This is a genomic window from Parabacteroides sp. AF39-10AC (assembly GCF_003635405.1).
GTDB lineage: Bacteria > Bacteroidota > Bacteroidia > Bacteroidales > Tannerellaceae > Parabacteroides > Parabacteroides distasonis.
In genome coordinates this window covers 173,014-268,025 of sequence record NZ_QTLP01000004.1, presented here as the reverse complement: position 1 = coordinate 268,025, position 95,012 = coordinate 173,014, and the positions used below count along the sequence as shown (strand labels likewise).

Annotated in this window: 90 protein-coding genes, 2 tRNA genes and 1 pseudogene (1 of these 93 running past the window's edge); 56 read left to right on the top strand and 37 right to left on the bottom strand. The window is 45.2% G+C overall.

The genetic code is table 11. The features are described 5' to 3' along the window. Positions 1 to 52 precede the first annotated feature (52 nt). A tRNA-Gln gene (locus tag DW033_RS05760) sits at positions 53 to 123 on the bottom strand. A gap of 32 nt (positions 124 to 155) precedes the next feature. After that, a tRNA-Gln gene (locus DW033_RS05755) sits at positions 156 to 226 on the bottom strand. 287 nt (positions 227 to 513) lie between these two features. On the opposite strand from DW033_RS05755, the gene rsfS reads away from it, so the two are divergent. From rsfS to DW033_RS05740, 3 genes are all read left to right on the top strand, one after another. Next, positions 514 to 873 carry a ribosome silencing factor gene (gene rsfS, locus DW033_RS05750; RefSeq protein ID WP_005854895.1) on the top strand — a complete coding sequence of 120 codons (360 nt, stop codon included), beginning with the start codon at positions 514 to 516 and terminating at the stop codon, positions 871 to 873. A gap of 30 nt (positions 874 to 903) precedes the next feature. Beyond that, on the top strand, positions 904 to 2,958 hold the full coding sequence (gene ftsH, locus DW033_RS05745) for an ATP-dependent zinc metalloprotease FtsH (protein WP_036612872.1): 2,055 nt from the start codon (positions 904 to 906) through the stop codon (positions 2,956 to 2,958). A gap of 142 nt (positions 2,959 to 3,100) precedes the next feature. Continuing rightward, the gene (locus DW033_RS05740) at positions 3,101 to 3,934 is read left to right on the top strand and encodes a phosphatidate cytidylyltransferase (protein ID WP_048927667.1); all 834 of its coding nucleotides are present in this window, start codon (positions 3,101 to 3,103) and stop codon (positions 3,932 to 3,934) included. Here the strand turns inward: DW033_RS05740 and DW033_RS05735 are convergent. After that, on the bottom strand, positions 3,921 to 4,622 hold the full coding sequence (locus tag DW033_RS05735) for a porin family protein (RefSeq protein ID WP_008778155.1): 702 nt from the start codon (positions 4,620 to 4,622) through the stop codon (positions 3,921 to 3,923). The two genes, DW033_RS05740 and DW033_RS05735, sit on opposite strands and share 14 nt — an antisense overlap. Before the next feature lie 153 nt (positions 4,623 to 4,775). On the opposite strand from DW033_RS05735, the gene DW033_RS05730 reads away from it, so the two are divergent. Then, a complete protein-coding gene (locus DW033_RS05730; protein WP_005854886.1) occupies positions 4,776 to 4,946 on the top strand; it encodes a DUF362 domain-containing protein in 171 nt (56 codons plus the stop codon). A gap of 107 nt (positions 4,947 to 5,053) precedes the next feature. Here the strand turns inward: DW033_RS05730 and DW033_RS05725 are convergent, their stop codons facing one another. After that, positions 5,054 to 5,443, bottom strand: coding sequence for a DUF3276 family protein (locus DW033_RS05725; protein WP_048927666.1), 390 nt, complete (start codon positions 5,441 to 5,443; stop codon positions 5,054 to 5,056). A gap of 223 nt (positions 5,444 to 5,666) precedes the next feature. On the opposite strand from DW033_RS05725, the gene nusB reads away from it, so the two are divergent. The 11 genes from nusB to DW033_RS05670 all read left to right on the top strand — a co-directional run bounded on the left by nusB (position 5,667) and on the right by DW033_RS05670 (position 15,948). Further along, on the top strand, positions 5,667 to 6,593 hold the full coding sequence (gene nusB, locus DW033_RS05720; protein WP_005864942.1) for a transcription antitermination factor NusB: 927 nt from the start codon (positions 5,667 to 5,669) through the stop codon (positions 6,591 to 6,593). Between the two features lie 62 nt (positions 6,594 to 6,655). Then, positions 6,656 to 6,970, top strand: a complete 315-nt coding sequence (gene yajC, locus DW033_RS05715; RefSeq protein ID WP_005864940.1) for a preprotein translocase subunit YajC — start codon at positions 6,656 to 6,658, stop codon at positions 6,968 to 6,970. A 14-nt stretch (positions 6,971 to 6,984) separates the two neighbouring features. Beyond that, positions 6,985 to 7,998, top strand: coding sequence for a YbbR-like domain-containing protein (locus tag DW033_RS05710; protein ID WP_005864938.1), 1,014 nt, complete (start codon positions 6,985 to 6,987; stop codon positions 7,996 to 7,998). Then, a complete protein-coding gene (gene coaE / locus DW033_RS05705) occupies positions 7,991 to 8,572 on the top strand; it encodes a dephospho-CoA kinase (protein WP_048927665.1) in 582 nt (193 codons plus the stop codon). The genes DW033_RS05710 and coaE overlap by 8 nt, the downstream gene beginning before the upstream one ends. Positions 8,573 to 8,783: 211 nt before the next feature. Further along, positions 8,784 to 9,221 carry a DUF5606 domain-containing protein gene (locus DW033_RS05700; protein WP_005854873.1) on the top strand — a complete coding sequence of 146 codons (438 nt, stop codon included), beginning with the start codon at positions 8,784 to 8,786 and terminating at the stop codon, positions 9,219 to 9,221. Between the two features lie 121 nt (positions 9,222 to 9,342). After that, positions 9,343 to 10,167, top strand: coding sequence for an alpha/beta hydrolase (locus DW033_RS05695; RefSeq protein ID WP_048927664.1), 825 nt, complete (start codon positions 9,343 to 9,345; stop codon positions 10,165 to 10,167). Between the two features lie 144 nt (positions 10,168 to 10,311). Then, complete coding sequence (locus DW033_RS05690; RefSeq protein WP_005864930.1) at positions 10,312 to 11,277, top strand: ROK family protein; 966 nt, start codon at positions 10,312 to 10,314, stop codon at positions 11,275 to 11,277. Between the two features lie 11 nt (positions 11,278 to 11,288). Then, the gene (locus DW033_RS05685; RefSeq protein WP_048927663.1) at positions 11,289 to 12,029 is read left to right on the top strand and encodes an N-acetylmannosamine-6-phosphate 2-epimerase; all 741 of its coding nucleotides are present in this window, start codon (positions 11,289 to 11,291) and stop codon (positions 12,027 to 12,029) included. Between the two features lie 65 nt (positions 12,030 to 12,094). Next, positions 12,095 to 14,374 carry a pyruvate formate lyase family protein gene (locus DW033_RS05680; RefSeq protein ID WP_048927662.1) on the top strand — a complete coding sequence of 760 codons (2,280 nt, stop codon included), beginning with the start codon at positions 12,095 to 12,097 and terminating at the stop codon, positions 14,372 to 14,374. Further along, positions 14,364 to 15,293, top strand: a complete 930-nt coding sequence (locus DW033_RS05675) for a glycyl-radical enzyme activating protein (protein ID WP_048927661.1) — start codon at positions 14,364 to 14,366, stop codon at positions 15,291 to 15,293. Before DW033_RS05680 ends, DW033_RS05675 begins: the two co-directional genes overlap by 11 nt. Before the next feature lie 64 nt (positions 15,294 to 15,357). Continuing rightward, positions 15,358 to 15,948, top strand: coding sequence for a sugar O-acetyltransferase (locus DW033_RS05670; RefSeq protein ID WP_005854862.1), 591 nt, complete (start codon positions 15,358 to 15,360; stop codon positions 15,946 to 15,948). Positions 15,949 to 16,022: 74 nt separating this feature from the next. Here the strand turns inward: DW033_RS05670 and DW033_RS05665 are convergent, their stop codons facing one another. After that, positions 16,023 to 16,916, bottom strand: a complete 894-nt coding sequence (locus DW033_RS05665) for an AraC family transcriptional regulator (protein WP_005864921.1) — start codon at positions 16,914 to 16,916, stop codon at positions 16,023 to 16,025. Between the two features lie 168 nt (positions 16,917 to 17,084). Here DW033_RS05665 and DW033_RS05660 point away from each other — a divergent pair, with 168 nt between their 5' ends. From DW033_RS05660 to DW033_RS05640, 5 genes are all read left to right on the top strand, one after another. Next, positions 17,085 to 17,861, top strand: coding sequence for a DUF1080 domain-containing protein (locus DW033_RS05660; protein ID WP_005854859.1), 777 nt, complete (start codon positions 17,085 to 17,087; stop codon positions 17,859 to 17,861). Between the two features lie 21 nt (positions 17,862 to 17,882). Continuing rightward, complete coding sequence (locus DW033_RS05655) at positions 17,883 to 19,046, top strand: Gfo/Idh/MocA family protein (protein ID WP_005854857.1); 1,164 nt, start codon at positions 17,883 to 17,885, stop codon at positions 19,044 to 19,046. Positions 19,047 to 19,115: 69 nt separating this feature from the next. Then, positions 19,116 to 20,030, top strand: a complete 915-nt coding sequence (locus DW033_RS05650; RefSeq protein WP_005854855.1) for an endonuclease/exonuclease/phosphatase family protein — start codon at positions 19,116 to 19,118, stop codon at positions 20,028 to 20,030. Between the two features lie 30 nt (positions 20,031 to 20,060). Next, positions 20,061 to 21,542: a Gfo/Idh/MocA family oxidoreductase gene (locus DW033_RS05645; RefSeq protein ID WP_005864916.1), complete on the top strand. Its 1,482-nt coding sequence runs from the start codon at positions 20,061 to 20,063 to the stop codon at positions 21,540 to 21,542. 2 nt (positions 21,543 to 21,544) lie between these two features. Next, entirely contained in the window at positions 21,545 to 22,360 is an 816-nt protein-coding gene (locus tag DW033_RS05640) for a sugar phosphate isomerase/epimerase (protein ID WP_122382525.1), read from the top strand. Between the two features lie 137 nt (positions 22,361 to 22,497). On the opposite strand, the gene lon is transcribed toward DW033_RS05640, so the two are convergent. After that, positions 22,498 to 24,969 (bottom strand): endopeptidase La, encoded by a 2,472-nt coding sequence (gene lon, locus DW033_RS05635; protein ID WP_022192022.1) that lies wholly within the window; start codon positions 24,967 to 24,969, stop codon positions 22,498 to 22,500. A gap of 88 nt (positions 24,970 to 25,057) precedes the next feature. Between lon and DW033_RS05630 the strand changes: the two genes are divergently transcribed. Further along, positions 25,058 to 25,771: a tRNA1(Val) (adenine(37)-N6)-methyltransferase gene (locus DW033_RS05630; RefSeq protein WP_044544663.1), complete on the top strand. Its 714-nt coding sequence runs from the start codon at positions 25,058 to 25,060 to the stop codon at positions 25,769 to 25,771. Here DW033_RS05630 and DW033_RS05625 read toward each other — a convergent pair. Next, complete coding sequence (locus DW033_RS05625; RefSeq protein WP_005854843.1) at positions 25,756 to 26,727, bottom strand: diacylglycerol kinase family protein; 972 nt, start codon at positions 26,725 to 26,727, stop codon at positions 25,756 to 25,758. The two genes, DW033_RS05630 and DW033_RS05625, sit on opposite strands and share 16 nt — an antisense overlap. A 198-nt stretch (positions 26,728 to 26,925) precedes the next feature. Here DW033_RS05625 and DW033_RS05620 point away from each other — a divergent pair, with 198 nt between their 5' ends. From DW033_RS05620 to DW033_RS05610, 3 genes are all read left to right on the top strand, one after another. Next, on the top strand, positions 26,926 to 28,113 hold the full coding sequence (locus DW033_RS05620; RefSeq protein WP_005854840.1) for an aminotransferase class I/II-fold pyridoxal phosphate-dependent enzyme: 1,188 nt from the start codon (positions 26,926 to 26,928) through the stop codon (positions 28,111 to 28,113). A 174-nt stretch (positions 28,114 to 28,287) separates the two neighbouring features. Continuing rightward, positions 28,288 to 29,802, top strand: coding sequence for a regulatory iron-sulfur-containing complex subunit RicT (locus tag DW033_RS05615; protein ID WP_010183701.1), 1,515 nt, complete (start codon positions 28,288 to 28,290; stop codon positions 29,800 to 29,802). After that, a complete protein-coding gene (locus tag DW033_RS05610) occupies positions 29,723 to 30,295 on the top strand; it encodes a gliding motility lipoprotein GldH (RefSeq protein WP_029257204.1) in 573 nt (190 codons plus the stop codon). The genes DW033_RS05615 and DW033_RS05610 overlap by 80 nt, the downstream gene beginning before the upstream one ends. On the opposite strand, the gene rodA is transcribed toward DW033_RS05610, so the two are convergent. The 8 genes from rodA to DW033_RS05570 all read right to left on the bottom strand — a co-directional run bounded on the left by rodA (position 30,255) and on the right by DW033_RS05570 (position 38,994). Further along, positions 30,255 to 31,700 (bottom strand): rod shape-determining protein RodA, encoded by a 1,446-nt coding sequence (gene rodA, locus DW033_RS05605; RefSeq protein WP_005854836.1) that lies wholly within the window; start codon positions 31,698 to 31,700, stop codon positions 30,255 to 30,257. The genes DW033_RS05610 and rodA overlap by 41 nt on opposite strands. Further along, positions 31,690 to 33,558 carry a penicillin-binding protein 2 gene (gene mrdA / locus DW033_RS05600; RefSeq protein WP_048927658.1) on the bottom strand — a complete coding sequence of 623 codons (1,869 nt, stop codon included), beginning with the start codon at positions 33,556 to 33,558 and terminating at the stop codon, positions 31,690 to 31,692. The genes rodA and mrdA overlap by 11 nt, the downstream gene beginning before the upstream one ends. Further along, positions 33,548 to 34,066, bottom strand: coding sequence for a rod shape-determining protein MreD (gene mreD, locus DW033_RS05595; protein ID WP_005864903.1), 519 nt, complete (start codon positions 34,064 to 34,066; stop codon positions 33,548 to 33,550). Before mreD ends, mrdA begins: the two co-directional genes overlap by 11 nt. Further along, positions 34,059 to 34,913 carry a rod shape-determining protein MreC gene (gene mreC, locus DW033_RS05590; RefSeq protein ID WP_005864901.1) on the bottom strand — a complete coding sequence of 285 codons (855 nt, stop codon included), beginning with the start codon at positions 34,911 to 34,913 and terminating at the stop codon, positions 34,059 to 34,061. Before mreC ends, mreD begins: the two co-directional genes overlap by 8 nt. A 102-nt stretch (positions 34,914 to 35,015) precedes the next feature. Next, positions 35,016 to 36,035 (bottom strand): rod shape-determining protein, encoded by a 1,020-nt coding sequence (locus tag DW033_RS05585; RefSeq protein WP_005854830.1) that lies wholly within the window; start codon positions 36,033 to 36,035, stop codon positions 35,016 to 35,018. A gap of 11 nt (positions 36,036 to 36,046) precedes the next feature. Further along, entirely contained in the window at positions 36,047 to 37,570 is a 1,524-nt protein-coding gene (purH, locus tag DW033_RS05580) for a bifunctional phosphoribosylaminoimidazolecarboxamide formyltransferase/IMP cyclohydrolase (protein ID WP_005854829.1), read from the bottom strand. Between the two features lie 723 nt (positions 37,571 to 38,293). Continuing rightward, a complete protein-coding gene (locus DW033_RS05575; RefSeq protein WP_121961877.1) occupies positions 38,294 to 38,629 on the bottom strand; it encodes a succinoglycan biosynthesis protein exoh in 336 nt (111 codons plus the stop codon). Between the two features lie 68 nt (positions 38,630 to 38,697). Next, a complete protein-coding gene (locus tag DW033_RS05570; RefSeq protein ID WP_005854828.1) occupies positions 38,698 to 38,994 on the bottom strand; it encodes a nucleotidyltransferase family protein in 297 nt (98 codons plus the stop codon). 196 nt (positions 38,995 to 39,190) lie between these two features. Here DW033_RS05570 and DW033_RS05565 point away from each other — a divergent pair. The 3 genes and pseudogenes from DW033_RS05565 to DW033_RS05555 all read left to right on the top strand — a co-directional run. Next, a pseudogene (locus DW033_RS05565) lies at positions 39,191 to 39,685 on the top strand (Bro-N domain-containing protein); the annotation flags it as partial. 160 nt (positions 39,686 to 39,845) lie between these two features. After that, a complete protein-coding gene (locus tag DW033_RS05560; protein ID WP_057327811.1) occupies positions 39,846 to 41,462 on the top strand; it encodes an ABC-F family ATP-binding cassette domain-containing protein in 1,617 nt (538 codons plus the stop codon). Next, complete coding sequence (locus DW033_RS05555) at positions 41,459 to 43,327, top strand: LTA synthase family protein (RefSeq protein WP_122382524.1); 1,869 nt, start codon at positions 41,459 to 41,461, stop codon at positions 43,325 to 43,327. Before DW033_RS05560 ends, DW033_RS05555 begins: the two co-directional genes overlap by 4 nt. Positions 43,328 to 43,390: 63 nt before the next feature. Here the strand turns inward: DW033_RS05555 and rny are convergent, their stop codons facing one another. From rny to hpt, 9 genes are all read right to left on the bottom strand, one after another. Further along, positions 43,391 to 44,929 carry a ribonuclease Y gene (rny, locus tag DW033_RS05550; protein ID WP_005854819.1) on the bottom strand — a complete coding sequence of 513 codons (1,539 nt, stop codon included), beginning with the start codon at positions 44,927 to 44,929 and terminating at the stop codon, positions 43,391 to 43,393. A 107-nt stretch (positions 44,930 to 45,036) separates the two neighbouring features. Further along, positions 45,037 to 45,327 carry a cell division protein ZapA gene (locus tag DW033_RS05545; protein WP_005864888.1) on the bottom strand — a complete coding sequence of 97 codons (291 nt, stop codon included), beginning with the start codon at positions 45,325 to 45,327 and terminating at the stop codon, positions 45,037 to 45,039. Positions 45,328 to 45,332: 5 nt separating this feature from the next. Further along, complete coding sequence (locus tag DW033_RS05540; protein WP_005864886.1) at positions 45,333 to 45,626, bottom strand: hypothetical protein; 294 nt, start codon at positions 45,624 to 45,626, stop codon at positions 45,333 to 45,335. A 150-nt stretch (positions 45,627 to 45,776) separates the two neighbouring features. Further along, positions 45,777 to 45,977, bottom strand: a complete 201-nt coding sequence (locus DW033_RS05535) for a winged helix-turn-helix domain-containing protein (RefSeq protein ID WP_005854813.1) — start codon at positions 45,975 to 45,977, stop codon at positions 45,777 to 45,779. A gap of 122 nt (positions 45,978 to 46,099) precedes the next feature. Then, positions 46,100 to 46,789, bottom strand: a complete 690-nt coding sequence (locus DW033_RS05530) for a B3/4 domain-containing protein (RefSeq protein WP_005854811.1) — start codon at positions 46,787 to 46,789, stop codon at positions 46,100 to 46,102. A 27-nt stretch (positions 46,790 to 46,816) separates the two neighbouring features. Continuing rightward, positions 46,817 to 47,644 carry a peptidoglycan editing factor PgeF gene (gene pgeF, locus DW033_RS05525; RefSeq protein WP_121773339.1) on the bottom strand — a complete coding sequence of 276 codons (828 nt, stop codon included), beginning with the start codon at positions 47,642 to 47,644 and terminating at the stop codon, positions 46,817 to 46,819. Beyond that, a complete protein-coding gene (gene obgE / locus DW033_RS05520; protein WP_005854807.1) occupies positions 47,616 to 48,776 on the bottom strand; it encodes a GTPase ObgE in 1,161 nt (386 codons plus the stop codon). Before obgE ends, pgeF begins: the two co-directional genes overlap by 29 nt. A 15-nt stretch (positions 48,777 to 48,791) precedes the next feature. After that, the gene (locus DW033_RS05515) at positions 48,792 to 49,364 is read right to left on the bottom strand and encodes an adenylate kinase (protein ID WP_005854805.1); all 573 of its coding nucleotides are present in this window, start codon (positions 49,362 to 49,364) and stop codon (positions 48,792 to 48,794) included. A gap of 36 nt (positions 49,365 to 49,400) precedes the next feature. Beyond that, positions 49,401 to 49,937 carry a hypoxanthine phosphoribosyltransferase gene (hpt, locus tag DW033_RS05510; RefSeq protein ID WP_010183721.1) on the bottom strand — a complete coding sequence of 179 codons (537 nt, stop codon included), beginning with the start codon at positions 49,935 to 49,937 and terminating at the stop codon, positions 49,401 to 49,403. A gap of 123 nt (positions 49,938 to 50,060) precedes the next feature. On the opposite strand from hpt, the gene DW033_RS05505 reads away from it, so the two are divergent. From DW033_RS05505 to DW033_RS05480, 5 genes are all read left to right on the top strand, one after another. Further along, complete coding sequence (locus DW033_RS05505) at positions 50,061 to 51,572, top strand: bifunctional ADP-dependent NAD(P)H-hydrate dehydratase/NAD(P)H-hydrate epimerase (protein WP_005854801.1); 1,512 nt, start codon at positions 50,061 to 50,063, stop codon at positions 51,570 to 51,572. A gap of 694 nt (positions 51,573 to 52,266) precedes the next feature. Next, entirely contained in the window at positions 52,267 to 53,535 is a 1,269-nt protein-coding gene (locus tag DW033_RS05495; protein ID WP_122382523.1) for a DUF1080 domain-containing protein, read from the top strand. Between the two features lie 29 nt (positions 53,536 to 53,564). Continuing rightward, complete coding sequence (locus DW033_RS05490; RefSeq protein WP_005854795.1) at positions 53,565 to 55,079, top strand: Gfo/Idh/MocA family oxidoreductase; 1,515 nt, start codon at positions 53,565 to 53,567, stop codon at positions 55,077 to 55,079. 21 nt (positions 55,080 to 55,100) lie between these two features. Continuing rightward, entirely contained in the window at positions 55,101 to 55,955 is an 855-nt protein-coding gene (locus tag DW033_RS05485; RefSeq protein WP_036612947.1) for a sugar phosphate isomerase/epimerase, read from the top strand. A 97-nt stretch (positions 55,956 to 56,052) separates the two neighbouring features. Beyond that, complete coding sequence (locus DW033_RS05480) at positions 56,053 to 56,343, top strand: RNA polymerase sigma factor (RefSeq protein WP_008778163.1); 291 nt, start codon at positions 56,053 to 56,055, stop codon at positions 56,341 to 56,343. A 116-nt stretch (positions 56,344 to 56,459) separates the two neighbouring features. Here the strand turns inward: DW033_RS05480 and DW033_RS05475 are convergent, their stop codons facing one another. After that, positions 56,460 to 57,329, bottom strand: a complete 870-nt coding sequence (locus tag DW033_RS05475) for a FecR family protein (RefSeq protein ID WP_048927650.1) — start codon at positions 57,327 to 57,329, stop codon at positions 56,460 to 56,462. 82 nt (positions 57,330 to 57,411) lie between these two features. After that, positions 57,412 to 57,669: a sigma-70 family RNA polymerase sigma factor gene (locus tag DW033_RS05470; protein ID WP_048927704.1), complete on the bottom strand. Its 258-nt coding sequence runs from the start codon at positions 57,667 to 57,669 to the stop codon at positions 57,412 to 57,414. Positions 57,670 to 57,750: 81 nt separating this feature from the next. Here DW033_RS05470 and DW033_RS05465 point away from each other — a divergent pair, with 81 nt between their 5' ends. From DW033_RS05465 to bioD, 12 genes are all read left to right on the top strand, one after another. Next, the gene (locus tag DW033_RS05465) at positions 57,751 to 61,152 is read left to right on the top strand and encodes a TonB-dependent receptor (RefSeq protein WP_048927649.1); all 3,402 of its coding nucleotides are present in this window, start codon (positions 57,751 to 57,753) and stop codon (positions 61,150 to 61,152) included. A 17-nt stretch (positions 61,153 to 61,169) separates the two neighbouring features. After that, entirely contained in the window at positions 61,170 to 62,816 is a 1,647-nt protein-coding gene (locus DW033_RS05460) for a RagB/SusD family nutrient uptake outer membrane protein (RefSeq protein WP_122382522.1), read from the top strand. A gap of 87 nt (positions 62,817 to 62,903) precedes the next feature. Beyond that, positions 62,904 to 63,644 carry an endonuclease/exonuclease/phosphatase family protein gene (locus tag DW033_RS05455; protein ID WP_121961169.1) on the top strand — a complete coding sequence of 247 codons (741 nt, stop codon included), beginning with the start codon at positions 62,904 to 62,906 and terminating at the stop codon, positions 63,642 to 63,644. 160 nt (positions 63,645 to 63,804) lie between these two features. Then, positions 63,805 to 64,872, top strand: coding sequence for a DUF4831 family protein (locus DW033_RS05450; protein ID WP_005854780.1), 1,068 nt, complete (start codon positions 63,805 to 63,807; stop codon positions 64,870 to 64,872). Positions 64,873 to 64,898: 26 nt separating this feature from the next. Next, the gene (locus tag DW033_RS05445) at positions 64,899 to 66,554 is read left to right on the top strand and encodes a peptide MFS transporter (RefSeq protein WP_048927647.1); all 1,656 of its coding nucleotides are present in this window, start codon (positions 64,899 to 64,901) and stop codon (positions 66,552 to 66,554) included. 17 nt (positions 66,555 to 66,571) lie between these two features. Next, positions 66,572 to 67,036, top strand: coding sequence for a hypothetical protein (locus DW033_RS05440; RefSeq protein ID WP_122382521.1), 465 nt, complete (start codon positions 66,572 to 66,574; stop codon positions 67,034 to 67,036). A gap of 6 nt (positions 67,037 to 67,042) precedes the next feature. After that, positions 67,043 to 68,026 carry a biotin synthase BioB gene (gene bioB / locus DW033_RS05435; RefSeq protein ID WP_005864860.1) on the top strand — a complete coding sequence of 328 codons (984 nt, stop codon included), beginning with the start codon at positions 67,043 to 67,045 and terminating at the stop codon, positions 68,024 to 68,026. Next, positions 68,023 to 69,303 carry an adenosylmethionine--8-amino-7-oxononanoate transaminase gene (gene bioA, locus DW033_RS05430; RefSeq protein ID WP_122144807.1) on the top strand — a complete coding sequence of 427 codons (1,281 nt, stop codon included), beginning with the start codon at positions 68,023 to 68,025 and terminating at the stop codon, positions 69,301 to 69,303. Before bioB ends, bioA begins: the two co-directional genes overlap by 4 nt. A gap of 30 nt (positions 69,304 to 69,333) precedes the next feature. Further along, positions 69,334 to 70,497: an 8-amino-7-oxononanoate synthase gene (locus DW033_RS05425; RefSeq protein ID WP_121961166.1), complete on the top strand. Its 1,164-nt coding sequence runs from the start codon at positions 69,334 to 69,336 to the stop codon at positions 70,495 to 70,497. 44 nt (positions 70,498 to 70,541) lie between these two features. After that, the gene (locus DW033_RS05420) at positions 70,542 to 71,207 is read left to right on the top strand and encodes a DUF452 family protein (protein ID WP_121961165.1); all 666 of its coding nucleotides are present in this window, start codon (positions 70,542 to 70,544) and stop codon (positions 71,205 to 71,207) included. Further along, a complete protein-coding gene (gene bioC, locus DW033_RS05415) occupies positions 71,198 to 71,959 on the top strand; it encodes a malonyl-ACP O-methyltransferase BioC (RefSeq protein WP_122382520.1) in 762 nt (253 codons plus the stop codon). Before DW033_RS05420 ends, bioC begins: the two co-directional genes overlap by 10 nt. Before the next feature lie 219 nt (positions 71,960 to 72,178). Next, entirely contained in the window at positions 72,179 to 72,859 is a 681-nt protein-coding gene (gene bioD / locus DW033_RS05410; RefSeq protein WP_005864849.1) for a dethiobiotin synthase, read from the top strand. A 7-nt stretch (positions 72,860 to 72,866) separates the two neighbouring features. Here the strand turns inward: bioD and DW033_RS05405 are convergent, their stop codons facing one another. Beyond that, positions 72,867 to 73,259: a YkvA family protein gene (locus tag DW033_RS05405; RefSeq protein WP_005854762.1), complete on the bottom strand. Its 393-nt coding sequence runs from the start codon at positions 73,257 to 73,259 to the stop codon at positions 72,867 to 72,869. Positions 73,260 to 73,496: 237 nt separating this feature from the next. Here DW033_RS05405 and DW033_RS05400 point away from each other — a divergent pair, with 237 nt between their 5' ends. Beyond that, positions 73,497 to 76,583 carry a TonB-dependent receptor gene (locus DW033_RS05400; RefSeq protein ID WP_057326686.1) on the top strand — a complete coding sequence of 1,029 codons (3,087 nt, stop codon included), beginning with the start codon at positions 73,497 to 73,499 and terminating at the stop codon, positions 76,581 to 76,583. Between the two features lie 33 nt (positions 76,584 to 76,616). Next, positions 76,617 to 78,104 (top strand): RagB/SusD family nutrient uptake outer membrane protein, encoded by a 1,488-nt coding sequence (locus tag DW033_RS05395; protein ID WP_057326685.1) that lies wholly within the window; start codon positions 76,617 to 76,619, stop codon positions 78,102 to 78,104. Positions 78,105 to 78,158: 54 nt separating this feature from the next. Here DW033_RS05395 and DW033_RS05390 read toward each other — a convergent pair whose 3' ends face one another. From DW033_RS05390 to trxA, 3 genes are all read right to left on the bottom strand, one after another. Beyond that, positions 78,159 to 78,740, bottom strand: coding sequence for a DUF417 family protein (locus tag DW033_RS05390; RefSeq protein ID WP_005854756.1), 582 nt, complete (start codon positions 78,738 to 78,740; stop codon positions 78,159 to 78,161). A gap of 93 nt (positions 78,741 to 78,833) precedes the next feature. After that, the gene (locus DW033_RS05385) at positions 78,834 to 79,670 is read right to left on the bottom strand and encodes a helix-turn-helix domain-containing protein (protein WP_005864844.1); all 837 of its coding nucleotides are present in this window, start codon (positions 79,668 to 79,670) and stop codon (positions 78,834 to 78,836) included. A gap of 119 nt (positions 79,671 to 79,789) precedes the next feature. Continuing rightward, complete coding sequence (trxA, locus tag DW033_RS05380) at positions 79,790 to 80,260, bottom strand: thioredoxin (RefSeq protein ID WP_057326684.1); 471 nt, start codon at positions 80,258 to 80,260, stop codon at positions 79,790 to 79,792. Positions 80,261 to 80,451: 191 nt separating this feature from the next. On the opposite strand from trxA, the gene DW033_RS05375 reads away from it, so the two are divergent. After that, a complete protein-coding gene (locus DW033_RS05375; RefSeq protein ID WP_057326683.1) occupies positions 80,452 to 80,784 on the top strand; it encodes a hypothetical protein in 333 nt (110 codons plus the stop codon). 47 nt (positions 80,785 to 80,831) lie between these two features. Here the strand turns inward: DW033_RS05375 and DW033_RS05370 are convergent, their stop codons facing one another. The 4 genes from DW033_RS05370 to DW033_RS05355 are packed head-to-tail and all read right to left on the bottom strand — an operon-like array spanning position 80,832 to position 83,324. Beyond that, on the bottom strand, positions 80,832 to 81,737 hold the full coding sequence (locus DW033_RS05370; protein ID WP_057326682.1) for an outer membrane beta-barrel protein: 906 nt from the start codon (positions 81,735 to 81,737) through the stop codon (positions 80,832 to 80,834). 21 nt (positions 81,738 to 81,758) lie between these two features. Continuing rightward, positions 81,759 to 82,223: a hypothetical protein gene (locus DW033_RS05365; protein WP_005864834.1), complete on the bottom strand. Its 465-nt coding sequence runs from the start codon at positions 82,221 to 82,223 to the stop codon at positions 81,759 to 81,761. 13 nt (positions 82,224 to 82,236) lie between these two features. Next, positions 82,237 to 82,782 carry a hypothetical protein gene (locus DW033_RS05360; RefSeq protein ID WP_057326681.1) on the bottom strand — a complete coding sequence of 182 codons (546 nt, stop codon included), beginning with the start codon at positions 82,780 to 82,782 and terminating at the stop codon, positions 82,237 to 82,239. Then, the gene (locus DW033_RS05355) at positions 82,773 to 83,324 is read right to left on the bottom strand and encodes an RNA polymerase sigma factor (RefSeq protein WP_081024228.1); all 552 of its coding nucleotides are present in this window, start codon (positions 83,322 to 83,324) and stop codon (positions 82,773 to 82,775) included. Before DW033_RS05355 ends, DW033_RS05360 begins: the two co-directional genes overlap by 10 nt. Before the next feature lie 69 nt (positions 83,325 to 83,393). Between DW033_RS05355 and DW033_RS05350 the strand changes: the two genes are divergently transcribed. The 5 genes from DW033_RS05350 (at position 83,394) to DW033_RS05330 (ending at position 87,281) form a co-directional block, all read left to right on the top strand. Then, positions 83,394 to 83,846, top strand: a complete 453-nt coding sequence (locus DW033_RS05350; protein ID WP_057326680.1) for a PepSY-like domain-containing protein — start codon at positions 83,394 to 83,396, stop codon at positions 83,844 to 83,846. A 77-nt stretch (positions 83,847 to 83,923) separates the two neighbouring features. Then, positions 83,924 to 84,604, top strand: coding sequence for a response regulator transcription factor (locus DW033_RS05345; protein ID WP_005854737.1), 681 nt, complete (start codon positions 83,924 to 83,926; stop codon positions 84,602 to 84,604). A 2-nt stretch (positions 84,605 to 84,606) separates the two neighbouring features. After that, the gene (locus tag DW033_RS05340; RefSeq protein ID WP_008773407.1) at positions 84,607 to 85,878 is read left to right on the top strand and encodes a HAMP domain-containing sensor histidine kinase; all 1,272 of its coding nucleotides are present in this window, start codon (positions 84,607 to 84,609) and stop codon (positions 85,876 to 85,878) included. Between the two features lie 67 nt (positions 85,879 to 85,945). Then, entirely contained in the window at positions 85,946 to 86,389 is a 444-nt protein-coding gene (locus DW033_RS05335) for a PepSY-like domain-containing protein (protein ID WP_005864826.1), read from the top strand. A 49-nt stretch (positions 86,390 to 86,438) separates the two neighbouring features. Further along, positions 86,439 to 87,281: a PepSY-like domain-containing protein gene (locus DW033_RS05330; protein WP_122382519.1), complete on the top strand. Its 843-nt coding sequence runs from the start codon at positions 86,439 to 86,441 to the stop codon at positions 87,279 to 87,281. A gap of 104 nt (positions 87,282 to 87,385) precedes the next feature. Here the strand turns inward: DW033_RS05330 and DW033_RS05325 are convergent, their stop codons facing one another. The 3 genes from DW033_RS05325 to truA are packed head-to-tail and all read right to left on the bottom strand — an operon-like array spanning position 87,386 to position 89,685. Beyond that, positions 87,386 to 88,015, bottom strand: a complete 630-nt coding sequence (locus tag DW033_RS05325) for a DUF3256 family protein (RefSeq protein ID WP_005854730.1) — start codon at positions 88,013 to 88,015, stop codon at positions 87,386 to 87,388. 11 nt (positions 88,016 to 88,026) lie between these two features. Then, positions 88,027 to 88,923, bottom strand: coding sequence for a DMT family transporter (locus DW033_RS05320; RefSeq protein WP_005864820.1), 897 nt, complete (start codon positions 88,921 to 88,923; stop codon positions 88,027 to 88,029). Between the two features lie 3 nt (positions 88,924 to 88,926). Beyond that, on the bottom strand, positions 88,927 to 89,685 hold the full coding sequence (gene truA / locus DW033_RS05315) for a tRNA pseudouridine(38-40) synthase TruA (protein ID WP_005854725.1): 759 nt from the start codon (positions 89,683 to 89,685) through the stop codon (positions 88,927 to 88,929). Between the two features lie 130 nt (positions 89,686 to 89,815). On the opposite strand from truA, the gene DW033_RS05310 reads away from it, so the two are divergent. The 4 genes from DW033_RS05310 to DW033_RS05295 form a co-directional block, all read left to right on the top strand. Next, positions 89,816 to 91,414, top strand: coding sequence for an aspartate:alanine exchanger family transporter (locus DW033_RS05310; protein ID WP_122382518.1), 1,599 nt, complete (start codon positions 89,816 to 89,818; stop codon positions 91,412 to 91,414). 27 nt (positions 91,415 to 91,441) lie between these two features. Beyond that, a complete protein-coding gene (locus DW033_RS05305) occupies positions 91,442 to 93,409 on the top strand; it encodes an alpha-L-arabinofuranosidase C-terminal domain-containing protein (protein ID WP_122382517.1) in 1,968 nt (655 codons plus the stop codon). A 21-nt stretch (positions 93,410 to 93,430) separates the two neighbouring features. Continuing rightward, complete coding sequence (locus DW033_RS05300) at positions 93,431 to 93,793, top strand: MmcQ/YjbR family DNA-binding protein (protein WP_122297559.1); 363 nt, start codon at positions 93,431 to 93,433, stop codon at positions 93,791 to 93,793. 92 nt (positions 93,794 to 93,885) lie between these two features. Next, a protein-coding gene (locus DW033_RS05295) for an HRDC domain-containing protein (protein WP_122297560.1) crosses the window boundary here: on the top strand, positions 93,886 to 95,012 show its 5' portion. The gene runs 1,018 nt beyond the window's last position; the window shows 1,127 of its 2,145 coding nt (coding positions 1-1,127); it begins with the start codon at positions 93,886 to 93,888; the stop codon falls past the right edge of the window.

Genomic DNA, 95,012 nt, shown 5'->3' with positions numbered 1-95,012 from the left:
TCTACAACAAAAAAGCCTCGCTACTCTTATCGAATAACGAGGCTTTTTTATGTTGTTCTACCTGGATTCGAACCAGGACAAACAGGACCAGAATCTGTTGTGCTACCATTACACCATAGAACAATCTCTACAAAATTGCAAGTAAACTTTAAACGTTGTTCTACCTGGATTCGAACCAGGACAAACAGGACCAGAATCTGTTGTGCTACCATTACACCATAGAACAATATTTAACAAATCACCAACTCTCTTGTTAGCGGATGCAAAGGTATATACTTTTTCAAAATTTGCAAATAAACCTTCGAAAAAAATGTCCAGAAAAAACACGTACGTCTTTCGGATAAAACACGTACATGTTTTCTCAAAAAGACGTACGTGTTTTTTTAAAAGCTTATAACGATCGAGGAGATAGTCTCAAACAAGGTATTACACATATATTAATGAAAGAAAAAGACGTATGTAACGAATTAAGAAGTATATTTGCGACTTGGAAAATTATATCAATAGAAATAAATGGATCAAACAAAAGAATTAGTAAAAACGATTGTTGAAGGCCTTCAAGAAAAAAGGGGCAAAAATATTGTAACAGTAGATTTAAGCCAGACTTCTGGTGCCATTTGTCAATATATGGTTATTTGTGAGGGAAACACTCCTACCCAAGTTTCAGCGTTATCTGATTCCGTATGGGATTTCGCACGCAAGAACGCGAACGAGAAACCATTATCCATTGACGGTACACAGGGCGCTCAATGGATCGGCATGGATTATGGCACGGTTCTTGTACATATATTCCTGCCGGAACAACGTGCATTTTATAACTTAGAGAACCTTTGGGCAGACTCGAAGGTTATACAAGTACCTAACATTGATTAAGCCGGCCTAAATATTTGATGATAATCTCTTATGGAAAATAAAAACGATATATTTAATAAAACACCGAAGGGCGGGAAACCTAAGATGTTCCGCTTTAATTTGTATTGGATGTACGGGTTGATCTTCATCATGCTTGTTGCCCTATACATGACAAATGATTCTTCGGGAGCGAAAGAGCTAGGCTGGACAGAGTTCCAGAAACTAGCGCAGGAAAACGTATTCGATAAAATGACAGTCTACAACAAGAAGAACTTGGTGGAGGCTACAGTGAAAAATGGAAAGACTGAACAGGTCTTTGGGAATATGGACGTTTCTAAAATCGGGGTTTCTCCGAAAGTATACGTAAAGATCCCGTCGGCCGACAAGTTTTCCGATTTCTATGACAAAGCGGTAGCCGATAGTCACATCGATACACAAGTCCGGTTCGAGGAAGGCGATGACGCTATCTGGAATTTCTTGGTTTCATTTGGCCCGATTATCTTATTGATCGGTGTATGGATGTTCTTGATGAGACGTATGTCCGGTGGTACCGGCGCAGGTCCGGGTGGCGTGTTCAGCGTTGGTAAGGCAAAAGCTCAGCTTTTTGATAAAGATAATGACCGTAAGGTGACATTCAAGGATGTCGCCGGATTGGCGGAAGCGAAACAAGAGGTAGAGGAAATCGTCTCTTTCTTAAAGAATCCGGAAAAATATACCGAATTAGGAGGTAAGATACCCAAAGGTGCATTATTGGTAGGCCCTCCGGGAACCGGTAAGACATTATTGGCGAAGGCTGTTGCCGGAGAAGCTAATGTGCCGTTTTTCTCCTTGTCTGGTTCTGATTTCGTGGAGATGTTTGTCGGTGTAGGCGCCTCCCGTGTGCGTGACTTATTCCGCCAAGCGAAGGAAAAATCTCCTTGTATCGTCTTTATCGATGAGATCGATGCGGTAGGCCGTGCCCGTGGGAAGAACGCGAATATGAATAGCAACGATGAGCGTGAGAACACGTTGAACCAGCTGTTGACCGAAATGGATGGTTTCGGCTCTAACAGTGGTGTTATTATCTTAGCCGCTACAAACCGTGCGGACATTTTGGATAAAGCGTTGTTGCGTGCCGGACGTTTTGACCGACAAATCCATGTTGAATTACCGGATTTGAATGAACGTAAAGAGATATTCGGGGTGCATTTGCGTCCGATCAAGATAGATGAAAGCGTAGACGCTGAGTTCTTAGCAAGGCAGACTCCGGGCTTCTCGGGTGCTGATATCGCTAATGTTTGTAATGAGGCCGCTTTGATCGCCGCCCGTAACGGAAAGAAATTCGTACAGAAAGAAGACTTCATGAATGCGGTAGACCGCATTGTCGGTGGTCTTGAAAAACGTTCGAAGATCACGACGGAGGAAGAACGTAAATGTATCGCAAACCATGAGGCCGGTCACGCTACGTTAAGTTGGTTGTTGGAACATGCCAATCCGCTGGTTAAGGTGACAATCGTTCCCCGTGGTAAGGCATTAGGTGCGGCATGGTATTTGCCGGAAGAGAGACAGATCACCACCCGCGAGCAATTACAGGATGAGATGTGCGCTACCTTAGGAGGACGTGCCGCAGAGGAATTAGTCTTGGGAAAAATATCCACAGGCGCATCCAACGATTTGGAACGTGTCACGAAACAAGCATATGCGATGGTCGTTTACTTCGGTATGAGCGATAAACTTCCAAACTTGAACTATTACGACTCCACCGGACAGGATTGGGGATTCACCAAGCCTTATAGTGAGGAGACCGCGAAATTGATCGATACGGAAGTACAGAAGATCATCAATGAGCAATACGACAGGGCAAAACGGATATTATCCGAGAATAAGGAAGGACATAGTAAACTTGCGCAGGTATTATTGGATCGTGAGGTAATCTACTCGGAAGATGTAGAGCATATCTTCGGGAAACGAGCCTGGATCTCCCGTTCCCAAGAGATTCTGGAGTTGCAGGAAAAGGCTAACGGAAAGAACAAGGAGAATGCGGATAAGGAGGCGGAAGCGGACGCAACAACGGAAAACGTAACCGATACTCCTACTGAAGAAAACAAGACAGGGAAAATAGCTTGACCAAAGTCAAGACATTCATAACAAGTAAGGCTGGGGCGTATCTTTGATCAAAAGTTACTATCCAGCCTTCCTTATTGCTGTATTATCAATTTATTAGTTATATTTGCAGCCAAAATTACAAACAAGCAAAAACACTATTGTTTTGAAAAATCTGATTACACGTGCATTGACTGGCATCATTTTCGTCGCGGTATTAGTCGGTGCGATCTATTTCCACTCCTATTATTTTCTTACGGTATTTGGACTCATTACCGGACTTTCTCTATGGGAGTTCTACGGATTGGTTAAACATTATGAGAATGCCGCCATCAAACGATTTGTCAGCTCCTTGGGGGGAGCCTACCTCTTCGCCGCCACATTCGGTTACGCCAATGGCTTGATTGGAGGCAATATATTTCTCCCCTATCTTTTATTCTTAATGTATACCATGATCACCGAGCTTTACGATAAAGCCAGTAATCCAATCAATAACTGGGCATTGACCTTATTCGGTCAAATCTATTGCGCAGGCTCTTTCTCTCTGCTAAACTTTATTACATCGGTACCTAATACGCCGGGCGAGATCGTACATATCCCCTATTTTGCCTTGGCTATTTTCGTTTTCGTATGGGTAAATGATACGGGAGCTTATCTAGTGGGATCTATGCTTGGAAAAAGAAGATTGTTCGAACGTATCTCTCCCAAGAAGTCCTGGGAAGGTTTTTACGGAGGGTTGGCATTCGTATTAATAACCTCCCAAATATTCGCTTGGTTCATGCCGGCCACAAACTGGTACACATGGCTTGGATTAGCCGGCACGATCGTAGTATTCGGGACTTGGGGCGACTTGATCGAATCTTTGATGAAACGTACGTTAGGCGTGAAAGATTCCGGGCATGTATTACCCGGACATGGAGGCATGCTGGATCGCTTCGATAGCGTAATGATGGCTATTCCGGCCGCTTATATCTATATCGAGTTATTTATTCGAAATTAAATGTCAGGATCACCATACGGGATGTAGCTTTCGATAAGGCATCCGTATATTTGATATTTGCTTGATCTACCAAGTCCGGACGATCTTTCTCCAATAGGTTAACCAATCCGAAACAGAATTTCAGCTCCGGGCATAACTTAAAGTAGGGTAGATAGATATCACATCCCAAGCCAAACTCAAATCCGAAGTCCGTGCTTTTCAATAGAATCGGATTACCTTTCTTACGGCCTATATCCACGGAGCCATAGATACCGCCGATCAAATAAGGACGGTAATTATTCAAGCGTAAAGCCGTATATTTAACGTCTAAGGGGAAATTCAGATAACTGGAACGAACGTTCGTGATGAATTCCTCTCCCGTAGCCTGTTCCCGAAACTTAAATTTCTTATCCCCGAAATGGATAGAAGGCGTGAAGCGTAAATTGAAATAAGGATTCATATACATATCTCCGATCACCCCGACACTAAAGCCGGGTGAGTAAGAAGGAATCTCCGCGAACCAAGTCTCTCCATTGGTCATGACACCGGTATGGGTCAATAACAAATCCTGCGAGTGAATACCCACATGAAACCCCAGATGAAGCCATTTCAAATCAGCGTACGGCTGATTCCTCACCCTTTCCTTTTGAGCCATGGCTCCCATGGTAGCCAAGCTTACCACATATAATATAAGTAATAATCGTCTCAAATCTCAACCTATTTTGTTTAATAACGAAAACCCGACAAAGATATTGCAAAAAAGAAGATTTTTGAAGAAAATAAGCCAGTAGATATTTTTTAAATAGAAAGAAAGCTATATTTTTGCACCTACTAATAGTTATCAATTTAAACGTTTAAAAAAATGGCTTACGTAATTAGCGATGATTGTATTGCATGCGGAACTTGTATTGATGAGTGTCCGGTAGGAGCAATTTCAGAAGGTGATAAATACAGCATCAACCCTGAAATGTGTACAGATTGTGGAACTTGCGCTGACGCATGTCCTACAGAGGCTATCCACCCGGCTGAATAATTCGCAGCAAAGAATAGGATTTTCCTTTGCGGAAAGCTCCTAACACATAACGGGCTGTTTCTCTCCATGAGTAAAACAGCCCGTTATCTTTTTCTCTTCGTGTTACATTAAAACTCAATATCCAACTTTATAGCACCGGAAGCCATATCCTCCTCCGAGGAATCGCCATGAATCGTTTCCTCCTCTTCAGGTTCCACCACGTCTTCCGCGGATTTCTTCAGATTTGAGTTCTTGATATAACTGATTACATCTTGCATTCCCTCCATAAACTTCTCAAAGTCCTCCTTATAAAGGAAAATCTTATGCTTCTCAAATGAGATTTGCAAACCATCCTTTGATTGAATTTTCTTACTTTCCGTAACGGCAACGAATAGGTCATCTTTCAAATTCCTCTTCACATCCAGATAATAAATCCGTTTTCCCGCTTTAATGGCTTTAGAGTATAGAATCTCCCTGTCGCCACCTTCAACATGTTTTTTATTCCTTGATTCTTCCATGACAGCTAACATTCGTTAAAAAACCACCCACTTTATATAACTTGCTTCAAATATGTGCATTTTTTTTTAATTAGCAACTATTTTAACGATCGAAAATACGCCCATTGAGGCTAAATTTGTAAAATATCATCTAACACATATAAAATTAAGTAAATCCGGATTCTTTTATGGAAAAAACGACTACCTTTGCAGCCTAATTTATAATAAGAAGTTCCTTCAAACGATGATCAACAGAATTTTAATCCGCATTAAAGTTTTACAGATAGTATACTCTTACTATCAAAACGGAAACGGTGACCTCAAAGTTGCGGAAAACGAATTGCTTTTCAGCCTTCAGAAGTCATATGACTTATATTATTATTTCTTACTCCTAATTATCGAAGTTACCAACCTGCAAAGAAGGATCCTTGACACCCGGAAGTGCAAATACATGCCTACCGATGAGGAGTTAAACCCGAATACACGCTTCGTAGACAATCGTTTTGTCGCTCAATTAGCGGAAAACGATACGTTGAAAAAGTATGTGGACGAGCAAGGTCTCTCATGGAGTAACGACGAGGAGTTTGTTAAAAACGTATTGGATACGATCTTAAGCTCTGAAATTTACGCCGAATACTTGAAAAACGAAGAAGACTCGTACGAGACGGATCGTGAGTTCTGGCGCCAGATCTTCAAGAAAGTAATCTGTGGGAACGAGATGATAGAGGAATATCTGGAAGACAAAAGCATCTACTGGAACGACGATATTGAGATCGTAGAGACTTTCGCCTTGAAGACTATCAAGAAATTCGAGGAGAAGAAAGGTAGTAAACAAGCCTTATTGCCAATGTTCAAGGATTTGGAAGACAAGGCTTTCGCAATCAAGTTATTTCGTCAAAGTTTGTTGAAAGGTAAGGAATATCGTGAACGCATCGACAAACATATGAAGAATTGGGAAACCGAACGTATCGCCAATATGGACTTGATCATCATGCAAGTCGCCTTAGCCGAGATTTTATCGTTCCCGACCATTCCCATCAACGTTACCTTAAATGAATATATCGATGCCGCAAAGTATTATAGTACACCTAAAAGCGGAACATTCATTAACGGAATTCTGGATTCAATAGTCAACGAATTAAAAAAAGAGAAGTTATTGCTCAAAGATTAATTATTATCATTACATTTGTGCATATCATTATTGATATTAACTTGTAAAACGATTATTATAGTATGAACTTACTCAGTATTTTACTTCAAGCTCCAGCTGGAGGAAGTCAGTGGTCCGGTATTTTGATGATGGTAGTTATCGTAGCTATCTTCTATTTCTTCATGATCCGTCCGCAACAAAAGAAACAAAAAGAAATCCAGAAATCACGTGAGGCGTTGAAAACAGGCGATAAAGTGATTACCGCCGGAGGTATCTATGGAAAGATCAAAGAGATCGGTGATACTTATATGCTAATCGAGGTAGCGGATGGAGTACGTATCCGTGTAGATAAAACTTCTATTTTCGCTTCAGCGGAAGACGCTCAGCAGCAGAAATAATCTAACTACAGAATATGTCACGACTTGAGAACATACAAAATTCCTTCAAGTCTATCCAAGCAAAGACTAAGGCTTTTTTCCACGGAGACAGATGGAAAGAGGTCTTGGTCTTTTTCTTTTTCGCCCTTTTGGCTTTCGGTTTCTGGCTACTCCAAAGCTTGCAGCAGGAATATGAGATAGAACTTGTTTTTCCGGTTAAGTATAAGAACGTACCTGCCGATATAGCGTTTAATGCCCCTGAGGTGGAAACGATTACCGCAAAGGTAAAAGACAAGGGTAGCGTTTTACTCAACTATACTTTTGGAAGATCGTTTGCTCCGATCGAAGTGAACATGAAGAATACGAAGGAGAAAAATGGTTCGGTTCAAGTAAGTAAAAGGCAGATCGAGAACGATATTCAAAAACAATTGATAGCCACTACGGCATTACAAAGTTTTGATCCGCAACAAATAGATATGGATTTCAGTCAGCGGGTCCATAAGGAAATACAGGTCGTTTTTAATGGTGATATTCATATGGAAGCCGGCTTTCAATTATCCGGGGATATCCAAATCAATCCCCAAAAGATCAACGCTTATGCCACCGCAGCGATCTTAGATACGTTGACCTCGGTCAAGACGGCTTTCACTGAAGTTAAAAAAGCGAATAAAAACATTACGAGAACCGTACAACTAATCAAAGTAGACGGCGTTAACTTCGATCCGGAAAACGTATCTATCACGATTCCGATAGAGGAGTACACGGAGAAGACATTGGAAATACCTGTCTCTTGCAGTCATATACCGCCACATTATACGGTACGTATGTTTCCGGCGGTCGTAAAAGTGACTTGCAGTGTGCCCTTGTCCCGATTCAAAGGACTTTCGGAAGATATGTTCTCGATTCATATACCTTTTGAGGATCTGGAGCAAAACGTATCTGGTACCCTACCCGTCAAACTCACCAAGAAACCAGACTGGGTACATACGGCAACCTTATTGCCAGATAAGGTAGAATTTATTTTGGAACACAACAATAAGCATGATTAAAATAGGCATTACAGGAGGGATCGGGAGCGGCAAATCCGTCGTAGCCTCTTTATTAGCGTTATCCGGTGTACCCGTATACATAGCGGACGAGGAAAGTAAATGGCTGACAAATAACTCCCCGGTTATCCGTGAGAAATTAACAGCCCTTTTCGGTCCGGAGATTTATACGAATGAGGGATTGAACAAGAAACTTCTAGCCTCCCACATCTTTAATAATCCGGAACAATTACAACAGGTCAACCAGATCATTCATCCTGAGGTAAACCGTCATTTCTCGGCTTGGGTAGAGAGACAGACTTCCCCTTTATGTGCCATCGAATCCGCCATATTATTCGAATCCGGTTTCTACAAAGTGGTAGACATAAGCTTGATGGTCTATGCCCCAAGAGAACTCCGCATCGAAAGAGCCTTGGGGAGGGACTCAACCTCGAGAGAAGAAATCGAACGCAGAATCAACAGCCAAATGTCGGACGAGGAAAAGAAAGATCGCTCCGATTACGTTATCTATAATGACAACAGACAGGCCCTTATACCGCAAGTAGGCAAACTGTTATGTTGGCTTCAATCCCAATAATCACCGATAGCGGGACGAGTGGCTTTTACAGCATCTTACCTTCATCATCCAATGAACTTAAAATACTTCGTCAACGAACCTAAGATACTTTGTCGATGCACCTAAGATACTTCTCCAACGAAGTTAACTGTCCTCATGACGGAAGAATTCCACTTTTTCTTATTACCTTTGTCACCTCGAAGTTTAACACTAATAGAAAATAAAAAACATTATGTTGAAGACTATTTTGTCTATTTCGGGAAAACCCGGTCTGTATAAACTGGTTTCCCATGGAAAAAACATGTTGATCGTTGAATCGCTGACTGATAACAAGAGAGTACCCGCATACGCAAAAGATAAAGTAATCTCATTAGGCGATATCGCAATCTATACGGATGAAACAGAAGTGCCTTTGCATGAGGTATTGACTAGCGTAAAGAATAAAGAAGAGGGAAAAGCCGCCTCTTTGGTACCTTCTAAAGCCACGACGGACCAATTGCGTGCGTACTTTGCCGAGGTATTGCCTAGCTATGATCGTGAGCGTGTTTATCCGAGCGACATCAAGAAACTACTCTCTTGGTATAACATCTTGATCAACGCAGGCATCACTGACTTTACCCCGGAAGATGCTCCGGCAGAAAAGGAAGCTGCTGAAAAAGAAGCAGAATAACAGCATACGACATAAAGATTAAAGAAAGGACCGTTCGATACCCATCGTCCGGTCCTTTTTTTAAACATACTTAAAGACTTTATTTTTCGCTATATTTGCATAATTCTAGATATCACTATTTATGAAAACAAAAACAGTTCTTCTCTTTCTTATCGTATTATTCTCAGGAATATGCCGGATACATGCGCAAGCCGATTTCTACTTGATGCAGGCATTAGGGAGTCGATATATCTACAACTCAGACTATTTTGAAGAGACCCGTGAAATGCAAGTCTATTTAAGCGGAGTAGATGGTAGCCTTAAAAGTGACTCTTTACTCGCTATTTATGTCTTAGACGCACAATATCCCCCCACATTCAATTTATTTTGTTCAACATTCGAGTTGACACATCCCAACATACCCTGTATTATTGTTGGAATATTTAATTCAAACAGGCAAAGTGAGCTGACCCCGCCTTTCACAGATTCCTTATCGGTAAAAAGATATGACAACCCGGGACATGGAAAAGAAATGCTCTCGTCATTAACGAATGAAATAATCCCTTTCATCCAAGAAAAATACCATGCGGGAAATAACAGGATTTTAGTCGGACATTCGTTGGGAGGGACATTCGTCACTTATGCGATGATGGAACACCCAGACTTATTTCCTTATATTATAGCCATATCACCGAACTATAAATACAGCGAAAATATGATGATTGATAGGTTACGAGTGTTCACGGAAACCTATCAAGGAGAAAAAAAATTATATATCTACCTAGCCAACGGAGACAAAGATAAAACAGAAGAAGACTTCAAGCCCATGATAAAAGAGGCTTGCTCCATCATCGAGAAAAATAATAGAATCGACCTACGATATGATTCTTTAAACATAAAGAAACACAGTCACACTATATTTGAAGGTTATTACAGAAGTCTCCTCTCGATAACACCTCTTCTCTAAAGTACTCTCGTAAGCTTGCGAGAGCACTTATGCAAAAATAGTCCATTATTTTAGGCTAAACCTCACATTGTCTAGGGCAGACAACTCCTCTATCTTTGCCAACAAATAATTCACTCTATTGACCTCATAAAATAAAGAGCAAAGATGGAAAGCACCAAGTATTATCTCGGTCTGGACGTTGGCGGTACCAATATGGTCGCTGGCGTAGTAGATGAGAATCACCAGATTATCGCAAAGGAGAGTATACCGACACAAGCCGGACGCACGATCGAGGAGATCACCACCGACATGGCGGAAGTCAGCAAAAAAGCGGTTCTCAAAGCAGGCTTGCAAATGGAAGACATCTCTTCTTGGGGCATCGGCATGCCTAGTTACGTAAATCCAAAGACGAACCTTTTGGTACATGCCAATTGTTTCGGATGGAAGAATGTCCCCATCTACGACTATTTAAAGAAGCATATCTCATTGCCTACTTATATAGCCAACGACGCCAATTGCGCGACCTATGGAGAGGTCTTGGCCGGATCGGCCAGCCAATATACCGACGCCATCATGCTTACGCTAGGAACGGGAGTTGGAGGCGGAATTATCATGGGTAAGAAGATTTATTCCGGATCCGATAATATGGGAGCCGAACTTGGACATACCAAATTGGTATACAATGGCGAACGCTGCACTTGCGGGCAAAAAGGCTGTTTGGAAGCTTATTGCTCATCCACCGCATTAATCCGTATCATGAAAGAGACCTTACAAAAGAATAAGGACACCTTGATATGGAAACTTTGCGGCGAAGACGAAAATAAAGTCAATGGAGAGATTCTTTTCGAGGCCGCTAAACAAGGGGATTCCCTCGCTAAACAGATCGTCGATGACTATATCAGTAGACTGGCCGCCGGAATCTCCACGTTCATAACCATCTTCCGTCCGCAAGTAATCATCTTAGGGGGGGGTATCGCACATGCAGGTGACCTGCTGTTGAAACCTTTAAACGAGAAACTACATACTTGTACCTTCGCCGCCGAGGAAATAGGTATCCCTCAAGTTATCCGTGCGGAATTAGGAAATGACGCCGGAATAATCGGCGCCGCGCTTTTAGAGAAAACGATGTAACGAAAAAAAATATGAAAACAAATAAGAAAGAACTTTTAGATTCATTCAAGGGAGGACTGATCGTATCCTGTCAAGTACAACACGATGATCCGACTTTTTCAGTAGACTTTGTCGTAAAAATGGCAAAAGCCGCCCAATGGGGAGGTGCCGTAGGCATCCGTGCCAACGACCCGGAGCAGATCAAGGCGATCAAAAAAGAGGTGGATTTGCCGGTAATCGGGCTTTGGAAAATCTGGCACGATGATACGGACGTATTTATCACTCCCACCCTAGAGGCCGCTAAAGCGGTATGGGAAGCCGGAGCCGAGATTATCGCCTTGGACTGTACGAGCCAAATCACTCATGAAGGCCGCCCGGCATACGAACTGCTACCGATCTTGAAAAAGGAAATTCCGGAAGCGATCATCTTCGCCGACGTATCCAATTATGAGGAAGCCGTACGTGCCGTAGAAATGGGAGCCTATATCGTTGGCCCTACCTTATATGGGTATACGGAAGCTACCAAACATATCGAGCAACCGGATTTACGGGAGTTCGCCCGTATGTGCCGTGACTTCAAGGGCAAGGCCTACGTCATTATGGAGGGGCATATCTACTCGCCGGAAGATGCCATGAAATGTATCTTCCTCGGAGCTCATTCCGTAGTAGTAGGCAGCGCGATCACCCGTCCGCACTTGATCACGAAACGTTTTACGGACTTACTAACCGGTTATCAAAATAATTGGCGGGAAGCCGAAAGAAGCAAACATTAAAAAATCATCTGCTTGTAGAGATAGGGCATGCCCCGTCTCTACACAATATTAACAACAATAATCATATGGCAAATTTCAATGTAGAAGGGGCGCAAAACGTAGAGATCAGCAAGAAATTACCTTGCGAGAAACCTCTGATCGTACAACTGGAGATCATGGAGCGGTATACGGCAGTCCATAAAGCCTGTGCCGCCCTACCCAAAGAGATACGTGAAGTGGAATGCCTGAAAGTTTTATACCCCACGCTATTTCGCAAGATCACGAATCAAGACTTGATCGCCGGACGTACGGACTTCCTACCGATCGGGTTCGGATGCGTAACTTCCTTAGGGGGTGTCGGGCATTATTGCGTATTCAAGAAACTCCGTGCCTTCCAGCAACAACTGGATGAAACTGAACGAAAACGGGTGGATGCGTTATATGATTATTGGTTGGATCACGATTTAAAGACCCAATTCAACAAGGAGGTCCTCACCGAGGATACATTGGGTATGTTCATCGACTGCGAATACCCGATGATCGCTACCGCACGTCTATCCGGAATGATGCTGGATTACCCGAAACTATTGGATAAGGGCATCGGTGGCCTTCGCTCTGATTTACAGGAGAAACTCAAAGAGCAACCCGATAATAACTTTTACAAAGCAGGCATCCAATGTCTGGATATTTTTGTAGATTGTGCTTCTCATCTCCAGCAAGACGCTAGAGAGCAAATGGCTTCAGCCAACATGAAAAGGCAAAAAGAATTAGAGCGTATCTGCCAAGCCCTAGAGAACATCAAGGAGAAGAAACCCGGTACGTTCCATGAAGCGATGCAGTTATTCTGGTTATTCGCTTTGTTGGCCGGTGTTATAAACTACGGTCGTCTGGATGATTATCTAGGCCCTTATTTAGTAGCCGATCTCAAGTCCGGGCGATTGACCGACGAAGAGGCATACCGATATATCCACTCGCTTTGGACCATGATTGAAAATCGCCGTACAACCGTAAACGGACGTATCATCGTAGGCGGTAAAGGACGCAAACATCCGAAAGAGGCCGACGTATTCCTGCATATCGCCATGAAAGTAGCGAAAAATTGCAGGTATGTAGAGCCACAATTCACCTTGCGTTTCGATAAAGATACCTCCGAGGAAATCTGGGACGAAGCGTTGGACGCTTTGGGTGCGGGAGCTACTTACCCGACCCTTTACAATGACGACGTAAACGTCCCGGCCGTCATGTACGGAATGCGTGTAGACGAGAAAGCAGCGGAACAATACGTGCCTTTCGGGTGTACCGAGTTCGTGATACAAGGACAAAGTACGGGTACGCCCAACATCTGCATCAATTTACTAAAACTACTTACGATTTATATGAATGATGGTATCGACCCGATTGACGGTAAACGTAAATCCGGGCCGGTACCTCTAAAGAAATTAGAGGAGTATCAGACATTCGAGGAATTCTATGACGGTTACAAGGCTTTACTCGATTATTATCTGGATCTGTCTGTCAAAGCCCAATACCATTCGTATGAGGTGATGAACCAGCACGTAAGTTTCTTGTTTACCAGCCTATTGACCGATGATTGCATCGCACGGGGAAAAGCGCTTTTGGACGGAGGCGTACGTTATCTAGGCGGGACAAACGAGACGTATGGCAATATCAACACTTCCGATTCCCTGTGGGTAATCCGGGATCTGGTATTCAATCAAAAAAAATACACGTTACGGCAATTGAATGATGCCATGCTAGCTAATTTTAACGGCTATGAGGCTTTACGAAAAGATTGCCTAAACTGTGATAAATATGGTAACGACCTTGAGACTGCCGATACGATGGCCAACGATTTGTACGAGTTCGTAGCGAAAGGCGTACGCAATCGCGGTATCGCCATCGGTATGCAATACTTCTTGATCGTTATCAGCAATAATCAATTAAACACGGAATGGGGAAACCGGACCGCCGCCTCACCCGACGGGCGATTATCGTGCATGTATATGAATCCTGCCAATAATCCGCAAGGGGGAGCGAATAAAAGCGGCCCCACGGCCATGCTGAATTCCTTGGCGAAGTTCGACGCCAAGTATCATGGAGGCTCGGTACAAAACATTAAGTTTTCTCCTTCCATGTTCAACGAGAACAGGGCTGTCATCAAGAGCCTGTTCAAGACTTATTTTGCGAAAGGGGGTTGCCATTTGATGGTGACTGTAGTAGATAAGGGAGTTTTAGAAGACGCGGTAGAGCACCCGGAAAATTACCCGGACCTAATCGTCCGGGTAAGCGGGTTCTCCGCGGTATTCGTCGATTTATCTCCCAATATTCAACAGGAACTTTTAAGCAGGGTATTATATGATGAATAAATATAAGGTTAGCGAGAATAGGTTATCAATCATGGAGATCGAACGGTTCGCCGTTCACGACGGCCCGGGCATCCGGACCGTCGTTTTCCTTCAAGGTTGTCCCCTACATTGTCCATGGTGCTCCAACCCGGAATCCCAGAAAAGGAAACCGCATCTGCTCCATATCAAGAATAAATGTATCGGATGCGGACGTTGCGAGGCGATTTGTACACGGGGAAATATCTCCATCCAAGATCATTATCCGGTATTTAATCGGCAGGCTTGTGTGGCGTGCAAGGCTTGCGAGCGTATATGCCCGCAGAACGCTATTAAGTTTGTCGGTGAATCAATTACCTCATCCGAGGTTATGGAAATCCTTTTACGTGACCGGGATTATTACCTGAATTCCGGTGGAGGGGTTACGTTTTCCGGAGGGGAAGCTTTCACGCAATTCGAGGGATTGATGGATTTGCTGATCCAATGCAAGAACGAGAAACTGCATACCTCCGTAGAGACTTGCGGGCAAGTGAATCTTGATAAGATAAAGCAAGCGCTTCCGCTTATCGATTTGTTCTTGTTCGATATCAAACATACGGACAAGGATTTACTTCAGAAAGAAACCGGAGCGAACTTGGATACGATCCTCACGAATTTACGGTATATATCCAGTAAGAGCGCTAATAAAGTAACGATCCGTGTACCGGTAATCCCCGGTTTCAATTTCAATGAGAATACGCTTCGGGAAATATTCATGCTGGCGAAAGAAAATCGTATCAAATGCGTACACCTGCTTCCCTACCATACATTGGGAAAAGATAAATACGAGCAATTAGGTCTCACCTATCCTTATCCCTGCGAGCAAATGCTAGCCAAAGAAGAGCTGTTCCCCTTTAAGGAGATGGGGGAAAAAATGGGTTTGGAAATACGAATCGGAGGATAAACTCCTCCCAATAAAATAGTATCTTCGCGCAAATCATCGTTTTATAAATCTTAGTAAGAGACATATGAAAACAGAAAAAGAGAAAGCGGCGGAAGGTCTATTATACAATGCGAATCATGATAGTGAGCTTCAAGATGAGATGAAAAGAGCGAAATGCGTCCTTTTCAAATACAACCAATTGCCCCCCGACCAAGAGGAAGAAAAAGATCGGATTCTAACCTCTTTTCTAGGCAAGAAAGGGAAGAACACCGTTATCCTATCCCCTTTCCAATGCGATTATGGCTATAATATCGAGATTGGGGATAATTTCTTCGCCAACGTGAATCTCGTTATCTTGGATGGAGCGAAAGTTCGTATCGGCAATAACGCATTCATCGCCCCGAACGTAGGCATCTATACCGCCGGCCACCCTTTTGACGTAAAGCAACGTAATGAGGGTTTGGAATACGCTTTTCCCGTGACCATCGGCGATAACGTATGGATCGGTGCGCAAGCCTGTATCCTTCCGGGGGTGACCATTGGCGATAACACGGTAATCGCCGGAGGTAGTGTCGTAACCAAAGATATTCCGGCCAATGTTATAGCTGCCGGCAATCCCTGCCGTGTAATCCGGGAAATAACGGAAGCCGACCGGAATAAATACCGCCAGCCCTAAGCTCCCGTTTAGGGTATCCCTAAGCCCTCGTTTAGGGCAGCCCTAAATTCCCGTTTAGGTTCATCGTAAATATCTCACTTCGGTAACGAGTGCCGGTAATCCTTGGGTGATGTCCCTACTATCTTCTTAAAGATACGGCTGAAATAGTAGGGATCGTCAAAGCCCAGTTTCAAGGCGACTTGATTGATCTTCATATTCGTATGTAATAATAGCTGGCAAGCCCGGTCTATTTTCATATGCAAGAAATAATTCATCGGAGCATAACCGGTTTCCTTGAAGAAAAGCCTGTACATATAAGATTCCGAATAGCCGAAATGAGAGGCCAATTCCTTTAATGTCAATTTATTTTCCAGATTCTCCGTCATGAAGTGGGTCGCCAAACTAATAAAGAACGTATTCTCCGCCTTGCTTTTGGAGAATTTAGCCTCCCTATACGTCTTCACATAGAGGAAAGAGGCGATCAAATGATTGAAACTTAAATTGACGTAATTAACCGTAGCCTCATCCGTCCCACTCTCCAACACATTCAATAGTTCATCAAAAAAAGCGATACGATCGCCGATACGGGAATTATCATCCATGTCGATCGGGATCACCCCTTGCAGTTGATCGCTGATATACTTCGCCTTTTTCCCTTTAAAATGTGCCCAATAAATATACCAAGGATCATGCTCGCTCGAACCATATTGATGGGGCTTCTCTGCCGGGAGGATGAAAAAATGATTCTCGGGTACGACATATCGTTTTCCATCCAACACGTACCAGCCCTCTCCTTTGGTGCAATAAATTAAAAGATACTCTCCACAACCGGACGCACGATCAATATAATGGTTTTCCGCCTTCGGAAAATACCCCATAGAGTGTACGACCAAGTCCGCAACCAACGGGTTGTTCAACGCTTGTTCTATAATGTAGAAAGGATAGACAATCAACCGCTGACCGGAAAAACCATGCTTTATTTTCGCCATAAACCAAAACTTTTAGATGGTTACTGAATAACGCAAAGATAATCCATTTTTTTTAGCTAGATACTCTATTATCCAAATCCTTTATGTGCAGTATTTTTGCCAATGAACAAATAAACCATATCAAATGGCGTTATCATAAGGAGATAATCAAACTAAATATTCTAACAGATGAAAAAGATCGTATCTATTTTTCTAGTAACCATTTACGGGATGTGTATGGTTGCATGTGGAAGTCGTTCCTCATCCACGGAAGTAAAAGATAATGTATTGACTGAGGAAGAAAAAGCGGAAGGCTATACCTTGTTATTCAATGGCAAGGATTTTACCGGTTGGAAAATGTTCAACGGGGGTGATGTCAAGGGATGGCAGGTAGAAGACGGGGTGATCGTCGGCTACGGAAACGGTGGTGACGTGATAGCGGATACTACGATCAAGGTAAGTACCGATATCGTTACCGTTAAGAATTACCATAATTTCCAGATCAAATGGGACTGGAAAATCGGAGCGCAAGGAAACTCCGGATTCTTATATCACGTACAAGAAGGACCTAAGTACAAAGCTCCTTTTGAAACCGGCCCGGAATACCAGTTGATCGATGACGATAACTATCCTTGGGTCAGCGAGACCGGAAAAGAGGGATTGGAAGACTGGCAGAAAACGGGTTGCAACTACGCTATGTATGTACCGGAAACCAAACAGGTGAACCCTCCGGGAGAATGGAACTCCTCTATGGTACTTTACAAGGATGGATATGTTGAGCACTGGCTGAACGGAGAAAAACTATTCTCTTTCCAAGAAGGGTCCGAAGATTGGAAGATGCGTCGTTATAGCGGTAAATGGGAAGCTTTCCCCGATTACGGTATCTCTACCACCGGTAAACTTTGTTTTCAGGACCATGGAAGTAAAGTATATTTCAAGAATGTGAAGATTAAGGATTTAGACTAATTGTATTAAGAAATCAATGCCATGAATAGAAAAGAATTCTTTAAAGTATCGGCCGCAGCAAGTCTCGCGTCACTACTATCACCCCTTTCCGCCTATGCGGAGAAATTCGAATCGGAAGGTAAAAAGGTGAAAGTAGCCGTTATCGGTTGCGGAAGTGTATCTACCCAATATTTTCCCCATATATCGAAATGCCCGTATGTAGAAATCGTGGCTTGTTGCGATATCAAACCGGATCGTGCTCAAAAGGCGGCCAAGCAATATAATATACCTAAATGGTACAAGCATATCGATGATATGCTTAGCGGTTCCAAGTTCGACTTGATGCTTACATTGACCGATATGCAGGTTCACGGAGAGTTGAACCGTAAGGCTTTGATGGCAGGAAGAAATGTCTGGAGCGAGAAACCTTTGGCGAATTCCTATAAGGAAGGCAAAGAATTATACGATCTCGCTACTAGCAAGGGGCTTCGTATCTGGGGTGCGCCTGCCGTTGTAAACAGTCCTCAATTTGCCTTTATGGCCGAACAAATCAATAAAGGAACCCTAGGTAATCTGGCATGCGCGCACGGACATTACGGACATGAAGGTCCTTCTTGGTCCGCTTTCTTCTACGAACCGCTAGGTGGCAGTATGCCCGACTTAGGAGTCTATAACATCGCTACCCTAACCGGATTATTGGGACCGGCTAAATCCGTTGTTGCCATGACTACAATCGTAACCCCGGAGAGAACCGTAGACGATAAGGGCAAGATCAAAGTTCGAGAAGAAGATAATGCCATGATTATCATGGAACACGAAAAGGGAGTCCTTTCTCATATCGAGTGTGGTTTCAACTATTTCGATCCATACGGACATTTAGGTAAAGGACAGGAGAAAGCGACGATCTCCTTATACGGTTCCCACGGCAATATGCATATGGTAGGTTACGACTGGGCACCGAACGGGGTGGACTTATCGACGATGGATCATCCGGTACCCCAGCGTTTCGTTCCGGACACCAATGGCTATGTTTGGCAAGAAGGTGCTTCCGATATCAGCAAACACATGGCATTAAACACGGAACCACGTATAAATGTCGAGCATGCGTTACACGTATTAGAGATTATCGAGGCCGCCCGAAAATCACAAGCTACAGGTCAACGCATCCAGCTTGTATCGAAGTTTCCTTGGCCGATGGTAAAATAAATTAAGAAGTCTTAGTAGTGAAAAGAACGGGACATTTAATATATTTGTTCCTGTAAATACCAGAGAAACATGAGGAAGATAAGTGAAATTTTATGCTGCGTAGCCATACTTTGTTGTGCATTGAGCGCATGTAGCGACAAGCCGGCAACGGTAAAAGTCAGTAGTTTCAATATTTGGTTGAATACCCTAGGGGGAAAGCTTCCCCCTAGCCAGACAGCGAAAGTGATCGAGGCTAGCCAGACGGATATCGTAGGAATCCAAGAAGGGCATATCTATGAAGAAGACGGCATCAAGCACGATCATGTGCCGGAAATCGCGGAATCCCTAGGTTTCCACCTTTTCAACCAAGGGGAGGGACATTATATCTTATCTCGTTATCCGGTCGTCGACAGTACGGCTTCCCGCTACGGGGTGAAGATACAGGTAGGCAAAGACAAATTCTGCTGGATGTTTAATTGCCATCTATATTATATCCCGTATCAGCCTTATCAATTGAATGGGATTCCTTATGGCGATTATCCGTTTATCGATACCGAGGAGGAAGCTGTCCGGTTCGCCAACGAGGCCCGGCGTGAAGAAGTAACTCGTTATCAAAAGGATATACAGCAAGTCATGAAAGAAGGTTATCCTGTCTTTTTAACAGGAGATTTTAATGAGCCTTCTTTCTTGGACTGGACACAACGGGCTGCCGATGCCGGTATCCACAAGATCAAGGTGGAGTGGCCGGCAACCAAGGCTTTCTCTGAGATCGGGATGAACGACTCCTACCGGACAATCCATCCGGACGAGGTCTCCACACCCGGCTATACATGGACTCCCGTTCCTAGCGAACAAGAAATACTAGACCGTCTGGATTTCGTACTATATTCCGGATGTAAGGTAACAGACTCATTTATCACAGGCGAAAGCGAGGCCACCTCGGACGTGGTAGTCTCCCCTTACCCTTCAGATCATAGAATGGTAACCTCCTGTTTCAATTTCTAACAGCAACTACTAAAAAACAAATTATACAACATGGAATCAAGAAGAGATTTTCTGAAAAAAGCAGCCGTAGCGGCAGCTGGTCTAACAATCGTTCCCTCTAAAACGATCGCTGGATTAGGCCATAAGGCACCAAGTGATACAATGAATATTGTCGGTATCGGTATCGGTGGTAAAGGCCACCCGAACTTGGTCGGCATGAAAACCGAGAACATCATCGGGCTTTGCGATATCGACTGGAAATACGCGAAGAACTGCTTCGAGGAATTCCCGGACGCTAAACGTTATTGGGACTGGCGGAAGATGTTCGATGAGTTGGGCGACCAGATCGACGGTGTCATGGTAGCTACTCCGGACCATACTCATGCCACGATCGCGGCCACGGCCTTGACAATGGGTAAACACGTATATTGCCAAAAGCCGCTTACCCACTCTGTTTACGAGAGCCGTTTATTGACAAAACTCGCCGCTAAATATAAGGTAGCGACCCAGATGGGTAACCAAGGGAACTCCGGCGATGGTGTCCGTCAATTATGCGAATGGATCTGGAACGGAGAGATCGGTGAAGTAAAAGAAGTACACGCATGGACCAACCGTCCGATCTGGCCGCAAGGATTACAGCGCCCAACCGAAAAACAACGTTGTCCGAAGACGATGAATTGGGACTTATTTATCGGCCCGGCCGCCATGCGTCCGTTCCATGAGATCTACACCCCTTGGAACTGGCGTGGATGGTGGGATTTCGGAACCGGAGCTTTCGGAGATATGGCTTGCCACGTACTCGACCCGGTTTACCAATCCTTGAAGTTAGGTTATCCGGATCGTGTACAAGGCCGTTCTACCCAGATCAATACGGAATCCGCTCCTCAATCGGAGGTGGTAGAATTCCGCTTCCCGGCTCGTGACAATCTTCCAAAGGTAGCCTTGCCGGAAGTGAAAGTATATTGGTACGATGGCGGTATGCTTCCTCAGCGTCCGGACTTATTACCGGATGGTGTAGATATGATGCGTGACGGTTTGGGTGGATGTATCTTCGTAGGTACTAAAGACACGTTGATCTGCGATTGCGGAGGTTTCAACTCCCGGTTATTATCCGGCCGTGTACCTCAAGTAACCCCCTATTTGCGCCGTATCCCGAACGCTACCGGATACTTTGACGGTTTCCATGAGCAAGACTGGATCCGTGCTTGTAAAGAATCGCCGGAGAACCGTGTGGAAGGAACTTCCAACTTCGCTTATTCCGGACCATTCAACGAGATGGTGCTATTGGGTGTATTAGCGATCCGTCTGCAAGGCTTGAACAAGAAATTGATGTGGGACGCCCAAAACATGCGTTTCACCAATATATCCTCTTCCGACGTATTGAAGATCGTAACCAGCGATGATTTCAAGGTGATAGACGGTCACCCCTATTTCGATACGAAATACGCGGAGTTCAATGCGCTAGAGGCTGCCAACGAATATATCAGACATACCTATCGTGAAGGCTGGAGCCTTCCGGAAATGCCGGTATAAGTATGAAACGATATATTATATTAGCACTATGTACGGTCATGCTCCTTGGGCAGGCCGTACAGCTGGCGGCGCAAAAAGCGGACTGGAAGGTGGGTATACAGACTTGGACTTTCCACAATCTTACGTTGATGGAGACCTTGGATAAGACCCAACAACTGGGCATGGGGTATGCGGAGGCTTTCTTTTTCCAAGAATTGGGCGCTCCGTTCCCAAAAGAGACGTATTTAAATTACGACTTGAGCGATGACAACTGCGCTTTATTACGCCATGAGTTCAAGAAAAGGGGAATCAAGCCGATCGCCTTTGGTGTAGCCTCTTATGGGACTAACGAGGAATGGGATAAGTTCTTCGCGTTCGCTCATAAAATAGGCGCGCATATCGTGACTGTCGAACCGGAGTTAAACCAGTTAGACTACATCGAATCCCTCGCCAAGAAGTACGATATGGAGGTAGCGATCCATAACCATCCGAGTCCATGCATTTACGCAAGTGCCGAGGTGGTAGAGAAAGCGCTGAAAGGCCGTTCTTCCTTGATGGGAGTATGCGCCGATATCGGCCATTGGAAACGGGTGGGTGAAGATCCGCTCAAAAATCTCCAGAAGTTATCCGGACGCATCAAGGTGGCACATTTGAAAGACCTCACCGACAAGATGGAAGACGCTACATGGGGAACCGGGATCTTACCGGTAAAAGCGTTCGTCAACGAGCTGAAGCGTCAGCATTTCAACGGGCTTATCTCCATTGAGTACGATGATTTCAAATCCGATATCCAAGAGATACGCAACAGCTTGGAATTCCTACGGAAATGCTCTAAATAGAAGTATACGCTTCCCTTAAAAACACCTATATCGGCGTAGGCCCACACGTATATACGTATAGGCTTACACCGATATTAATATGGGCCTACACGTATATACGTATAAGCCCACACCTATATATGCCTAAAAAGTCGTTATCAGAACAAGGGATTATCCACCTTTTCTCTCAGCAACGCAAGATCTACCACCTGTTGAATATCACTCACATAATGGAACACCAAGCCTTTCAAATACTCCGGTTTGATCTCATTGATATCCTTCTCATTCTCCTTGCAAAGAATCAACTCCTTGATCCCGGCACGTTTAGCCGCCAAGATCTTCTCCTTGATACCACCTACGGGAAGCACTTTCCCACGCAACGTGATCTCGCCGGTCATAGCCAAGTTCTTTTTCACCTTACGCTGAGTAAAGGCGGAGACAAGAGAAGTCACCATCGTTATTCCGGCACTCGGTCCGTCTTTCGGGATCGCCCCCTCCGGTACGTGGACATGCACATTCCAGTTCTCGAACAACTCCTCGTTAATATTAAACTGAGCCGCATGCGCATGGATATACTCAAGTGCCAACATGGCAGACTCTTTCATCACATCTCCCAGATTCCCGGTCAAAGTAAGCTTTGACCCCTTACCTTTACTTAAGCTCGACTCCACGAAAAGAATCTCACCACCAACAGCCGTCCAAGCTAATCCCGTAACCACGCCGGCATAGTCATTCCCTTGATATTTATCGCGGGAATATTCGACCGCCCCTAGATATTCATACAAATCCTCCGGCTTAATGCTCGTCGGGATAGGCTCGTCGCTAGCGACCTTACGGGCTAGCTTACGCATGATTTTGGCGATTTTCTTATCCAATTCCCGGACACCGCTCTCGCGTGTATAGGCTTCAACGATCACTTGTAAGGTTTTCTTGGGGAATTTCACGGAACCTTTCTTCAAGCCGTGTACATCCATCTGCTTAGGCACGAGATGCTTCGCTGCGATCTCTACCTTCTCCTCCATGATATAACCGCTCACCTCGATCAGTTCCATACGATCCAGCAATGGCTGGGAAATCGTATTCAAATTATTAGCGGTAGCGATAAACATCACCTTGCTTAAATCGTAATCGATATCCAGATAATTATCGTGAAACGCGTTATTCTGCTCCGGGTCCAAGACCTCCAATAAAGCGGATGCCGGATCCCCCTTGAAATCATTCGTGATCTTATCGATCTCATCTAAGATAAAGACAGGGTTCGATGTTCCCGCCTTCTGTATATTCTGGATGATACGTCCGCACATAGCACCGATATAGGTACGACGATGTCCGCGAATCTCGGCCTCATCGTGCAATCCACCTAAAGAGACACGTACATATTTACGGCGCAAAGCCTCTGCGATGGAACGCCCCAATGAAGTCTTGCCGACTCCCGGAGGACCGTACAAACAGATAATCGGAGATTTCATATCCCCTTTCAGCTTCAATACGGCCAGATGCTCGATAATACGCTCTTTCACCTTCTCCAAACCATAATGATCACGATCTAAGACCTTCTGGGCATGAGACAAGTTGAAATTGTCCTTACTATACTCGTTCCACGGCAAGTTAACGATATTCTGGACATATTGCGTCTGTACGGAATAATCCGGAGATTGCGGATGCAATCGTTCCAATTTTCGCAATTCCTTCTCAAAGACCTGCGCTACCTCGGCAGGCCATTTCTTACGACTGGCTTTCTCCCGTAATTCTTTTATCTCCAACTCATTGATATTCCCGCCCAATTCCTCTTGAATGGTCTTGATCTGCTGTTGAAGGAAATATTCTTTTTGTTGTTGATTGATATCCTCATGTGTCTTCATCTGGATGGAAGCTTTCAACTCCACCAGCTGATACTCGCGGTTCAAGATAAAAAGTAACCGATACGCACGCTCTTTTAAGTCCCCGATCAATAACAATTGCTGTTTCTCGGCCGATCCACTCGGTATATTGCTACAAGAGAAATTGACCACATACAAGACATTCTTATTATTCTTGATCGAGAAGATCAAATCCCGGGGAGGTTCAGCCACGGCCCCAAGCATCTTGATGGTCAAATCCTTGATCGTTGAGATCAAAGCCTCGAACTCGCGGTCTGTCTTGTCCGGCTTCGTGTCCTCCAACACGGTGATCTTACCGGAAAGATACGGATCTGTCTCGGTCAACTCATTCAATTCAAAGCGTTTCTTACCTTGAAGAATAACAGTAGTGCTACCATCTGGCATCTCTAAGACACGAACGATGTCAGCGATTACCCCGGTAGTATATAAATCCTCTAAAACCGGATCTTCCGTATCCATCTCTTTCTGGCAAACAACTCCGATCAAACTCTTTTTATGTACAGCCTCTTTGATCAGGCGCATCGATTTAGGACGCCCGATAATCACCGGCAAGGCAACACCCGGAAAGAGTACCATATTCCTTAACGGAAGAATGGGTATAGTGTCTCCAACTTTCTCTATTCCTTCTGTGAAATCCTCATCTACATCGCATTCTGTAAGAATTGGCATTACGATACCAATATTGTCATCCAAGTCATCAAACGAATTCTGGCAAAATACTCTCGTCTTTTCTTTCATATATACATTCATCATTGTATATGTTAATACAATAAACGTGCCAAAGTTACAGCTTTTCATTCAATTCTTACTAATTTCGCGGCATACAATCGATAGAGATATGGCAAATCCTTATTTTCAATTCAAGAAATTTACGGTATGGCACGATAAATGTGCCATGAAAGTCGGAACGGATGGCGTTTTGCTTGGGGCGTGGGCTAGCATAGAGAGATGTCAGAGGATTTTGGATGTGGGAACCGGAACGGGATTGATCGCCCTCATGCTGGCGCAGCGTAGCACCGCGATCCTAGACGCTATCGATATAGATTCAGACGCATGTTTACAAGCTCAGGAAAACATCGCGAAATCGCCTTTCGCCAACCGGATACAAGTCTATCAAACCTCGCTCTCCGAATATATGCCGGATGAGAATATCAAATATGACTTGATCGTATCCAACCCACCCTATTTTATTGATTCATTGAAATGCCCGGATACTAAACGTAATCTAGCCCGGCATACGGATACTCTATCTCTCCCGGATTTATTGCGTGATAGCCGCAAACTGTTGGCACCCGAAGGAAATATCGCCTTGGTGCTTCCCTTTGATCAACGGGAGTCTTTAATAGACCTCGCTCGAGAAGAGTCTTTATCGCCATCGAGAGAAGCCCACGTTTCCCCCATACCGGACGCCCCTCCTAAGCGCTTATTAATAGAACTCTCAGCGACGCCGGTAGCAAAACCCAAGTCGTCTCATCTGACCCTAGAAATCGAGCGGCATCGATATAGCGATGAATTCACCGCTATAGCTAAAGACTTTTACTTGAAAATGTAAGGAAGTTTTTTATCGAAGAAGCGAGTTACCTCGTCAAATAAATTATGTACCTCCTTGGTGAAAGACACAACCTCCGGAGTCAGCACATGTAAGGCCTTTGGTTCCACCGTAATATCGATACGGCGATCTGCCATGATCGGTTCTCCATCCAAGTGCATCACGCCCGGATGTTGGCGAATAATCGTGACTTGCTGGGCTTTCATCGTCTTAATCTTACTATTCCGATCAATCTGTTTGGTAAACAATTGGATGGCCAAAGGAGCGATATCCAATGGCATAAAAGGGGATAAGATCGTAACGTCCATCCGTCCGTCCTGTATATTCGCGTGCGGAGCGATAAACGCGTTATTACCATATTGCGAAGCATTCGCGCAAGCGACTAGAAACGCCTTCTCCTTGATCGTCTGATTATCTACCACCAATTCATAAGGCTCAGGCTTATAGCTCAGATACTCCTCTATCGTATTCTTTATATAAGTAAGAGACCCGCGCCGTTTCTCATTTGCGAATTTCTGGCTGACGGCGGCATCAAAACCGACTCCACAGGTACAGAAAAAGACCTGTCCGTTCGCCCGGCAGCAATCTATCGTCGTAACATGCCCTTTCGCGATCAGATCGATAGCCCTTTTCACGTCCATCGGTATGTGCAATTCTCTAGCTAAGCCATTGCCCGAACCTTTCGGGATGATACCTAAGATCGCGTTCGAATGGATCATAGCTCTCGCTATCTCATTCACCGTCCCGTCACCGCCTACCGCCAAAATATATTCAGCTCCTTCCTCTATGGCTTGCCGAGTCAACTCGCTGGCATGGCCTGCATACTCTGTAAAAGAAATGTTTAACGAACAGTTCTTTTTCGAGCAGATCCCTTCGATCATCTTAGGTATCTTGCGCTTCGACCCTACACCTGATATAGGGTTTATGATAGCTTGTACTTTTATATCCCGTTCGCTCATCCTCACTTCTTCTTTTTTATTTGAGAGGACAAAAATAATGCTTTTATAAAACTTTTAAAGCATTTCGACTACTATAAGTTATTTTTTTACTACTTTTGCGGCTGGATTTGCCGAAACATGGGATTATGTACGCGGCGAACCTGTGTTCTTTATTAGAATAAATAAATAGCGAGATAAATCATTCTCTTTTATAATAATATGAAACTTTTACAAGAGAAACTAGCAAAGTACGACGCTCCTCAAAGAGCCATGGCAATGGGAATCTATCCTTACTTCAGGGAAATCCAGAGCGATCAGGACACGGAAGTTCTAATCAGCGGGAAGAAAGTCTTGATGTTTGGTTCTAATGCGTACTTAGGATTAACCAATCATCCTAAAGTAAAAGAAGCAGCGATCGAGGCCATTAAAAAGTATGGTACAGGTTGTGCCGGCTCACGTTTCTTAAACGGAACGTTGGACTTACACCTCCAGTTGGAAAAACGTTTAGCAGAATTTGTTGGTAAAGAAGACGCCATCGTATACTCTACAGGTTTCCAAGTTAATCTAGGTGTTGTATCCTGTATCACCGGACGTGAGGACTATATCCTTTGGGATGAGTTGGATCATGCATCCATTATCGAAGGACATCGTCTTTCTTTCTCCACGAAATTGAAATTCAAGCATAACGATATGGACTCCTTGGAGAAACAACTCCAGAAATGCGAGCCAGACAAGGTGAAACTTATCGTTATCGACGGTGTCTTCAGCATGGAAGGTGATGTCGCTAAATTACCGGAAATCGTAGCTCTCGCAAAGAAATATAACGCAAGTGTAATGGTTGACGAGGCTCATGGTATCGGTGTATTCGGTGATCATGGCCGCGGTACTTGTAATCACTTCGGCGTTACGAACGATGTTGATTTGATCATGGGAACTTTCAGTAAGTCTTTCGCTTCTATCGGTGGTTTTATCGCATCAGACGAACCGGTTATCAATTACTTACGTCACCACTCCCGCTCCTATATCTTTAGCGCAAGCAACACGCCTGCCGCTACTGCCGCAGCGAACGCGGCATTAGATATCATGTTAAGCGAACCGGAACGTATCCAACATTTATGGGATTTGACTCATTACGCATTGGATGGTTTCCGTAACATGGGTTGTGAGATCGGACATACTTCTACCCCGATCATCCCGTTGTTTATCCGTGACAACGACTTGACATTCCTTATCGTAAAAGAATTATTTGAGGCCGGAATCTTCGTAAACCCGGTAGTAGCTCCCGCAGTTGCTTCCGAGGATACACTGATCCGCTTCTCCCTTATGGCTACCCACACGAAAGAGCAACTAGATTACGCTTTGGAGACAATCCACAAGGTATTCAAGAGCCATGGGTTGGTAGACTAATCGTGTAAATATATAAGAAAAGGCCCGAAGGTTAGGTATAACACCTATCTTCGGGTCTTTTTTTATAACTGAAAAAATCATAACTATGATTTTGAATGGGAATAAATCACTATTTTTGCATATTTAGATAAATTGGGTGGTTATGTCGATGGCCCTCTTACAAATTAAAAATAAATGGATTTCATATTAGATAAAGGAAGTAGCCATATGGGCTGCAAAGGTTGCAGCAAAAGGCAAAACAATAAACTGAATACCTATGATTGGTTGTGCGATGTACCCGACGCGGAAGGCTCGACTGACTTCGTAGAGGTTCAATTTAAAAATACCCGCAAAGGGTATTACTTGAATAGTGCTAAAATACCTTTGGAAAAAGGTGATATAGTAGCCGTAGAGGCAAGTCCCGGTCATGATATCGGTACGGTTTCTTTAACGGGAAAATTGGTTCTGCTGCAAATGAAGAAGAACAACGTGCGCACGGAAGCTGAGCCAAAACGGATTTACCGAAAGGCAAAACCGACCGATATCGAGAAATATGAGGAAGCGAAAGCAAAGGAACATGCCACTATGATTCGCTCGCGGCAAATCGCAGCCGATTTAGGATTGAATATGAAAATCGGTGATGTAGAGTATCAAGGTGACGGTAATAAGGCGATCTTTTATTATATAGCGGATGAACGTGTAGATTTCCGTCAACTAATTAAAGTGCTAGCGGAGGCTTTTCGTGTTCGTATCGAGATGAAGCAGATCGGTGCTCGTCAAGAAGCCGGACGTATCGGTGGTATCGGCCCTTGCGGTAGAGAACTTTGCTGTTCCAGTTGGATGACAAGTTTTGTATCGGTCGCTACCGGAGCTGCCCGTTATCAAGATATTTCCATGAATCCCCAGAAATTGGCCGGACAATGCGCTAAATTGAAATGTTGTATCAATTATGAGGTAGATACATATGTGGAAGCCCAGAAACGCCTTCCTTCCCGGGAAATTGTCTTGGAGACCAAAGATAATAATTACTATCATTTCAAGACGGATATTTTCAAACGGGAAATTACCTATTCTACGGATAAATCATTTGCGGCTAATCTTATCACGATTCCGGCAAGCCGTGCTTTCGATGTCATTAACATGAATAAGAAAGGCATGAAGCCGATATCTCTAGAGGCGGATACGAAGCCACAACCACCGAAACGAGACGCTCAAGATATTCTTGGGCAAGAAAGCGTCACACGTTTCGACTCTGTTAAAAAGAAAAAGAAAAAACGTCCTGCCAACAAGAATAATGGCGAGAACAATGGAAACGGGAACGGAGCTAACACCACTGCGACGGCAGTTACCAACACCGACGCACCTGTTTCTGAGAATAAGAACAACGGAGGAAACGGAGCCGGTGGCAATAATCGCCGCAACGGAGGAAATAATAGGAATAGCAATCGTGAGAATAACCGGGACAGAGAGAATAACCGGGAGAATAACAAAGATAATAGCCGGGAAAACAGTCGGGAGAATCGGGAGAACAACCGTGATAATAACAGGGAGAGCAACCGAAACAATCGCCCGAAACAAAGGCCGAGAGCTAATAACGATAAGCAATCCAACAATGACAAGCCTGCGAATAATGACAAACCTCAGCAACCGATCAAACAGGCCAGACCTGATAAAACGGAGAATAGGCCAGAGACAAAGCCTGAGGCTTAAAAAGTTCATTGCCGCCTGTGTAACATGCTTCTTATGCTTCTCTTGCGAGAATGAAGCTGTATACGATCAGTATCAAGCTATCCAGAACACCTCGTGGGAGAAGAATAAGGAGTACTATTTCACTTTCTTGATTGAGGATATATCGGTTCCGTACGACCTAACCTTGGAAGTACGGAACAATAATATGTATCCGTATCAGAACCTATGGGTATTTTGCAGCGAGGAACTTCCGATAGGTCCTTTAAAAAGGGATACGATCGAATGTATGTTAGCTGATGAGTTTGGGAAATGGTATGGGGACGGGATCTCCCTGTTTCAATCCAGTTTCCCGATACGGTCTGCTTACTATTTCCCCGTTAAAGGGCAATATACCTTTAGCTTCCGGCAGGGGATGCGTAACGACCAACTTCCGGGCATTCAGGAAATCGGCTTACGGGTCTTACCTTCTTCCACTAACGCTCCTTCCGAGAAGCGTCCAAACGAAGAAAAATAAACAATAAGATCGTAAATCCCCAAAGCGAGGAACCTCCATAGCTAAAGAAAGGCAAGGGAATGCCGATAACCGGAGTCAATCCCGTCACCATGCCGACATTAATCGCCAGATGGAAAAAGAATATGGAGGCTACGCTATAGCCATAGACTCGCCCGAAAGCATTATCTTGCCGCTCCGCCAATACAATCAGACGAAGAATAAAAAGTCCGAATACGATCAATACGGCAGAGGCTCCCAAAAAGCCTTGCTCCTCGCCTACCGTACAAAAGATAAAATCCGTATCCTGTTCCGGCACATACTTCAATTTGGTCTGCGTCCCATTCAAGAATCCTTTTCCGGATAATCCTCCGGAACCGATAGCGATCTTGGACTGATTCACATTATACCCCGCCCCGCTTGGATCATCCTCCAAGCCTAAAGAGACTTTAATACGAATTTGTTGGTGAGGTTCCAATATGTCATTAAACACATAATCCACAGAAAATAGGAAACAGATAGAACCTAAAGCGAACAGAGCGATTAACGCATAATGCCATACCCAGTTTCGAATGGATAAATAGAATAAATAGATTGACGCGGCTCCTACCAAGCCTATCGATATCCAAGCGAAGTTTACCGGGACAAACAAAGAAACGACATACCCGATCAAGAATGTCGAAGCAATTCCCCCAAGCATGATCTTAACGCTTATATAATCCTTACGGACACTCCCAACTAATCCCATGGTTATTAATAAGACAAGGCAAGAGACGATTAATTCACCCAATGGGGTAATACCCACCATCACCTCTGAATATTTCATTCCCGTAACGAAAAAGACGACCGCACAAACTCCTATCAACAAAATATATCCAGTCATTCCTTCCCGGTATAACATCAGGAAGAATGCCAAGTAAACCAATGCCGACCCCGTCTCTTTCTGTAAAAGAATACAAACCATCGGCAAGAAGATCAAGAACAAAGTGATTGAGAAATTCTTGACCGTCGTTAGCTTAAAGCCATAGCCATTCATAAACTTCGCCACGGCCAAAGCGGTAGCGAACTTAGCCAACTCCGCTGGTTGCAAACGGATAGGTCCCAATACGAGCCAAGAATGCGATCCCTTGATATTAGGTGCTAAAAATATAGTGGCGATCAACAATACGATCACGCACGCATAGATCAGATAGGCGAATATATCGAAGAAGTCACTTTCCAGCATCAATATGACGAAAATAAGGGCGAGTGAGGTACCGATCCAAATCATCTGCATCCCCGGACGGCCCGACGGGTCGAACAAGCCAACGTTATCAAACTCGTAGCTCGCCCCACAAATACTAAACCAACCGGCGATTACCATAATCAAATACAACAAAATGGTAATCCAGTCTACCGACTTCCATATTTCCGTTTTCCTATAGCGCATTGTTCGGTAGTATTACGGCATTCATAATATATTCCTCCGTCGCCTTGTTAGCCTCGGATATTTCTCCTTTCAAATATTTCTCCAACATCAATTTACCGATAGGCACCGCATAGGTAGCACCGAATCCGGCGTTTTCCACAAACACGGCAATGGCGACCTTCGGCTTTTGATAAGGAGCGAATCCCATAAAAATAGAATGGTCCTTACCATGCGAATTCTCCGACGTTCCCGTCTTTCCACAAACCTCGATATCCGGTAAAGCCGCCCCACGACAGGTTCCACCATAAGCGGTTCCCGTAACAGCCCCTCGCATACCCTCGGCAATATAACTATAATAATGCGTATCCACCGATGTATAATGCCTCTTACTATATAATGTATCCAGCGGAGTGTCTTGAATCTCTTTTACGACATGCGGAGTAATATAATATCCCCGATTAGCGACAGTAGCCGCCAAATTACAGATTTGCAAAGGCGTAGCCAATATCTCACCCTGACCGATAGCGATCGAGATAACCGTACTGGAATTCCAACGTCCCCGGTACACCTTATCGTAGAACTTACTATTCGGAATGAACCCTCGCTTCTCTCCCGGAAGATCAATTCCCAACTTATAGCCATATCCCATTGAGACCATGTGATTCTTCCAAACCTCAAAAGCCTCCTGTACCGAGGGATATCGCTTCCGGCTGTCGATCATATCATGCAGTCCCCAAGGGAAAAAAGAGTTACAAGAGGTCGCCAACGCCCCGACCAGATTCAGAGGAGACGGATGCCCGTGGCAAGCCGGCTTACCACCCCGGAAGGTGTATCCATGCGCACAGGTATATTGAGTTTCCGGGGTAATCACACCTTCTTGCAAGAAGATCAAACCTTGGGTCGGTTTAAAAGTAGATCCGGGAGGATATTGCGCCATGAGCGGACGGTTAAACAGAGGTTTCAACGGGTCCTTCTGCAAAGCCACGTAGTTCTTTCCCCGCTGGCGCCCGATCAAGATACTCGGATCATACGTAGGGGCGGAAACCATACAAAGCACCTCCCCTGTCTCCGGCTCTATCATCACGATACCCCCTAATTTATTCTGCATTAACTTCTCCCCATAAGCCTGCAAGTCCATATCCAAGGATAATTTCAAGTTTTTGCCGGATTCCGGCTGGATATCGTGCAGGCCTTCCTCGTATCGCCCCTTGATACGTCCGTGAGCGTCACGCAACAGGATCTCGACACCCTTCACGCCCCGCAAATATTCCTCGTACGATTGTTCGATCCCGGTCCTGCCGGAGTAATCGCCTTGTGTATAATAAGAGTCACTCTCTATATCTTTCCGGTTTACCTCGCCGATATTTCCCAGCACAAGAGCGGCATTGGGATACTCGTATTGGCGGATCGTGCGATTCTGTATATAGAAGCCGGGAAATTTGTATAACTTCTCCTGCAACACGCCATATTCCTGCGCGGAAAGCTGGTTCATAAATACTTGAGGGACATAGGAAGAATAACCGGGATTTAACCGCCGGTTCTTAATATCCGCTATACGTTTGAGGAATTGCTCTTTCGTGATGCCCAGCACATCGCAGAAATCGAGGGTATCGAAAGGCTGTATCTCACGCATGATAAGCATCACGTCGTAAGCGGGCTGGTTATAGACCAATAATTTACCATTACGGTCGTACATCATGCCTCGGGAAGGATATAAGGTCTTTTTCAAGAAAGCATTACTATCCGCCCAAGCTTTATAATCGTTGTCGACCACCTGAAGGATGAACAAACGGATAATAAAGATGATAACCAACAGGATCACCGCCCCACCTAAGACATAGCGCCTGTTCTCAAACTCATACTTGGTATTATTCTCCACTTTTCTGAGACTCTATATTGAATGCTTCTACCGTACAAATCAATAAGGTTGTCATCACCACGCTCGAGAGGATACGGACAACCAGAAACAACGGGTCAAATAAAGTCAACGACTCAATCACGAAAAGAGTCGTATGTTGTATCAACACAAACGATAACACATATCGGAAAAAGCCTCCGAAACCAAAGGTCTTATAAGACGGGTAAATACCTTCCGGCAAATCTTTCCCCATGAATACACGGATTAAGGGCTCCCTGCAAAATCCCGCCAATGTACAGGCGGCCGCATGCATACCCGGTGTGTTGCTGAACGTATCGATAACCACCCCGGCTATGAAAGAGAAGAAAACGACTTGCGTCCGTGAGCTACCGACCGGCATCTTAATAATGAAATAGAGATACAGAAACGGGGTAGCGATCCGCAAGAAATGAATGTTGTTCAAGATCAAGACCTGAATCAACACAAACACCACGAAATATATGAAACCACGCAGTAAATTATTAATCATTTCTTTTCGCCTCTTGTTCTACACCAATTTGCTCCGTCTGACGGAAATTCTTGATAATACGCACGTTGTTCAACGCTTGAAAATCCGTAGCCAGCTCGACCTGTAATGAATAGAAATTATCATCGTGTTGTTTCTCGAAATCAGCGACCGTACCTACGATAATACCCGAGGGGAATACGGCGGAGTAACCGCTCGTCACGATCGTATCGCCTTTCTGGAACTCCACATGGCGCGGCAACTCATCGAGGTTGGCGTACAGCGTATTGCGTCCATTCCAGCTTAATGACCCGAAATAACTACTACCTAATACCTTACAACTCAACCGGAACTTAGGATTCAGCAACGGAATGATCACGGAGAAATGATCGGAAACCGTCGATACGATACCCACCACACCTCGTTCCGAGACAACTCCCATATCGGGCATGATCCCGTCCAGCTTCCCTTTATCCACGGTAATATAATTGGACAAATGCGTGACACTGTTGTTCACTACATCCGCCACGACAAACGAATAAGGAAATTGCTCCGTCGAATCCGGCGCAAATCCCTTAAAACTAACCGTATCCGCAATCAGCGCATCTAACTGATCTTGCAGATCCAGCATTTGCAATTCCAACTGTCCGTTACGCTCCAATAACTCCTTATTGATATCCCGAAGATTCAAATAAGAAGTGACAGATCCGGATATCGAGGCGATATATCCTGTCACGACATTCGCTGAGCTGAATATAATATTCCGTTGGTACGCGTTATTACGATAGACCAACATCAACGAAACAGCCTCAAGCAGAATGAACAAAAACCAATGCCTCTTCCCGATCAGGAATTCTAGTAACTTACGCATAGGAATTGAAAACTGAAAGTTGAGAATTGAAAATTGAAAAGAACCAGACCTATCGGCTCGCTAATTTTCAACTTTCAATTCTCAATTCTCAATTATTTACTCTTATCGGATTAAGAAATTAAACTTCTCAATATTCTTCAAAGCGACTCCCGTACCTTTCGCCACGGCATGCAACGGATCCTCGGCGATATGGAACTGGATATTCATCTTATCCCGCAAGCGCTTATCCAAACCGCGAAGCATAGCGCCACCGCCAGCCAAATAGATACCGTTTTTCACGATATCGGCATATAACTCGGGAGGGGTTTGCTCCAAGGCACTCAAGATAGCCGCCTCTATCTTCGAGATAGACTTATCCAAACAGTGGGCGATCTCCTGATAAGAGACAGGTACCTCCATCGGTAAGGCAGTCATCTGATTCGGGCCGTGAACCACGTAATCCTCCGGAGCATCCTCCAATACCGTAAGCGCGGAACCCACGTTGATCTTGATACGCTCGGCCATACGCTCACTCACCTTCACGTTGTGTTGGCGACGCATATACTCCACGATATCAGCCGTTAAATCGTCACCCGCCATACGGATTGATTTATTCGACACGATACCACCTAAGGATATGACAGCGATCTCGGTAGTACCACCTCCTATATCCACGATCATATTACCCTCGGGGGCCAAGACATCTATACCGACACCGATAGCGGCAGCCATCGGCTCAAAAACCATGTACACATCACGTCCACCGGCATGCTCGGCAGAGTCTCGCACGGCACGTATCTCTACCTCCGTACTACCTGAAGGGATACCGATCACCATACGTAAGGACGGAGCGAACCAGCGCTTCCTTCCGCTCGCCATCTTGATAAAGCCGCGAATCATTTGCTCGGCAGCGTAGAAATCCGCGATAACTCCCTCACGAAGCGGTCGTACGGTACGAATATTCGGGTGCGTCTTCTCGTACATCTCACGGGCCACCTTACCGACAGCCAGCACCTTGTCCGAGCGAGCATCCAAAGCAATCACCGAAGGTTCGTCTACCACCATCTTATCATTACACGTGATAATGGTATTAGCGGTACCCAAATCTATGGCAACTTCTTGTGTGAAAGAAAACAATCCCATTAGTCTTATTATTAATGTTTAAAATGACGAACACCTGTCTTCACCATAGCCAAACCATGTTGGTTACAGTACTCGACAGACAACTTATCATTGATAGAGCCTCCCGGCTGGATTACGGCCGTGATACCTGCTTGGTCTGCGATCTCAACGCAATCGGGGAACGGGAAGAAAGCGTCGGAAGCCATCACGGCGCCATTCAAGTCGAAGCCGAATGATTTAGCCTTCTCTATGGCTTGTCTCAAAGAGTCCACACGAGAGGTCTGCCCGATACCGCTGGCGCAAAGCTGCTTGTTCTTCACCAAGGTGATCGCGTTGGACTTGCTGTTCTTCACGATCTTGTTGGCGAACAACAGGTCCTCAACCTCCGAGGCTGTCGGCTGCTTATCCGTCATAGGCTCCAAATCAGCCTTACCTTGGATACTCAAGTCCTTCTCCTGCATCAAGACACCATTCAATAAAGAACGGAACTGCATCGGGCAAGTCTTACAATCCTTACGGATCAAGATGATACGGTTCTTCTTCTGTTGAAGTACCTCCAGCGCGTCAGCGTCGTAAGCCGGAGCGATAATCACCTCGAAGAAAATCTTGTTGATTTCCTCGGCCACTTCCTTGTTAATCGTAGTATTCGTGATCAAGATGCCACCGAAAGCGGAAACCGGGTCACCGGCCAAAGCCTCTTTCCAAGCCTCAACCACATTACCGCGGGAAGCGATACCGCAAGCATTATTATGTTTTAAGATAGCGAACGTCAGCTCGTCAAACTCATCGATCAAGTTCACGGCAGCGTCGATATCCAATAAGTTGTTGTAAGAAATCTCTTTTCCATGGATTTGATCGAACATATCGTTAAACTTACCATAGAACTTAGCGGCTTGATGAGGATTCTCGCCATAACGCAAATGCATCGGGCTATCTACCGTTGCACGGAAATGGGAACCTTCACGGCCATCAAAATAATTGAAGATAGCGGAGTCGTAACCCGAGGAAACGGCGAACGCCTCTTTGGCGAACCATCTACGATCCTCGATGCTTGTCTCAGCGCCCTTCTCGTTCAAAAGATCCATCAACGGCTGGTATTGAGCCTTGGAAGCTACGATTACCACATCCTTGAAGTTCTTCGCGGCGGCACGTATCAAAGAGATACCGCCTATATCTATTTTCTCAATAATTGCTTGTTCCTCAGCGCCGGAAGCGACAGTCTCCTCGAAAGGATATAGGTCAACGATAACCAAGTCAATCTCCGGGATCTCATATTCAGCTAATTGTTTCTGGTCATTCTCGTTCTCACGGCGAGCCAAGATACCACCGAATACCTTCGGATGAAGCGTCTTCACACGACCGCCCAAAATAGACGGATAAGAAGTCAAGTCCTCTACCGCATCACAAGGCAAACCCAATGACTCGATAAATGATTGAGTACCACCTGTTGATACAAAGCTCACACCCTCGCTATGCAATTTCTTTAGGATTTCGTCCAGCCCGTCTTTGTGAAACACAGAGACCAAGGCACGTTTCATTCGTTTCGTTGCAGCCATCTTTCTATTTTCGTTTACTTTAATGTTTTAGAGCACAAAAGTAGATATTTATTTCCAATCCAGCCTTATTATTCAGATAAAAACAAGGCAACCATACCAAATTTCATCCATAGCCAAAGAAACATGAATCCATCGCACATGATACGGGAGACGGGGCACGCCCCATCTCTACAACCTATGACATTGCCCTAAGATAATGAGATTTCCTTTGTTAATAATAGAAGATCGCCCAATTTGACATTCTGACATTTTGTATTCTAAAGCTCCAGAGAATCGAATATTTCGCCCCAGAGTACAGTCGGTTTCCATATTTGAGAATAAAAATCCGCAATTAGTTATTTTTCAATGATATATCGTTTTTTGGGGCTTTTATTCTAGCGGGGATTCCCGTCTCTTATCACCCTCAAACATACAAACAATAGACTTCTTATTCGAAAACAATAGACTTTTCACTCGAAAACAATAGTGTTTCGCTCCGAAAACAATAGCATTCGCAGTCGAAAGCAACTAACAACGCCGCCGTAAACACCCTACAACTGGATCGTAACAACCTTACAATGCCTATCCGCAGCATGAAAAGACAACCAAATCCTCTCTTTTCTCCCCTCTATTCCCGCTATTTCAGCCTATTCAAAGGAATGGCTTGTCAGCGAAAAGCGCCCATTCCAAGCAAAAAGCCACGAATAAGCGAATTACGCAGACAAGCCATTTTAGTGATGAGAACTATCGTCCACCAGTAATCAGCGATAAAAAGGAAGGGACACACCGCCTCATCCCGCCATACAAAGCGAGTCCGATCCCTATCACCACACAGGCAGATCCCAAATACAAGCCTATCACCTCTAACTCAGACCCCGGAGGGAGATACCGAACCACCACCTTGATAGCCAACGCCAACGGCATCCCATGATAAGCATAAACAAAGAAGCTGCTCCCCGCCAGAAAACCGCTTACCCGACAAAGCCCTCGCTCCAAACAGGTCGCCGTGAGGCTGATAAAGCACACGCACCCCACGATAATCCCCACGTTATGCAGGTATCGGCACCATGGTTCTCCCATAAAACAGAGGTCGCACACAGCCAAAATCGCATAAAGCCCTACTATGCAGCAAATAAACGATAGGGGTCTTACACATATTCTACCTCCTTTAATATCTGCTGGCCAATAAAAGGGCTTAACCCTTTAAGGGTGACTATGTCCACTTTCAATCTGTCAAAAAGCTTCTCTAATATCTCACAAGCCAAAAGGAAATTGGAATAAGTCTCTTTATCATCCTCAAAGTCGATCAATATATCCACATCACTACTTTCCGTATTGCTCTCACGAACAGTAGAGCCAAAAAGCCCCAACTGCTTTACACCGCAACTCTGCGACAAAGGCTGCTTTGCTTTCCGAAGAAGAGATATGACAGATTGTTTATTCATTACACAATTGGATATTAATGTATAATGCAAAGATAAGCAATATTTTTCGTACCTTCTCATTTAAACCGCGTATCGTTTGCTTAAATGAGATTAATATACTTACTTTGCGATAAATAAACTTTTAATCAAACTATTAAACTATGGATATACTAAATTCTCATTTACCTTTGTCTATAACTACTCAAAGCAACTACAAATGACACAAAAAGAATCTATCCGCTTATTCGAAGAAAGAAAAGTTCGCGCCATATGGGATGACGAACAAGAGGAATGGTATTTCTCGATCGTTGATGTTATATCTATTTTAACAGATAGCCCCAACCCTCGAAAATACTGGAGTGTATTAAAAACCAGATTGAAAAGAGAAGGTAGCGAGTTGACTACAAATTGTAGTCAACTGAAAATGCAGGCCGCTGATGGCAAGAAATATTTAACCGACGTAGCCAATACCGAGCAACTCTTCCGCCTTATCCAATCAGTACCATCTCCAAAGGCAGAACCTTTTAAGTTATGGATCGCCCAAATAGCGAAGGAACGTTTGGATCAAATGCAAGACCCGGAATTGTCTATCGAGCAAGCCATGGCCGATTATAAACGATTGGGCTATTCGGATAATTGGATCAACCAACGATTGAAATCCATAGAGATACGGAAAGATCTAACAGATGAATGGAAGAAAAGAGGACTGGAAGCCAAAACCGGGAAAAGCGTTATCTCACCGCTCAACGCCCAAAAGATAATTAGCCTAAAAAAGGGAGAGAACGAGCGGGATGTATGACATCCAATGATAAGATAAACAATATTTTTCGTACCTTTGCATCCTCAATCGCAATTTAATAGGTATACGAAATATGATAACAGTTAACAATCTGGACGTACAGTTTGGAAAACGCATCCTTTTTCAGGATGTGAACATGAAGTTTACACCGGGCAATTGCTACGGTATTATCGGTGCTAACGGGGCCGGAAAATCTACGTTTCTCCGTGTAATCAGCAAGCAATTAGACCCTACCAGAGGTAGCGTTAACCTAGGACCGGGCGAACGTCTTTCCGTATTGAGCCAAGATCACTTCGCGTTCGATGAATATACGGTTATGGATACCGTATTGATGGGACATACGACCTTATGGGAGGTGATGAGCGAGAAAAACGCCCTTTACGAGAAACCTGATTTCAGCGACGCCGACGGTATCCGCGTATCGGAACTGGAAGAGAAATTCGCCGAGATGGAAGGCTGGAACGCAGAGAGCGACGCCGCCAACCTATTGAGCGGACTAGGCATCAAGGAGGATTTGCATTATATGTATATGAAGGACTTGAGCGGTAAGCAGAAAGTACGTGTCTTATTGGCCCGTGCCTTGTTCGGACAGCCCGATAACCTATTATTGGATGAGCCGACGAACGACTTGGACCTTGAGACGGTTTCTTGGTTGGAGAATTATCTCTCTAATTTCGAGCATACCGTATTGGTTGTTAGCCACGACCGTCACTTCCTCGACTCCGTTTGTACGCATACCGTGGATATCGACTTTGGTAAATTACAATTATTCGCCGGAAACTATAGCTTCTGGTACGAGTCTAGCCAGTTAGCGCTTCGTCAACAGCAGAACCAGAATAAGAAAGCCGAGGAAAAGAAGAAAGAGTTGGAAGAATTTATCCGCCGTTTCAGCGCCAACGTAGCGAAGTCCAAGCAGACCACCAGTCGCAAGAAGATGTTGGAGAAGCTGAATATCGAGGAGATCAAACCGTCCTCACGCCGCTATCCGGGAATCTTGTTCACGCCTAACCGCGAACCGGGCAACCAGATCCTTGAAGTGAAAGGATTGTCGAAGAGTATCGACGGACAGGTATTGTTCAAGGACTTGAACTTCTTCGTGGAGAAGGATGACAAGATCGTATTTATCAGTCACGACCCTCGTGCCATGACCGCCTTGTTCCAGATCATCAACGGTGAGGAGAAAGCGGATGCCGGTACGTATCAATGGGGACAGACGATCACGACCTCTTATCTTCCTCTCGATAACTCCAAATATTTCAATACAGATATCAACCTGCTCGATTGGTTATGCCAGTTCTCGCCGGATACTAACGAGGTATTCTTGAAAGGCTTCCTCGGACGTATGTTGTTCTCGGGCGAGGAGCTCATGAAAAAGGTAAGCGTACTTTCCGGAGGTGAGAAGATGCGTTGTATGATCTCACGTATGATGCTCACCGACGCCAACTGCATCATATTGGACACGCCGACCAACCACTTGGATCTGGAATCCATCCAAGCCTTCAATAATACGTTGAAGACATTCAAGGGCAATATCCTGTTCTCCAGCCATGACCACGAGTTCATACAGACCGTAGCGAACCGTATCATCGAGCTGACTCCTAACGGTATCATCGATAAGATGATGGATTATGATGATTACATCACAGATCCGGCTATCGCGGAGTTACGGGAAAAGTTATATTCGAAATGAAAAAAAGATTATTATTCATACTAATCGTTTTTATCGCATGGCTACCGGTTTTTGTTATTCAAAAACCGGTATTTATGTTTTATCAGCATGCGTTGTCCGAGGCTTGTACCTTCACGGACTTCCTACAGGTTATGCTTCATGGGCTGAAGCTGGATTGTACGATAGCGGGATACCTTACCGCCATCCCTCTCCTATTGACTCTAGTATCAGTTTGGCTTCCGGGCACTTGGTTGAAGAAGGTATTGAAAGGGTACTTCTTGATCATGGGAATTCTGGTATCGGCAATCTTCTCCGTAGATGTGGCTTTATACAGCTTTTGGGGATTCAGGTTGGACGCTACTTTATTCTTCTACCTGCAATCGCCCGCCGATGCGATGGCGAGTGTTCCGTTGGGAATGTTCTTTATCCAATTATTGGTATTCGTGGCATATGCGCTAAGTATCTATGCTTGGTTCACCTTCATCCTCCGGTTCGCGCCAGTAAAGCCTAGCTTTCCACCTACGGGATTGGAACAATTGGGAAGTACTTTCGCCATCCTCTTAGCAGGGGGAATATTGTTTATTCCGATCCGGGGAGGCGTAACTACGTCTACGGCAAATGTCGGCATGGTTTATTTCAGCCAGAACCAGTTCTTGAATCATTCGGCGATCAACCCGTGTTTCAGTCTGATAGCCTCATTGAGTAAGCAACAGGATTTTGCCTCGCAATTCGATTTCTACCCGGAGGAAAAGCGGAAAGCCTTATTCGATACGCTCATTCAAGCCCAAGACTCCTTATGCCCGGGAGATTCCATACCTACAGAGCCTGTCAAGCTATTGACAACGACTCGTCCCAATATTCTCATTATCATCATGGAGAGTTTCACGGCAAATGCTATCGAGGCTGTTGGTGGTGAGCCGGGAATTACGCCGAACTTGAATCGGCTGAGCAAAGAAGGTGTATTATTCACGAACCTATATGCCAACTCGTTCCGTACCGACCGAGGCTTAGTCTCCGTATTGAACGGCTATTTAGCCCAACCCACCACCTCCATCATGAAGTATCCGGTGAAAAGCCAGACCCTTCCATCTATCGCAAAGAGTCTTAACAAAGAAGGATATACGGCGGATATGCTCTATGGAGGTGATATCAATTTCACGAATATGCAAAGTTATTTCTATAGTTCCGGCTACAGCAAGATAACGGCAGACCGTGATTTTCCCTTGAGCAGCCGTCTGAGTAAATGGGGAGCAAACGACGATATCACGTTCTCGCATCTTTACGAGGATATCAAGCAAAGACCAGTCGACGGCAAACCTTGGTTAAGTACATTCCTGACATTAAGTAGCCATGAGCCATTCGAGGTCCCGTTTCACCATTTGGAGCATCCTTATCTAAACTCCGTCGCGTTTACGGATAGCTGTATCGGTAATTTCATTGATACGTTCAAGGAACTGCCGGCATGGAAAAATACGGTAGTCATCTTTGTCTCCGACCACGGATACCGTTACCCTGAAAACATGCAGGAGTACGGACCTTTACGTTTCCACATACCTATGCTATGGCTAGGCGGAGCGATCGCCGAACCTAAAGTGATCGATACGTATGCGAACCAAACCGATTTGGCAGCCACCTTATTAAATCAGATGGGTCTCCCCACGGATGAGTTCTCATTCAGCAAAGATATATTGAATCCTTGCGTCCCGCATTACGCCTTTTATACATTCAATAATGGATTTGGCTTTATAGACGAATCCGGTGTTTCCGTATACGACAATGAAGGGAACAAGATTTTAGTAGAAGAACCTGAAAGCGGAAACGAGACCCGCTTGGAGAAAGGAAAAGTCCTATTACAAACTTTATACGACGATCTGGGAAATCGATAGCGACAGATATAAAAAAGGCCGACTTACACAAGCCGGCCTTTTTTATTTATATTAAATATATTCTTACTTAGCGTAGCTTACCGCACGAGTCTCACGGATCACCGTGATCTTAACCTGTCCCGGATAAGTCATCTCATCCTGAATCTTCTTAGCGATCTCAGCGGACAAGTTCTCGGTGTCCTTATCGTCAATCTTATCAGCGCCAACGATTACGCGCAACTCTCTACCCGCTTGGATAGCGTAAGTCTTGACAACACCCGGATACGATAAAGCCAATTGTTCCAAATCATTCAAACGCTTGATATAAGCCTCTACGATCTCACGACGTGCGCCCGGACGAGCACCTGAAATAGCGTCGCAAACCTGTACGATCGGAGCCAACAGCGTCTGCATCTCCACCTCATCGTGGTGAGCGCCTACGGCGTTGCAAATATCCGGTTTCTCCTTATATTTCTCGCAAAGCTTCATACCCAAGATAGCGTGCGGCAATTCCGGCTCATCATCGGGCACTTTACCAATATCATGTAACAATCCGGCACGTTTCGCTTTCTTCGGGTTCAAGCCCAACTCAGAAGCCATCACGGCACAAAGGTTGGCCGTCTCACGAGCATGTTGCAACAAGTTTTGTCCATAAGAAGAACGATACTTCATCTTACCGATCATACGGATCAATTCCGGATGCAAACCGTGCACACCCAAATCGATCACGGTACGCTTACCAGTCTCTACGACCTCGTCTTCCACTTGCTTCTTCACCTTCGTTACCACCTCCTCGATACGAGCCGGATGGATACGTCCGTCCTGTACCAATTGATGCAAGGCCAAACGAGCGATCTCACGGCGAACCGGATCGAATCCGGAAAGAACGATAGCCTCAGGCGTATCATCCACCACGATCTCAATACCGGTAGCGGCTTCCAAAGCACGGATATTACGTCCCTCACGACCGATGATACGGCCTTTGATCTCGTCCGATTCAATATGGAACACGGTAATAGAGTTCTCGATAGCCGTCTCCGTCGCTACCCGTTGGATAGACTGGATCACGATCTTCTTCGCCTCCTTATTAGCGGTCATCTTCGCCTCCTCGACGATCTCGTTGATGTAAGAAGCGGCTTGCGTCTTTGCCTCATCCTTTAAGGACTCGATCAAACGCTCTTTGGCTTCCTCGGCGGACAACCCGGAGATAGCCTCCAAATGCTCCACTTCCTTCTGATGAAGTTTATCCAAATCTTGCTTCTTCTTCTCCACCAACTCCAACTGAGAAGATAAATTCTCCTTTACAGCCTCTACCTCGTTATTCCTACGCTGTAACTCTTCCTGACGTTGATTCATCGTCAGTTCTCTTTGTTTCAATTTAGTCTCGACAGACTGGATCTTAGCGTTACGCTGTGATACCTGTTTTTCCAAGTCCGCTTTCAAATGAAGAAACTTCTCCTTTACTTCCAGCATCTTGTTCTTCTTTATCACCTCAGCCTCCTTCTCCGCCTCTTGAAGCACGGAGTCGTACTTCGACTTCAGAAGGAAACGCATGCCCAGCCACGCAAGCAACCCACCAATGATGAAGGTTACTATCGGTATGATTATATACATTCCAACCATTTAACTAATAATTTAAGATTCATTTATTTATATACAAAAAAAGCACTACCATCACACGGTCTTACCGTGCAAAGCAGTGCGGAAACTCTCTTCTTACAATATGTATGTTATTTCTTCAGATATCCTTCCAACTCGGTTGTAAGCTCCTGTATCTTATCCGTAAAAGGATTTGTATCATTCCGTTTTTCCAACTCCAGATTATGCATCGAGAGTTGAAAAGCCACCATGGCTAACAAATCTTTCGTATCCACCTCGACCGCAAAATGCTGCCTGTATTGAAGAATCTTGCTGTTGATCTGATCAGCGGCGGCACGTGCCAACTCTTCCTCATGACGTTTGATCGTAAGCGGATATTTCTTTCCGGCTATCACTATATTTATAAGAAATTCTTCGTCCATCGCTTCTATTCATTTAAAAGTGCGATGCACTTGTCTACTTCCCGCACTAATTTTGATAACCGCATCCGGGCGTTCTTCATCTCTTCCTCATTCGTAGAAACAATTCGCGCCGTCAGCATGTTATCACATTTGGCATTCAATCCTTCAATCATATCCTTCGCCTGCCGCAACTCCTCGTCTTTAAGGCTCAAAGCAGCTGTAAGTTCGTCAATTCTACGTTTCTGCTGATCGCATAACGCCATCAAATCACGAACTCTAACCTCAAATACAGCTAACAATCTCTTATGATCTTCGGTCATTTCACACCAAATTCTACACAAAAGTAAGTTTTTGAATTGAATTAACCAACTGTAGACTTAATTATTTTGACAGAAAACGTATGGACAAATAAAAAGGCCGTCCAAAAAAATCGAACAGCCCTCCCTAATTCTTGTAAACGTTCCTCTTGTTTACACTAAAGAAACATACATTTCACCTTCAATCTCCTCGAAAGCTAATTTACCTTCTTTCGCCAACCAACCAAAAGCGGCGTACATATCTTTTTCCGCTTTAATCTTCGTGGCTTTCTTCACTGCCTTAAAACTCATTTTACCGCCTTCATTTAAAACGTTCCATACAAGGCCGGCGTTTGTACCAATTAATTCAATCATTTTATGATAACATTTGATTACTGGGGACAAATTTATAGATTAAATGATTAAAACAAAAGATTATAGATGTTTTTTAGCATAAAAGATGGACATTTTTCGCTTTGTAAACAATATTAACACGGTTATAACGTTATTTTTCCTCTGTTTTCTCGGCATATCAGTTCCGCTTCCACGTTTACCGCTGAGACATATCTTTTTAATAAGTCAACCGAGTAACCACCCGCTTCCAATAAGCCCTCCTTACCGGAATAACCATTCAGAATCATTAACAATGAAGTGGTCGACATTTCAATCTTGGTACGTTCCTCATCGCTGGTAGGCGTTCCGACACCCGCTACTCCATCCCTGTAGACTGGAAGACCGGCGATATTCAATTCACCACGTCCGATACCGTGATAAATTTCCCCCTCTTTTCCGACACCTAGTTCCAATCCGCCTACAATCTTATCTGCGTCAAATCCTCCGATAGAATAACCGCTACGGATAGAAACCAGATTGACGATATCCACCAAGGTATCTATCTTATATAAAGGAAGCCCGCGAAGTATCCGCCGTCTTAACGCCTCGGCGGAAGGGCGATACCGGTTCGGGTCTTTCCCCAGACGTTTATAAGCTTGACGGGTAGCGAAAATAGGAGTCCACTTATTAATATCCTCTATCTTACAGGTAGAACGGATGTCCTCCTCAACACGGGTTATTTCTTCCCAAAGTCGTTCATCGGGCTCCGTGTTCTTTACTTGGCAGGCGATAGCCAACACGTGAAGATCGGGGCAAGCCTCCGATATCTCAGATGAAAGAGTGATTGAAATCATGTCTATTATAAGTTTGAGCCAATATAACTAAGATTTTTTCAAGCATATCCCGGTAAGGATCCGGCCGCTTTTGACACCGAGGCGACGAGCGGAGAAATAATCCTCATACCGAATATAAGTACAGATGCCAGCGATCTCTATATGCTCGGAGAGCAATCCTGCCTCTAACAATTGTAAACGGTTGGTTTCCCATAGATCGATATGCGCTTTTTGAGTCTCCGCATTACGTCGAAGAATCCGCTCCATTGGGAAGCCCGCCATTTGAAAAGCTTTTACGACTTCCTCTCCCACCTCAAATGCCGCTTGACTGATAGAGGGACCTATTCCGGCAACCAATTGAGTAGGATCGCAATCGTATGCCTCGATCATCAAGCTTGCCGCCTTACGAGCTATGTGTAAAACCGTACCCCGCCAACCCGCATGGACGGCAGCTACCACTTTACGATCCGGCGCATATAACAAGACAGGGACACAATCCGCCGTAGATACGGCTACACATACATCCGGAACATTCGTCACCAAAGCGTCCACGCCTTCCAAACGTAGCTTTCGCTCTTTATCATTCAGCGAAAGGAAAGACGCGTCGATCGCCAATACTCGATCCTCATGGGTCTGATGAGGTATAACCATATTCTCTAGGGAAATCCCGACCGCATCCGAAAGAAGTTCCAAGTTCTTCCGGATGAAGCCCGGATCATCCTCGGTATAAACGCCCGGATTCATCGAAGCGTACGTTCCCGTACTCACGCCGCCATGACGTGTTGTCGTAAAATGAGAAATGTCGCGGTATCCGCTTAACCCGGAGAACCGCGACACCTCTATTTGCTTATTTTCTTGTATCTTCATCTTCATCATCGTCCCAGTATTCCTCGTATTCCTCATCCGGGTCATCCTCGTCCTCATCCACGGGGAAGATGTATTCGTCGTCGTCCTCAAATTCCAACGTGCTTACATCTATATTCTTATGGACAATTCGCTCTGCCTCATGGAAATTCTCCTTATTCAGCTCTTTCCATAAAAGGTCTTTCAACTCGACAATACCCAGTCCCGTGATAGAAGATATAAAGACATACGGAATTCCCTCCGGCAAGTCTTGCGACAAAGCCTCGATCAATTCCTCATCCAGCATATCGCTCTTGGTGATGGCCAGTACACGGCGTTTATCCAGCAATTCCGGATTATACTTCACTAACTCATTATGCAAGATCTCGTATTCTTTCTTGATATCGTCTGCCTCAGCGGGAACCATGAACAATAACAAGGAATTACGTTCGATATGACGTAAGAAACGAAGTCCCAAACCTTTTCCCTCGCTTGCTCCTTCGATAATACCCGGTATATCGGCCATTACGAACGAACGGTTATCGCGATAACTCACGATGCCTAAATTAGGCTCCAACGTAGTAAAAGGATAATTAGCGATCTTCGGTTTAGCGGCGGATACGACAGAAAGCAAGGTAGATTTACCCGCATTCGGGAAGCCTACCAAACCGACATCGGCCAGCAATTTCAACTGAAGAATCACCGTACGTTCCAATGCCGGCTCACCCGGTTGCGAATAACGGGGCGCTTGATTGGTAGCCGTCTTGAAGTTAAAATTCCCCAGACCGCCACGACCGCCTTTCAGCAACATCACTTGCTGACCGTCTTCCGTAACGTCGCAAATAAACTCTCCGGTCTCAGCATCGTAAACAACCGTACCGCAAGGAACCTCGATTACTCGATCCTCCCCGTCTTTACCCGAGCTACGCTTCGCGCTACCACTCTCACCATTGGTGGCCATGATATGACGCTCATATTTCAAGTGAAGGAGCGTCCAGTAATTCCGGTTACCACGGAGATACACATGACCTCCTCTCCCTCCATCGCCCCCGTCGGGACCTCCTTTCGGAATGTATTTCTCACGACGGAAGTGAGAAGATCCTCTTCCACCCTTTCCTGAGCGGCAATAGATCTTGACATAATCTACAAAGTTCGATTCAGCCATATTGGTTTATTTCAATTATTTTACGTTATTAACCGCCTCTTTGATACGACCGAAGATTTCCTCGATTGTTCCCATCCCTTTGATGGCTACGTGCTTGCCTTCACCTACATAGTAGTCTGCCAAAGGAGCTGTTTGAGTATGGTAAACATCCAGTCTGGATTTGATCGTCTCCAAGTTATCGTCAGAACGTCCGGATACTTTACCGCGCTCCAATAAACGCTTGATCAACTCCTCTTCCTCTACTTGAAGGTTCAACATAACGGAAACGTCTGTTCCACGCTCGTTCAACATCTTCTTCAAGGCTTTCGCTTGAGGGATCGTACGAGGGAAACCATCGAAGATTACGCCCTTAGCCGGCTTCTTGCTATCCAATACATTCGCCAACATATCAACGATCAACTCGTCCGGAACCAATTGTCCCTTCTCGATATAATCCTTAGCGATCTTGCCCAGTTCAGTCTCAGCCTTCATCTCGCCACGCAATACATCGCCAGTAGAGATATGATCCAAACCGTATTCTTTAATAATCAACTCACTTTGTGTTCCCTTACCTGAACCGGGAGCACCAAAAATAACCACGTTCAACATACTATTGTTCCTTTATTATATATAATGTATACTATTTTATTCCACAACCTTGTAGATATCCTTATATGAGCGGCCCAACTCATCATAATCCAAACCATGTCCCACGATAAAATCAGCGGGTATCTGTAAGCCTACATAATCCGGAGTCAACTCGCATTTCAAGGATTCCGGCTTGAAAAGCATCGTTGCCAATCTTACATCGGCGGCACCCTCGCTCCGAAGCTTCTCCATCACGTAGCTCATCGTAAAGCCCGTATCGATAATATCCTCCAATAAGATCACCATACGTCCGCGAATATCAGCCTGCACCGGCATGATCTCATTCAATATGCCCGTACTGGAAGTTCCTTGATACGAGGAATAACGAGCGAATGTCAGCTCATACGGAACATCCAGCTCACGCATCAGCTCGGCGACAAACATAAAAGCCCCGTTTAGCACACCCACGAATAGAGGATTTTTCCCTTCCACATCCGCTTTAATCTGAACGGCCATTTTAGCGATAGCCGCCTGAATATCCGACTCCGGAATAAACAGTTCAAATTCTTTGTCTTTTAGACGAATTCTGTCCATAAATCTTTCGGTTTTCGAGGGGACAAATGTACAACTTTTTCGGCGATGCACAAAAAAGTGTAGCAACATACCAAAGTTTGTTATACATTTGTAAGCAGAATAAAACCCCAGACATCTAGAATTATGATTAAGATATTCGCTACAGACAAGGTAAAGGAGCTCGACCAATATACGATTCAACACGAGCCAATTAGTTCGATCGACTTAGTGGAGCGTGCCGCTACGACGTTCGTCCATGAGTTTTGCCGGCGCTACTCCAAGCAGGTCCGCATCGTGATTTTCGCCGGTCAAGGCAACAACGGAGCCGACGCTTTGGCCATCGCCCGCCTTTTGAACGAGGAATCATACCGGGTAGAGACGTATTTATTCAACCCGACGGAGCATCTGTCCGTAGAGTGTGAGCAAAACAAGCAGCGTCTGCTCGACATGGAACGGATCGAATTTACGGAAGTGGTCCGTGACTTTGAGCCGCCGACGCTAACCGACCGAGACGTGGTGATCGATGGCTTGTTCGGTTCGGGATTAAACCGTCCTCTCACCGGAGGTTTCGCCGCTATGGTCAATTATATCAACCAATCCGAGGCGGAAGTCGTAGCGATCGATATTCCTTCCGGCTTATTCGGGGAAGATAATCGTAAGAATGACTCGGAGGCGATCATCAAGGCCAGCTTAACCTTGACATTCGGCTTCCCGAAACTGGCGTTTCTTTTTCCGGAGAATGAGCAATACGTAGGCGAGTGGAAAATACTGGATATCGGAATCCATCCGGACGCAATTTATGAGACGGCTTCCCCTTACTCATTGGTTACGGAAGAAGATATATCCTATTCGTTAAAGTCTCGCAAACGTTTCGCCCATAAGGGAACGTTCGGACATGCTTTATTGATCGCCGGAAGTAAAGGAAAAATGGGAGCCGCCCTATTATCCGCAAAGGCATGCTTACGGAGTGGAGCCGGACTATTGACCGTGCATATCCCGACCCGAGGCGAATCAATCTTCCAGACCGCTTTCCCGGAAGCGATGTTAAGTCTAGACGCAAATCCTGATTATTTCTCTACGGTTCCCGAGATAGGTAGTTACTCCGCTGTTGGTATGGGACCGGGACTCGGACAGCATTTAGAATCCGCAGCAGCGATCGAACGTATCCTGCAATCCAGCACAAAACCAGTCGTTATCGATGCGGACGCTATTAATATAATGGCATCCAACAAGGACTTATTCAATAAGATCCCGCCACGGAGCATCCTCACTCCCCATCCGAAGGAGTTCGACCGGATAGCGGGTGAAAGCACGAACTCATACGACCGTTTGATGAAAGCGCAATCTTTCGCCGCCGAACATAAGATTTGTATCGTATTGAAAGGTGCTTATACCGCTATTTGTTCTCCGGCAGGAAACATTTATTTCAATAGTTGCGGAAATCCGGGCATGGCAACCGCCGGTAGCGGAGACGTGCTGACGGGTATCATCCTCAGCTTATTGGCGCAAGACTATTCTCCGGAAACTGCCGCTGTAGTCGGAGTATTCTTGCACGGCACAGCCGGTGATCTCGCCGCCGCTTTCCGCTCGGAAGAGAGCATGATCGCCAGCGACATCACGGATATGCTCGGAAAAGCGTTTAAGCAAATCAAATAAATCCAGCAAAAACAACGGGCGTTTTTACTCTCGTTTGTTACAATTACTACCGCTATTCCATATATTATACGGACTTACAGTGTACATATAGAATGGTGGTAGTAAATTTTCATGGTACCCCAACGCCTTTTGCTATCACATTTCAACCTTTTCTTACTCACTCGATAATTGTCAGCGATATCTTTTATGACAAAGCCCTGTAAAGTAGAGTTATTGTAACTTTTAAACATGTATAGTTGTATCCCTATCATTTTATAGAAAAACACGTACATGAATTTTTTTAAACATGTACGACTTTTTTCGAAAACACGTACGTGTTTCAGCATAAACATCATGATATTTTCACAATATTGATTATCAACACTTTAAATAAAGTATTCGATTACTGGCTTATTGTAGTATTTTCTGTAAAGAAAAGCTTCAGTCGTTGATACCATAACTATTACAGCAACATTTGGCTACATCATATAATGTATTTAGTGTATCCAAATCAGATATACTGCGTTGGCGATGTTAGTATATATTACTTGGCAAAGTCAGTACTACTGCGTTTGCCGACTAATAAATGACCGATTGCCATACACTTCCGTTAAAATAAATAAAAAAGGAAAAAGAGCTTACGTATCCCTTGCCCCAGAGTTGTCTCATATATAAAACACCGACAAATTTGTATTAACAATAAAGCTATACGTACATGAAAATAACAATCGTATCGTTCGTAATGACAGCTGCTTTCGGTTTAATCGCCTGTGATAACACGAAGCATAACACATTGACCGAACAAGAGAAAGCGGAAGGTTGGGAACTTCTATTCGATGGGGAAACCTTGGATGGCTGGCGGGATTATAACGGAACCGCCTTGACCGGACCTTGGGAAGTTGTAAACGGAACCATCCAAGCGGACGGGCAAGGTAGCGATGCCAGCGGATACATCGTCACCGACAAGGCTTATGAGAATTTTGAGCTTTCGTGGGACTGGAAAATCTCGAAAGGAGGAAATAGCGGTTTATTATATCATGTGGTAGAACGTCCTCAATTCCCGGTTCCCTACGTTACCGGCCCCGAGTATCAATTGATTGATGATATCAATTTCGCGGAGCCATTGGAAGATTGGCAACGTTGCGGAGTGGATTATGCGATGTATTTACCGGACTTCAACACGATAAAAGTACATCCGGCCGGCGAATGGAACAACTCTAAGATTATTTTTGACAACGGACATGTCACCTACTTTATGAACGGGCACAAAACCGTAGAGTTCGATGCATGGTCTGATGATTGGTTCTCCCGTAAGAACAGCGGTAAATGGGCGAACGCTCCTGAATACGGATTAGCGCATAAAGGCTTGATTTGTTTGCAAGACCACGGTTATCCCGCATGGTTCCGTAATATCAAGATCAAGGAACTTCCCCGCAAGACACGAGAGGCTCGTTTATTCAACGGCGAGGACATTACGAACTGGGATAAATACGGCACAGAATTATGGTATGTAAAAGATGGTTTATTAGTATGCGAAAGTGGCCCGGATAAACAATACGGCTATCTAGCCACCCGGGAATATTACGACGATTTTGACCTTACCGTGGAATTTAAACAGGAAGCGGATGGTAATTCTGGCATATTTATTCGTTCCTTTGTAGAAGAAAAAGATGTAAAGGTAAACGGCTGGCAAGTGGAAGTCGCCCCCAAAGGCTTTGACACGGGCGGTATCTACGAATCCTACGGACGAGGATGGTTGATACAGATCCCGGACGAGAAGGAGAACATCCTAAAACAAGGAGAGTGGAACACGATGCGTATCCGGGTACAAGGAGATAATGTACAGACTTGGCTCAACGGAGAGGAGATGGTAAACATCCGGGATGAAAAGATCGGAGCCGGTCAAGGGCGCATCGCGTTACAAATACATGATGGTGGCGGCATCAAGGTTCTTTGGCGCAACCTTCATTTACAAACATTATAGAATTATCGTTTTCTTAAAATTTAATAGTTATGAAAAACATTTCGAGAAGAAGTTTCCTCAAGACCGGAGCCGTAGCGGCAGCCGGACTAACGATCGTTCCGGGTTCCGTGCTCGGTAAATCCTTTGGCTATACAGCTCCTAGTGACAAACTGAATATCGCGGGTATCGGTGTCGGCGGTATGGGACGTCGTAACCTCGCCAACATGAACACGGAGAATATCGTAGCTTTATGCGATGTAGATTGGCACTATGCGGACAAGACCTTCAAGGACTATCCGAAGGCTAAACGCTTTAAAGACTGGCGTGTCATGTTCGATGAGATGGGTAAATCCATCGACGCGATTATGGTAGCCACCCCGGACCATACACATGCCGGCGTGACCGCCCACGCAATCACGCTAGGCAAGCATTGCTATACGCAAAAACCGCTTACCCACTCCGTTTACGAATCGCGTTTGCTTACCAAACTGGCGAAGAAATATAAGGTAGCCACCCAAATGGGTAACCAAGGTAACTCATTCGACTGGTGCCGGCAGATCGCGGAGTGGATACAGTCTGGCGTAATCGGCGATGTATATGAGGTACATTGTTGGACAGACCGCCCCATCTGGCCCCAAGGCTTGATGAAGCCGAACGATACCCCGAAGTGCCCGAAGACACTGGATTGGGATTTATGGATCGGCCCGGCTCAAAAGCGGCCTTATAATCCGGTCTATACCCCTTGGAACTGGCGTGGATGGTGGGACTTCGGAACCGGGGCCTTGGGCGATATGGCTTGCCATATCATGGACCCGTTGTATTGGGCACTCGACTTAAAATATCCGACCAGCGTAATCGGCAGCTCGACTTTGAGTAATCTGTACTCCCCTCCTCACGCACAGATCGTAACGTATACATTCCCCGCACGTCCGCCCAAAGGAAATGTCAAGATGCCGGAAGTAAAAGTCTATTGGTACGATGGTGGCTTGATGCCTCCCCGTCCGGAAGAATTGAAAGACGGGCAGATGATGGGCGACGAGAACGGCGGTATCATCTTCATCGGAACGAAAGGAAAGATCATGACAGGCTGTTACGGAATGAACCCGACCTTATTACCGGTTTCCGACATGGAACATTTCAACCAGCCCAAACCGACGATCCCGAGAGTGAAAGGCGGCAATGGAGACATATGGTCTACCAACGCCCATGAGCAAGACTGGATCCGTGCATGTAAGGAATCCCCGGAAAATCGTACGGAAGCCTCATCCAACTTCCAGTTCTCCGGTCCGTTCAACGAGATGGTCGTGATGGGAGTCTTGGCCGTTCGCCTCTCCGGACTGCAAGGTTTGCATCGTGAGTTGCAATGGGATGGAGAGAATATGCGGTTTACGAACATCTCCCCGAACGATAAGATCAAGATCGTCACGGTGGATGATTTCAAGGTAATTGACGGAGATCCGCGTTTCGACCGTCGCTTCGCCGAGTTTAACGCTGCGGAGATGGCCAACGAATGGATCAAGCATACGTATAACAACGGTTTCTCTTTGCCGGATATGCCAAGATAAACCTTTTAATAACAACCGAATATGATAAGACATATCTATAAAATAATGATAGCGATCGTTTGCTGCCTATTGGCTATTCCAACCGAAGCGCAAACGAAGGCCGAGAAGAACGGATGGCGTCTAGGGATGCAATCCTATAGTTTCCACCTGTTCCCTTTGACGGAAGCTCTCGATAAGACGCAAGAACTCGGATTGAAATACATCGAGATTTATCCCGGTCATAAGCTTGGCGGTAAATGGGGGGATAAAGTATTCGATTTTAACCTCGACGCGCAAACTCAGAAAGAGATCAAGGAACTTGCGGCATCCAAAGGTATCAAGATCGTAGGAACCGGGGTGTATGTAGCCGAAAAGTCATCCGATTGGGAAAAGATGTTCAAATTCGCGAAAGCGATGGACCTAGAGTTCATTACTTGCGAACCGGCTTTAAGCGATTGGGACCTAGTAGAAAAATTGTCCAAGCAATACAACATTAAGATCTCCGTCCATAATCACCCGCAGCCTTCCGAGTATTGGAAACCGGAGAACTTGTTGAAAGCCATTTCCGGACGCAGCCACTTGCTAGGTTCTTGTTCAGATGTGGGGCATTGGCGTCGGGAGGGGCTAAACCAGATTGATTGCTTAAAGCAACTCAAAGGTCGAATCATCTCTTTGCATTTCAAGGATATCGCCCCGAAAAAAGCAGGAGAGAATGAGCAGCACGACGTGATCTGGGGCACAGGCATCCTAGATGTAAAGGGAATGTTGAAAGAACTCAAATCCCAGAATTTCAAGGGAGTATTCTCTATCGAGTATGAATACAACTGGGAAAACTCAGTACCGGATATTAAAGAATGTATCCAATATTTCAATAAAACCGCAAACGAAATCTTATAATAGGGTTAGCATTAATTGACAGGCAGTAAGCGTATAGGCCCAAGGAATGTTCTCCTTGCCTATACGCTCCACCTTTCTAATAATACACGGGAATAAAATGGCATCTGACAACAAAATAATCGAATTGATCAAACAAGGAGATATAGCCGCCTTTAATACCCTGTTCAAGTCTGTTTATCTCCAACTTTATATACATTGCCGAAAATTTATCCCCGACCCGGAAGACGCAAAAGACATCTTACAAAACGTCTTCCTCCGCTTCTGGGAAAAGCGTGAGAACATCGATATTCACACGTCTTTAAACGCTTATTTATACAGGGCTATACAGAACGAATGCCTCAATTACCTTCGTTCTACCGGAACTCCCTATCTGATTAGCCATAATTAATAAATTTAAGATTAATAATAAGATCTAACAATGTTACGTTTTTATCCGTATTACACTAAAAATCATCCATTTCTCATAAGCAAGACTGTTTTTAAGATTAATAATTCAATGATTTATTATTTGATTACTATAGTATCTTTCAGTATTTGATAGCGAATGCCCGTATTCGTCTTTATCACATTGAGAATCTCCGATAAATCTTCGTTGTTACGGAAACTTCCGCTAAACCTTAATTTTTTTATCCCTTGATTTTCATAACGAAACACAACGTTATAGTTCCTTTCCAACAACTTTGTTATATCTTGCAGATACATCATTTCAAAAGACAAGAAACCTCCTCTCCATTGAGCGAATAGTTTCTTATCGTAAGGCACTACTTCTATCTTATTTCTACTTTTATCATAAACCGCCACTTGGTTAGGCTCAAGTAAGACCTCTTGTTTAGTCAACGTAGGTTGTACGGCGACCTTGCCATTGAACAAGGTTGTGGTTAGTTGCGAGTCTTCCATATAAGCGGAAACATTAAAGGCCGTACCAATCGCTTTCACATCGATACCGTTTGCCTTTACAACAAATGGTAAGTCTTTATTCTTTGCGACTTCAAAATAAGCTTCTCCATCCAAATAAATGCTACGATTGGAATGGCCGTAGTTCTCCGCATATTCTAGAGTTGTACAAGAGTTAAGCCAAACCTTCGTACCATCCGGTAATTGCAAATAGCTCTTCTCTCCTTTGCTCGTTACTAATTTATAATTTCCAACTGTCGATAAGTTCTCTTGATTCGTAAGATACAACGTTGATAGTGAAATACCTATGCCCAAAACCACGGCAGCGGCATATTTCATGTATTGAAGGAATAGCCCTCTTGTTTTCATTTTGGAAATAGTTTTTTTCTCTATGGATGAAAACAAACGCTCCCACTCCCTATCAACATCTACTTCGTCTTTGAGACTTTCCGCAATTATATTTTTTATATATTCTTTCATTGTTTTTTCTCGATTCTATATGTATGACACTTCAAAACGATGTGCTACTTACAAGATTGATAGATTTTTGTATTATATTTTTTCAAGAAACCAGATAGTCTTTCAATCTACTTTTCAAAATCTTAAGGGCTCTATATATCTGTGTTTCCACTGTACGGACGGAGATAGCCAATTTATCTGCGATCTCTTGGTTCTTGAGTCCATTTATACGACTCAATTTAAAAATGGATTTACATTGATCTGGTAATTCCTCTATCGTATTTTCCGTGATTCGTTCTATTTCAAAAATACTAAGTATCGAATAAGGATCATTATCTTCCACAGCCTCTTGTTTATCCATCTCTGATATTTCATATCGGGGAATGTCAATGGTTCCGGTAGAACTAATTACAGAACCCTGAAAAAATCATTATTTTTAGGTTTGTGCTTAACCTTTTTCCAGCCGTACACAGTAGCGGCATCAGCACAAATTATATCCTTAAATATCACAAAAGGAACTATCACTGAAGTTTTTAAGGCGATTGAAGACCAAAGTGAATATAAATTCTTTTATAATGACAATCAAATCAATTTGAATAAACGGGTTGATGTCAATATCCATGAAGAATCCATAGAACAAGTATTAAACAATGTCTTTAGAGGTACGGATATTACGTATAAGATCGTCAAGAATCACGTAGTACTTACCAACAAGACCATGAAAGATACGGAGTTGCCATCCACCAACCAAAATCGCAAACGGCTAACCGGACAAGTAGTAGGACAAGATGGGGAGCCTCTGATCGGAGTAAACGTTGTAGTGAAAGGTACGACAATCGGATCTATGACCGATATGGACGGAAACTACATTCTAGAGAATGTTCCCTCCAACGCTACCGTTGAATTCTCGTACATCGGCTATCTCCAACAAAGTATCAACATAGGCAATAAAAGTAACCTCAACGTCACTTTAGCGGAAGACACTCAAAAGTTGGATGAGGTAGTAGTTGTTGGTTACGGTTCCTTCAAGAAAAGAGATTTAACCGGAGCTGTTTCTCAAGTAAAAGGAGATGAGATCTCGAACCTACCGCTTCGCAGCGCTGCCGACGCCTTGCAAGGAAAAGCAGCCGGTGTAACCATAACATCTAGTTCCGGTAGCCCAGGTTCACTCGGTAATGTCCGTATCCGTGGTGTCGGTACTATCAATAATAATGATCCGTTGTATGTAGTAGATGGTCTACCTCAAGGTGATATCGGTTGGTTAAATGCCCGTGATATCGAGAGCATAGAGGTATTGAAAGACGCTTCCGCACAAGCGATCTATGGTGCCCGTGCTGCCAACGGTGTGATCCTAGTGTCCACAAAGCGAGGAGCTTCCGGCGAGAGTTACCGAAGCAACATCGAGTTTGATATGAACATTGGTTTCCAAGATGTAGTGAAAACGTATGACATGCTAGACGCCGAAGGTTTCATGGAATATAAGAACCGGGCTTACGCCGCATCCGGGAAAGCCTTGATCGATGATTTCGCCACATCAGAGAAGCGAGAGCAGATCCTTACTTTCCTAGGGAAAAACGGAGGACGATCCGGTACGGATTGGTGGAAAGAGAGTACCCGTAAACCCAAGGAAGCTATCAGTCAGAATTACAACCTAGCTTTCTCTGGAGGTATGAAGAAACTCAGATACCGTGCTAGCTTTGGCTATATGGATCAACAAGGAATCTTGAAAGGTTCCGACTATGAACGCCTCTCCGGTCGATTGAACGTAGACTCTGAGGTAACCAAGTGGTTGAACCTCTCCGCAAATGTGAACGTCACGTACGAATCCAGGCGCAACCTAGATGAGAATAACTCTTACACAGCAACCGTGTTCAGTACCCTTGCGGCAGACCCAATCACTCCGGTATATCGCGACAACCTAGTGGATATCCCAGATTTCTTGCAAAACCGGATTATGGGTGGTTATGAGCCGACCAATCCTTGGTCTCGCTATACAGGCGTGATTTACTCAAACAAACCGAACACGGTTGGACAGGTAGACCGCTCCGCATTAAATCAATGGCACGGGATCGCCACGAAAAGTAATATCTCCGGCGAAGTCAAGTTGTTACCCTTCTTAACCTTCAAATCCAGTATCGCTCTTGACTTAGTCCGTAACCAAAGCGACTCTTTCCGTCCTTCTTACTATCTGGATGGAGATGAGTACTCCACTTATGCGGGCGCCAGTCGGAGCGTAGCGAATAAAGATTACTGGGTATTCGACAATTACCTAACTTACAATCAAAAATTCGACAAACATGCGGTAACAGCCATGGTCGGTACCTCCGCGGAGAAAGAACGCTACGAAGAGATCTACGCCTATAAAGAAGGACAGGTCAACAACAACCCGAACCAGCAGATCATCAACGCCGGTACCATGAATCCCGCCGCATCAGGCTACTACGCCACAAGTACGCTGAATTCTTATTTCGGTCGTGTATTTTATTCCTTTGACAACCGTTATATGATCACAGCCAATATCCGTTGGGATGGATCCTCTAAATTTGCGGATGGTAATCGCTGGGGTTGCTTCCCCTCCGTATCCGCCGGTTGGAATTTCTCGGAAGAGAGCTTCATGAATAACCTTGAGTGGCTGTCACAAGGTAAGTTAAGAGCAGCTTGGGGTGAGATCGGTAACCAGACTATCTCCTCCGGAGCCTATATGAATACATTCGGAAATGGTAGCTACTACCTCTTCGGTAATCCGTATCAGACGAACTTGTATGCCGGACGTACGCAGGTGGGTAATCCGGATCTGAAATGGGAGACTACTCGCCAACTGGACTTCGGATTGGATTTGGCCTTTTTCCAAGGTTCCTTGAGAGCAACCTTCGACTACTTTGACCGTCAGACAAGTGATATGTTGGTGCAAGTACCCGTGCCCAGTTCACTAGGATTCCCCAACACGCCGTGGATGAATGCCGGTAGCGTAAGCAATAAAGGTTTTGAAGTAACGCTAGGATACGACGGTAAGATCGGGAACGACTTCCAATATCATATCAACGGAAACGTATCCACCTATAAAAATAAGGTAAAAAGCCTAGGCAGTGGAGCGAATATTCCGGGTAAAGGCATCCATCTAGGATACTTCTCCTATACGATGACAGAGCCAGGACAACCGATCGGTTATTTCTACGGATATAAAACCGATGGTGTCTTCCAGACCCAAGAAGAGATCGACAACTACAAGAACAACGGTCAAATGGTAATGCCAAACGCAAAGCCGGGCGACTTAAAGTTCCAAGATTTAAACAAAGATGGTAAACTAGACGACGAAGACCGCACGATGACAGGAAATCCTCATCCAGACTTCACCTTTGGTTTGACCTTAGGCGCAGAATGGAAAGGATTCGACATTTCCGCCTTCTTCCAAGGATCAGTCGGCAACGACATCTTAAACATATTGAAATATGACATCTATTCAGGTACCGGTTGGTACAATGCTCCGAAAGATATATTAACAACCTACTGGAACGGACCAGGTAGTACAAACGAGAACTTCGCAATCGATGCGGATAGCCGCATGAACTTGGAAATGTCCGATTGGTATGTGGAAAACGGTTCTTATGTTCGTTTGAAGAACCTGACAATCGGTTATACGCTTCCGTCCGAATGGACTAAGAAGATCACGATCAACAACCTTCGTTTCTTTGTTGCCGCACAGAACTTATTCACGATCACCGGTTATTCCGGACTAGATCCTGAGATCGGAGAGATCAATAACTCGCCTCTTTACAAAGGCTGTGATATGGGATTCTATCCGCAACCGCGTACATTCATGTTCGGTCTTAGTTTGAAATTATAATCTTAAAATGAATTATTATGAAATCTATAGTTAACATAGGGAAATTACTTGTATCGATCGCATGCGTCGGTGCCCTTACGACAAGCTGTAACAGCGACTTTCTAGACCGCCCGCCATTGGGAACATTGGATGAGGTAACTTATCTGAGTACCAAGGATGCCGGCTACAAACTTTTGGTCAATTGCTATCAGCCCTTACAGGATAGCTGGAACTATCAGGACATGAAATTTGTCTTGGGAGATCAATTGAGCGACGACTGCTCCAAAGGCGGCTCTGATGCAGGAGACCGCGTTCGTATCACGGAAATCGCCCGCGGAACACCAATGGCGACTAATCAAGTCTTGTCCGACCTTTGGACTCATCGCTACCAAACAGCGATCTCAGCCTGCAACGTATTCCTATCGCTAATCACACCTGAATCAGAATTGATCGATGATGCCGGAGGCTTGGTCAGCACAGAAACCAAACAGCGATGGATCGCAGAGGCTCAATTCATGCGTGCGTTCTATTACTACGACCTAGCTACAATCTTCCAGAATATTCCACTACTTGACAAGCCCCTGGAAGTCGTCGACAAAAGTACGATCACGAAATCCAGCAAGGAGGAGGTCATGAACTTTATCCTGAAAGACCTGAACACCGCAATTGCCGAACCTAATCTACCTAATGCAAAAAGCCTTCCAACCAGCGAGATTGGACGAATCACCAAAGAGGCCGCCATGGCTTTCCGTGCTAGGGTATTGATGTTCTACGGCAACTACGGAGAGGCTCTGAAAGACCTGAAGGCAGTTGTCGAATCCGGAAGCTATGAATTAGCAGATGACTACGAGAAGCTATTCAATAACGCCACAGAGGGCTATATGTCAAAAGAGTCCGTCTTCATCACCCTGCGCTCTTACATTCCTAGCTACACTAGCGGTAGCGTTTGTCCACAAATGAATGTCGGTCGCGGTATTGCCGGCGGATGGGGCGGCGAGTGTCCGACGAAGGATTTGGTAGACGAATATGAGGTAGGCGATCCACGCTTGGTACACACGGTATTGTCATCCGGCGATATATTCGTCAAGAACGATGGTTCCGAAGAGGTACACGACTATTCCGGCTACGACAATTTCCCACAGCAACACAGCCGCAAGCAGTATCCAGACTTCTCCAGACGGCCACTAAACGATTTATTGAACACGGATTGGACCCACTATCACATCCGCTATGCCGATGTATTGCTGATGTACGCTGAATGCCTGATCGAGACGGGTGGCGACAAACAACTGGCGGCGGACCTGATCAACCAAGTACGTTACCGTGCCTTCGTGACAACCTCCTTGACAGATAGCTACGCAAAATACCGTAAGTTCAATCTCAAGGAGAGCGATCGAGTGACCGAGGATACTTTCAACGCTAAGTATAAAGTGAAAGCTTCCGATGATCTGCGTGCCGCCGTTCGCCACGAACGCCGTATCGAACTTGCAGGCGAGGGATTACGCTTCTACGACTTAATTCGCTGGGGCACCTTCGTATCTACGATGCAGAAATTCGGCAAGACTGATGAGGGCAAGTATTCCGGTGCCGGGACACTCGTCACCGATAAGACATACCCCTACCCGATTCCACAAAGCGAGATCGACTATGTAGGAGGCGCATTAACACAGAACGATAATTATTAATCTTCAATTTTTATAACTGTAGCCCCCCGCAGATAGTCCTTCTTGTTGTCTGCGGGGGTTTCTATTCACGAAATACCTTAGAAATCCATGAAACGAATCTTATTTCTCCTAACCATCGCCCTCCTAAATTTGGGAAGTGGCCTATGCAAGACACGACAATCGTTAAGAATCATGAGCTACAACATCCGCATCGGGATCGGTATGGACCAACAGACCAATTTGAAGCGAATCGCTGAAGTGATCAACAAGATCCAGCCGGACTATGTCGGGCTACAAGAGGTGGACAGTGTATGCGAACGCTCTGGATGGATCAACCAATATGCAGAATTGGCACGGTTGACCGGCATGTATCCAATCTTCGCACCCGCCACAGAACGTTCTAAGGGATTATACGGAATCGCCGCACTCTCCCGCAAGAAACCTCGCAGCTACCAATACATACCCCTGCCGGGAAAGGAAGAGCCACGTACCTTCCTTTGTCTCGAATATCCGAACTATACCTTGTGTAACACACATTTCTCGCTCGACCCAGACTCTCGCCTGGCCTCTATACGACTCATCAATGAGACGATGAAAAGCGAAAACAAACCAATCCTGATCACCGGAGACTTCAACATGGAGCCAGACTCTAAGGAATTCAAGGCGATGAAACAAACGTGGAGGCTCTTATCCGACCCTACGTTAGAGACCTACCCCTCGGATCATCCCCGTTTGCGTTTAGATTATATCTTCGGCGACCTAAAGCATGAATTTAGGATTATCAACGACCAAGTGATCGATATCCAGTCGTCCGATCACCTGCCGATCTATATAGACGTGCTATTTTAAGCTTTCTCCCCCGGACATCCTCAGAATCCCGAACAATGCGAATCTAGAAATTCTTAATGTTGTCCGGGATTTTCATGCAATAAGAATACTTCCAATTGGTTTTAAGCAAAATATTTCCTAGTTTTGCGCAATAATATACAGAATTAAAATAAACTGGGATATGAAGAATATAATCATTATAGCTAGTTTACTCCTCGGAATGCCGCTTATGGCACAAACCAAGGTGGTAAAAAAGAACGCCGTAAAAGCCAATAATTTCGGAATCACCTACTCGTTGCCCAAGACCTCGCTAGTCGTAGACGCCGAAGTGACGAAAGTAACTTGCAAAGCCGGGCCTTACTATCAATATGCAGAGAAGTATCTAGGCGTAAAGGATGCGGTCACGGAAGACAAGGTTTATTTCGATCTCGGAAAAATCAGTCTGATCAACCGGGGATTACCCGATGCGGATAATACCTATATCGTAGAATTCAAACAAGGTACGGTCGCCCCTTACGCTTATCTTACCGAAGATGGATTATTATGCTCGATAAACGCAGAATATACACCAGTTGAATCCGAGCTAGATGCCGCAAAGAAAAATAAAGGCTCCCAACAAAAAGTGACAGACGCTTCCGTTTTCTCAGAGGAATTACTAATGGCAGGCTCCACCGCCAAACAAGCGGAGGTGGCCGCTAAACAAATTTACCGTATCCGGGAAAGCCGTTTGAACATCTTGACCGGCGAGGCGGATAATTTACCTCCCGATGGTGAAGCCATGAAACTGGTGATCCAGCAATTGGAGGAGCAAGAAAAAGCATTAACAAACCTATTCACCGGAATCTTGACCAAAGAAACCGAGCATTATGAGGTAAGTATCATCCCCCACGACAACCTAGACAAAGAAGTATTGTTCCGTTTCTCCAAGCAGCTAGGTATCGTAGACGCTGACGATTTGGGCGGTACCCCTGTCTATATGAACTTGAAAGCGACAGAAAGAGCTCCGATCCTTGATGCCAAGGAAGCCGAGAAGAAAGACAAATCATTGAAAGGAATCGTCTACAATGTTCCGGGAAAAGCCAGCATAGAAATACTAATGAACAAAAAAACACTCTACAAAGGAGAGGCCCAAATCACTCAATTCGGAACACGGGAAGGATTAGCCCCTGTTATGTTTGAGGATAAGAAAGCCCCTGTCAAGGTTCTTTTCTATCCGGAAACCGGCGCCATAAAGCAAATTATTCAATAAGTATAAACTAATATTATCTAAAACACATGTTACAAGGACAACCTAAAGGTCTCTATGCCCTAGCACTCGCGAACACGGGCGAACGCTTCGGTTATTACACGATGCTTGCGATTTTCACATTATTCTTGCAAGCGAAATTCGGCTATACGGCCGCTGAGACATCAACGATTTTCGCTAGCTTCTTAGCGTTCGTGTATTTTATGCCATTGATTGGCGGTATGATGGCCGATAAGTTCGGTTATGGAAAGATGGTTACCTCGGGTATCATCATCATGTTTGTCGGTTATCTTTTATTAGCCATCCCAACAGATGCCGCCTCGGGAAAAATCATGATGTTCGGCTCGCTAGCGCTAATCGCTTGCGGTACCGGATTATTTAAAGGTAACTTACAAGTGATGGTAGGTAATCTTTATGATGCCCCGGAATATAGAAGTAAACGTGACCAAGCCTTTAGTTTGTTTTATATGGCGATTAATATCGGTGCCATGTACGCACCTACGGCTGCCACGAAAATGACAGACTGGATGTTGGGTAAGTATAACCTTTTCTACGAGTCACAAATTCCGGCACTCGCTCACCAATTCTTAAACGGAACCATCTCCGCAGAGAACAAAGAGGCACTCGCCGCTCTGCAAAGCGCACAAGGTTTCACCGGCGATATGGCTACGTTCTGTTCCACGTATATCGAGAAGTTGTCCGAGGCATACAACTATGGATTCGGTGTGGCTTGTATCTCATTGATCATATCGATGGCTATCTATATGGGATTCCGCTCTACCTTTAAGCATGCGGATGTCAACACCAAACAGGCACAGGCTTCCCACGCTCCGCAAGAGGAATTGTCACCTGCCGAGACGAAACAACGTATCACCGCCTTGCTGCTGGTATTCGCCGTGGTATTGTTCTTCTGGATGGCTTTCCATCAAAATGGTCTGACAATGACGTTCTTTGCTCGCGACTATACGGCCAACCAAGTGACCGGACTGGATCGTATCGGCTTTGATGTGATTAACTTAACATTATTGGTTATCGCCGTGTATGGGGGATTCGCTATCGCACAATCCACAACGAGCAAAGGTAAGACGATCGCCAGCATCGTGACCGTGGCCGCATTAGCCGCTCTAGGTATCAAATATATGGCTCTGCCGGAAACCGTAACGATCCTTCCGCAGACCTTCCAGCAATTTAACCCGTTCTTCGTGGTTGTATTGACTCCGGTATCGTTGGCGATCTTTGGTTATCTGGCTAATAAGAAGAAAGAGCCGTCCGCTCCTCGTAAGATCGGATTGGGTATGATGATCGCCGCTTGCGGTTTCTTGATCTTGGCGATCGGTTCTATGGGCTTGCCTACACCGGACGCTTTAGCGGCGGATAGCAAATTGCAGGTATTGGTTTCTCCGAACTGGTTGATCTCAACTTATCTGGTATTGACCTTCGCCGAATTATTGCTTTCTCCGATGGGTATCTCTTTCGTATCCAAAGTGGCTCCTCCTAAATACAAAGGTATGATGATGGGGGGGTGGTTCGTGGCTACGGCTATCGGTAACTATCTGGTCGCTATCATCGGCTATTTGTGGGGAGGCATGCAGTTATGGATGGTATGGAGCGTGTTGATCGTTCTTTGTTTACTGTCCGCGTTGTTCATGTTCTCTATCATGAAGAAACTGGATAAAGTGGCTTGACAATTGAAAATTAGAGGATGAGAAAGTCGTATACATATCGTTCGCAGGCACTCCGTTTCAGAAGATGGAGCCGGAAGGCGTATGCGGCTTTCATCAGTGTACAGAGGGCTGTTACGATCGGACAATTATCCTTTTCTGTAGCCGATCGCTTCGAGAAAAAGAACCAGTCTTTACATACCGGTATCGGTACGTTCACGGACGGATTTTTCGAAGAGGATGACGAGGAGAGGGAGAATACCGAGGAGAACAAACGGAGCCTCGCGGTATCGCATGGACTGTTTACGGCATTACTCCCGGTATCGGTATCAAATGAGATCGCTCATCCGGCTCATCGTGTAGCTCACTATACATTATATAATATAGTAAAGGCGGGAAGTATCCGAAAGAATACTTCCCGCCTTTCTTATTTCCATCCGGTTGTAGAGACGGGGCGTGCCCCGTCTCTACAACTGGGTATATATATACACGGAATTATTAAATGAGAGAAAATGACAATAGAAGAAGCAAAGCAGTACATCCTAGAGGGTGGGAAGATTACTGAGGAACAGGCTTTAAGCTTGGCGAATCACCCGGACAAAGAGGCGCTTTACGAGGCCGCCCACCAAATCACCCGCCATTTTATGGGGAATAAGTTCGACACTTGTTCCATCATCAACGCCAAAAGCGGTAATTGCAGCGAGGATTGTAAATGGTGCGCACAATCGGGACATTACAAGACCCTCGTAAACTTATATCCTTTGCTTCCGGCCAAGGAATGTGTCTATCATGCGGTATATAACCGGAAACAGGGCATCCGGCGTTTTGCCTTGGTGACTAGCGGTAAGCGAGTATCGGATAAAGAATTGGAACAGATCACCGATACGATCCGGCAAATCAAGCGGCAAAGCGATATTAAATGCTGTGCCTCCATGGGATTGCTAACCCGCTCCCAACTCCAATCGCTTTACGATAGCGGAGTGGAGAATTATCACTGCAATATCGAGACCGCCCCTTCCTATTTCCGTCAACTTTGTTCCACGCATACGATCGAGCAGAAGATGGAAACCATCCATACCGCCCGGGAAATCGGTTTCCGCATCTGCTGCGGTGGTATTATCGGCATGGGCGAGACGATGGAGGAGCGAATCGAGATGGCTTGTTTCTTACAAAAAGAAGGTATCTTATCCATCCCTCTCAATTTATTACAGCCGATACCGGGAACTCCTATGGAGAATACACAGATCCTAGAAGAAGAGGAATGGCTAACAACGATCGCCCTTTTCCGCTTGATCAATCCGAACGCATTTCTCCGTTTCTCCGGCGGACGGGCACAATTAAGCGAGGCCACGCAACGGAAATCCCTATATATAGGGATTAACTCTGCGATCATCGGAGACTTATTAACGACTATCGGAAGCAAGGTAGAGGAAGACAAAGTCTTATTTACCTCCGAAGGCTATTCACTCACCGAAAACACCGATTGGGAAAAATGACAACAACCGAACTTTTACAATACGACCGGGATCATCTATGGCATCCCTACACCTCGACCATCGATCCACTTCCCGTCTATCTGGTATCCAAAGCGGAGGGCGTAACGATAACCCTTGCGGACGGCAGGGAGCTAATAGACGGAATGTCTTCTTGGTGGGCGGCAGTCCACGGATACAACCATCCGGTACTTAACGCGGCGGCTAAAACCCAACTGGATAAGATGAGCCATATCATGTTCGGGGGATTCACGCACGAGCCGGCTGTCGAGTTGGCCGCTAAATTACTACCGCTATTGCCCCCTTCCCTAGAAAAGATATTCCTAGCGGATAGCGGCTCGGTCGCCGTGGAGGTAGCCTTAAAGATGGCGATCCAATACTGGCAGTCCAAAGGCATACCGGGAAAACATACCTTCGCCACGATCCGTAGCGGTTATCACGGGGATACTTGGCACGCCATGTCGGTATGCGATCCGGTGACAGGTATGCATGGGATCTTCTCCGGAAGCCTACCCATCCAATACTTCATACCTCAACCTTCGGTCCGATTCGGCGAGGAATGGAGAGAGGAGGCCATGGCTCCCTTGCGGGATTTACTAGAGCGGCATGCCGACGAGATCGCCGCCTTGATCTTGGAACCGGTCGTACAGGGGGCAGGAGGTATGTATTTCTACTCCCCCACTTTCCTCATTCGTGCCCGGGAACTTTGCGAGCGGTATAACGTCTTATTGATATTCGACGAGATAGCGACAGGCTTCGGACGTACCGGAAAGTTGTTCGCATGGGAACATGCGGGAGTCGAACCCGATATCATGTGTATCGGAAAGGCATTGACGGGAGGTTATCTTACGCTTTCCGCCACGATCACGACAAAGCCGATAGCCGACACGATCTGTTCCGGCGAGGCGGGATGCTTTATGCATGGACCTACGTTTATGGGAAATCCCTTGGCATGCGCTATCGCTTCGGCCTCGATCTCTTTATTGATCGCCAGTCATTGGCAGGAGAAAGTGAAGCTTATAGAGGAACAATTGCGGGCGGAGTTAGCGCCAGCCGCCAAACTGCCTGAAGTCGCTGAGGTACGGGTATTGGGGGCGATCGGGGTGATCGAGATGAAGCATCCGGTGGATATGGCGGTATTGCAACGTCGATTCGTAGAGGAAGGGATATGGGTACGTCCATTCGGACGGCTGGTTTATCTCATGCCTCCTTTCGTTATCTCCACGTATGAACTATCCAGACTAACCTCCGGATTATTGAGAGTATTAACGCATAATTAACATATCTACAACCGGGTAATATATAGATATATGAAATCATATAACGAGCAACTTACGGCTTTACGAGCCTCCGGGAATCTTAGGCACCTACCGGAAGTCGAGCATCAAGGAATATGGATATTAAAAGAGGGAATGCGTATGCTGAATCTCTCTTCCAACGATTATCTTGGATTAGCCAGCCGGCAGGATTTACAAGAGGAGTTTCAAGCATCCACACAAGACCGCTTCTATCCCTACTCCTCCTCATCATCCCGCTTGCTGACGGGTAATTTCTCCGTCTATACGAAACTGGAGAAACAGATCGCCCGCTCCTTCGACCGGGAAGCCGCATTGATCTTCAATAGTGGCTATCATGCCAACACCGGAATCCTCCCGGCCTTAACCGATAAACAGACCTTATTACTCGCCGACAAGCTGGTGCACGCCAGCATCATCGATGGCATCTTGCTGAGTGGTTCCCCATTCCTCCGTTACCGCCACAACGACTATGACCAACTGGAACGCCTCGTACAAAAGAACGCCTGTCAATACGAGACGATCATCATCTTGACCGAAAGCATTTTCAGCATGGACGGGGATGTAGCGGACTTAAACCGCCTGATAGCTATCAAAAGGCAATATCCCAATATCCTATTGTACGTAGACGAGGCTCATGCCATCGGAGCCCGTGGAAAGACGGGGCTAGGTATCGCTGAGGAGCAAGGCTGTATCCAAGAGATCGATCTATTGGTCGGTACTTTCGGCAAGGCGTTAGCGTCTATGGGGGCCTATTTGGTTTGTTCCCGTACGATACGGGAATATCTGGTCAATACGATGCGACCGCTCATATTCAGTACGGCCCTGCCACCGTTCCAAATCGCATGGACTTCCTTCATCTGGGAGCAACTCCCCTCGTTCACGAAGGAACGGGAGAATCTTCTAGCGTATAGCCGATTGCTGGCGGAGGCTTTAACGGGCAAAGGAGGCGAGATCAGCCAAAGCCACATCATCCCTTTCATTGTGGGAGAGAGCGAGGATTGCGTACGGAAAGCGGAAGAGCTACAACGAAAAGGCTTCTACTGCCTCCCCGTTCGCCCGCCGACAGTGCCCAAAGGTACCTCCCGTATCCGCTTCTCCCTTACGGCAAACCTCACGATAAAAAATATGCATCAACTGATTGTAGAGACGGGGCGTGCCCCGTCTCCCACCGACTGATAGAGAACTGGATAGATAGTATGTATATAAATTGAATTGATAGTATGTATATAGATAAGATAATAAATAAGCGATCCCCTAGTCTGATCCTCTGTCTCGCCGGCTGGTCCACCTCGCCGGAGCTTTTCCGCCATCTGGAAGTACCGGAGCAGACAGACCTATGGATTGCCTACGATTACAGGACGCTCGCATTCGAAGAGACATTCGCCCCCTATAAAGAGGTACATCTGGTCGCTTGGTCTCTAGGCGTATGGGTAGCCACCCGGCTCTGGGCAGGCCACCGATCCTTTACCACGGCGACCGCCCTGAACGGTACCCCTTTTCCCATGCACGATACGCTAGGCATCCCGACCGCGATTTTCGAGGGAACCCTCCATCAAATCAGCGAGGAAGGCATGCGTCGCTTTAACCGCAGGATGTGCGGAGACAAGGAGACATTCAATCGCTATTCGGAACTCTCACCACGTCCGCTGGAAGAGATCAAGGAGGAACTGGAATCTCTATATAATCAGATCCTCCCGGAAAAGCTCGAATCAGCCGATCCGCGGATATCCGCCTTCTGGGATCAAGCCATCCTGTCCACCGAAGATAAGATATTCCCGGCAACCAACCTCCGGAACTACTGGCAAGGCCGTTGCCCCATCCAAGAGATCAAGGCGCCTCATCTTCCTTTTTACCACTATCAATCATGGAACGAATTATGGAAGTAATCGAACAAGAACGGATCCGCCGGCGTTTCAGCCAAGCGGTGAATACATACGACGATCACGCGGAAGCCCAAAAACGGATATGCGCCCATCTGGTACAGCTATTGACCGTATACACCTCCTCTCATTTCCGCAGGGTGCTGGAAATCGGTTGCGGAAGCGGCGGATTCACCCGTTTATTAAAACAAGAATGCCAAATCGAGGAATGGGTACTCAACGATCTTTGCGAGACTTGGCAAAGCGCCATCGAGGAGTTGTTTCCTTCCGCCCCTCCTCTATTCTTGGCCGGTGATGCCGAGCGACTGGCTTTTCCCGGCACGTTCGACTTGATTGCCTCGGCCTCCGCCCTGCAATGGATGAAAGACCTTCCGCGTTTCCTCCATAAGCTATCGTCCACCCTATCGCCCGGAGGCATACTGGCTTTCAACACCTTCACGCCGGACAACCTTCACGAGATCAAGGAACTGACCGGAGAAGGGCTCACCTATCCTACCGCCGGACAATTAAGGGAGTGGTTATCCACCTACTTCCGGATCGTCCATGAAGAGGAAGGAAATATCGCCCTGACCTTCCAGCATCCGCTGGAGGTGCTGAGACATCTAAAGTACACGGGTGTCACGGCCAACGCCTCTCGCGTCTGGACACGGGGAAAACAGGAACGTTTCTGCTGGGATTATCAAGAGAGATTCCCCTCGGCGGATGGTGGAGTCACATTAACTTACCGTCCACTCTATATCTTAGTGGTCAAAAGATAAAGGTGAAGTAGGTCGCCTCTTCCGAGGTATTGATCCTTTCACCTATATGATATGATCGTATCACAAGGGTGAAACGATCTTTTCACCTAGGTGATACGTTCTTTTCACAAGGGTGAAAAGATCAATAGCACAGAAGAAAAGGAATAAATCTCTTAGAGACAAGGGGTAATATCCATAGAGACAAAAGATTAATCAAGCAACTATTTAAACAACAGAACAATGAGCCATCAAACGAAAGAAAATGTATTATTTATCTCCGGCATAGACACGAACGTCGGAAAGACCGTAGCCACCGGAATGATCGCCAAGGCATTGGCGAAAGCCGGAAAGAAAGTGATCACCCAAAAGATGATACAGACCGGATGCGAGCACGTATCAGAGGATATAGAGGCACACCGCCAAATCCAAGGGATACCCTTTACCGACGAGGACACACGAGGGTTGACTTGTCCTTATATCTTCACCTATCCTTGCTCTCCCCATATGGCGGCGGCGAAAGATGGAAGACGTATCGATTTAGACACGATCACCCAATCCACCCGGCGATTGCGAGAGACCTACGAGTATGTATTACTGGAAGGAGCCGGAGGACTGATGGTGCCGAACGACATGGAATCCCTTACGATCGATTATGTGAAGGAACAGGCGTATCCCTTGATACTAGTCACGTCCGGCAAGCTGGGAAGTATCAATCATACTTTGCTCAGCCTGTACGCCTGCGAGCGATACGGCATCGAGGTAAAAGCCATCGTCTATAACCAATATCCAAGCATCGACCCGCTGATCGAGGCGAATACCTTGGAGTATCTAAAGGCCAAATTCCCGGAAATCCCCTTAATCCTCCTTCCGGAAATGAAAAAGGGAAGCGAGGAGCTTCCCGATATTCGCCCGTTGCTATAACACCCTATCAAGCCGGATCAGGAAATAGATCCAGTATTTTCTGATCCGCTTTTCTCCGGATCTCCGGTGTAATGCTATCCTTCACCATTTTCAATACGAAAGTCATCACCGCCACATCGTCCGTGAAGCCGATAATGGGGAGCACGCTCTCCGGGATCAAGTCGAAAGGCAGTATAAAGTACCCTAAAGCCCCGATTATATAAGCCTTATGTTGAAGAGGCACCTTTTCATCCTGCAACATATAATACAGCGTGAAGACAGGACGCAATACCGTAGCCCCCACTTTCTTCGCTACCCGCTCTATCTTCTTCCAGAAACTCTTCTCCGAGAAATAAGTCCCATATCTTTGTATCTCATGTACTTCCTCGAAAGGAACATCCTCAATCTTTCTTGTGTCCATAAACGAATCCTATTAAATCATCTTTCACAAAGATAACAAGTAGTGTAGAAAAATTGCACATCAAATGAGGAAATATTACACAATGCCACCTCCACACCCGTATTCAAAGCTTTTCGTAATAATCTCATAAGAAAACAATTATAAAGAAACCTACAGGATTTATCACATCTGGCACGCCTTTTTCAGATAATCCTTTAGTTAGTATAGGTATTAATAAGACGTTTTAAACAAAAAGAGATGAGAAATGTAAAAACATGGGGCATACTATTCCTATGTCTACTTCTATTGCCCGGGGTAGCGTATGCCCAAAAAAGACAGATCGAAGGAACGGTGATTTCCCAAGAGGACAAGGAGCCTCTGATCGGAGCGACCGTTATCGTAAAAGGGAGCCTGTCGGGAGCGGAGACCGATCTCGACGGGCATTTCACGCTGGAAGTTGATCCTGACGCCAAATTCATTATTGTCGATTACATCGGCATGAAGCAGACCCAAGTACCTATCCCGAAAAACGGTATCTTAAACGTGGCTTTACAACCGGAGGCGATGAACCTCGATGAGGTCGTGGTAACCGGTTACGGTAACTTCTCACGTTCTTCCTTTACCGGTTCCGCCAACACTTTACGGGCTGACCTGCTGAAAGAGATGCCGGTGGTTTCCATAGAACAGAAACTACAAGGCATGACCTCCGGTGTCAATATCACGGGAAGCTCCGGGCAACCGGGAGCGAACGCATCCATCCGCATCCGTGGTATGGGCTCGTTCAACGCATCGAACGAACCTTTGTTTGTGATAGACGGAGTTCCCGTCACCTCGGGAAACCTAAGTACCGGAAGCGGTTCGGAGGCCTCCTACATGAACAATGCCAAGACCAACATCATGAGTACGATCAATCCTTCCGATATCGAGAATATCACGGTTATAAAGGATGCTGCCGCCGCCTCCCTTTACGGTTCCCGTGCGGCCAACGGTGTTATCTTGATCACGACCAAACAAGGATCGAAAGGACGTACCCGGGTCACGTTGAACGCTAGCGCCGGATTCTCGGACGCAGCGGTAGACTTCCGCCCGACCCTCAACGGAGAGCAACGCCGGGAACTACTTTATGAAGGCTTGGTTAATTACGCGCAAGACCAGATCGCCAAAGATCCCGCATCTTTCACCCAGACTCCGGAAGAGTACGCCAACGCCAATATCGGGACGTACACCTCTGTTCCCGCCTTAGGCTATACCGATTGGAAAGACGTGTTGATGAGACAGGCCGTACATCAAAATTATGAGGCTTCCGTTTCCGGTGGCTCCGAGAACACGACGGTCTACAGCTCCTTGGGTTATCAAAAACAAGAGGGTCTGGTGGAGAACTCATCGATGGAACGGTACTCCGGACGCTTTAACGTGCAACAAAAGATCGGCAAACGAGGCGAGGCCGGAGCGAACCTCATGTTCTCGCAAGTGAATCAAGAGATGAACGAGGAACGTACATCCAGTATCAATCCTTTCTATTGCATGGCAGTAGCCACTCCTCCCTCCTACCCGGTATTTAACGAGGATGGTTCCTACGCCAATACCTATCCCGGAACGAACGTAAATCCTTTGCGGGATATGCGTACCGACTATAACCGGGTTCGTATGACCCGTATCTTCGGTACGGCGCACGGTGCGGTAGAGATTATCAAAGGACTTAAATTAAAGGAAGTACTCAGCTATGATTATAGCATCCAGAAGGATGCCCGCTATTTCAACGCATTAAGCGGGGCGGGTCCCAAGAGCGGTAGCGATGCCCAATCGTCCAAAGGTTTTATCGAATACGGGAAATTGATCTCCTCTACCTCGTTGAACTACGTGAGGACATTCGCCAACAAACATCATCTGGATGTACTAGCCGCTTATGAGGCGGAAAGTTTCCAGACGGATAAAGCCGCCGGTGAGAAAAGCAAGATGCCGTCCGACCAATTATTCGAGCCGGACAATGCCGCCGTTATAAACAGTTTCGTATCCTCTACACAGGATTATCGGTTGCTTTCTTATCTAACCCGCTTGAATTATGATTACGACAACCGGTATTATATCGCCGGAAGTTTCCGCCGGGATGGTAGTTCCCGATTGGCGCCGGAGCATCGCTGGGGTAATTTCTGGTCGGTCTCAGGCATGTGGCATCTGGGAGCCGAGGATTTCATGAAAGCCGTAAAGCCGGTGTTGAGCGATGTCAAGATCCGTGCCTCTTATGGCGTGAACGGTAATCAGCCGGGATCTTATTACGGTTATATGGGCTTATATAGTTACGGAAAGAACTATATGGATAACCCCGGTTCGTATGAAAGCACACAAGCCAATCCCAATCTAAAATGGGAGAAGAACTATAATATGAACCTCGGACTAGACCTCGCGTTTATCGATCGCATCTTCGTAACGCTCGAGTATTACAATCGTGACACCAAGGATTTGCTTTACAACCGTCCGATCAGCGCCACGACCGGATTCCTGAACTATCTGGGTAATCTGGGGCAGTTAAACAATAAAGGTGTCGAGCTGGAGGTTCGTTCCTTGAATATCTCGAACGCAGATTTTAATTGGACTACGGTATTGAACTTGACACATAACAAGAATAAGATCGTGGCCCTTGATGGTAATCTCGATCAAGTGGTAGAAAGTAGTTGGTTTATCCGGAAAATAGGATTGCCATTCAATACATTCTATGTAAAGGAATTCGCCGGGGTAGATCCCTCGAGCGGAAATGCGCTGTATTATAAAAATACGGAAGACGAGAACGGCAATCTAGACCGCACCTTGACCCAAGATGTCAATGAGGCGCAAGCGGTTCCTTATAAACAAGTAGATCCGAAGATATCCGGCGGCCTTACCAATATCCTTTCTTATAAATGGTTCGACTTGGCCTTTACGCTCTCTTATTCATTGGGCGGCTATTCTTTCGACAAGACCGGTACGTATATCGAGACAGACGGAGCCAGCGAAGGAAACCGCAACCTGCCCATCTATGAGTTAGACCGTTGGCAAAAGCCCGGTGATATCACCGACATTCCCCGTTTCGTATTGGGACGCTCCGACAAAGTGAGCGGTGGTTCCTCTCGCTTCGTACATAGTACGGATCACTTGCGGTTAAAGAACCTGACGTTCGGGTTTACCCTGCCTCATAACTGGACCGATAAAGTCTTGCTGGATAAAGTCCGTGTCTATTTCTCCGGCAGCAACTTGCTGACTTGGGCGAAATGGAAGCAATATGATCCGGAAGTGCCCGTATCCGGCGAGGTATTCTGCGAGACACCGCCCATGCGAACCTTTAGCTTCGGCGTGGAAGTTAATTTCTAAACACAACAATTCATTCGATAAAAAAGAAATACAATGAAATGGTCAATTAAATATATCGTAAGCGCTCTTCCTTTCTTATTCACGGCTTGTTCCGGAGATTGGCTGGATCTGGATCCCTCCACTTCCGTAACCAGCGATAACGCTATTCAGTCACTGGAAGACGCTAAAACCGCATTAAATGGAATCTATCGCATAGCATCCGAGCATAGTTATTATGGAGACAACTACCTCTATTATGCCGACTGCCGTGGCGAAGACGTACAAGCTCGTATTGACAAAGGTCCCGGCAGACGTGTATCTCCGTACTATCTGTTCAACGTAGCCGCCGACGACGCTTTTAATATCACGAGAGTATGGAACCAACCCTATATCGTGATTCATCAAGCGAACAGCTTAATCGAGAAAATAGACAACGGTAGCGTCCAAACCTCCGACACGCAAGAAATCGCCCGTATAAAAGCAGAGGCGTTGGCTATGCGTGGCTTGGCCTTATTCGATTTAACCCGCCTCTTTGGCATGCCTTATACACTGGATAATGGGGCGTCCTTGGGTGTGCCCATCGAGATCAAGACGGAGTTGCCGACTCACCAACCGTCTCGCAACACGGTAGCCGAATGCTACAACCAAGTGATCAAAGACCTGACCGAAGCCTTACCCAACCTTGTTACAACCAAATCCGACGGTCACCAAAATGTATGGAGCGTGAAAGCACTTTTATCTCGTATCTATTTATATATGAACGACAACGAGAACGCCCTTAAATACGCTCAAGAAGTAATCAATAACGGAGGTCTTTATACCTTGTTCACGCACGATGAGTATACCTCCGTATGGGGAAAAGACTTCAATTCCGAATCCCTGTTCGAGTTCTACTTTACGCTTACCGAGCCTTCCGGCGGTAGTGGCGGAGAAGGCGCTCCCATGGTATATGCCGATAACGTGAAAGATTGGAACAATTTGGTCTTGACGAAAGATTTCTTGGATTTACTGGGTGAAGACCCGGATGATGTTCGCCATGCCTTATGCCGCTTACCTCAAAAACCGGACGAGGATATCCTTCCAACTGGTTCGACCGGACATCCTAAATATCTGACGAAGTATCCCGGAAAAACAGGAGATGTATTGACCGGCAATCCGCAAGACAATGACCTATGCATCATCCGTCTGTCCGAGATATACTTAAATGCGGCCGAGGCGGCTTTCAAGCTAGGAAAACGTAGCGAGGCGTTAGGCTACCTGAATCAAATCGTAAGCCGAGCCAACCCCAATAAATCCGTTAGCGACTCCGAGCTTTCCCTAGAGAGAATCCTTAAAGAACGCCGCAAAGAATTGGTTGGCGAAGGACATGCGTTCTTTGATTACATGCGTAACAATATTCCGGTAATCCGCAAGGGCGGTTGGCATTTGCCGCAATTACCTACCGACGCACAGGTGATCAACGCTTCCGATCCCCGGGTAGCACTCCCGATTCCGCAAAGCGAGATCGACGCAAACCCGAATATCGTACAGAATAAACGGTAACCAACAAGAAAAAGGGGAATGGCATTAAAACCATTCCCCTTTTTCTTGTTTCGCTTATTTCTTTTTCAAGATCCGTTGCGCCGAATCCGACAGCACCACGATCGCACCGGCCAGTATCGCCGTATCTTTTATCACCAATCGCCCGGCCCCCGATAATAACGGGAAACCAAATTCCCCGCTGCCAAGATTAGGTACCCAGACCTCCGGAGTCGTGACCAAGAAGGACAACGTCCCGAACGTCATGATTATAGCCAACCCCGCTCCTACCAAACCGATCTTCGGCGAGAAAATGCCGAGGAAAGTCAAGATACCGATCGCCATGATCAAGATTCCCAAGCCACGAGAGAAGCCATACGTGTTATTCTCTTGATGCCACTCATGCTTCGCTTGATCGAACTCACCCTCTTTTAATTTATACGTCTTATATTCGGGAGCGCTTTTCGTATAGAAGAAACTCATGAAAGGGCTGTTCGCCACAAACGGAACGATGCCTTCCGCTTCATAATTCCAGAACTTCAAACCGCCGATCCACACAAATATGATCAAGATCGATATACGGATCAAATTAATACCTAGCTTCTGAGTAGAGGCCGCCACTTGCAAAAACGAGTAAAACAGGTCATTCAACTTTTTCATCTTATTATTTGTTTTATAGTATTGAACTTATACCGCAAAGATCGGTAGAAACACCTATCCCGTAAATGGCGATTTTACCGGATGAGTTAGCAATTATTCCCGTTTCTCTCTTTTCCGGTACTCAGAGACGCTTTCTCCCGTCATTTTCTTGAAAAAACGGCTGAATGTGGCTTGATCCTCGAAGCCCAAGATCTCCGTGATTTCCTTCGCGCTCTTCTGGCTATATAATAGCAATCGTTTGGCCTCAGCCTCAATTCGTTCGTGAATGATCCGTAACGGAGAAGGTAATCCGCAAGTCGTAAAAAGGTTGGATAGGGTTTTTGGTGAGCGATGCAGCATATCCGCATAATCTTGGACCATCTTCTTTTCCTTAAAATGGTTATCTACCAATACATAGAACTGGCGAACCATATCGAACGCCTTTTCCCGTTCCGGGCTTACCGAAAACTTCTCACGTGCGATCCGGGTGCACAAAATAATGAAACGTTTCAGTAAGATACGCAGCATCTCCTCTTGCAAATTATCCTTTATGGCGTACTCACTCGTTAGGCTGTCGGTGATATCGCGCAAAGAGGCAACTTGGGATTCGCTCAATTTCAATTGCATCACATTGGAAGTCCCGTTAAAAAGAAAACCATTACACGACACCTCATTGTCATGTCCGAAAATGCAATAGAAGTTACTGTTAAACAGAAGGGTCAAGTACTCGCCATTGATCGCCTTGAACTCGATATGGTGCAAAGGAGTCAAGGGAATAATCTCACCTTTCACTAAGGTAGTCGGTACGTGATCGATCTCCAGTTGCAACGAACCGCTTTGTACCCAAATAAATTTGTAAAGCGTATTATCTTTCTGCAAAGCAAGGTTCGTGTGATACGAATCGGTCAACGCTATATTACCTCTTAAGCGAGTATTAAAAATATATTCCATAGATTTCTTCCGGATTTTAAGACGGATAAAGATAACAATATTATATAAACAAAAAGCGGAAGTTCACTTTATTCCCAGCAAACTTCCGCGTCACTAATCCCCAAAACACACTATACGAGTTATTTCGACTCTAATAAAATATCATCAACCAATTTCTTCAACTCATTCTTCTGCATAGCCCCTTGAACCATACTCGGTTCTTTCTTCATCGGTACAAACAATAAAGAAGGAATACTACGGATACCGAAAACACTCGCTAAATCCGCCTCTTTATCGACATTCACCTTATATACGTTGATTTTACCCTCGTACTCTTTGCTGATCTCATCCAAGATAGGAGACATCATCTTACAAGGGCCACACCAAGTGGCATAGAAATCGATAACCGCAGGTTTATCACCCTCGAACTTCCATGCGTTCGGGTTTGTCTCAAAGTCATACACTTTCTTTACGAAATCTTCTTGTGTTAATTCTGTTACTGTCATTTTATTTTCTGTTTTATTGTTATTATTCTTATTTCCATTACTAGCGTTCGCCATTCCTACCAAAAGACTTGCGAACAATACGGCACCTACCTTAATAAAACCCATCTTGAACCTCCTTTTTATTTATTACTTTGTCTTCTATTTATATTGCAAAGTTCATCTTATTTCCACGATTAAGAAATGGCCATATCGCCGGATAAGTTTGCAATACTTCCCGATCCCCATCAAAAAAGTATAAAATAAGTTTTTTCAAGATAAATGCCGTACCTTTGCGACGTTTTCCCAAAAAACACATTATGAGCAATAAACAATTATTCAACGACCCTGTTCCACGTAAACGATATATTTGCGCTTTATTAATGATCTTATTAATGGTGGGTGTCTCCGAGCTTATGGGAGAGAAAGAGATTATCTTCCCGGAGATGGCGGCGCTCACGATCGGAATGTGGATCGTAGATAAAAAAGTATGGACCGTAAGTCGTCTTAAATTAGTTCTGTTAATGTCGATCGGGGCCATCGTCGGTGTCTGTATCGTACGCTATTCTCCTTTTCCCTTGATCGTAACGTACGTAGGATGCCGATCCTATTTACGCCAACAAGAAAGAAAAACGATGCCGAACCTTGGTTAACAAGATCCGGCATATCGTACGTTCTTTTTCCGTAAAACCTCAACGATCTACAAATGCAACTGCAAGCCGATAGAAACCGGATGCACCTTCGGACCTTTCCCATTTTCAAAGAGGTCGATCGGTGAGTACTTGGCGTAAAGACCGATCCAATCCCAACCGGCTTGAAATAAGAAATCCATAGTTACCGGACGGATATTCATACCGAAATCCATTTTCTCTTTGTGCTTTTTACCGGAAGCGTCATTATATACGATCTTCGAGGAAGAACAAGTCTTGATCACACCGACTACACCCGCAGACAAGAAGAATTCACTCGAACGCTTTTTAGGTTGCCATTCCAATAACAACGGAATGGTCAGACTCGTGATATTCAACTTACTCGCTTTCAACGTAACACCCTCAGGAGCCGGACGTAAAGCCGTAACACCGTCTATCTCCTTGAAATACTCATTCGAATCTATACGGTAACGGCTCCAACGCATACCGGCACCGATCACCACTGCCCAACGATACCGAGAGAACGGGAACGCTTTTTCCAATACATTCAAATTATATTCCAATGAGTTTCCACTACGAAGGGAGACTCCGTCTACATCATTTACATGTAAACTCCCATCCGCAAAGTTCGCGAAGCCCATTCCAAAACCGGCCCAATGCGGATTGAAGTCCTTATCCCAAGTAGGCACAGGGATATTGATAGACTTCACGTGTTTACGGCGTTCATAGCTTTGTCCGTCCCGGTAATGCCCTTCGAAGATCAACTCGTCGTCCACGGAATCACCATCCTCGTCTACCTCATACACCCTGACTTTCATGCGATCGCCATTATCTTTCACCTCGATACGTTTTCTCTCAAGGGTGATAATCGTATCCCCAGCCAAAGGCTCAACCTCAGCGGCCATCAACCCGATTACCGGGAAGCAAGCCATTAAGACTAAAAGTATTCTTTTCATCTTCCTATCTGTTTTGTTTGTTTATAAATCTTTCTTCGTAAATAATAGCGTGATTAAATCATCACTATCCAAATCTCCCTCGATGTACACCAAAGTTATTACCCCTTTCTTGCTGACCTTAAAAAGGACAAAACGGTTGATATCTGCTTCTACGCCCTTCAACTGGTAATAAGCGGAGACTACCCCTCCATCGTCCGTCACCTCTTTGATCTTCCGGGCCCCTTTCTGGTCCGCTTCCAGACATTGGCGGGTAAACCGCAGGGCTTCCGGATCATCTTTGATCGTAATACTCTTATAACGAGTCATGCCATACGTTTCCAACATCTCGTTAGACAACTCCACCATCGTGACATTACGTTTTTTGCCATATCGTTGAAAAACTTCCTGAATCTTCAAGTCTTTCTGTGTCTCGGCAGCCGAGACACCACAAGGCATTAAGCAAAATACCGCCACCAGCAACCATAACATGTATTCGAACCGTCTCATATTTACAGTATTTTTATTCATTATCATCAAATAAAGAACGAAGCTCGTCCAATTGGTTATCTATAATCATACGGTCGGCCTCATCACGATCCACTTCCGGAAAGTACTCGTCCGCAGGTGTGGCCACCTCCTGCAAAGCTTCCAGCGCCATGGAGCGAACTTTATGAATATCCGTATAACAACGACCGTTTATAACGACATAATTATCCGAGCAGAAGCAAGGATCTACCGGATTCAACAGATGGTTAAGCCCCAAAAGCAGCAAGAAACTGGCGGCGATACCGGATACCAAATACAACACGGATCGTAAAGTAAACGTCTTCTTTTCCTCCACCTTTTCCGCATCCAGCATAAAAAGGATATCCTCATCAATCGGAATCAATGCCTCATCCGGCTGTCGCTCCTTCCGGCTCTCTTCCTCCAAATAGGCAAACATAGGCGTATAGACCGCCAACCTGTCCGGAACATTCCCGGAAGTAAAGAAGGCTCGAAGTTCCCGCTCTTCTTCCGAAGAGGTTTCTCCTTCAAAATATCGGTTTAATAACTCGTCTATGTCCATTTCTCTTGTTTATTTAATTGTAAAAACTGTTCCCGTATCTTTTTCCGAGCCCTTGAGAGATTCACCCGGACATTCTCGACCGGTGTAGCCGTGATCTCCGCAATCTCGGCTAACTCATAGCCCTCTACATCCTTCATCCGGATAATGGTTTGCTGCAAAGCGGGCAACTGGGCGATCAAGTGCCGTATGCATTCGGCGGCATCCCTTTGCTCCAGTTGTTCGTCGGGGCTTACCGCATCCGATACCAACGTAACGCTCTCCAACTCCGATCCCTGCGGCTTTCGCAACTTTATCTTATCCAATGAGAGATTTTTCGTAACCTGCATAGCCAGCGCCTCCACGCTATGGTAGGCATCCAGTTTTTCCCGGATATACCAAAGCTTTATGAATGCCTCTTGCACCACATCCTCAGCATCGGCTGTGTCCTCAACCAGTCTCTGGGAGAAATTCAACATCTTCTGCCGGAGAGGTAGTACGGTTATTTTAAACGTCTCAAGTTCCATTTCTATAATCAAGACGACAAAGGAAGAAAAACATATCATGGAAAATTAACTTATTTGGAAAAAACTTTGCCTGTCACCCGCTTGTTTGTAATAGAAAACTTAAACGTTATGAAACTAAAAGTATCATTTACAGCCATTTTATTCATGAGCTACTGCTTATTCCTCACCGTAGGTTGCCAACAAAAGAAACAAGGTTCCGATGACAAATCGGTCCCTCAAGCGATTCAAAAGGTGATCCAGATAAAATATCCGGGGGCGACCATTACCGATTACGATAAAGATGCCGCAGGTGTAGAAGTCGACATCAAGGATAAAGGCGTTAAGAAAGAGGTTCTGCTCGGCAAAAATAACGAGTGGCTAAGCACGAAATTCGATATCCATGCCGAAGATGTTCCCGTAGACATCATGGACAACCTAACAAATTCGGCTTATCATGAATATAAGATAGATGAGGTGACACAAATAGACAAGCCTTCGGGAACATTTTACGTATTCAAACTAGAGCATGAGAACAATGAGGTTCGCCTCACGTTTAACTCAGAGGCCCAATTATTGAAGTAGAACGGTACTGAATCTTTTCTTATTCCAAATTTTTACCAGAATATTTCAGTAGCTTTGTGTGATTAACAAGCTAGCCTATGAAAATTCTGGTAGTCGAAGATGAAAACGCACTGAGAGAAGTTATCGTTCGTTCTCTTGAAAAAGAACGATATGTGGTAGAGAGCGCTTCCTCTTTCCGGGAAGCTTCTCTTAAAATAAATGATTATGATTACGATTGTATCGTATTAGACATCATGCTTCCGGGAGGTAGCGGCCTTACCCTTTTGAAGGAATTAAGAGCCTTACGCAAGAAAGACAGCATCATCATTATCTCCGCAAAAGACTCTATCGAGGATAAAGTTACAGGATTAGATCTTGGGGCCGATGATTATCTGACCAAGCCTTTCCATCTGGCGGAATTGAACGCCCGCATCAAGAGCGTTATCCGCCGCAAGCAACAAGATGGGGAATTGCAACTGTCTTTAGCGAACCTAACGATATATCCCGATAAACATTCCGTCTATATAAACGGGAAAGAGATCGTATTGAACCGTAAGGAGTTCGATCTGCTCTACTATTTCATATCCAACCCCAACCGTTTGATCAGCAAAGCTACTTTAGCCGAGTCCGTCTGGGGAGATTATATAGACCAAGCCGATAATTTCGACTTCATCTATAGCCAAGTAAAAAACTTGCGAAAGAAATTAAAAGCCGCCGGAGCCATCCCCGAAATAAAGGCGGTCTATGGCTTCGGTTACAAAATGACCGACGAGGAATAAATATGAAGCTAATCCATTACACCCTCCGCAATTTATTTGTCCCCATATTGGTCATTTTCGCCGCTTGGGGATGTGTTTTCTGCCTTATGATTCTACATGAGGTAGAAGACGAGACGAATGACAGCCTTGAGAACTACAAAGAGATTATCATCCGCTCCGCCTTAGCGGACAGCACATTGCTGAAAGATCATGTGGATATCATGACCCGGTACTACATTCGTGAGGTTCCGGAAAGCGAAGCGAAACTAGATAAGGACGAGTTCTACGATGCTACGGTATACATAGAGATAGAGCAAGAATACGAACCGGTTCGTGCCTTACGCACTTATTTCATGACAAAAGATCGTAAATTCTACGAACTGACGCTGGAGTTATCCACCTTAGAACAAGAAGATATGATCGAGACGATTATCTGGAGCATGGCCGTCTTATATATCGCATTGATAAGTTGCATCTTATTCGTGATCCATCGAGGATTCAAAAGAAGCTTTAAGCCTTTATATATGCTATTAAGCTGGTTGAAAAGTTTTCAAGTAGGCAAATATAATCCTCCATTAAACAACCCTACACCCATCGAGGAATTTAAGATATTAAACGAGACCGTTCAAGAAAGCGTCAACCAGAGTGACAAGCTATACAACAAACAAAGACATTTCGTAGAGAATGCCGCCCACGAGTTACAAACTCCATTGGCCGTATGCATGAACAAATTAGAATTATTAAGCGAACATCCGGATTGCACGGAAGATCAACTGAAAGAGATCGCTGGCTTGCATCAAGCGTTGAACGGCATCATCCGGTTGAATAAATCCCTCCTATTACTTTCTCGGATAGATAACAAACAATTCCCCGAAACCCGGGATATTTGCCTAAATCATCTTATCCATAAGATATTAGAAGGAATTAATGACATATACGAAAGAAAAGCTCTCCACTTACGAGTTTCAGAAAAAGAGAGTTTGGTATGCACCATGAATGAATCGCTGGCCACTACGTTAATCACCAATCTCATAAAAAACGCCTATGTCCATAATTACGAGAAAGGGGATATAGGAATCACGATCTCTCGCCGTATGCTTACGATCGCAAATACGGGAATCGACAAAACCCTTGATAAGGAATTATTATTTGCCCGTTTTGCCAGCCAAAGCAAACAACAAGAATCGACGGGCCTTGGGTTGGCCATTGTCAAATCAATAGTCGATCTATATTCGATCCGGATAGATTACCAATACGCAAATGGTATGCATACATTCACATTATTATTCTATTAACGGCCGAAATTCCCAATTTTTTCCAAAATGCATCCTTTCCTTTGCGGTATAATAAAAAACAAGGCATATGAAAAGGATCAATTATTTACTGATAGTCTTATCATTATTATCTGTCATGGCTTGTGCCGGCAACGATAAGATCACGAGTGACACCAACGTATTGCCGGTTTCCAGCCGCCAATTCATATCGGATCATTTTAAGGACATCCCGGTATCGCATATCCAAATAGAGAAAAATCTGATCCGGATTAGCAGTTACGACGTGATCCTCACGGACGGGACCAATGTTGAGTTTAACCATAAAGGAGAATGGAAAGAGATTAAACGGCATGGGCTCCCTATCCCGCAAGCGATCATTCCGGAGGTAATACAAGACCTTATCAAGAAAAACTATTCATCGAATAAGGTTGTTAAAATAGAAAAAGAGATACGGGATTATGAGATAAAGCTAGATAACGGTCTTGAGATGACATTCGACTTAAAAGGGAACTTGATTGATATCGATGACTAATAGACACTCTAAGATAAGTATTAATATATTTTTAATTAAAATCAATCGTATGAAAACAAAAGCATTCATAATGGCAACTTTGGTTTGCAGCTCATTCGTATTCATGTCATGTGATGACGATGATGACAAATTCACACCTGAGAGTATTGTAACAAAAGCCTTTGACACAAAATATCCGGATGCGCAACGTGTCAGTTGGGAGAACGAGGCAGGCTATGTCAAAGCAGAATTTTACACCGGTTCATATGAGGCTGAAGCGTGGTTTGATCCGCAAGGCAACTGGATGCTGACAGAGACCGATCTTCCTTACAAGGCTTTGCCCCAAACCGTAAAAAACAGTTTCGAGGCAAGCCTATACGCTAAATGGAAGATAGACGATGTAGATATGCTAGAACGTCCGGACGCTGGTACCATTTACGTTCTCGACGTTGAAAATGGCGAGCAAGATGTAGATCTACATTATACGGAAGGCGGTATTCTCATCAAGGAAGTAACCGATGGTAACGGCGACAACGAGCATCGTCCCTCCGTTACCCCCAGCGCTATTAAGGAACTCATTTCAGAAATGTATCCGGGAGCGACAATCCTTGAGATAGATACGGAGGCAAAAGGTACCGAGGTGGATATCCTTCATGAGAATATCCATAAGGAAGTTTGGCTGGATACCCAGAACAAATGGTTATATACGGAGTGGGAAATACGCTCTTCCCAAGTACCCGATATCGTGATGACCGCATTCAAGGCCTCCACATATGCCTCTTATCGAATCGATGATATCCATGTCATTCAAAAAGCGGAAGGACTCTCTTATGAGTTCGAGCTGGAGCAAGGAGACCGAGATATAACGATTCTTTTTAATGAAGAAGGGATCTTAGTCTCTCCTACCCATTAAAAAAGACTCTTTATCGCAGTACTACTGCAACCCACAGTAGTACTGCAAAGCGGGTTGCAGTAAAACCTCATGAACTATATCGGAGTGGATGGATAAGGAAAGAATTACTGAAAATGATATTTCTGCCACGTATAGACTTTCGGTTCACTGAGATACGGCTCTATTTTCTCACGAGCCTCTTGGCTCAGATATTGAGGAGTCGTATAAATGGCGGTCAAAGTCTGATCATCCGGACTCAATCGATATTGAATTAAATCCATATCCAAATGTGAGGCGGCCTCTTGATAGGCTTCGTCTTTCTTATCTATTCCCTGCTTGATATACCAATCGGAAGTTGGCTGCGTGAATAAATCGGATGTTGCCAAAGGCTCCCAATTGGTCGTGAAAAACTCGATACGGCTATCCGGAACCGGGCCGTTTACCGTAGAGATCATACAAACCACGTAGGTATTGTTTACCAAGGGAAGTAATTTCATCTCTACCGTGCTACGCTCCGTAGTCTGTAGCAAAAGGTAATCGTTCGTTAGCTTTTGCAAGGTAGAAAAGCCATTCATCGTATTTTTCAGCCGGGATTCTTTTCCTGAAGTATAAAGATCCACCAAATCCTTTCGCCAAGCGTGCTCCAATTGAGGAATGTATTGGTCTGGCATCGCCGTGAACACACTTGTCATATCTTGTGCGTTCATTCCCAACGCAAAGACACAGATCAACAACGTAACTATAACTCGTCTCATTATCTAATTTTCTATTTTGTCCCCAAATATAGGAATATCATTCCTAACAACACAAGGAATAAGTCGATCGCCTTGTTCTTTAAGTTTTTTTCATGGAAGAAGATGGCTCCCGCCAAGAATGTCACCAATACGTTACTCCGACGTACCATCGATACGATCGAGATCATGGAATCCGGGAATGTCAAAGCATAAAAGTATACCCAATCCGCCACGCATAAGAATACGGAGATAAAGATGATATTCCATCGCCATTGGAAAGGCGTGCTCTTTTTCCGGTTCGGATACCATAGAAACAACAGGATAAATGACATGATAACACATTGATAGACATTAAACCAGACTTGTACCGTCATTACATCCATACTACGCATCAAATGCTTATCATACAATCCGCTCATCGCCCCGGTCAAGATAGACAGGACCGTGAAGAAGATCCATTTATTATGGGCAAAATGAATCCCCTCTTTCTTCCCCGATGAGGAAAGGAGATAAAAGGAAGCGATAGAAAGCAAGACTCCGACCCATTGAAATAGATTCAGCCGTTCCCCGAACAGAAGCATCGCACCCAGTAATGTAAGCACGGGCTGGCTGGCCTTGATCGGCCCAGTTATCGTCAGCGGCAAATGTTTCAAGGCAAAATACCCCGATATCCAAGAGGATAAGACGATCACCGCTTTTATCAACACCTTCACGTGATCCTCCAGAGAGGCACGGGGTACATACACCATCGTCCCGTCCAAGCAATCCGTATAAAAAGAGAGCAAGATGAACGGGACGAAAATCAAACTGCTTATGAGCGTATTGAAGAATAAAACGGGAATAACGGCATTCCCATTTAACGACATTTTCTTATTGACCTCGTAACAACCTAACAAAAAGGCAGAGAGGAAGGCTAGAGCTAACCACATGATTTAACCCTCCACAGGAAAGAGTTCTTCCGGGTACGTGACGTCTACCAAGAACAGGGCATGTCCCGGCACGGAGGTTCCGGCCTTGCAACGATCCTTTGCCTCAATCACGTTTCGGAAGCCGTCTATCGTTAAACGTCCTCTTCCGACTTCCAATAAAGTACCAACGATCGCACGCACCATATTACGAAGGAAACGGTCTGCACGGATCGTAAACACCCAAATATCCCCTTCTTGCGTCCAACCCGCATGTTGGATATGGCAATTATTCGTCTTTACATCCGTATGCAACTTACTGAAACTCGTAAAATCGATATAATCGAATAAGACCTTACACGCCTCGTTCATCGCCTCGAAATCCAAACGACCGGGAAGCTTATAAACCAGCTCATAATTAAACGGATCTTTCCTGGTCGTAATATAATATTTATAGGTTCGTGAAGTGGCGTCGAAGCGGGCATGCGCTTCCGGTACGACAGGCACGATCTTATAAACGGCGATATCTTTAGGCAGCAGCCTATTTAATTTTTCCGCAAGGAAAGCCAAATCCTCGATCGGTCCTTCCCAATCAAAATGGGCGATCATTAAGCGGGCATGTACACCGGCATCGGTACGGCCGGCCCCCACAATAGGCACGGGCTTACGCATCAAGATGGCCAAGGCCTCCTCTATAGATTGCTGCACCGTCATACCATTCGGCTGGATCTGCCAGCCCCGAAAATTCTTTCCGTTATATCCCAGATATATAAAATATCGTCTCACGCTTATGCTCTTTACTTTCTCTTTTCTAAAATATGGCACAAAGGTACAGAAATCCAGCCAAGCCGTTGCCCGAATGGACTAAAAAGTTTAATTTTGCATCTTTAACAGCTTCACTTCAAAACTATCTGACATGTTTGAAACATTACTTCAGTCTTCTTATTTTGCCCTGTTTCTGATCATAGCGCTTGGATTCATGCTAGGCCGGATACAGATCAAAGGTCTTTCGCTAGATGTATCGGCAGTTATTTTCATCGCCCTGTTATTCGGTCATTTTGGGGTTATCATACCCAAGGAATTAGGGAATATGGGGCTGGTATTATTTATCTTTACCATTGGTATCCAAGCGGGCCCCGGATTTTTCGACTCCTTCCGCTCCAAAGGCAAGACGCTCATTATCCTAACGTTATTAATTGTCGGTTCGGCATGCTTGACAGGAATCTTATTCAAGTATATCTTGGATATCGATACCCCGAGTATCGTCGGTCTGATCGCCGGGGCATTGACGAGTACGCCCGGTTTGGCGGTAGCGATCGACTCCACGCAATCATCCGCCGCATCCATCGCCTATGGTATCGCTTATCCGTTCGGCGTAATCGGCGTGATCCTTTTCGTGAAACTATTGCCAAAAATGCTTCGCAAGGATTTGATAGCCGAGGCTAAAGTGCTGGAAACCCAACGGAAAAGCCAATATCCTACATTACATACCGCCGCATTTAAAGTCACGAATAAAAACATCTGCGGAAAGAGTTTGGCTCAATTGCAGGTACGGGCCATGACCGGAGCGGTAGTCTCCCGTATAAAACACGACAATGTCATTTCTATGCCAACTCCCCATACCTCACTTCACGAGGGTGATTTATTGAAGGCCGTAGGTAATGACAAAGCCTTGGAGCAACTGACATTATTGTTGGGAGAACGTGTCGAGGGAGATTTACCGTTAAGTGGCGGACAGACTTTGCAATCCTTGTTACTTACCAATAAGAGCATTATCAATAAATCGCTAGGGCATTTAAATTTACAAGGCACTTTCGGTTGTACGGTAACCCGTGTGCGTCGAAGCGGAATCGACCTTTCCCCGGAACCTAATTTAGTGTTGAAGTTTGGAGATAAGTTGATGGTCGCCGGCGAGAAAGAAAGCGTAAACGAACTCGCCCAATTCATCGGCAATGATGAGAAACGTCTTTCGGATACGGACTTTTTCCCGATCGCTATGGGTATCGTATTGGGCGTATTGTTTGGAAAATTAAATATATCCTTCTCGGATTCTTTCTCATTCTCTCCGGGACTGACCGGCGGTATCCTTATGGTTGCCTTGGTATTAAGCGCCATCGGAAAAACAGGCCCGATCATTTGGTCTATGTCCGGCTCCGCTAATAACCTGCTTCGCCAATTGGGGTTATTACTATTCCTCTCCGAAGTAGGGACATCTGCCGGTGTAAACCTAGTTTCCACTTTCCAATCAAGCGGTTTAACGTTATTCGGAGTCGGTATCGCTATAACAATGATCCCTATGATCGTAGCTGTATTAGCCGGATATTATTTCTTTAAGATCAACATTCTCGATTTAGTCGGAACAATCGCCGGCGGTATGACCAGTACCCCGGGGCTTGCCGCCGCGGATTCCATGACAGACAGCCCAGCCCCAAGCGTGGCTTATGCGACAGTTTATCCGATAGCGATGGTATTCCTGATCTTGTTTATACAGATGATAGCGAATTTGATTGTCTAAATCTTTATTTATTGAAAAACACAGAATATGAGAAGAAAGAACATGAAAAAAACTGCGGCTTTATTCCTCTTAAGTGTCGGTATAAACTGCATGACCGCACAAGACATCGTGCCTGTGTATGAGTTTGACATCGATGTACAGAATGTAGGTGCGCCTATCCAATCAACTATGTATGGAATCTTCTTCGAGGATATCAATTTCGGGGCAGATGGAGGATTGTATGCGGAACTAATCAAGAACCGCTCCTTCGAGTTTGAGAATCCATGGGGAGGTTGGGAACCTTTCGGTGATGTAAGCATAGCTGAAAAGAATCCCTGTTTCGACAAAAACCCCCATTACGCACACCTGACTTATGCCGGACAAATCACCGGAACCGGTCTGGAGAACGAAGGCTTCAAAGGTATCGGTATAAAAGCTAATGAAAATTACGACTTTTCCTTATATGCCCGTACCGAGACCAATAACCCGATCAAACTACGTATCGAATTGGTAAATAGAGATAACGATATTTATGAGACACAACACCTAGAGATAAAAGGAAAAGACTGGAAGAAATATTCCGTTATCTTGTCTCCCAAAGCGACCGAGGCTAAATCACGCCTACGCATCACGATGGAAACGGCAGGCACCTTGGATCTGGAACATATCTCCCTTTTTCCAGAAAAGACATTCAACAATCGCACGAACGGCCTACGCCGCGATCTAGCACAAGCGTTGAAAAATCTAAAGCCGGGAATCTTTCGTTTCCCGGGTGGATGTATCGTTGAGGGTACAACCATCGCCACACGCTACCAATGGAAAAATACGGTAGGCCCCATAGAGAATCGGCCTATCAATATCAATCGGTGGAATTATACATTTCCTCACAAGAAATTCCCAGACTATTATCAATCTTACGGTTTGGGATTCTTTGAGTATTTCCAATTAAGCGAAGATATCGGAGCTGAGCCCTTGCCCGTATTGAATTGCGGGCTGTCATGCCAGTTTGAGAATGAGGGCATGGACCAACATGTACCGGTAGATAAATTACAACCTTATATAGACGATGCCTTGGACTTAATCGAATTCGCCAATGGCCCGGTTACCTCCCAATGGGGCAAAGTGCGTGCGGATATGGGGCATCCGGCTTCTTTTAATCTGAAATTTATCGCTATCGGTAACGAGCAATGGGGACCGTTATATCCCGAACGCCTCGAACCGTTCGTGAAAGCCATCCGAGCTAAATATCCGGAGATCAAAATCATCGGCAGTTCCGGTCCTAATTCGGAAGGCAAAGATTTCGAATATCTATGGCCGGAGATGAAATGCTTAAAAGTAGATCTGGTGGATGAACATTTCTATCGCTCACCGGAATGGTTCCTAAATAGTGCCAAACGATATGATTCGTATGATCGGCAAGGCCCCAAAGTGTTCGCCGGTGAATATGCTTGCCACCCGACTAACCGGGAGAATAGCTTCCTGACCGCATTATGCGAGGCTGCGTTTATGACCGGTCTTGAGCGAAATGCCGACGTGGTCGAATTATGCACATACGCCCCTTTATTCGCACATGTCGATGCGTGGCAATGGCGCCCGGACTTAATCTGGTTCGACAACCTAAACATCGTGAAAACTCCTAACTACTATGTACAACAATTATACGGGCACAATGCTGGAACAAACGTATTGCCCCTGACGATGAACAAAGAAGCCGTTACCGGGCAAAGCGAGCTATTCGCCACAGCCGCTTTCGACAAAGGCACAAACGAGTTCATCATCAAAATCGTCAATACCAGCATCCAGAGCAAAAAAATCAAATTAAACCTAAACGGAATCTCATCCGGCAAGCATAAAGGAAAGTTGACAGTCTTACATGCCTCAGACCTAGAAGCGAAGAATACATTGGGTAAACCGGAAACAGTCATACCCATTGAATCAGCGGTGGAACTAGAGGCTCCCGCTACTGAAGTCTCCATCCAACCATTAAGTTTCTTAGTCTATAGGATATCGCTATAATCTATCATACATACGAAAGTTATGAATATTGAAGAGTTTAGGGAATATTGCCTTTCGTTGAATGGTGTTTATGAAAAAATGCCTTTCACGAATGTCCCTGATAAATACAGTCGGGACGTTCTTTGCTTTTATGTAGGAAGTAAATGGTTTTGTTTTGTGAATATCGAAGTATTTGATTTTTGTTGTATTAAATGCGATCCCAATGAGTCGGGTGAATTACAAGCCCGATATTCAGAAATAACACCCGGTTGGCATATGAATAAAAAATACTGGATTAGTGTCTATTTTAATCAAGATGTACCCGACAACAAGATCAAAGAGCTTATAAAACAATCCTACGATATCGTATATCAATCTCTTCCTAAAAAGGAAAAAGGGATGTAGATTTTAGCGCAGTTACTCCGTTTATTTTCCATTTGAGAAGGACGTTTGAAAGATTATACGTACATTTGTGAATTCACCTAAACGACTTAAATATGATGCAAACAAATTTACAATTGGACCTTGCCTTCAACTATCTGGAAAATACCGGAACCAACATCTTCCTTACCGGAAAAGCGGGAACAGGAAAGACCACATTCTTGAAAAAACTTAAAGAGACTTCCCCAAAACGGATGATTGTGGTAGCACCTACCGGAGTGGCGGCGATTAATGCGGGAGGGGTAACCATTCACTCCTTCTTTCAGCTACCTTTCGGACCGTATATACCGGGTAGCGAAATGGCCTCCGGGCAAAATAAATCCTATTCTCATAAATTCAGCCGGGATAAGATCAATATCATCCGTAGTATGGACCTGCTCGTTATTGATGAGGTCAGTATGGTACGTGCCGATTTGCTGGACGCTATCAGTGATATGCTACGTCGTTACCGGGATAGGAATAAACCCTTTGGGGGCGTTCAATTATTATTGATCGGAGATTTACAACAATTAGCCCCCGTAGCGAAGGAGGACGAATGGAATTTGTTGAGAGAACATTACGCCTCTCCCTTCTTTTTTGACAGTAAGGCTCTTTCCGAAAGTGATTATCTTTGCATCGAATTAACTCAAGTATATCGCCAAGCGGACGATACGTTCGTACGCTTATTGAACAATATCCGGGAAAACCGCTTCGACGAGAATACGCTACACACCTTAAACCAACGTTATATCCCCAATTTTAAACCAAATGACAAAGCGGGTTATATCACGCTGACAACCCATAATTATCAAGCCCAGCAAATCAATAACCGGAAATTGCAAGAATTACCCGACCCGGCTTATACGTATAAGGCGGAGATCAAGGATGACTTTCCGGCTTACTCCTACCCGACCGACGAGGTATTGGAGCTAAAGCAAGACGCTCAAGTCATGTTCGTAAAAAACGACTCTTCCGGCGAAAGACGATATTATAACGGAAAGATCGGCCGAATTGTCTTCATCAGCCCGAGCAAGATTATCGTATCCGACGAATTAGGAAACGATATCACCGTAGACCGGGAGACATGGACAAACGTGAAATATACGATCGACGAGAACACGAAGGATATCACGGAAACAATCGCCGGCTCTTTCAGCCAATACCCACTGAAAACCGCTTGGGCGATCACGATCCATAAAAGCCA

Excerpts from the sequence above, each read along its gene's own strand:
- yajC (WP_005864940.1), top strand. The coding sequence starts at position 6,656 with ATGAACTTACTCAGTATTTTACTTCAAGCTCCAGCTGGAGGAAGTCAG.
- DW033_RS05655 (WP_005854857.1), top strand. The coding sequence starts at position 17,883 with ATGAATAGAAAAGAATTCTTTAAAGTATCGGCCGCAGCAAGTCTCGCG.
- DW033_RS05585 (WP_005854830.1), bottom strand. The coding sequence starts at position 36,035 with ATGGGATTGTTTTCTTTCACACAAGAAGTTGCCATAGATTTGGGTACC.
- DW033_RS05555 (WP_122382524.1), top strand. The coding sequence starts at position 41,459 with ATGAAAAAAAGATTATTATTCATACTAATCGTTTTTATCGCATGGCTA.
- DW033_RS05535 (WP_005854813.1), bottom strand. The coding sequence starts at position 45,977 with ATGATTGAATTAATTGGTACAAACGCCGGCCTTGTATGGAACGTTTTA.
- DW033_RS05360 (WP_057326681.1), bottom strand. The coding sequence starts at position 82,782 with ATGGACATAGACGAGTTATTAAACCGATATTTTGAAGGAGAAACCTCT.
- DW033_RS05340 (WP_008773407.1), top strand. The coding sequence starts at position 84,607 with ATGAAGCTAATCCATTACACCCTCCGCAATTTATTTGTCCCCATATTG.
- DW033_RS05445 (WP_048927647.1), top strand. The coding sequence starts at position 64,899 with ATGTTACAAGGACAACCTAAAGGTCTCTATGCCCTAGCACTCGCGAAC.
- DW033_RS05700 (WP_005854873.1), top strand. The coding sequence starts at position 8,784 with ATGTTGAAGACTATTTTGTCTATTTCGGGAAAACCCGGTCTGTATAAA.
- rny (WP_005854819.1), bottom strand. The coding sequence starts at position 44,929 with ATGGTTGGAATGTATATAATCATACCGATAGTAACCTTCATCATTGGT.
- nusB (WP_005864942.1), top strand. The coding sequence starts at position 5,667 with ATGATCAACAGAATTTTAATCCGCATTAAAGTTTTACAGATAGTATAC.
- DW033_RS05650 (WP_005854855.1), top strand. The coding sequence starts at position 19,116 with ATGAGGAAGATAAGTGAAATTTTATGCTGCGTAGCCATACTTTGTTGT.
- DW033_RS05505 (WP_005854801.1), top strand. The coding sequence starts at position 50,061 with ATGATTAAGATATTCGCTACAGACAAGGTAAAGGAGCTCGACCAATAT.
- DW033_RS05685 (WP_048927663.1), top strand. The coding sequence starts at position 11,289 with ATGAAAACAAATAAGAAAGAACTTTTAGATTCATTCAAGGGAGGACTG.
- DW033_RS05515 (WP_005854805.1), bottom strand. The coding sequence starts at position 49,364 with ATGTTGAACGTGGTTATTTTTGGTGCTCCCGGTTCAGGTAAGGGAACA.
- DW033_RS05400 (WP_057326686.1), top strand. The coding sequence starts at position 73,497 with ATGAGAAATGTAAAAACATGGGGCATACTATTCCTATGTCTACTTCTA.
- lon (WP_022192022.1), bottom strand. The coding sequence starts at position 24,969 with ATGAATGTATATATGAAAGAAAAGACGAGAGTATTTTGCCAGAATTCG.
- pgeF (WP_121773339.1), bottom strand. The coding sequence starts at position 47,644 with ATGATGAAGATGAAGATACAAGAAAATAAGCAAATAGAGGTGTCGCGG.
- DW033_RS05710 (WP_005864938.1), top strand. The coding sequence starts at position 6,985 with ATGTCACGACTTGAGAACATACAAAATTCCTTCAAGTCTATCCAAGCA.
- rodA (WP_005854836.1), bottom strand. The coding sequence starts at position 31,700 with ATGCGCTATAGGAAAACGGAAATATGGAAGTCGGTAGACTGGATTACC.
- DW033_RS05695 (WP_048927664.1), top strand. The coding sequence starts at position 9,343 with ATGAAAACAAAAACAGTTCTTCTCTTTCTTATCGTATTATTCTCAGGA.
- DW033_RS05730 (WP_005854886.1), top strand. The coding sequence starts at position 4,776 with ATGGCTTACGTAATTAGCGATGATTGTATTGCATGCGGAACTTGTATT.
- DW033_RS05300 (WP_122297559.1), top strand. The coding sequence starts at position 93,431 with ATGAATATTGAAGAGTTTAGGGAATATTGCCTTTCGTTGAATGGTGTT.
- DW033_RS05355 (WP_081024228.1), bottom strand. The coding sequence starts at position 83,324 with ATGATATGTTTTTCTTCCTTTGTCGTCTTGATTATAGAAATGGAACTT.
- DW033_RS05375 (WP_057326683.1), top strand. The coding sequence starts at position 80,452 with ATGAGCAATAAACAATTATTCAACGACCCTGTTCCACGTAAACGATAT.
- DW033_RS05490 (WP_005854795.1), top strand. The coding sequence starts at position 53,565 with ATGAAAAACATTTCGAGAAGAAGTTTCCTCAAGACCGGAGCCGTAGCG.
- DW033_RS05385 (WP_005864844.1), bottom strand. The coding sequence starts at position 79,670 with ATGGAATATATTTTTAATACTCGCTTAAGAGGTAATATAGCGTTGACC.
- DW033_RS05325 (WP_005854730.1), bottom strand. The coding sequence starts at position 88,015 with ATGAGACGAGTTATAGTTACGTTGTTGATCTGTGTCTTTGCGTTGGGA.
- DW033_RS05530 (WP_005854811.1), bottom strand. The coding sequence starts at position 46,789 with ATGATTTCAATCACTCTTTCATCTGAGATATCGGAGGCTTGCCCCGAT.
- DW033_RS05630 (WP_044544663.1), top strand. The coding sequence starts at position 25,058 with ATGGCAAATCCTTATTTTCAATTCAAGAAATTTACGGTATGGCACGAT.
- obgE (WP_005854807.1), bottom strand. The coding sequence starts at position 48,776 with ATGGCTGAATCGAACTTTGTAGATTATGTCAAGATCTATTGCCGCTCA.
- DW033_RS05680 (WP_048927662.1), top strand. The coding sequence starts at position 12,095 with ATGGCAAATTTCAATGTAGAAGGGGCGCAAAACGTAGAGATCAGCAAG.
- DW033_RS05310 (WP_122382518.1), top strand. The coding sequence starts at position 89,816 with ATGTTTGAAACATTACTTCAGTCTTCTTATTTTGCCCTGTTTCTGATC.
- bioA (WP_122144807.1), top strand. The coding sequence starts at position 68,023 with ATGACAACAACCGAACTTTTACAATACGACCGGGATCATCTATGGCAT.
- DW033_RS05420 (WP_121961165.1), top strand. The coding sequence starts at position 70,542 with ATGTATATAGATAAGATAATAAATAAGCGATCCCCTAGTCTGATCCTC.
- trxA (WP_057326684.1), bottom strand. The coding sequence starts at position 80,260 with ATGGGTTTTATTAAGGTAGGTGCCGTATTGTTCGCAAGTCTTTTGGTA.
- hpt (WP_010183721.1), bottom strand. The coding sequence starts at position 49,937 with ATGGACAGAATTCGTCTAAAAGACAAAGAATTTGAACTGTTTATTCCG.
- DW033_RS05335 (WP_005864826.1), top strand. The coding sequence starts at position 85,946 with ATGAAAAGGATCAATTATTTACTGATAGTCTTATCATTATTATCTGTC.
- DW033_RS05455 (WP_121961169.1), top strand. The coding sequence starts at position 62,904 with ATGAAACGAATCTTATTTCTCCTAACCATCGCCCTCCTAAATTTGGGA.
- DW033_RS05485 (WP_036612947.1), top strand. The coding sequence starts at position 55,101 with ATGATAAGACATATCTATAAAATAATGATAGCGATCGTTTGCTGCCTA.
- DW033_RS05460 (WP_122382522.1), top strand. The coding sequence starts at position 61,170 with ATGAAATCTATAGTTAACATAGGGAAATTACTTGTATCGATCGCATGC.
- DW033_RS05475 (WP_048927650.1), bottom strand. The coding sequence starts at position 57,329 with ATGAAAGAATATATAAAAAATATAATTGCGGAAAGTCTCAAAGACGAA.
- DW033_RS05480 (WP_008778163.1), top strand. The coding sequence starts at position 56,053 with ATGGCATCTGACAACAAAATAATCGAATTGATCAAACAAGGAGATATA.
- DW033_RS05495 (WP_122382523.1), top strand. The coding sequence starts at position 52,267 with ATGAAAATAACAATCGTATCGTTCGTAATGACAGCTGCTTTCGGTTTA.
- DW033_RS05440 (WP_122382521.1), top strand. The coding sequence starts at position 66,572 with ATGAGAAAGTCGTATACATATCGTTCGCAGGCACTCCGTTTCAGAAGA.
- DW033_RS05725 (WP_048927666.1), bottom strand. The coding sequence starts at position 5,443 with ATGGAAGAATCAAGGAATAAAAAACATGTTGAAGGTGGCGACAGGGAG.
- DW033_RS05620 (WP_005854840.1), top strand. The coding sequence starts at position 26,926 with ATGAAACTTTTACAAGAGAAACTAGCAAAGTACGACGCTCCTCAAAGA.
- rsfS (WP_005854895.1), top strand. The coding sequence starts at position 514 with ATGGATCAAACAAAAGAATTAGTAAAAACGATTGTTGAAGGCCTTCAA.
- DW033_RS05545 (WP_005864888.1), bottom strand. The coding sequence starts at position 45,327 with ATGGACGAAGAATTTCTTATAAATATAGTGATAGCCGGAAAGAAATAT.
- DW033_RS05425 (WP_121961166.1), top strand. The coding sequence starts at position 69,334 with ATGAAATCATATAACGAGCAACTTACGGCTTTACGAGCCTCCGGGAAT.
- DW033_RS05675 (WP_048927661.1), top strand. The coding sequence starts at position 14,364 with ATGATGAATAAATATAAGGTTAGCGAGAATAGGTTATCAATCATGGAG.
- DW033_RS05690 (WP_005864930.1), top strand. The coding sequence starts at position 10,312 with ATGGAAAGCACCAAGTATTATCTCGGTCTGGACGTTGGCGGTACCAAT.
- DW033_RS05345 (WP_005854737.1), top strand. The coding sequence starts at position 83,924 with ATGAAAATTCTGGTAGTCGAAGATGAAAACGCACTGAGAGAAGTTATC.
- DW033_RS05365 (WP_005864834.1), bottom strand. The coding sequence starts at position 82,223 with ATGAGACGGTTCGAATACATGTTATGGTTGCTGGTGGCGGTATTTTGC.
- DW033_RS05665 (WP_005864921.1), bottom strand. The coding sequence starts at position 16,916 with ATGGCGAAAATAAAGCATGGTTTTTCCGGTCAGCGGTTGATTGTCTAT.
- DW033_RS05390 (WP_005854756.1), bottom strand. The coding sequence starts at position 78,740 with ATGAAAAAGTTGAATGACCTGTTTTACTCGTTTTTGCAAGTGGCGGCC.
- DW033_RS05625 (WP_005854843.1), bottom strand. The coding sequence starts at position 26,727 with ATGAGCGAACGGGATATAAAAGTACAAGCTATCATAAACCCTATATCA.
- purH (WP_005854829.1), bottom strand. The coding sequence starts at position 37,570 with ATGGCTGCAACGAAACGAATGAAACGTGCCTTGGTCTCTGTGTTTCAC.
- DW033_RS05575 (WP_121961877.1), bottom strand. The coding sequence starts at position 38,629 with ATGGGAGAACCATGGTGCCGATACCTGCATAACGTGGGGATTATCGTG.
- DW033_RS05320 (WP_005864820.1), bottom strand. The coding sequence starts at position 88,923 with ATGTGGTTAGCTCTAGCCTTCCTCTCTGCCTTTTTGTTAGGTTGTTAC.
- DW033_RS05540 (WP_005864886.1), bottom strand. The coding sequence starts at position 45,626 with ATGACCGAAGATCATAAGAGATTGTTAGCTGTATTTGAGGTTAGAGTT.
- coaE (WP_048927665.1), top strand. The coding sequence starts at position 7,991 with ATGATTAAAATAGGCATTACAGGAGGGATCGGGAGCGGCAAATCCGTC.
- DW033_RS05450 (WP_005854780.1), top strand. The coding sequence starts at position 63,805 with ATGAAGAATATAATCATTATAGCTAGTTTACTCCTCGGAATGCCGCTT.
- bioD (WP_005864849.1), top strand. The coding sequence starts at position 72,179 with ATGAGCCATCAAACGAAAGAAAATGTATTATTTATCTCCGGCATAGAC.
- DW033_RS05330 (WP_122382519.1), top strand. The coding sequence starts at position 86,439 with ATGAAAACAAAAGCATTCATAATGGCAACTTTGGTTTGCAGCTCATTC.
- DW033_RS05370 (WP_057326682.1), bottom strand. The coding sequence starts at position 81,737 with ATGAAAAGAATACTTTTAGTCTTAATGGCTTGCTTCCCGGTAATCGGG.
- DW033_RS05395 (WP_057326685.1), top strand. The coding sequence starts at position 76,617 with ATGAAATGGTCAATTAAATATATCGTAAGCGCTCTTCCTTTCTTATTC.
- DW033_RS05615 (WP_010183701.1), top strand. The coding sequence starts at position 28,288 with ATGGATTTCATATTAGATAAAGGAAGTAGCCATATGGGCTGCAAAGGT.
- ftsH (WP_036612872.1), top strand. The coding sequence starts at position 904 with ATGGAAAATAAAAACGATATATTTAATAAAACACCGAAGGGCGGGAAA.
- mreC (WP_005864901.1), bottom strand. The coding sequence starts at position 34,913 with ATGCGTAAGTTACTAGAATTCCTGATCGGGAAGAGGCATTGGTTTTTG.
- DW033_RS05560 (WP_057327811.1), top strand. The coding sequence starts at position 39,846 with ATGATAACAGTTAACAATCTGGACGTACAGTTTGGAAAACGCATCCTT.
- DW033_RS05350 (WP_057326680.1), top strand. The coding sequence starts at position 83,394 with ATGAAACTAAAAGTATCATTTACAGCCATTTTATTCATGAGCTACTGC.
- DW033_RS05405 (WP_005854762.1), bottom strand. The coding sequence starts at position 73,259 with ATGGACACAAGAAAGATTGAGGATGTTCCTTTCGAGGAAGTACATGAG.
- DW033_RS05570 (WP_005854828.1), bottom strand. The coding sequence starts at position 38,994 with ATGAATAAACAATCTGTCATATCTCTTCTTCGGAAAGCAAAGCAGCCT.
- bioB (WP_005864860.1), top strand. The coding sequence starts at position 67,043 with ATGACAATAGAAGAAGCAAAGCAGTACATCCTAGAGGGTGGGAAGATT.
- DW033_RS05610 (WP_029257204.1), top strand. The coding sequence starts at position 29,723 with ATGACAAACCTCAGCAACCGATCAAACAGGCCAGACCTGATAAAACGG.
- DW033_RS05470 (WP_048927704.1), bottom strand. The coding sequence starts at position 57,669 with ATGGATAAACAAGAGGCTGTGGAAGATAATGATCCTTATTCGATACTT.
- mreD (WP_005864903.1), bottom strand. The coding sequence starts at position 34,066 with ATGATTAATAATTTACTGCGTGGTTTCATATATTTCGTGGTGTTTGTG.
- DW033_RS05640 (WP_122382525.1), top strand. The coding sequence starts at position 21,545 with ATGAAACGATATATTATATTAGCACTATGTACGGTCATGCTCCTTGGG.
- DW033_RS05660 (WP_005854859.1), top strand. The coding sequence starts at position 17,085 with ATGAAAAAGATCGTATCTATTTTTCTAGTAACCATTTACGGGATGTGT.
- bioC (WP_122382520.1), top strand. The coding sequence starts at position 71,198 with ATGGAAGTAATCGAACAAGAACGGATCCGCCGGCGTTTCAGCCAAGCG.
- DW033_RS05645 (WP_005864916.1), top strand. The coding sequence starts at position 20,061 with ATGGAATCAAGAAGAGATTTTCTGAAAAAAGCAGCCGTAGCGGCAGCT.
- DW033_RS05670 (WP_005854862.1), top strand. The coding sequence starts at position 15,358 with ATGAAAACAGAAAAAGAGAAAGCGGCGGAAGGTCTATTATACAATGCG.
- DW033_RS05305 (WP_122382517.1), top strand. The coding sequence starts at position 91,442 with ATGAGAAGAAAGAACATGAAAAAAACTGCGGCTTTATTCCTCTTAAGT.